This is a genomic window from Neorhizobium sp. JUb45 (assembly GCF_004343585.1).
In the GTDB taxonomy this organism is placed as follows: domain Bacteria; phylum Pseudomonadota; class Alphaproteobacteria; order Rhizobiales; family Rhizobiaceae; genus Neorhizobium.
The window spans coordinates 738979-853173 of sequence record NZ_SLYW01000001.1 but is presented as its reverse complement, the minus strand read 5'-3'; the positions used below and the strand labels follow the sequence as shown (position 1 = coordinate 853173).

General features: G+C 60.0%; 109 protein-coding genes (1 of these 109 only partly in view). 60 read left to right on the top strand and 49 right to left on the bottom strand.

Annotated elements, in window-relative coordinates; all coding sequences use genetic code 11:
• The 4 genes from pgeF to EDF70_RS04105 form a co-directional block, all read left to right on the top strand.
• Window positions 1–444, top strand: partial view of a peptidoglycan editing factor PgeF gene (gene pgeF / locus EDF70_RS04120; protein ID WP_132272042.1) — the 3' portion only. 354 nt of this gene lie to the left of the window's left edge; only the last 444 of its 798 coding nucleotides appear in the window; its start codon lies beyond the left edge, outside the window; the stop codon is at window positions 442–444.
• Window position 445: 1 nt separating this feature from the next.
• Window positions 446–1612 carry a Xaa-Pro peptidase family protein gene (locus EDF70_RS04115; protein ID WP_132272041.1) on the top strand — a complete coding sequence of 389 codons (1167 nt, stop codon included), beginning with the start codon at window positions 446–448 and terminating at the stop codon, window positions 1610–1612.
• A gap of 106 nt (window positions 1613–1718) precedes the next feature.
• The gene (locus tag EDF70_RS04110; protein WP_245519035.1) at window positions 1719–2567 is read left to right on the top strand and encodes a hypothetical protein; all 849 of its coding nucleotides are present in this window, start codon (window positions 1719–1721) and stop codon (window positions 2565–2567) included.
• A 149-nt stretch (window positions 2568–2716) separates the two neighbouring features.
• Entirely contained in the window at window positions 2717–3649 is a 933-nt protein-coding gene (locus tag EDF70_RS04105) for a ribose-phosphate pyrophosphokinase (RefSeq protein WP_132272040.1), read from the top strand.
• 125 nt (window positions 3650–3774) lie between these two features.
• Here EDF70_RS04105 and EDF70_RS04100 read toward each other — a convergent pair whose 3' ends face one another.
• Together EDF70_RS04100 and EDF70_RS04095 are read right to left on the bottom strand one after the other, a co-directional pair.
• Window positions 3775–5229: a hypothetical protein gene (locus EDF70_RS04100; protein WP_132272039.1), complete on the bottom strand. Its 1455-nt coding sequence runs from the start codon at window positions 5227–5229 to the stop codon at window positions 3775–3777.
• 110 nt (window positions 5230–5339) lie between these two features.
• On the bottom strand, window positions 5340–7415 hold the full coding sequence (locus EDF70_RS04095; protein ID WP_132272038.1) for a bifunctional diguanylate cyclase/phosphodiesterase: 2076 nt from the start codon (window positions 7413–7415) through the stop codon (window positions 5340–5342).
• Window positions 7416–7742: 327 nt separating this feature from the next.
• Here EDF70_RS04095 and EDF70_RS04090 point away from each other — a divergent pair, with 327 nt between their 5' ends.
• From EDF70_RS04090 to EDF70_RS04065, 6 genes are all read left to right on the top strand, one after another.
• On the top strand, window positions 7743–8354 hold the full coding sequence (locus EDF70_RS04090) for a 50S ribosomal protein L25/general stress protein Ctc (RefSeq protein WP_132272037.1): 612 nt from the start codon (window positions 7743–7745) through the stop codon (window positions 8352–8354).
• A 330-nt stretch (window positions 8355–8684) separates the two neighbouring features.
• Window positions 8685–11060: an EAL domain-containing protein gene (locus EDF70_RS04085; protein WP_132272560.1), complete on the top strand. Its 2376-nt coding sequence runs from the start codon at window positions 8685–8687 to the stop codon at window positions 11058–11060.
• 37 nt (window positions 11061–11097) lie between these two features.
• Window positions 11098–11826 (top strand): transporter substrate-binding domain-containing protein, encoded by a 729-nt coding sequence (locus EDF70_RS04080; protein ID WP_132272036.1) that lies wholly within the window; start codon window positions 11098–11100, stop codon window positions 11824–11826.
• A 94-nt stretch (window positions 11827–11920) separates the two neighbouring features.
• The gene (pth, locus tag EDF70_RS04075) at window positions 11921–12658 is read left to right on the top strand and encodes an aminoacyl-tRNA hydrolase (protein ID WP_132272035.1); all 738 of its coding nucleotides are present in this window, start codon (window positions 11921–11923) and stop codon (window positions 12656–12658) included.
• A gap of 5 nt (window positions 12659–12663) precedes the next feature.
• Window positions 12664–13113 (top strand): GNAT family N-acetyltransferase, encoded by a 450-nt coding sequence (locus EDF70_RS04070; protein WP_132272034.1) that lies wholly within the window; start codon window positions 12664–12666, stop codon window positions 13111–13113.
• A 75-nt stretch (window positions 13114–13188) separates the two neighbouring features.
• The gene (locus EDF70_RS04065) at window positions 13189–14118 is read left to right on the top strand and encodes an oxygenase MpaB family protein (protein ID WP_132272033.1); all 930 of its coding nucleotides are present in this window, start codon (window positions 13189–13191) and stop codon (window positions 14116–14118) included.
• A 9-nt stretch (window positions 14119–14127) separates the two neighbouring features.
• Here the strand turns inward: EDF70_RS04065 and clpS are convergent, their stop codons facing one another.
• The 3 genes from clpS to EDF70_RS04050 form a co-directional block, all read right to left on the bottom strand.
• A complete protein-coding gene (clpS, locus tag EDF70_RS04060; RefSeq protein WP_132272032.1) occupies window positions 14128–14436 on the bottom strand; it encodes an ATP-dependent Clp protease adapter ClpS in 309 nt (102 codons plus the stop codon).
• A gap of 84 nt (window positions 14437–14520) precedes the next feature.
• Entirely contained in the window at window positions 14521–14919 is a 399-nt protein-coding gene (locus EDF70_RS04055) for a PIN domain-containing protein (RefSeq protein WP_132272031.1), read from the bottom strand.
• Window positions 14909–15205: an AbrB/MazE/SpoVT family DNA-binding domain-containing protein gene (locus EDF70_RS04050; RefSeq protein ID WP_132272030.1), complete on the bottom strand. Its 297-nt coding sequence runs from the start codon at window positions 15203–15205 to the stop codon at window positions 14909–14911. The genes EDF70_RS04055 and EDF70_RS04050 overlap by 11 nt, the downstream gene beginning before the upstream one ends.
• A 139-nt stretch (window positions 15206–15344) precedes the next feature.
• Between EDF70_RS04050 and ychF the strand changes: the two genes are divergently transcribed.
• From ychF to EDF70_RS04035, 3 genes are read left to right on the top strand one after another with little or no spacing between them, the layout of a single operon-like run.
• On the top strand, window positions 15345–16448 hold the full coding sequence (gene ychF, locus EDF70_RS04045; protein WP_132272029.1) for a redox-regulated ATPase YchF: 1104 nt from the start codon (window positions 15345–15347) through the stop codon (window positions 16446–16448).
• A gap of 16 nt (window positions 16449–16464) precedes the next feature.
• Window positions 16465–16947: a MaoC family dehydratase gene (locus EDF70_RS04040; RefSeq protein ID WP_132272028.1), complete on the top strand. Its 483-nt coding sequence runs from the start codon at window positions 16465–16467 to the stop codon at window positions 16945–16947.
• Window positions 16944–17411 carry a MaoC family dehydratase gene (locus EDF70_RS04035; RefSeq protein ID WP_132272027.1) on the top strand — a complete coding sequence of 156 codons (468 nt, stop codon included), beginning with the start codon at window positions 16944–16946 and terminating at the stop codon, window positions 17409–17411. Before EDF70_RS04040 ends, EDF70_RS04035 begins: the two co-directional genes overlap by 4 nt.
• An 11-nt stretch (window positions 17412–17422) precedes the next feature.
• Here EDF70_RS04035 and EDF70_RS04030 read toward each other — a convergent pair whose 3' ends face one another.
• From EDF70_RS04030 to petA, 5 genes are all read right to left on the bottom strand, one after another.
• Window positions 17423–18037, bottom strand: coding sequence for a LysE family translocator (locus EDF70_RS04030; protein WP_132272026.1), 615 nt, complete (start codon window positions 18035–18037; stop codon window positions 17423–17425).
• 92 nt (window positions 18038–18129) lie between these two features.
• Window positions 18130–18675: an adenine phosphoribosyltransferase gene (locus tag EDF70_RS04025; protein ID WP_132272025.1), complete on the bottom strand. Its 546-nt coding sequence runs from the start codon at window positions 18673–18675 to the stop codon at window positions 18130–18132.
• Window positions 18676–18844: 169 nt separating this feature from the next.
• Complete coding sequence (locus tag EDF70_RS04020; protein WP_132272024.1) at window positions 18845–19735, bottom strand: cytochrome c1; 891 nt, start codon at window positions 19733–19735, stop codon at window positions 18845–18847.
• Between the two features lie 20 nt (window positions 19736–19755).
• Window positions 19756–21072 (bottom strand): cytochrome b N-terminal domain-containing protein, encoded by a 1317-nt coding sequence (locus tag EDF70_RS04015; RefSeq protein ID WP_132272023.1) that lies wholly within the window; start codon window positions 21070–21072, stop codon window positions 19756–19758.
• A 15-nt stretch (window positions 21073–21087) separates the two neighbouring features.
• Window positions 21088–21666 (bottom strand): ubiquinol-cytochrome c reductase iron-sulfur subunit, encoded by a 579-nt coding sequence (petA, locus tag EDF70_RS04010; RefSeq protein WP_132272022.1) that lies wholly within the window; start codon window positions 21664–21666, stop codon window positions 21088–21090.
• Between the two features lie 378 nt (window positions 21667–22044).
• Here petA and EDF70_RS04005 point away from each other — a divergent pair, with 378 nt between their 5' ends.
• A complete protein-coding gene (locus tag EDF70_RS04005; RefSeq protein WP_132272021.1) occupies window positions 22045–22974 on the top strand; it encodes an endonuclease/exonuclease/phosphatase family protein in 930 nt (309 codons plus the stop codon).
• A 4-nt stretch (window positions 22975–22978) separates the two neighbouring features.
• Here EDF70_RS04005 and EDF70_RS04000 read toward each other — a convergent pair whose 3' ends face one another.
• The 5 genes from EDF70_RS04000 to EDF70_RS03975 all read right to left on the bottom strand — a co-directional run bounded on the left by EDF70_RS04000 (window position 22979) and on the right by EDF70_RS03975 (window position 33697).
• The gene (locus tag EDF70_RS04000; protein ID WP_132272020.1) at window positions 22979–24865 is read right to left on the bottom strand and encodes an ABC transporter ATP-binding protein; all 1887 of its coding nucleotides are present in this window, start codon (window positions 24863–24865) and stop codon (window positions 22979–22981) included.
• A gap of 383 nt (window positions 24866–25248) precedes the next feature.
• Entirely contained in the window at window positions 25249–27159 is a 1911-nt protein-coding gene (locus tag EDF70_RS03990) for a methyl-accepting chemotaxis protein (RefSeq protein ID WP_132272019.1), read from the bottom strand.
• Window positions 27160–27472: 313 nt separating this feature from the next.
• Entirely contained in the window at window positions 27473–29410 is a 1938-nt protein-coding gene (locus tag EDF70_RS03985; protein ID WP_132272018.1) for a methyl-accepting chemotaxis protein, read from the bottom strand.
• Between the two features lie 298 nt (window positions 29411–29708).
• Window positions 29709–31622, bottom strand: a complete 1914-nt coding sequence (locus EDF70_RS03980) for a HAMP domain-containing methyl-accepting chemotaxis protein (RefSeq protein ID WP_132272017.1) — start codon at window positions 31620–31622, stop codon at window positions 29709–29711.
• A gap of 224 nt (window positions 31623–31846) precedes the next feature.
• Window positions 31847–33697: an ABC transporter ATP-binding protein gene (locus tag EDF70_RS03975; protein WP_132272016.1), complete on the bottom strand. Its 1851-nt coding sequence runs from the start codon at window positions 33695–33697 to the stop codon at window positions 31847–31849.
• Window positions 33698–34099: 402 nt separating this feature from the next.
• On the opposite strand from EDF70_RS03975, the gene EDF70_RS03970 reads away from it, so the two are divergent.
• Window positions 34100–34558 (top strand): tRNA (cytidine(34)-2'-O)-methyltransferase, encoded by a 459-nt coding sequence (locus EDF70_RS03970; RefSeq protein WP_132272015.1) that lies wholly within the window; start codon window positions 34100–34102, stop codon window positions 34556–34558.
• Window positions 34559–34561: 3 nt separating this feature from the next.
• Here EDF70_RS03970 and EDF70_RS03965 read toward each other — a convergent pair whose 3' ends face one another.
• Window positions 34562–34819, bottom strand: coding sequence for a hypothetical protein (locus tag EDF70_RS03965; protein ID WP_165931931.1), 258 nt, complete (start codon window positions 34817–34819; stop codon window positions 34562–34564).
• A 155-nt stretch (window positions 34820–34974) separates the two neighbouring features.
• Between EDF70_RS03965 and hemF the strand changes: the two genes are divergently transcribed.
• Together hemF and EDF70_RS03955 are read left to right on the top strand one after the other, a co-directional pair.
• Complete coding sequence (hemF, locus tag EDF70_RS03960) at window positions 34975–35889, top strand: oxygen-dependent coproporphyrinogen oxidase (RefSeq protein WP_132272014.1); 915 nt, start codon at window positions 34975–34977, stop codon at window positions 35887–35889.
• 103 nt (window positions 35890–35992) lie between these two features.
• On the top strand, window positions 35993–36256 hold the full coding sequence (locus tag EDF70_RS03955) for a hypothetical protein (protein WP_132272013.1): 264 nt from the start codon (window positions 35993–35995) through the stop codon (window positions 36254–36256).
• Window positions 36257–36269: 13 nt separating this feature from the next.
• Here the strand turns inward: EDF70_RS03955 and EDF70_RS03950 are convergent, their stop codons facing one another.
• Both EDF70_RS03950 and EDF70_RS03945 read right to left on the bottom strand, forming a co-directional pair.
• Window positions 36270–36542: a Txe/YoeB family addiction module toxin gene (locus EDF70_RS03950; RefSeq protein WP_132272012.1), complete on the bottom strand. Its 273-nt coding sequence runs from the start codon at window positions 36540–36542 to the stop codon at window positions 36270–36272.
• On the bottom strand, window positions 36539–36793 hold the full coding sequence (locus EDF70_RS03945) for a type II toxin-antitoxin system prevent-host-death family antitoxin (protein ID WP_132272011.1): 255 nt from the start codon (window positions 36791–36793) through the stop codon (window positions 36539–36541). The genes EDF70_RS03950 and EDF70_RS03945 overlap by 4 nt, the downstream gene beginning before the upstream one ends.
• Window positions 36794–36987: 194 nt before the next feature.
• Between EDF70_RS03945 and EDF70_RS03940 the strand changes: the two genes are divergently transcribed.
• Window positions 36988–37179: a DUF1059 domain-containing protein gene (locus EDF70_RS03940; protein WP_132272010.1), complete on the top strand. Its 192-nt coding sequence runs from the start codon at window positions 36988–36990 to the stop codon at window positions 37177–37179.
• Here the strand turns inward: EDF70_RS03940 and EDF70_RS03935 are convergent.
• The 3 genes from EDF70_RS03935 to EDF70_RS03925 are packed head-to-tail and all read right to left on the bottom strand — an operon-like array spanning window position 37176 to window position 39705.
• Window positions 37176–38453 (bottom strand): CCA tRNA nucleotidyltransferase, encoded by a 1278-nt coding sequence (locus tag EDF70_RS03935; RefSeq protein WP_132272009.1) that lies wholly within the window; start codon window positions 38451–38453, stop codon window positions 37176–37178. The genes EDF70_RS03940 and EDF70_RS03935 overlap by 4 nt on opposite strands.
• Window positions 38450–39085 (bottom strand): CoA pyrophosphatase, encoded by a 636-nt coding sequence (locus EDF70_RS03930; protein WP_132272008.1) that lies wholly within the window; start codon window positions 39083–39085, stop codon window positions 38450–38452. Before EDF70_RS03930 ends, EDF70_RS03935 begins: the two co-directional genes overlap by 4 nt.
• Window positions 39082–39705 carry a DUF1285 domain-containing protein gene (locus EDF70_RS03925; RefSeq protein ID WP_132272007.1) on the bottom strand — a complete coding sequence of 208 codons (624 nt, stop codon included), beginning with the start codon at window positions 39703–39705 and terminating at the stop codon, window positions 39082–39084. The genes EDF70_RS03930 and EDF70_RS03925 overlap by 4 nt, the downstream gene beginning before the upstream one ends.
• 183 nt (window positions 39706–39888) lie before the next feature.
• On the opposite strand from EDF70_RS03925, the gene EDF70_RS03920 reads away from it, so the two are divergent.
• The 5 genes from EDF70_RS03920 to EDF70_RS03900 all read left to right on the top strand — a co-directional run bounded on the left by EDF70_RS03920 (window position 39889) and on the right by EDF70_RS03900 (window position 47363).
• Window positions 39889–40902, top strand: a complete 1014-nt coding sequence (locus EDF70_RS03920) for a MoxR family ATPase (RefSeq protein ID WP_132272006.1) — start codon at window positions 39889–39891, stop codon at window positions 40900–40902.
• 25 nt (window positions 40903–40927) lie between these two features.
• Window positions 40928–41872, top strand: coding sequence for a DUF58 domain-containing protein (locus EDF70_RS03915; protein WP_132272005.1), 945 nt, complete (start codon window positions 40928–40930; stop codon window positions 41870–41872).
• A complete protein-coding gene (locus EDF70_RS03910) occupies window positions 41869–44742 on the top strand; it encodes a DUF4159 domain-containing protein (RefSeq protein ID WP_132272004.1) in 2874 nt (957 codons plus the stop codon). The genes EDF70_RS03915 and EDF70_RS03910 overlap by 4 nt, the downstream gene beginning before the upstream one ends.
• A gap of 12 nt (window positions 44743–44754) precedes the next feature.
• Entirely contained in the window at window positions 44755–46821 is a 2067-nt protein-coding gene (locus EDF70_RS03905; RefSeq protein ID WP_132272003.1) for a hypothetical protein, read from the top strand.
• 122 nt (window positions 46822–46943) lie between these two features.
• Window positions 46944–47363 carry a GNAT family N-acetyltransferase gene (locus tag EDF70_RS03900; protein ID WP_132272002.1) on the top strand — a complete coding sequence of 140 codons (420 nt, stop codon included), beginning with the start codon at window positions 46944–46946 and terminating at the stop codon, window positions 47361–47363.
• A gap of 12 nt (window positions 47364–47375) precedes the next feature.
• On the opposite strand, the gene EDF70_RS03895 is transcribed toward EDF70_RS03900, so the two are convergent.
• A complete protein-coding gene (locus EDF70_RS03895) occupies window positions 47376–48353 on the bottom strand; it encodes a LysR family transcriptional regulator (RefSeq protein ID WP_132272001.1) in 978 nt (325 codons plus the stop codon).
• A 90-nt stretch (window positions 48354–48443) separates the two neighbouring features.
• Between EDF70_RS03895 and EDF70_RS03890 the strand changes: the two genes are divergently transcribed.
• Window positions 48444–49418, top strand: coding sequence for an MBL fold metallo-hydrolase (locus tag EDF70_RS03890; RefSeq protein ID WP_132272000.1), 975 nt, complete (start codon window positions 48444–48446; stop codon window positions 49416–49418).
• Window positions 49419–49458: 40 nt separating this feature from the next.
• On the opposite strand, the gene EDF70_RS03885 is transcribed toward EDF70_RS03890, so the two are convergent.
• Together EDF70_RS03885 and EDF70_RS03880 are read right to left on the bottom strand one after the other, a co-directional pair.
• Window positions 49459–50772: an MFS transporter gene (locus tag EDF70_RS03885; protein ID WP_132271999.1), complete on the bottom strand. Its 1314-nt coding sequence runs from the start codon at window positions 50770–50772 to the stop codon at window positions 49459–49461.
• 80 nt (window positions 50773–50852) lie between these two features.
• Window positions 50853–51368, bottom strand: coding sequence for an N-acetyltransferase (locus tag EDF70_RS03880; protein WP_132271998.1), 516 nt, complete (start codon window positions 51366–51368; stop codon window positions 50853–50855).
• 260 nt (window positions 51369–51628) lie between these two features.
• Between EDF70_RS03880 and EDF70_RS03875 the strand changes: the two genes are divergently transcribed.
• The gene (locus tag EDF70_RS03875) at window positions 51629–52618 is read left to right on the top strand and encodes a glutathione S-transferase family protein (RefSeq protein WP_132271997.1); all 990 of its coding nucleotides are present in this window, start codon (window positions 51629–51631) and stop codon (window positions 52616–52618) included.
• 33 nt (window positions 52619–52651) lie between these two features.
• Here EDF70_RS03875 and EDF70_RS29890 read toward each other — a convergent pair whose 3' ends face one another.
• Both EDF70_RS29890 and EDF70_RS03870 read right to left on the bottom strand, forming a co-directional pair.
• Window positions 52652–52810 carry a hypothetical protein gene (locus EDF70_RS29890; protein ID WP_165931930.1) on the bottom strand — a complete coding sequence of 53 codons (159 nt, stop codon included), beginning with the start codon at window positions 52808–52810 and terminating at the stop codon, window positions 52652–52654.
• An 89-nt stretch (window positions 52811–52899) separates the two neighbouring features.
• The gene (locus tag EDF70_RS03870) at window positions 52900–53388 is read right to left on the bottom strand and encodes an NUDIX domain-containing protein (RefSeq protein WP_132271996.1); all 489 of its coding nucleotides are present in this window, start codon (window positions 53386–53388) and stop codon (window positions 52900–52902) included.
• A gap of 41 nt (window positions 53389–53429) precedes the next feature.
• Here EDF70_RS03870 and EDF70_RS03865 point away from each other — a divergent pair, with 41 nt between their 5' ends.
• The 3 genes from EDF70_RS03865 to EDF70_RS03855 all read left to right on the top strand — a co-directional run bounded on the left by EDF70_RS03865 (window position 53430) and on the right by EDF70_RS03855 (window position 55784).
• Window positions 53430–54398 carry a metallophosphoesterase gene (locus EDF70_RS03865; RefSeq protein ID WP_132271995.1) on the top strand — a complete coding sequence of 323 codons (969 nt, stop codon included), beginning with the start codon at window positions 53430–53432 and terminating at the stop codon, window positions 54396–54398.
• Between the two features lie 87 nt (window positions 54399–54485).
• Window positions 54486–54950: a sigma factor gene (locus EDF70_RS03860; protein ID WP_132271994.1), complete on the top strand. Its 465-nt coding sequence runs from the start codon at window positions 54486–54488 to the stop codon at window positions 54948–54950.
• Between the two features lie 3 nt (window positions 54951–54953).
• Window positions 54954–55784: an anti-sigma factor gene (locus tag EDF70_RS03855; protein ID WP_132271993.1), complete on the top strand. Its 831-nt coding sequence runs from the start codon at window positions 54954–54956 to the stop codon at window positions 55782–55784.
• 77 nt (window positions 55785–55861) lie between these two features.
• Here EDF70_RS03855 and leuA read toward each other — a convergent pair whose 3' ends face one another.
• A complete protein-coding gene (leuA, locus tag EDF70_RS03850; protein ID WP_132271992.1) occupies window positions 55862–57568 on the bottom strand; it encodes a 2-isopropylmalate synthase in 1707 nt (568 codons plus the stop codon).
• A 372-nt stretch (window positions 57569–57940) separates the two neighbouring features.
• Entirely contained in the window at window positions 57941–59128 is a 1188-nt protein-coding gene (locus EDF70_RS03845; RefSeq protein WP_132271991.1) for a benzoate/H(+) symporter BenE family transporter, read from the bottom strand.
• A gap of 222 nt (window positions 59129–59350) precedes the next feature.
• On the opposite strand from EDF70_RS03845, the gene EDF70_RS03840 reads away from it, so the two are divergent.
• On the top strand, window positions 59351–61645 hold the full coding sequence (locus EDF70_RS03840) for an EAL domain-containing protein (RefSeq protein ID WP_132271990.1): 2295 nt from the start codon (window positions 59351–59353) through the stop codon (window positions 61643–61645).
• A gap of 82 nt (window positions 61646–61727) precedes the next feature.
• Here the strand turns inward: EDF70_RS03840 and EDF70_RS03835 are convergent, their stop codons facing one another.
• On the bottom strand, window positions 61728–62312 hold the full coding sequence (locus tag EDF70_RS03835; protein WP_132271989.1) for an ATP-dependent Clp protease proteolytic subunit: 585 nt from the start codon (window positions 62310–62312) through the stop codon (window positions 61728–61730).
• A 229-nt stretch (window positions 62313–62541) separates the two neighbouring features.
• Between EDF70_RS03835 and EDF70_RS03830 the strand changes: the two genes are divergently transcribed.
• Both EDF70_RS03830 and EDF70_RS03825 read left to right on the top strand, forming a co-directional pair.
• Window positions 62542–63135 (top strand): HupE/UreJ family protein, encoded by a 594-nt coding sequence (locus tag EDF70_RS03830; RefSeq protein ID WP_132271988.1) that lies wholly within the window; start codon window positions 62542–62544, stop codon window positions 63133–63135.
• 110 nt (window positions 63136–63245) lie between these two features.
• Window positions 63246–64046, top strand: a complete 801-nt coding sequence (locus EDF70_RS03825; protein ID WP_132271987.1) for a DUF2076 domain-containing protein — start codon at window positions 63246–63248, stop codon at window positions 64044–64046.
• A 163-nt stretch (window positions 64047–64209) separates the two neighbouring features.
• Here EDF70_RS03825 and queF read toward each other — a convergent pair whose 3' ends face one another.
• From queF to EDF70_RS03790, 7 genes are all read right to left on the bottom strand, one after another.
• Window positions 64210–64674, bottom strand: coding sequence for a preQ(1) synthase (gene queF / locus EDF70_RS03820; protein ID WP_112734420.1), 465 nt, complete (start codon window positions 64672–64674; stop codon window positions 64210–64212).
• Window positions 64671–65549, bottom strand: coding sequence for a cation diffusion facilitator family transporter (locus tag EDF70_RS03815; protein ID WP_132272558.1), 879 nt, complete (start codon window positions 65547–65549; stop codon window positions 64671–64673). The genes queF and EDF70_RS03815 overlap by 4 nt, the downstream gene beginning before the upstream one ends.
• 179 nt (window positions 65550–65728) lie before the next feature.
• Entirely contained in the window at window positions 65729–66031 is a 303-nt protein-coding gene (locus EDF70_RS03810; RefSeq protein ID WP_132271986.1) for a HigA family addiction module antitoxin, read from the bottom strand.
• Window positions 66032–66053: 22 nt separating this feature from the next.
• Window positions 66054–66335, bottom strand: a complete 282-nt coding sequence (locus EDF70_RS03805; RefSeq protein ID WP_132271985.1) for a type II toxin-antitoxin system RelE/ParE family toxin — start codon at window positions 66333–66335, stop codon at window positions 66054–66056.
• A 76-nt stretch (window positions 66336–66411) separates the two neighbouring features.
• Entirely contained in the window at window positions 66412–66912 is a 501-nt protein-coding gene (locus EDF70_RS03800; RefSeq protein ID WP_132271984.1) for a GNAT family N-acetyltransferase, read from the bottom strand.
• A gap of 36 nt (window positions 66913–66948) precedes the next feature.
• Window positions 66949–67773, bottom strand: coding sequence for a signal peptidase I (lepB, locus tag EDF70_RS03795; protein WP_132271983.1), 825 nt, complete (start codon window positions 67771–67773; stop codon window positions 66949–66951).
• Between the two features lie 78 nt (window positions 67774–67851).
• Window positions 67852–70041, bottom strand: coding sequence for an anthranilate synthase (locus EDF70_RS03790; RefSeq protein ID WP_132271982.1), 2190 nt, complete (start codon window positions 70039–70041; stop codon window positions 67852–67854).
• 316 nt (window positions 70042–70357) lie between these two features.
• On the opposite strand from EDF70_RS03790, the gene EDF70_RS03785 reads away from it, so the two are divergent.
• The gene (locus EDF70_RS03785; protein WP_245519034.1) at window positions 70358–71545 is read left to right on the top strand and encodes an extensin family protein; all 1188 of its coding nucleotides are present in this window, start codon (window positions 70358–70360) and stop codon (window positions 71543–71545) included.
• Between the two features lie 146 nt (window positions 71546–71691).
• Here EDF70_RS03785 and EDF70_RS03780 read toward each other — a convergent pair whose 3' ends face one another.
• Window positions 71692–73371 (bottom strand): formate--tetrahydrofolate ligase, encoded by a 1680-nt coding sequence (locus EDF70_RS03780; RefSeq protein ID WP_132271981.1) that lies wholly within the window; start codon window positions 73369–73371, stop codon window positions 71692–71694.
• Between the two features lie 351 nt (window positions 73372–73722).
• On the opposite strand from EDF70_RS03780, the gene EDF70_RS03775 reads away from it, so the two are divergent.
• From EDF70_RS03775 to EDF70_RS03760, 4 genes are all read left to right on the top strand, one after another.
• Complete coding sequence (locus EDF70_RS03775) at window positions 73723–74445, top strand: LuxR family transcriptional regulator (protein ID WP_132271980.1); 723 nt, start codon at window positions 73723–73725, stop codon at window positions 74443–74445.
• A gap of 34 nt (window positions 74446–74479) precedes the next feature.
• Window positions 74480–74980, top strand: coding sequence for a diguanylate cyclase (locus EDF70_RS03770; protein ID WP_132271979.1), 501 nt, complete (start codon window positions 74480–74482; stop codon window positions 74978–74980).
• Window positions 74981–75206: 226 nt separating this feature from the next.
• The gene (locus EDF70_RS30595; RefSeq protein ID WP_132271978.1) at window positions 75207–75761 is read left to right on the top strand and encodes a TetR/AcrR family transcriptional regulator; all 555 of its coding nucleotides are present in this window, start codon (window positions 75207–75209) and stop codon (window positions 75759–75761) included.
• A 555-nt stretch (window positions 75762–76316) separates the two neighbouring features.
• Window positions 76317–77414 carry a porin gene (locus EDF70_RS03760; protein WP_132271977.1) on the top strand — a complete coding sequence of 366 codons (1098 nt, stop codon included), beginning with the start codon at window positions 76317–76319 and terminating at the stop codon, window positions 77412–77414.
• A gap of 86 nt (window positions 77415–77500) precedes the next feature.
• On the opposite strand, the gene EDF70_RS03755 is transcribed toward EDF70_RS03760, so the two are convergent.
• The 3 genes from EDF70_RS03755 to EDF70_RS03745 form a co-directional block, all read right to left on the bottom strand.
• On the bottom strand, window positions 77501–78652 hold the full coding sequence (locus EDF70_RS03755) for a DUF2333 family protein (protein WP_132271976.1): 1152 nt from the start codon (window positions 78650–78652) through the stop codon (window positions 77501–77503).
• Window positions 78653–78684: 32 nt separating this feature from the next.
• Window positions 78685–79593, bottom strand: coding sequence for a hypothetical protein (locus tag EDF70_RS03750; protein WP_132271975.1), 909 nt, complete (start codon window positions 79591–79593; stop codon window positions 78685–78687).
• Window positions 79594–79714: 121 nt separating this feature from the next.
• Window positions 79715–80167 carry a pseudoazurin gene (locus EDF70_RS03745; protein ID WP_132271974.1) on the bottom strand — a complete coding sequence of 151 codons (453 nt, stop codon included), beginning with the start codon at window positions 80165–80167 and terminating at the stop codon, window positions 79715–79717.
• A 202-nt stretch (window positions 80168–80369) separates the two neighbouring features.
• Here EDF70_RS03745 and choX point away from each other — a divergent pair, with 202 nt between their 5' ends.
• From choX to EDF70_RS03705, 8 genes are all read left to right on the top strand, one after another.
• Window positions 80370–81323 (top strand): choline ABC transporter substrate-binding protein, encoded by a 954-nt coding sequence (gene choX, locus EDF70_RS03740; RefSeq protein WP_132271973.1) that lies wholly within the window; start codon window positions 80370–80372, stop codon window positions 81321–81323.
• Window positions 81324–81400: 77 nt separating this feature from the next.
• Entirely contained in the window at window positions 81401–82243 is an 843-nt protein-coding gene (choW, locus tag EDF70_RS03735; RefSeq protein WP_132271972.1) for a choline ABC transporter permease subunit, read from the top strand.
• 11 nt (window positions 82244–82254) lie between these two features.
• Window positions 82255–83328, top strand: a complete 1074-nt coding sequence (choV, locus tag EDF70_RS03730) for a choline ABC transporter ATP-binding protein (RefSeq protein ID WP_132272556.1) — start codon at window positions 82255–82257, stop codon at window positions 83326–83328.
• Window positions 83329–83379: 51 nt separating this feature from the next.
• A complete protein-coding gene (locus EDF70_RS03725) occupies window positions 83380–84114 on the top strand; it encodes a pyridoxamine 5'-phosphate oxidase family protein (RefSeq protein WP_132271971.1) in 735 nt (244 codons plus the stop codon).
• A 138-nt stretch (window positions 84115–84252) separates the two neighbouring features.
• On the top strand, window positions 84253–84570 hold the full coding sequence (locus tag EDF70_RS03720; RefSeq protein ID WP_132271970.1) for a metalloregulator ArsR/SmtB family transcription factor: 318 nt from the start codon (window positions 84253–84255) through the stop codon (window positions 84568–84570).
• 258 nt (window positions 84571–84828) lie between these two features.
• Entirely contained in the window at window positions 84829–85176 is a 348-nt protein-coding gene (locus EDF70_RS03715) for a DUF2185 domain-containing protein (RefSeq protein WP_132271969.1), read from the top strand.
• Window positions 85177–85360: 184 nt separating this feature from the next.
• A complete protein-coding gene (locus tag EDF70_RS03710; RefSeq protein WP_132271968.1) occupies window positions 85361–87082 on the top strand; it encodes an ABC transporter ATP-binding protein in 1722 nt (573 codons plus the stop codon).
• A 283-nt stretch (window positions 87083–87365) separates the two neighbouring features.
• The gene (locus EDF70_RS03705; RefSeq protein ID WP_132271967.1) at window positions 87366–88481 is read left to right on the top strand and encodes a branched-chain amino acid ABC transporter substrate-binding protein; all 1116 of its coding nucleotides are present in this window, start codon (window positions 87366–87368) and stop codon (window positions 88479–88481) included.
• A gap of 48 nt (window positions 88482–88529) precedes the next feature.
• Here the strand turns inward: EDF70_RS03705 and EDF70_RS03700 are convergent, their stop codons facing one another.
• Window positions 88530–90152: an SDR family oxidoreductase gene (locus EDF70_RS03700; protein ID WP_245519033.1), complete on the bottom strand. Its 1623-nt coding sequence runs from the start codon at window positions 90150–90152 to the stop codon at window positions 88530–88532.
• Window positions 90149–90574, bottom strand: coding sequence for a thiol-disulfide oxidoreductase DCC family protein (locus EDF70_RS03695; protein WP_245519032.1), 426 nt, complete (start codon window positions 90572–90574; stop codon window positions 90149–90151). The genes EDF70_RS03700 and EDF70_RS03695 overlap by 4 nt, the downstream gene beginning before the upstream one ends.
• 142 nt (window positions 90575–90716) lie before the next feature.
• Here EDF70_RS03695 and ade point away from each other — a divergent pair, with 142 nt between their 5' ends.
• Window positions 90717–92411, top strand: a complete 1695-nt coding sequence (gene ade / locus EDF70_RS03690; protein ID WP_132271966.1) for an adenine deaminase — start codon at window positions 90717–90719, stop codon at window positions 92409–92411.
• A gap of 125 nt (window positions 92412–92536) precedes the next feature.
• On the opposite strand, the gene EDF70_RS03685 is transcribed toward ade, so the two are convergent.
• Window positions 92537–93379: an alpha/beta hydrolase gene (locus EDF70_RS03685; protein ID WP_132271965.1), complete on the bottom strand. Its 843-nt coding sequence runs from the start codon at window positions 93377–93379 to the stop codon at window positions 92537–92539.
• A 189-nt stretch (window positions 93380–93568) separates the two neighbouring features.
• On the opposite strand from EDF70_RS03685, the gene EDF70_RS03680 reads away from it, so the two are divergent.
• From EDF70_RS03680 to EDF70_RS03665, 4 genes are all read left to right on the top strand, one after another.
• Window positions 93569–93769, top strand: a complete 201-nt coding sequence (locus EDF70_RS03680; protein WP_132271964.1) for a hypothetical protein — start codon at window positions 93569–93571, stop codon at window positions 93767–93769.
• Window positions 93766–94020: a hypothetical protein gene (locus tag EDF70_RS03675; RefSeq protein WP_132271963.1), complete on the top strand. Its 255-nt coding sequence runs from the start codon at window positions 93766–93768 to the stop codon at window positions 94018–94020. Before EDF70_RS03680 ends, EDF70_RS03675 begins: the two co-directional genes overlap by 4 nt.
• A 108-nt stretch (window positions 94021–94128) precedes the next feature.
• The gene (locus EDF70_RS03670; RefSeq protein ID WP_132271962.1) at window positions 94129–95226 is read left to right on the top strand and encodes a carboxynorspermidine decarboxylase; all 1098 of its coding nucleotides are present in this window, start codon (window positions 94129–94131) and stop codon (window positions 95224–95226) included.
• Between the two features lie 67 nt (window positions 95227–95293).
• Window positions 95294–96535 (top strand): saccharopine dehydrogenase family protein, encoded by a 1242-nt coding sequence (locus EDF70_RS03665; RefSeq protein ID WP_132271961.1) that lies wholly within the window; start codon window positions 95294–95296, stop codon window positions 96533–96535.
• Between the two features lie 85 nt (window positions 96536–96620).
• Here EDF70_RS03665 and EDF70_RS30590 read toward each other — a convergent pair whose 3' ends face one another.
• On the bottom strand, window positions 96621–96743 hold the full coding sequence (locus EDF70_RS30590; RefSeq protein ID WP_281033525.1) for a hypothetical protein: 123 nt from the start codon (window positions 96741–96743) through the stop codon (window positions 96621–96623).
• Between the two features lie 232 nt (window positions 96744–96975).
• On the opposite strand from EDF70_RS30590, the gene EDF70_RS03660 reads away from it, so the two are divergent.
• Complete coding sequence (locus EDF70_RS03660) at window positions 96976–97884, top strand: AraC family transcriptional regulator (RefSeq protein WP_132271960.1); 909 nt, start codon at window positions 96976–96978, stop codon at window positions 97882–97884.
• 9 nt (window positions 97885–97893) lie between these two features.
• Here EDF70_RS03660 and EDF70_RS03655 read toward each other — a convergent pair whose 3' ends face one another.
• The gene (locus tag EDF70_RS03655; protein WP_132272553.1) at window positions 97894–99537 is read right to left on the bottom strand and encodes an alpha-glucosidase family protein; all 1644 of its coding nucleotides are present in this window, start codon (window positions 99535–99537) and stop codon (window positions 97894–97896) included.
• Window positions 99538–99822: 285 nt separating this feature from the next.
• Between EDF70_RS03655 and EDF70_RS03650 the strand changes: the two genes are divergently transcribed.
• The 7 genes from EDF70_RS03650 to EDF70_RS03615 all read left to right on the top strand — a co-directional run bounded on the left by EDF70_RS03650 (window position 99823) and on the right by EDF70_RS03615 (window position 107199).
• Window positions 99823–101403 (top strand): peptide ABC transporter substrate-binding protein, encoded by a 1581-nt coding sequence (locus tag EDF70_RS03650; RefSeq protein WP_132271959.1) that lies wholly within the window; start codon window positions 99823–99825, stop codon window positions 101401–101403.
• Window positions 101404–101517: 114 nt separating this feature from the next.
• Complete coding sequence (locus EDF70_RS03645; protein WP_132271958.1) at window positions 101518–102441, top strand: ABC transporter permease subunit; 924 nt, start codon at window positions 101518–101520, stop codon at window positions 102439–102441.
• Window positions 102438–103355 (top strand): ABC transporter permease subunit, encoded by a 918-nt coding sequence (locus tag EDF70_RS03640; RefSeq protein WP_132271957.1) that lies wholly within the window; start codon window positions 102438–102440, stop codon window positions 103353–103355. The genes EDF70_RS03645 and EDF70_RS03640 overlap by 4 nt, the downstream gene beginning before the upstream one ends.
• Before the next feature lies 1 nt (window position 103356).
• Window positions 103357–104364 carry an ABC transporter ATP-binding protein gene (locus EDF70_RS03635; RefSeq protein WP_132271956.1) on the top strand — a complete coding sequence of 336 codons (1008 nt, stop codon included), beginning with the start codon at window positions 103357–103359 and terminating at the stop codon, window positions 104362–104364.
• A 22-nt stretch (window positions 104365–104386) separates the two neighbouring features.
• The gene (locus tag EDF70_RS03630; RefSeq protein WP_132272552.1) at window positions 104387–105382 is read left to right on the top strand and encodes an oligopeptide/dipeptide ABC transporter ATP-binding protein; all 996 of its coding nucleotides are present in this window, start codon (window positions 104387–104389) and stop codon (window positions 105380–105382) included.
• A 239-nt stretch (window positions 105383–105621) separates the two neighbouring features.
• Complete coding sequence (locus EDF70_RS03620) at window positions 105622–106533, top strand: sugar kinase (RefSeq protein WP_132271954.1); 912 nt, start codon at window positions 105622–105624, stop codon at window positions 106531–106533.
• A gap of 132 nt (window positions 106534–106665) precedes the next feature.
• Window positions 106666–107199: a hypothetical protein gene (locus EDF70_RS03615; protein WP_132271953.1), complete on the top strand. Its 534-nt coding sequence runs from the start codon at window positions 106666–106668 to the stop codon at window positions 107197–107199.
• Between the two features lie 34 nt (window positions 107200–107233).
• On the opposite strand, the gene EDF70_RS03610 is transcribed toward EDF70_RS03615, so the two are convergent.
• Complete coding sequence (locus EDF70_RS03610; RefSeq protein WP_132271952.1) at window positions 107234–107794, bottom strand: tyrosine-protein phosphatase; 561 nt, start codon at window positions 107792–107794, stop codon at window positions 107234–107236.
• A gap of 187 nt (window positions 107795–107981) precedes the next feature.
• Here EDF70_RS03610 and EDF70_RS03605 point away from each other — a divergent pair, with 187 nt between their 5' ends.
• Window positions 107982–109022 carry a glycosyltransferase family 1 protein gene (locus EDF70_RS03605; RefSeq protein WP_132271951.1) on the top strand — a complete coding sequence of 347 codons (1041 nt, stop codon included), beginning with the start codon at window positions 107982–107984 and terminating at the stop codon, window positions 109020–109022.
• Between the two features lie 347 nt (window positions 109023–109369).
• Here the strand turns inward: EDF70_RS03605 and EDF70_RS03600 are convergent, their stop codons facing one another.
• The 3 genes from EDF70_RS03600 to EDF70_RS03590 all read right to left on the bottom strand — a co-directional run bounded on the left by EDF70_RS03600 (window position 109370) and on the right by EDF70_RS03590 (window position 112197).
• Window positions 109370–109723, bottom strand: coding sequence for a hypothetical protein (locus tag EDF70_RS03600; RefSeq protein ID WP_132271950.1), 354 nt, complete (start codon window positions 109721–109723; stop codon window positions 109370–109372).
• Between the two features lie 331 nt (window positions 109724–110054).
• A complete protein-coding gene (der, locus tag EDF70_RS03595) occupies window positions 110055–111479 on the bottom strand; it encodes a ribosome biogenesis GTPase Der (RefSeq protein ID WP_132271949.1) in 1425 nt (474 codons plus the stop codon).
• Between the two features lie 46 nt (window positions 111480–111525).
• Window positions 111526–112197 (bottom strand): tetratricopeptide repeat protein, encoded by a 672-nt coding sequence (locus EDF70_RS03590; RefSeq protein ID WP_132271948.1) that lies wholly within the window; start codon window positions 112195–112197, stop codon window positions 111526–111528.
• 230 nt (window positions 112198–112427) lie between these two features.
• Between EDF70_RS03590 and EDF70_RS03585 the strand changes: the two genes are divergently transcribed.
• Together EDF70_RS03585 and EDF70_RS03580 are read left to right on the top strand one after the other, a co-directional pair.
• Window positions 112428–113468 carry a polysaccharide deacetylase family protein gene (locus tag EDF70_RS03585; RefSeq protein ID WP_132271947.1) on the top strand — a complete coding sequence of 347 codons (1041 nt, stop codon included), beginning with the start codon at window positions 112428–112430 and terminating at the stop codon, window positions 113466–113468.
• Window positions 113469–113522: 54 nt separating this feature from the next.
• On the top strand, window positions 113523–113876 hold the full coding sequence (locus EDF70_RS03580; protein ID WP_132271946.1) for a VanZ family protein: 354 nt from the start codon (window positions 113523–113525) through the stop codon (window positions 113874–113876).
• Window positions 113877–114195 lie beyond the last annotated feature (319 nt).

Sequence of the window (114195 nt, the reverse complement as noted above, 5' to 3'; positions counted from 1 at the left end):
ATCCTGTTTGCCGATGCGCAAGCGGGCGTCATCGGCGCGGCCCATGCCGGCTGGAAAGGCGCGCTCGGCGGCGTCGCAGAAAACACCATCACCGCCATGATCGCGCTCGGAGCAACACGCGAAAACATCACCGCCTGCCTCGGTCCATCGATTACTGGCGCCAGCTACGAGGTCGGTCCGGAATTCGTCGAACGGTTTTTGGGTTTCGATCCGGCTTACGACGAATTCTTCGCGCCGTCAGGCAAGCCCAGCCACGCCCTGTTCGATCTGCCCTCGCTCACCCTCAAGCGCTTGAAGGCGGCCGGCGTGCGGGCGGAAAAACTCGATATCGACACCTATCCCGACCCCGACCGTTTCTACTCCTATCGTCGCACCACACATGCCGGTGAACCCGATTATGGCCGGCAGATTTCGGCGATCAGCATCATGAAGAAGGAAGGCTGACATGGCCCTGCATTTCGAGAGACCGGAATATGACGCCCGCCTTGCCCGCCTGACAGAGCGGATGCGGACGGAAAAGCTCGATGCCATGCTGCTGTTTGCTCAGGAAAGCATGTACTGGCTGACCGGCTACGACACGTTCGGCTACTGTTTCTTCCAGTGCCTCGTGGTCAAGGCCGATGGCACGATGTCGCTGATCACCCGCTCTGCCGATCTGCGGCAGGCACGCCATACCTCGACCATCGAAAACATTGTCGTCTGGGTCGATCGCGCCAATGCCGATCCGACCGTCGACCTGAAAAACCTGCTGAGCGAATTCGATCTGCTCGGCACCCGCATCGGCGTCGAATACGACACCCATGGCATGACCGGCCGCGTTGCGAAACTGCTCGACAATCAGTTGAACTCTTTCGCCCAACTTGTTGATAGCTCCTATCTCGTCGGCGAACTGCGGTTGATCAAGAGCCCTGCTGAAATTGCCTATGTGGAAAAGGCAGCCGCCCTTGCAGACGACGCACTCGATGCCGCCCTGCCGCTGATCAAGGCAAGCGGCAATGAGGCCGATATTCTGGCGGCGATGCAGGGCGCCATCTTTGCCGGCGGCGGCGATTACCCCGCCAACGAGTTCATCATCGGTTCCGGCGACGACGCGCTGCTGTGCCGCTACAAGGCCGGCCGCCGCACGCTGTCCGCCTCGGACCAGCTGACACTGGAATGGGCCGGCGTCAGCGCCCATTACCATGCGGCGATGATGCGCACGGTGCTGATAGGCGAGCCGAGCGCCCGCCACCGCGAACTTTACACGGCCTGTCACGAAACCATCCTTGCGATCGAAGAGGTGCTTCGCCCCGGCCACACCTTTGGCGACGTTTTCGACACCCATGCCCGCATCATGGATGAGCGTGGCCTGACACGTCACCGCCTCAACGCCTGCGGTTATTCGCTCGGCGCGCGTTTCTCGCCGTCCTGGATGGAGCAGCAGATGTTCTATCAGGGCAATCCCCAGGAAATCCTGCCCGGCATGTCGCTGTTCGTCCACATGATCATCATGGATTCGGAAAGCGGCGCGGCAATGTCGCTGGGCCATACCTACCTGACGACAGAGGAGGCGCCACGCGCCCTCTCCCGCCACCCGCTCGACCTTATTGCCCTGCCCGCTTTCCCGGCCTGATGGAGAAAGTGCAGACGGCGCCACCGACGGTGGCGCCAGCGGCATTGACAGGCCCGGAAAGGCGCACGTAAATTTACCGCCGGGACTGGTGGTAAAGGAGACGGACATGCGGCACGGCAAAACAATGCCCGCAATTGCCGGCGGCACTCCGTTTCGCGCGATCACCCTTGCTCTCTCCCTAAGCCTCACATTGGCGCTCTGTGCCTGCAACACCACCGATGCCCTGACGCCGCAGGTCGATGTCGGCGGCGGCATGCAGCCGTCGAACCCTGTCACGCAAGCGGATACGGAGCGCATGGCCTCGAGCCAGCAGCCGGCCTATCGCTCGAACGCCTATGCCGGCAGTAGCAACTATGGAAACGATCAGTTTCCGGAGCCTCCATCCAGAAACCGCCGCGGCCCGCAGAATTCGCTGGAAGCGCAGGCACGCGCCATCGAGGCCGGCAACGAATCTCAGGTCGCCTCCGCACCGCTCGATCCGCTTCCGGGCACCGCCCCGGCCTCCACGGAGACCCCTGCGAACAATCCGCCGCAGACCCAAAGCGCGCCGATGCAGGCAAACCTGCCGCCGACGCGCGCGAACACGACCGCGGAAACGATCCGCTTCCTGCCGATCATCGGTGCGCCCGTACAGGCCGTGACGCCGCTGTCGCGCCAGCTCGGCATGCGTGCCCGCGCCGCCGGCCTCACCATCAAGTCCTCCGGTGACAATTCTTCCGAACATATCCTCAAGGGCTATCTTTCCGCCTTTCCTGATGGCGGTGGCATCACCGTGGTTTATGTCTGGGATATTCTCGACAGCGGCGGCAACCGCCTCAACCGCATCCAGGGCCAACAGAAGGTTCCCGGCGGCGGAACAGACCCATGGGCGTCGGTGCCCGCCGCAACGATGGAAACGATCGCCGGCGAGACGATAGATGCGTATATGGAATGGCGGCATGCACAACCGGGCTGAAACGCGTCGCAACACCGCATTGACTGATGCAAAAACAGCGCCTGCGTCATGGAGTCTTCATAAAAAAGTAGGGGCATCGGCCAATCGGACTTGCATTCACAAACTGCGGCGGTAAAAGGCCCCATCCAGCACACAATAGGCGGACCGAAATGAAGGTTTTCGCAGGAAATTCGAACCGGCACCTAGCCGATGCGATCTGCAAGTATCTCAATGTTCCTGTTGGAAAAGCCAGCGTCAGACGGTTTGCGGACCAGGAGATCTTCGTAGAGATCCAGGAAAACGTTCGCGGCGAAGACGTGTTCGTCATTCAATCGACGTCCTTTCCCACCAACGATCATCTCATGGAACTGCTGATCATGATCGATGCGTTCAAGCGGTCTTCCGCCAAGCGCATCACAGCAGTCATTCCCTACTTCGGCTATGCTCGTCAGGACCGCAAGGCCGGGCCGCGCACACCGATTTCGGCAAAGCTCGTCGCCAACCTCATCACCGAGGCCGGCGCCGACCGCGTTCTGACACTCGACCTGCATGCAGGCCAGATTCAGGGCTTCTTCGACATCCCGACCGACAACCTCTACGCCGTGCCGATCCTCGGACGTGACGTCAAGGAACACTATGACCTGAAAAACGTCATGGTCGTTTCCCCTGACGTCGGCGGCGTGGTGCGTGCCCGTTCGCTTGCCAAGCGCCTCGATTGCCAGTTGGCGATCGTCGACAAGCGCCGCGAACGCGCCGGTGAATCGGAAGTCATGAACGTCATCGGTGACGTGACCGGCAAGGACTGTCTGCTTATCGACGACATCGTCGACTCCGGCGGCACGCTTTGCAACGCGGCCGAAGCGCTCCTGAAGAACGGCGCCACCAGCGTGACGGCCTATATCACCCACGGCGTTCTGTCCGGCGGTGCCGTCACCCGTATCGCCTCGTCGATGCTGAAGGAGCTTGTCATCACCGACTCGATCCAGCCGACGACGGCCGTACAGTCCGCACCGAACATCCGCGTGGTCTCGACCGCCAACCTTCTCGGCGAGGCCATCAACCGCACGGCACTGGAAGAATCCGTATCCAGCCTGTTTGACTGATCCAGCGATCATCAAGTATCAAAAAAAGCCGCCCTGCTTCAGCAAGGGCGGCTTTTTTGTTGGCGTTTCTTACCACCTCTTCGGTGGTGAAGGCGGACACGGGAACCGCATCCGCCAATCAATGTTTAGAACGGCAGCAGATTGCCGTTGATCGTCACCTTGCGGTTCTCATCGACACTGACTTCCCAGCGCGCACGACCGTCGGCATCCGTCTTGGCAAGGCCCTTGACCATGGTCATGCCGAGAAACACCTGCATGACCTGCGGATCGGCCTGGCCGAGCTGCTGAACGGCAGCCATGGTCTTGTCGAAGTCACGCGCCAGAATGACCGTATCGACCTTGACGCGATCCGGCGCCATCAGCGAACCGGTCACCTTGCCGCTGATTTCCAGATCATAGGACGGTGCCGTCACGATGGACTTGCCGATATTGACCGTGTAGGCGCCGCCCGGAAACACCGAGAGCCCCATGGCGGCCGATTCCGCATCGCTGAGCGGCTGCTCCTTCGAGTAGTCTGCATTCAGCATGACATCGATGGGTGCCTGCAGGTTCAGGTTCGGCACCGAGAACTGCAGATCGGTCACGGTCGGCACGAACGGCGTGTAGATCGGCGGCACCATGCCGTCAGCCAGCGTCAATTCCTTGGCGCCGAAACCGAAGCCGACTTCGGTCGCGGCAAGCGGGCCGGAAGCCTTCATCATATAGCTGACGGTCTCGGCAGAGACGTCGCCCTGCTCGGTGGAAACCGTGGTATTCTGAAGGTCGATCTTCTCGTCAAAACTGGTGAAGAACGGCAGCGCAGCGCGCACATGACCCTTCAATTCCTCGATTTCCGGCGCATCGAGCTTCTGCTTGTTGGCCTTGTCGGTGATGAATACGAGGAGGTCACGCAGCTTCTGTGCATTGACGCCGGCGGCACCGGCATCGATGTCGACGCTTTCGGCGGTGAACTCGAACGGCGCCTGCGGTGTCATGATCGTCTGCTTGAAATCGGCAATCGAGCCGCTGCCCCGGAAATCCATCGTCGATGCGGCAGCACCGGCTACAGACGACAGGGTGTATTCCATGCCGGAGAAGCTGGCATCGACCTTCTCAGCGCCGGCCGTGGTCGTAATGGTGCCAGCGCCGGAGCTGAAATCGCCCGAGCGGAAATAGCTGATCGCCGGATCGAACAGGCCGTCATAAGCAACCTTGGCGATCGTATAGCTGAAATCCGACTGCTTGCCTTCCGGATCCTTGCCAACGCTGGACATGGCAAAATCGTTCTCACCTTCGACCTGCCACAGGCCACCATCCGCCGGCGTGGCGAACAATGTCATCGGCGTGATCTGCTTGAGCGAGAACAGCGGGTTGTCGTAAACGCCGATCAGTTTCGGCAGATCGAAGAGGATCTGGTACTTGTCGCTCTGCGGAGTAACGGCAACGACACCCTTCTCAACCAGTTTTTCGGGCATCATTTTCGTCAGGCTGCCCTGAAGCTCCTTGGCTCCCTGCTCACTGACGTCGGCGGCCTGTACCGGCTGATGGAACATCGCGGCCGCGATTGCCACGGCGCTGGCCGTGGCGAGGTTGAGACGCATGGATCGACTCCTGTCGTTTTGAATTAATCGTGGGCAAATCTGCAAGCCGAAAGGCGAAAGTCAATGAGAGGGCTTCAAGATAACGTCGCGGCCGCTAAAACAACCACAGCTCATGCAGCGGCAGCACTCTCCGCAACCGTAGAAATACCCTCAGGCGCGACTGCCGGACCGTTGACGATGTCCTCTATGCCGGATCTCGGACCCGGCTTGCCGAAGAGATAACCCTGAACCTGCCCGCATCCTTCTTCCCGCAGGAAAGCGATATGGGCATCGGTTTCGACGCCCTCCGCCAAAACCGGGATATTGAGGCTGGAGGCAAGGATCAGCGTCGAGCGGACAATGGCAGCCGACTGCGCGCTGGTGGGCACGCCATCAACGAAAGCACGGTCGATCTTGATCTTGTCGAACGGAAAGGTCAGCAGCGTCGACAGCGAAGAATAACCGGTGCCGTAATCGTCCATGGCGATCTTCACGCCGATGTCCTTCAGCTGCCGGATGATCACCAGCGCACGCTGCTGGTCGGCAACGATACCTGTTTCGGTGATCTCCAGTTCCAGCCGTTCGGCGGGCAAGCCGCTCGACGCCAGAATGTCGCGAACCTTCATCGGGAACAACATGTCGGCCAGTTGCGGCGCGGCCACGTTGACGGCGATCCGCAAAGGATTTTTCCAGCTTGCCGCTTCCGTGCAGGCCTGCCGCAGCACCCATTCGCCAAGCTCGTTGATAAAGCCGTTGCGTTCGGCGATGGGGATGAACTCGACCGGAGAAATCATGCCTCTGGTATGATGGCGCCAGCGCAAAAGCACTTCGAAAGCGATCACATTGCCGCTGAGCGTATCGTTCTGCTTCTGATAATAAAGTTCGAACTCGCCGCGGCGCAGGCCGGAGCGCATATCCATGGCCAGAATGTTGCGCTCGCGCGCCGCCTGATCCATCGACGGATCGTAGAAGCAGACGGCGTTTTCGCCGGACTGCTTCGCCCGGTACATGGCGACATCCGCCTGCGCAAGAAGATCGTCGATATCGGCCGCATCATCCGGATGGATAGCAATGCCGACGCTCGAACCGACGATGAACGTGTTGCCGTTCCACTCCACCGGTTTGCCGATTTCGCCCATCAGCCGATTGGCCATCGCACTGGCATCGGTGCGCACATAATAATTGCGGGTGAGAGCGATGAACTCGTCACCACCGACGCGCGCCAGAAACTCGCCATCCCGCAATGATGCGGCCAGCCGCGCAGCAATCTCGCGCAGAACGGCGTCACCGGCCGCATGGCCATGCACATCGTTGACTTCCTTGAACCGGTTGAGGTCGAAGGAAAGAACGGCAATGCGCGCCGAGCTGTCATGGTTGCGACGCGGCAGGCTCTCGATTTCCTCGTTGAAGGCGGAGCGGTTCGGCAAACCTGTCAGCGCGTCATGACGCGAGAGATGACGATAACGCTCGACAGCGGCCTCGGTGGTGCGCGCATCGAGCAGGTAGGCGCAAGCGGCAAGAACCAGCAGCACCATCATCACGGAAAGAATGGTGAAACCGAGCAGAACCGGGGAAATGGCTTCTGCCGCGGAGCCGATGGCCGGGTCGAGCGTCACCGCCATTGCTGCCATGCCGGTGAAATGCGTGCTGGCAATCCCGAGAACCATGGCAAGCGGCCCGCCATACCGGCAGAACCGGCTGACAGGACGAACCACGCGGTTCATTGCCAATCCACCGAAAAACGCGGCAAGTACCAGTGAGGCGACGACGTAGGCCTGATCCCAGGCGATCACGCCACGGATCTCATAGGCAGCCATGCCGGTATAATGCATGGCAGCGATACCGAGCCCCATGACAGCGCCGCCAGCCTCAGCCAGCGCGGAGCGACCGGCATATGTGGCGATGGCAATGCCGCAAACTGTCGTCGCCACGGCAATGAACAGCGACAGCAGCGTCAGCTCACCGCCGTAACCAGCAGCCCCGCCGGCGTGATAACCGAGCATCGCCAGGAAATGCGTCGTCCAGATGGACGTGCCGCCGATAAAGCCGGACAGGAAAATCCAGATTGCCCGCTCGAGGCCCGCCGCACGACGGGCGCGCGAAAACAGCCGGATGGTCAGGAATGAACCGACCACGCAGATCATCACGGCGGCGCCCACGTAACGCCAGTCGTGTTCGACGGCGATACAATTCAATATATGCAGCATTTCATATTCCGGCTTGGAGTGTCTCTGCCGTTTTAGAAACAAATGATAATCGAAGCGTTGGCGAGCAAGGTTAAGGATTCGGCAATATCAACAGGGCAAGGTTGCAGCCTGTCTCGAAACGCCGCCGGAGCGCAAACTGCAGGCTGCAAACGCTTTCCTGACACCTTCCCTTGCCATTGCTGAGCCTTTGTATTATGGACCCCTCGTCCGCGTAGACACCCTTGGAGGCAATGCGGATGGGAGAGTATCGCGAGATATCCTCCGGTTTGCCCATCATAGCGTTTTTCGCTGCGGCAGACACTCCAAACAACCTCGAAAGGAAATGCCATGAGCCAGGACAATTACGAGCTCAAGGCCGAGGCGCGCGAACGGGTCGGTAAGGGGTCCTCCCGTGAACTTCGCCGCAATGGTCTCATTCCCGCTGTCATCTATGGTGACAAGCAGGCCCCCATCTCCATCACGTTGTCGACCAACGAAGTCACCAAGCGTATCCACGCCGGCGGTTTCATGACGACGATCGCTACCATCGTTCTCGATGGCAAGAAGATCAACGTGCTGCCGAAGGACTACCAGCTGGACCCGGTCCGCGACTTCACCATGCATGTCGACTTCCTGCGCGTGTCTGCAAAGACCGAAGTCAACGTTGAAGTACCGGTTCACTTCGAAAACGAAGACAAGTCGGCTATCAAGCAGGGCGGCGTACTTAACATCGTTCGCCACACCGTCGAGCTGCATTGCCCGGCCAACCAGATCCCGGAATTCATCACGGTTGATCTGACCGGCGCAAAGATCGGCGACAGCCTGCACATCTCGGCCGTCAAGCTGCCGAAGGGCGTTGTTCCGGTCATCACCGATCGCGACTTCACCATCGCAACGCTCGTCGCTCCGGCTGCCGGCGTTGAAGAAGAAACTGCTGAAGAAACACCTGCTTCGGAATAATACGTTTTCCGACAGTGCTTTGATCGAGGCCCGCCGTTTCCAACGGCGGGCCTCTTTCGTTTTAAGGCTTGTTTAAGCACGTGCGGGCGGCGTCATCTGCCGAGGCTTGAAAAATCAGGCTTATTCAGAAAGTGATAACGGATCGCATTATAATGGAGATCATGTGATCGAACTCTACTCTTCCTAACAACGGCAAAAAAACGATCAAAGGGAAAGAAGAGGCCAAAAATAACTTCAGCAAAGCTTAATCTGTCCGTGACAAAAATTCGGATTAACAAGGCGTCCAAAACGCCACCATAAGAGAACGCTGCGACCCTGAAAGTACGAATGATGACTCATTCTGTAGAAAGCCGTTTTGTCGCCATCATATCAGGCGCGCTGCTTGCTGTCGTCGCACCGTTGTTCACGCTCTTTCTCGCCCTGTCTTCGCAGCAGGCCGCCAAAAGCCTCAACGAACAGATTGAAATCCTTGTTGCCGCCAATGCTCAGGCGCTCAGCAAGCCGCTGTGGGAACTGGACATCGAAAGCGTCCGCCGTATCTCGGGCATGCTCGTGGCCGAACGCGGCGTACGTGTCGTGCGCATCACCGATACGCTCGGCAAGCTCGACGTCACCGATAGCAACCCGCAAAGCGATGGCGATGATGTGGAGCAGCTTTCCAGGCAGATCTTCTTCCAGTCGGCGGACGGGCCGCGCAACGTCGGCAGGCTGACGCTTCAATATGTCAGGATCGGCTGGTTCGCGGCGCTGAACCAGATGGAAATGGCGTTCATCTCGATTTTCGTCATCGCCATCCTCACCGTGTTCGGCGCCGCCATCATCGGCAATCGCATCATGATCATCAAGCCGCTGATGCGGCTGACCGCTGCGATCGAAGCCACGCGTCGGCTAGGCTCCCGCCACCATGTCGACTGGCGCTCCGGCGACGAGATGGGCCGGCTTGCCAAAAGCTTCAACGAAATGCAGATCCAGCTGGACAGGGAGGAGCGCGAACTGAAGCGCGCCCACCAGTTGATGAAGGAGACCTACAACCTCACGCCCGCCATGCTGTTTTCTCTCAATGCCGACGACATGATCTCGGCGGTGAGCGATTACTGGCTGCTGGCAACGGGCTACCGGCGCGAAGACATCCTGGGCCATCCGTTCAGGGACCTCGTCGCCCCCGCAGACCGTGACCGTTATGCTCGGCGCAAAGGCGGCGGCGTCGCCGCCGGCTCGGCGAGCGATGTGACGATCGGATTTGTCTGTGCCGACGGACGCATCATGGACGCCCTGATCGCCGAAACACAGCTGGTATCCTCGGCTGCCGACCTGCCGGCCTCGCTGAGCGTCATGACCGACGTCACAGAACTGAAGCAGTCCGAGTTGCGCAATCACCACCAGGCGATTTCCGACTACCTGACGGGCCTCCTCAACAGGCAGGGTTTCGAGGCCGCTCTCGATGGCCGGATTGCCGAGGCGGACGCGACCGGCAGTGAGGTGGCGTGCCTGTTCATCGACCTCGACCGCTTCAAGGCGATCAACGACAATCTTGGCCATGCCGCAGGCGATTCTGTACTGCGGCAGTTCACCCAGCGTCTGCAGCCGCTGATCGGCAAGGGCGATTCCGTCTCCCGTCTCGGCGGCGATGAATTTGCTATTCTGGTTACGGGTGGTGCAGTACAGGAACGCGCCGCAGCGCTGTGTGACAAGGTTGTCGACATATTCGACCTGCCCTTTCAGGCAGAAGGCCAGCATGTGCGCCTCAGCGCCAGCATGGGCCTCGCCTTCTACCCCCTGCATGCCAACAGCGCCGCCGAGCTTTTGCAAAAATCCGACATAGCGATGTACGAGCGCAAGCGCGAGGGCAAGAACGGCGCCCAGGTCTTCGATCCAAGCATTCTCGACCGCACCCGAGAACGCGCCGAGATCGAAAGCGACATCGAGGCAGCATTGGCGGCCCACTGGTTCGAGGCGCATTTCCAGCAGATCGTCGAGATCGAGAGCGGAAAGATCATCGGCTTCGAAGCGCTTATGCGCATGCGCCATCCGCGCAAGGGACTTCTGCCACCTGCAGCCGTCATCGGCGTTGCCGAAGAAACCGGCTCGATCGGCCGCATCGGCGAGCAGATTTTCGAGGACGCGATCGCCAACCTCGCGCGCGTCTCGCGTCTGCCGGGTCTGGCGGACACCTATGTTGCCGTCAATTTTTCGCCGCTGCAGTTCGACCGGCACCTCGCCCCATATCTTGCCGGCACATTGAACCGCTACGACATCCGCCCATCCCGTCTTGTCGTCGAGATTACCGAAGCTGTGCTGATGCACGACAACCCGGAAATCCGCCAGATCCTTGACGGTATTCACCAATTGGGCTGCCGCATCGCCATCGACGATTTCGGAACCGGTTATTCGTCGCTCAGCTACATGAGCCGTTTCCCGGTAGATATCGTCAAGATCGACCAGTCCTTCATCCGTTCGCTTGGCGGCAATCGCAAGGAAGTCGCCGAAAAGAGCCGGATGCTGGTGGAAGGCATCAGCGCGATCTCGCACAAGATGAAATGCACCGTGATCGCCGAAGGCGTCGAGACGGAGGAACAGCGTACCTTCCTCAGGGAAATTGGTGTAGACTGCGCCCAAGGCTATCTCTACGCCAAGCCGCTTGGCATTGCCGACCTGATGACGGCGCTTTCGCAAAGCGACGACGAACTTGAAACGATGGCGGGTTGATGAAGACACTCCACAGTCGCACCGACAGGGAGAATAAATGAAGGCTCCGGCGCTGACACTCAGCCTGATCTTCGCTGCCGGACACGCTGCGGCAGACGAAACTCTGCTTTTCACCACGGAATCCTATCCGCCTTTCGTCATTGAGGACGCAGCAAGCCCTCCCAGAGGTATCTCGGTCGATCAGATCAGAGGCATCATGGCGGGCAGTGACCTCGATTACCGGATAGAGGTCATGCCGTGGGCGCGCGCCATAGCGCTGGCAGAAACCCAGCCCGCGACCTGCGTTTTTTCAGCGGCACAGACCCCCGAAAGAAAACCGCGCTTCAAATGGGTGATGCCGCTTGCCAAAAGCCGGAGCATTCTCGTCAAGCATCGCAACGCCGGCGTTGCTGCCCAGACGATCGATGAAGCCAAGGCCTTTACCGTGGGCACACACAGGTCCGATTACACGGAAACGGTGCTGCAAAAACTGAAATTTCCGAAAATCGACATCAGTTCGACATTCGACGTGACGCTTGCCAAGCTGCTGCGTGACCGCATCGATCTCATGCCGATGTCGCAGGACGTCTATGAACAACTGCACAAGCGCGGCGTCGAAATCGAAAAGGTCGCGCAACTGACCGAACAGAGCCTGGGCATCGCCTGCAATCGCAACGTCCCGTGGCAGACCATAAAGACATTGCAGACCAAACTCGACCGCATGATTGCCGACGGCACACAAGCCAGAATATATCGCGCCCACGGTCTTGAACCACCGCTACCCTGAAGTGATGAAAACACTCCAGCGAACGCAAGGCGGTTGACATCCGTGCCGTTTCGCGGTGGTGAAGGCCGGACAGATCACCACGAACGGTGCAGACATGCAGATCATCGCAGGGCTGGGCAATCCCGGCACGCAATATGCGGGTAACCGCCACAATATCGGTTTCATGGCGCTGGACGCCATTCAGCGACTGCCCGGCTTTGCGCCGTGGTCGAAAAAGTTCAAGGCGCTGATTTCCGAAGGCGAACTTGGCGGCGAAAAGGTGCTGCTGATGAAACCGCAGACCTTCATGAACCTGTCGGGTGAAGCCGTCGGCGAGGCCATGCGGTTCTACAAGCTCGGCCCCGGTGACATCGTCGCCATCTACGATGAACTCGACCTCGCGCCCGGCCGCGCCCGCATCAAGACCGGCGGCGGCCATGGTGGTCATAACGGGGTCAAGTCACTCGACGCCCATTGCGGCAACGAATATCGCCGCCTGCGGCTCGGCATCGGCCATCCCGGCAACAAGGAACAGGTGCACAACCACGTGCTCGGCGATTTCGCCAAGTCCGACAAGGTCTGGCTGGAACCGCTGCTCGACACACTGGCCGACGATGCCGGCATGCTGGTGAAGCGCGAGGATTCGCAACTGATGAACAAGCTGGCGCTGGCCGTCGGCGCCAAGCCCGAGGCGGAAAAGGCCGAAAAGCCCAAGTCGGAAAAGCTGGCCTCCCCAAAACCGGCCGGCAAATCCCACATTCATCAGGCACGCGGCGGCGGAAAACCCAACCTGCCGACATCAGGACCGATGGCAGAGATGTTGAAAAAGATGTTCGGCAGCAAGGGCGAGTGACATCGATGGCGGAGGAGCTGGTAATCCGCGCTGCTGGCAGCGATGATTTGACCGCCTTGCTCGCTCTCTATCGGCATCTTGGTCACGATGATCCGGTCGTCAGTTCTAAAATTGCTGAGGAGCGATTTTCAACGATCCTTGCTCAACCGGGCATGACTGTGCTTATCGGATTTCAAGGCGACAAGGCCGTGGCAACCATCACGCTTGTCGTTGTGCCAAACCTGACCCGCAACGCCTGCCCATATGCCCTTATCGAAAACGTTGTCACCCATGCCGCGCACCGTCAGCAAGGGCATGGATCGCAGCTGATCCGACACGCGATCGAGATGGCATGGCAGGCCGATTGCTACAAGGTCATGTTATTAACGGGTTCAACAAATCCATCGACGCTGCGCTTCTATGAGGATTGCGGTTTTGAACGTAGCAAGACGGGCTTTCAGATCCGCCGCAGCTGAACAAAAACAGATGATCAATCACAATTCTGGAACAAACGCCCTCTTGAGTGACTTCTGGTCACGAAGGAGTTTGCGATGTTTCATCATTCCACAGCCCTGCCACTGCCCGGTATGCTGCATGACAGGCTGGATCGCGCCGCCACCGACCTGATCGGCAATAGCGGCCTGAAAATCGATTTTTCCGCACCCAGGGGCGAGCCGGCACTGGTACCGGCCGATTCCGTTTCGTGGATCGTCTTCAAGAACCAGATCTCGATGTTCATCGGTGGCATCGCCGCCGTTCTTCTGGAATTCGCCGAACCGAAAGTGCGGGACGGCGTCTGGCAACATAGCAGCTTTCGCGACGACGCATTGACGCGCCTGCAACGCACCGGCCTTGCCGCCATGGTGACGGTCTATGGCGCCCGCAGCCAGGCCGAGGCCATGATCTCCGGTGTCGTGCGCCGCCACGGTCGGGTCGAGGGCCATACAAGCAGTGGTGAATCTTACAACGCCAATGATCAGGACCTGCTCGACTGGGTGCAGGCCACGGCCGGTTTCGGCTTCATGGAAGCCTATCATCACTTCGTGCGGCCGTTGTCCGACGAGGAACGCGACGCCCTTTTTCGCGAAGCAGGGCTTGCCGCCCGGCTTTATGGCGCCTTGGGCGCGCCCAAATCACAGACCGAACTGAACGCTCTTTTCGCCGCCAAACGCGACCGGTTGGAGCCGTCACCGATCGTTGGAGAATTTCTCGCGATCATGCGTGATGTTCCGGCACTCCCGGCCCCGACGCGGCCACTGCAGGGCATGCTGCTCAAGGCTGCGGTCGAAACCCTGCCCCACTGGATAAGACACCGGCTGGAGCTTGGTCCGGAATGGTCGCTCAACCGACTGGAACGCGCGACCGTGCGACTGGCGGCCCGCAGCGCAGACCGCTTGCTGCTGCGCTCCTCGCCACCCGTCCAGGCCTGCCGCCGCCTCGACCTGCCGGACGATTATCTCTACCGGCCGATGAAACGCTGAGGCTGCGTATCATTCCTCGGGTTCGGTGGTGAACATCAACGGAAAACCCGCTTCCTTGGCGAGATCGACGGCTTCGGTCGCCTTCGTCTCGGCAATATCCTTCGCCGCCACCATGACGACGCAACTGCCCATCTTGTGCGCAGTCATCATCACCCGATATCCCGCCTCCTCGCTCATCCGGAAAACCGCCTTGAGCACGAGGGTGACGAAATCGCGTGGCGTATAATCGTCGTTTAGCAACAGCACCTTGTGGAGCTTCGGGCGCTCCGTCTTGGGTTTGGTTTTCGATGTCGGCTTGAGCGTGGTGTCGTCGGCCATCGGCATCTCCTGATGATGACGTTGCCTGATAGGCATGAATTCCAGCGCATAAGCGCGGTTCAATATTTCAGCAATATGACGTTGTTATTTGCTACCCAGCAGCAGGCATTCCCGCCCCTGCCCGCGAATGATCATTGCGGCCCGGCGATCGAAAGTCGCGAAAACCCTGCCACCAAGCCGTCGTCCTTCAAATTCGACAATGCCATCGGCAAAATCGCCGCCCGCATCGAGAAATGACAAACCTGCCGTCACGGCATCCAGCTGCACAATAACACGATCATTGGAAATCAGCGTCCTTATTGCACCGGCAATCTCAACACCTGAAAGGCGATAGATCTGCCGGAGTACCCAGACAAACTCGCAGAAAGCTGGGACGGGCACGTAAATGTGCTGCGCTTTCGCCATGGCATCCTGTGCTTGCGCGGCCTGGATCGCGTCGTCTCCGGCCCAAACACGGACCAGCACATTGGTATCAGCGATCATCGTCGAACCGTACTTTACCGGCCCAACCGCTCTCAATTGCTTCATTGATTTCATCAAGCGAAGGAGCCGGCTGCCGTCTGTTTTTCAGGCCTCCGAAAAACGCCTCCAGTCCACCTTCGGCCTTTTCTCCGGTCGGCGCGGCCTTATCTCGCATGCGTGAAAGAGACAGTCCGCCATCGGCCTGCGGAAGAGCAACCAGCCGGTCGCCCGGCGCAATGTCCAGCGTCTCCAGAAGCTTTCTGTCGAGGATCACTTCGCCCTCGCTGGTGACAGTCAATATGGTCATGACCAACACTCCGTGAGCATTAAAAGTAAGTGATATCGGGCCGGCCCGCAAGGGACGAGGTCCGCCCGCCCCCTTGACCCTCACGGCGCTTTCCCCCATAGCCTGCCCCACGTTTGTTCAAAGATACGGGTTCCCGACCATGGGCTTTAAATGCGGTATCGTGGGCCTGCCGAATGTCGGCAAGTCCACCCTCTTCAACGCACTCACCAAGACGGCTGCCGCGCAGGCCGCCAACTATCCCTTCTGCACGATCGAGCCTAACACCGGCGAAGTCGCCGTGCCCGATGCACGCATGCAGCAGTTGGCAGCGATTGCCGGCTCCAAGGAAATCATCCCGACGCGCATCTCCTTCGTCGATATCGCCGGCCTCGTGCGCGGCGCATCCAAGGGTGAAGGCCTCGGCAACAAGTTTCTGGCCAACATCCGCGAAGTCGATGCTGTCGTGCATGTTCTGCGCTGTTTCGAAGACGACGACATCACCCATGTCGAAGGCAAGATCAATCCGGTCGGCGATGCCGACACGATCGAGACCGAGCTGATGCTCGCCGACCTCGAAAGCCTGGAGCGCCGCGTCGAACAGACCCGCAAGCGCGCCAAGACCAATGACAAGGAATCGGTCGCCCAGCTGCCGGTTATGGAAGCGGTCATCAAGCTTCTCAACGAAGGCAAACCGGCCCGCATCCTCCTGAAGACGCTGGCGGCTGATGATATCGAGATCCTCAAGGGCCTCAACCTCTTGACCTCGCATCCGGTTCTCTACGTCTGCAACGTCGCCGAAGGCGATGCGGTCGACGGCAACGAGCACACCAAGGCCGTGGCCGAAATGGCCAAGGCACAGGGTGCGGAATGCGTCATCATCTCGGCGGCGATCGAATCCGAAGTGGCGCAGCTGCCGGAAGAAGAAGCCAAGGAATTCCTCTCGGCGCTTGGCCTTGAAGAAGCTGGCCTCGACCGCCTGATCCGCGCTGGTTACAACCTGCTCCACCTGATCACCTATTTCACGGTCGGCCCCAAGGAAACCCGCGCCTGGACGATCGTCCGTGGCACCAAGGCACCGGCTGCCGCCGGCGTCATCCACACCGATTTCGAACGCGGCTTCATCCGCGCCTTCACCATCGGTTTTGACGATTACATCGCCTACAAGGGCGAAGTTGGCGCCAAGGAAGCCGGCAAGGGCCGCGACGAAGGCAAGGAATATGTCGTCAACGACGGCGACGTGATCCACTTCCGCTTCAACACGTAAGATAGAAGCACCGGCCATGGGCGTGATCGAGTTCCATTTCGAGGATTTTGAACCGGGACGCATTTTTGCCCTGGCCCATGCCGAAATCACCGCGGAGGCGATCATCGCCTTCGCGTCCGAATTTGATCCGCAGCCCATGCACCTCAGCGAAGAGGCCGGCCGTGCCAGCATTCTGGGCGGCCTTTCGGCCTCAGGCTGGCACACGGCAAGCCTGTTCATGCGCATGATGTATGACGGCTGGTTGTCGCGCTCTTCCTCGCAAGGCTCTCCCGGCATAGATTTCATGGAATGGCGCAAACCGGTCTTGGCCGGTGATACCCTGTCCGGCCGCTCCACCGTCATCGAAGCACGCCCGCTGCGCTCCAAGCCCGGCATCGGCCTTGTCAAATTCCTGCACGAGGTGGAAAACCAGCGCGGCGAAACCGTCATGCGTGGCGAAAACCCGATCATGATGCGCCTGCGCGCCCATACCGAAATCTCGCCCGAGGTTTCCGAATGAGGCTGATAGAGCTTTCTCCACCGGGCGAAAAGGTCGTGACCGGCACGATGCTGTTCACGACGGACGACATCATCCGCTTCGCAAAACAGTTCGATCCGCAGCCCTTCCATGTCGATGTGGAAGTTGCCAGGCACTACGTCTTCGGCGCGCTTTGCGCCTCCGGCTGGCACACCTGCGCCGGCTGGATGAAGACATTTCTGGCCTATTGGGCGCAGGAAAGCGGGCGCCTGATCGCCGAGGGCCAGCAGCCGCCAAAACTCGGACCCTCACCCGGTTTCCAGAAGCTGCAATGGCTGCGCCCGGTCTATGCCGGCGACAGCATCACCTATTCGGTGACGATGGTGGACAGCCGCCCGCTCGCCACCCGTCCGGGCACCTTCATCAACCGCACGCTCAATGAGGGCGTCAATCAGGACGGTCAGCTGGTGATGCGTTACGAAGGCAGCGTGCTGGAATTCGAATAGGCAAAAGCGTTTCAGCGCGACGCTGCCACGGCAACACCCGCCCCGATCATCATTGTGCCCGACGCCCGGTTGACCCGTCGCATCACCACCGGACTGCGCAGCATTTTTCGCGCGCGGCTGGCAGCCAGCACATGGGCACCGATGACGACCACTTCCACAAGCAGGATGGTCAACGCCAGCATGCCGCCCTGCTCAAACGTCAATTGCGGCCCGACCACATGCGGCAGCAGCGCCACGTAGAACAGTGGCATCTTGGGATTTCCGAAATTGAGCGCGATGCCGGTGACGAAGGTTTTCATCAGGTCGCGCCGGTCGGCAGCCGGCAACACGTCCGGCAGAACCGGATCGGCGCTCCACATGCGAAACCCCATCCAGATCAGGTACACCGCGCCGGCATAACGCAGCACCGTCATCACGCCACCCATTTCGGCAGCAAGCACGGAGAGGCCGAGAACGGCCAGAGAAAGACAGACAAGAATGCCCGCCACCATGCCGCTCGCATAAGCGATGCCGAATGCTGCGCCATGCGACAGCGTCCGCGCGATGATGGTCATGTTATCCGGGCCGGGACTTGCGGCGAATACGAAAAAAGCAACGGCAAAAGCCAGAAGCGTCGCCACGTCCATGCAAAATCCCCCATGATGGTGTCCCGGCCCCGTCGGCTCAGGCATGGAGGATAACGCGGGCAAAAACCCGCGCAATCATGGAAAACGAGGGGTCAATGCCCGGAAAATTCCGCCAGTACTCGCACTTCGACGCCCAGCGCCTCGAGCTTCTTGCGGCCTCCGAGCTCCGGCAGATCGATGACGAAACAGGCGGAGACGACTTCCGCGCCGATCTGGCGCAGCAACTGCACTGCACCCACGGCCGTACCGCCTGTCGCAATGAGGTCGTCACAGAGGATCACCTTTTCGCCGGGCTTCACCGCATCGACGTGGATTTCCATTTCGTCGGTGCCGTATTCCAGCGCATAGGCCATGCTCACCGTTCGGTAAGGCAGCTTGCCCTTCTTGCGGATCGGCACGAAGCCGGCGGACAGTTGGTGGGCCATGGCGCCGCCCAGAATGAAACCACGCGCTTCCATGCCGGCGATCTTGTCGACGCCAAGCCCTTCATAGGGTTTCACCAGTTCATCGACCGCCAACCGGAAAGCTGTCGCATCACCGAGCAGCGTGGTGATATCGCGAAAGATGATGCCCGGCTTCGGATAATCCGGGATCGAGCGGATGGCGGCGGAAAGGATGTCTTTGGTGGAGGCAGTCATGGGACCCTAGTCTCTTGTTCTTGAGGCGGCACCTTGGCCCGCAATGACCGCCCTGTAAAGTTCCGCGTTGCCGCGCATACCGCGTTCAAACCACCGTCCCCAGAACAACAGGACGGCGCACATGAAAAAGGCGGCCGCAGCCGCCTTTCACAAACACTCGGAGCTCGTGTCAGTGCTCCTTGCTGGCATAGACCGACTTTTTGGTCAGGTAGATCAGGATCGTGAAGATCGCCAGGAACACCATGACCATGAAGCCGGTGCGCTTGCGTTCTTCCAGATGCGGTTCTGCTGCCCACATCAGGAATGCGGAGACGTCCTGCGAATACTGATCGAGCGTCTGCGGCGTACCGTCCTCATAGGTGACCTGATCGGCCGAGAGCGGCGGCGCCATGGCAAGGGCTGCGGCATTGGCGAAATACGGGTTGTAATGCGTGCCCTCGGCGATCTCGGTGCCTTCCGGCGGCTCCTGATATCCGGTCAGCAGCGCATGGATATAATCCGGGCCACCCTCCTGATACTGGGTGAACATGTCGATGATGAACTGCGGGAAACCGCGGGTGATGCCGCGGGCCTTGGCGATCAGCGAAAAGTCCGGCGGTGCCGCGCCATTGTTGGCGGCAGCGGCCGCCTGTTCGTTCGGGAACGGCGACGGAAAGTAGTCCGAAGGCACGGCCTTGCGGGTAAACATCTCGCCATCTTCGTTCGGGCCGTCCTGCACTTCGTGCGTGGCCGCAAAAGCCTTCACCTGGGCTTCCGAATAACCGAGTTCTTCCAGCGTGCGGAAGGACACGAGCTTCATTGAATGGCAGGCGGAACAGACTTCGTTGTAGATCTTAAGGCCGCGCTGCAACTGCCCCTTGTCGTAATGACCGAACGGGCCGGCAAAACTCCAGTCGACCGCATGTGGATGTTTGATCGGATAATGCGGCGTGGCGCCGGCATGCTCCTCGGCGGCAGCGCCGCCAGCAGCTTTCTCGTGGTTTTCCTGTGCCGAGGCCGGGAGGATGGAGATCCCCACCAGAAGACCGAGCGACAGGAAGCTTATACCAAGCTTTTTCATGATGTTTTCCTCTCGCTGGCTCAGGCGACCGTTCCGGTCTTGGACGCACCGTTCTTCTTTTCCAGAACGGCTTCGGTGATCGAGTTCGGAATGCGCCGCGGCGTCTCGACCAGACCGAGAACCGGCATGATGACGAGGAAGAAGCCGAAGTAATAAAGCGTTCCGAATTGCGAATAACCGACATAGTTTCCGGACAGGTCACCCCTGAACAGCAGGCCCCAGAGGCCGCTGCCTTCCGCCGGCATGGCGCCGAGCCAGCCGAGAATGATGGCGTTGACGACGAACAGCCAGAAGAACAGTTTGTACCAGGGGCGGTAGACCGCCGAGCGAACTTTCGACGTATCGAGCCAGGGCAGGAAAAACAGGATGATTATCGAACCGAACATCACCAGAACGCCGCCGAGCTTGGAATCGATCGGGCCGACATTGAAGGTGATGGCACGCAGCATCGCGTAGAACGGCAGGTAATACCATTCGGGCACGATATGGGCCGGTGTCTTCAGCGCGTTGGCCGGAATGTAGTTGTCCGGGTGGCCGAGATAGTTCGGCATGTAGAACACGAACCAGGCATACACGATCAGGAATACTGACACGCCGAACGCATCCTTGAGCGTCGCGTAAGGCGTGAACGGCACCGTATCGGTCTTGGTTTTCACCTCGACACCGGTCGGGTTGGTCTGGCCGGTCACATGCAGCGCCCAGACGTGCAGCACGACGACGCCGGCAATCATGAACGGTAAGAGGTAATGCAGCGAGAAGAAGCGGTTCAGCGTCGGCTGGTCGACGGCAAAGCCACCGAGCAGAAACTGCTGGATCCACTCACCCACCAGAGGGAAGGCGGTGAAGAAGCCGGTGATGACGGTCGCGCCCCAGAAGGACATCTGGCCCCAGGGCAGAACATAGCCCATGAAACCGGTCGCCATCATCAGCAGGTAGATGACCACACCGAGGATCCAGAGGATTTCGCGCGGCGCCTTGTAGGAACCGTAATAGAGACCGCGGGCGATGTGCAGATAAACGGCGATGAAGAAGAAGGATGCGCCGTTGGCATGCATGTAGCGCAAGAGCCAGCCGTGGTTGACGTCGCGCATGATCTTTTCGACGCTATCGAAGGCGCCGATCGTCGAGGCCGTGTAATGCATGGCCAGCACGACGCCGGTCAGGATCTGCACGATCAGCATGACCGAAAGCATGGCCCCGAACGTGTAGGCATAGTTGAGGTTGCGCGGAACCGGATAGGCAACAAAACTATCATAGACCAGACGCGGCAAGGGAAGCCGCGAGTCGATCCATTTTTCGATGCCGGTGGATGGCTGGTATGACGAATGACCGCTCATTTTGAAAATCCCCCCTTATCCGATCGTGATGACGGTATCGCTGGTGAAAGCGAAGGTCGGAATCGCGAGGTTTTGCGGTGCCGGGCCTTTTCGGATACGGCCCGCCGTATCGTAGTGCGAGCCATGGCAGGGACAGAACCATCCGCCGAATTCGCCGGCCTGGCCGAGCGGAACACAACCAAGGTGGGTGCAGGAGCCGATCATGACGATCCAGTTCTCCTTGCCAGCACCTGCAGAGCGATCGATGCTGCTGGCTGCAGCATCCGCGCCCAGATTGGCGTTGCGGGCAATCGGGTCCTTCAGGTCGGACAGTGCGACGGCATTGGCTTCTTCCACTTCCTTGGGCGTACGGTTGCGAATGAACACGGGCTTGCCGCGCCATTTCACCGTCAGCGACATGCCCGGCTGCAAGGCCGCGACATTGACCTCGATCGAGGCCAGTGCCAGCGTCGATGCATCCGGCCGCATCTGGTCGATGAATGGCCACGCGACAGCAACGGCGCCGACAGCGCCCGCCATGCCGGTGGTCAGATATAAAAAGTCACGGCGAGTCGGCTCGCCGGACGCCTGTCCGTTCGATGTGTTTTCACTCACGGTTTTACCATCCTCTCACGCATCCCGATCAACCGCATAAGCCTCCTCCAGGCTGGGCCGAAACCGCGTCCACCATAGTGCGAACAACGAGTCCCCAGCAAGTCGGCGCAATACTACCTTTGATCGCAGATAAACTCCTGTTTTGGCAAGGGCTGCGACCAGTCAACCGCATGAATTCCGGCTGCTTCGCCCCGCTACACTTCGTGCACGCCATGACAAACCGGTCATGGCGCCGCTCAAGGCGATTTACGCAAAGGAATCAGCTGTTAAATTGATTTGAATCAAGCCCCTGCCCATGCGGGCGGTTGCGCGTGTTGCAACGCACACATGCTTTGTGCTACCCCGTCCGCAGACGTGGCGACTTCCGGGCGGTAGGACATGAAATACACGATCTCCGTCGCCCTCTGCGTCATTGTGTCGCTTGTACTGGGCGCGATTGCCACACGGTATGTGCATCCGCACTGGATGCTGGCCACCCTTCACAGCCTGCAACTTCATGCGGCGATCGCCTGCGCGCTGGTAATGATTGTCGCGTTGCTGCTCAGCCGAAATGCATTTCCGGTCATCTTGCTGCTCGCGTCCATCGGCATTGCCGCGCATGCCGGGTTGATGCCTTACGAATTCGACGCCGATCGGGCGCCGCAATCGGGCAAGACCATCAGGTTGATGCATTTCAATATTCTCGGTGGCAATTACCGCAACGGTGAACGCATCTACCAGACGATCGTCAATTCCGGCGCCGACATCGTCAACATCATGGAAATGCCGCCGCTTGCGCCATATCTGGCGGAACTGGACAAGGTCTATCCCTACCGCATCGGCTGCGGCAAGGAGACGGATATCTGCGACATGATGATGCTGTCGAAACTGCCGCTCACGAACCTCAGCGTCGGGGGCCTCAGCGAACTGCGCAAGGATCGTTTCATGCTGGCGGATGTCGATGTCGGCGGCACCACGGTCCACGTCGTCGCCATGCACCTCAGCAAGCCCTATTTCGACGATTACCACGAGATGGAACTGGCGAACGCCGCCCGCATCATCAACAATCGCAAGGGACCGCTGCTTCTGTCCGGCGATTTCAACTCATCCAGCACGGCACCGGATGTGCAGGATTTCATGCGCTGGACGGGCCTGCGGACGATTGCCCCGGAAATCCCCACCTGGCCGGTGCGCCTCGGCCGCTTCGGCATCGCCATCGATCATGTGATGGTGCGCGCGCCGCTCGGCATGAAATCGGTGGCCCGCATACCCGACGCGATGGGCTCCAACCATTTTGGCCTGACCGCGGAATTCGTGCTGCCCGAATAGAGGCTCAGTCCTCGGCGCCGAGAAAACCGCCGGACTGCCGTTCCCAGAAGGACGCATAAAGCCCGCCGCGGGCGATCAGCTCCGCATGCGTGCCCTGTTCGACGATCCGCCCGCCATCCATGACGATCAATCTGTCGAGTGCCGCAATGGTCGAAAGCCGGTGGGCGATGGCCAGCACCGTCTTGCCCTCCATCAACCGGTCGAGATTGGCCTGGATCGCCGCCTCCACTTCAGAATCGAGCGCCGACGTCGCTTCATCCAGCACGAGGATCGGCGCGTTCTTCAGCATGACGCGGGCAATGGCGATCCGCTGGCGCTGGCCGCCCGACAGCTTGACGCCGCGTTCGCCGACATGGGCATCGAACCCCGTGCGGCCGCGCTGGTCCTCCAGGCGCTCGATAAATCCATCCGCCTCGGCCCGCTCGGTGGCTGCGCGCAAATCCGCGTCACTTGCGGTCTGCCGGCCGAACAGGATGTTGTCGCGGATCGAGCGATGCAAAAGCGCCGTATCCTGCGTCACCATGCCGATCTGTCGGCGCAAGCTGTCCTGCGTCACCTTTGAGATATCTTGCCCGTCGATCAGGATACGGCCGCTCTCGACATCGTAGAAACGCAGCAGCAGATTGACCAGCGTCGACTTGCCGGCGCCGGAGCGTCCGACGACGCCCACCTTCTCGCCCGGCCGGATTTCCAGCGACAGGTTGTCGATGACACCCTTGCTGCGCCCGTAATGAAAACTGACATTGTCGAACACGATGCCCGGCTGCTTCACCGACAGCGTGCCGGCGTTCGGCGCATCGACAAGGCCGATCGGCTGCGAAATCAGCTCGGCGGCATTCTGCACGACACCAAAATTGCGCATGATGCCGTTGAACTGCGTCATCAGCCGTCCGAGCAGAAAATTCAGCCGCAGTACCAGCGCCAGCGTGAAGGCGACGGCACCCGAGGTGATCTTGCCCGACAGCCACAGATCGATGCAGAGCGCCGCCATGCTGGTGATCATGATGCCGGACAGAAGCGCCATCGATGCCCGCACCCCGGTGATGAAACGGGTGAACAGGATGGTGGTTTTCTGGAAGGTCTCGAAACCCTGCAGCATGTAGCGGTCGTTGGCATCGTCATGGCCGAACAGGCGCAGCGTCTGGATATTGCTATAGGCATCGACCATACGGCCGTTCAGCATTGACGAGGCTTCCGCCGTCTCGCGCGAATGGTAGCGGATGCGCGGCACGAAATAACGCGCCAGCAGCCCGAAAATGAACACCCAGACGCAGACGACCACCGCCAGCCGCCAATCGAGGCTACCGACGAGAAACAGCATCGAGACAGAATAGATGCCGACGAACCACACGCTTTCCATCAGCGAGGTGACAAGGTCGCCCGCCGACTGTCCACCCGACCAAACCTTGTTGACGATGCGGCCGGAAAAATCGTTCTGGAAGAAGGACAGCGATTGCCGCGCCACATGCATGTAGGACTGCCAGCGCACCATGTTGTAGAAACCGGGCGTGATGATCTGCTGGTCGGTGAGCGCGGTCAGCAAAGTCACCACGAAGCGCACGACGCCGATCAGCACCAACATGCCGGCAAGCTCCCAGCCATGCGTGGCCAGAAGCCCCGCCCAGCCATCCTCAGGCTTGATGGTGGCAAGAAGGTCGATCAGTCGCCCCACGAACCAGAACAGCGCCGCCTCGATTGCCGCCGTCAGTCCGCCCAGCACCAGCATGGCGATGAACGGCGCCTTGGCCTGATTGAGATAAAACCAGATGAAACCGAGCGTCGTTGCCGGCGGACGAAGATCGTCTTTCCGGGCAAAAGGTGAAATCCAGTTTTCGAAGAAACGGAAGAGACGGGTAATAATGGCCATGAAGCCGATATAGCGGCTGCGCATGAACTGGCAAAGGCCAGTGCGGCTTACATTTCGGTAAGGTGCGAAGATAGAGTCTGTCTGGGCTAGATTGCAGCATTCTGCCGGAGCAGGTTTTCGTCGGGGCAGTGGCGATTGGCGAAGTGCATACCACCGGGTACGTGCGAGCCGATCGCCGCTGATCCCGGCGGAAAGATGCCCGGCCCTTCGGGTTGGCTGAAACGGGCCGGCTGATCGCATGGCCGGCTTGGCCGTATGCTTTGGCTACGACACGCGCCAGCCATGCGACCATCCAGCTCCGTTTGAGCCAACAGAATGCTGCAATCTAGCCCGGACAGACTCTAGCACGGGCCAGACACGAAAACGCCGGCGCGAGGCCGGCGTTTTCTCATTCTCGTGGGACGTTCTCAGAAGTCCGACCATTCCTGCTTGACGGCGGCATTGCCGTTGAAAGCCGAGGCGATGCGGGCGCCGATGGCGCGGGCCGGCGATGCCACCGGGCGTGATGCCGGGTTGGCACTGCGGACATCTGCGCGTCCATCTTCCAGCTTGAACTGCGAGAGCAGCTGCGTCAGTTCGGCGGCCTGCTTGGCGAGGCCGTGGCTGGCGGCCGTGGTCTGCTCCACCATGGCCGCGTTCTTCTGCGTGCCCTGATCCATCTGGTTGACGGCCGTGTTGATCTCGGTGAGGCCAGTCGACTGCTCGCGGGCCGACATGACGATCGTGCCGACATTCTGGTTGATCTTCTGCACGTCGGAAACGATGGCTTCCAGCGCGCTGCCGGTCTGGCCGACCAGATCCACACCGTCTCGCACCTTGTCACCGGATGCACCGATCAACGTCTTGATTTCGCGGGCAGCCGTGGCCGAACGCTGGGCCAGCTCACGCACTTCCTGTGCAACCACGGCAAACCCCTTGCCGGCTTCACCGGCACGCGCCGCTTCGACGCCTGCATTGAGCGCCAGAAGGTTGGTCTGGAAGGCGATGTCGTCGATCACACCGATAATGTTGCCGATCTCGCTGGACGACTGTTCGATCGCCTCCATCGCGGCAACCGCCTGACGGACAACCTCGCCCGAACGCTCGGCACCGACGCGGGTATGTTCGACCAGCTTGCCGGCCTCACCAGCGCGGACAGCGGAATCCTTTACGGCGGTGGTCACCTGTTCCAGCGCTGCGGCGGTTTCCTCGACGGACGACGCCTGCTGTTCGGTGCGCTTCGACAGATCGTCGGCAGCGGCGCGGATTTCGTTGGCGCCGGCATCGATCATACGGGCATTTTCACCGACAGCGCGCAGCGCACCCTGAAGCTTGGAGACGGATTCGTTGAAGTTGACACGCAGCTGATCGAGCTGACCGGTAAACGGCTGCGCCAGACGGAACGTCATGTCGCCATCGGAAAGGCTCTTCAGACCCGACGCCAGACCATCGACCGCGAAGGCGACATCGGCAGCTTCACGCGCCTTCTGCTCTTCACGGGCAATACGCTCGCTTTCGCTCATCGAACGGTTGGCTTCGGTTTCGCGCTCAAGACGCTCGCGCTCCAGTGCATTGTCACGGAACACGGCCACGGCAGCAGCCATTTCGCCGATTTCATCGCTGTTGCCTGCATAGGGAATCTCGGCCTTGTTATTGCCCGAAGCCAAGGTTTTCATCGACGCGGTAATCGCCGAAATCGGGCGGGTGACACGCATCACGCTGAGGATGGCCGCACCGGCCGCAACCAGCACCGACAGAACGATACCGAAGATGGTGGACTTCAACGCGAACTGGCCAGCATCCGCCGCCGCCTGGCGGTCTAAGACGCCGCGCGCCTTGTTGTCATCGATCAATTGCTGAAGCGCCGTACCGGCGATCGTGCCCTTCTGCGCCATTTCCAGAATGAGTGCGCGCGCTTCCGCGGTCCTGCCGGCATCGAGCTGATCGACGAGATTGCCGCCCAGCCGATCGAATTCGGCAACGACACTCATAAGCTCGGCGAACTTTGCCTTGGCGGCAGGGATCGTCATCGACTGGCTGTAGGAATTGAATTCGGTGGTCCGCTGCTGAACCTTTTTCTGAATCTGCGCCAGCATCTCCTGCCTAGAGGCAGCAGAGTCGGTCGTCAACATCGTCAGGTAGAGACGACGGATATCCGACATCAGGCCGTCCATGCCGGCCACCATCAGCGAACGCTCCATGCGCCGGCTGATATTGTCGGCCTGCGTTTCCAGTTCGGAGACGGAACGCGCGCCGAGCACACCTTGCAGCACGATGAGCAGGACGGTCAGGGCAAAAAGAGACGGAAGAAGAATTTTGATTTTGATGGAATTGAACATTTGAGAACCCGCGAGAAAAACCGTCCGACACCTGGACGTCGCATCTGTCTCAACAGGCTCTAAACAAAAAATTACCACAAAAACCAACGAACTAGCTGGTTAACGCGTTATTTCTTTTGTTTTCTTGTTGAAATTCATCAAGTTGAACAAACAAAACCAAGAAATTCATCATCCGAAAAACAATATTAAATAAATATTTAATGCGACAAAGCGCCGCCATTTGAGAATGACGGCGCTCTACTATCGATTAGATATTCATCAAGACGACTTCGAGCAAGTAAAGCGAATCTGTACTTGCATCAAATTTTCCGGATCAAAACTCTGACCAGTCCTCACCACGAGGCGCCGCCCCACCAAAGCTGGCGGCAACCTTCTGGCCAAGTGCACGCGCCGGTGAATGTGTCGGACGCGACGCTGGTGAGGCAGGAACCGGCGCGCGCACCGGCGCATGGTGTGCCGCATCACCCAGACGGAATTGGCCCAGAAGCTCGATCAGGCCGGACGCTTCCCGCGCAAGGCTGTGCGTGGCCGCCGTCGTTTCCTCAACCATGGCCGCATTCTTCTGCGTGCCCTGGTCCATCTGGTTGACGGCGGTGTTGATCTCCTTGAGGCCCGTTGCCTGCTCCTGCGCCGTGGTGACGATCTCCGCCACCAACCGGTTGATGTGCTGGACCTCGGTAACGATTTCCTTCAACGCCGTACCGGTCTCTCCAACCAGCGCGACACCATTGCGTACCTGTTCGCCGGAACGGTTGATCAGCGACTTGATCTCCTTGGCGGCATTGGCGGAGCGCTGTGCCAGTTCGCGGACTTCCTGGGCAACGACGGCAAAACCCTTGCCGGCTTCCCCTGCCCGCGCCGCTTCGACACCGGCATTGAGCGCGAGAAGATTGGTCTGGAAGGCGATATCGTCGATGACGCCGATAATGTTGCCGATTTCGGTCGAGGACTGCTCGATCTGCTCCATTGCGGCGACGGCATCGCGAACGATGGCGCCGGAATGTTCGGCTCCCGTCTTGGTCTTTTCGACCAACTGGCCGGCCTCACGGGCACGTCGGCTGCTGTCGCTGACCGCGGTCGTGACTTCTTCAAGCGCCGCTGCCGTCTGCTCAACCGAGGCAGCCTGCTGTTCGGTGCGGCGCGACAGATCATCGGCGGCACTGCGGATCTCGTTGGTGCCGGCACTGATGGCATGGGCGTTTTCACCCACCGAAACCATTGTCGTCTGTAGTTTGCCCATGGAAGCGTTGAAGTTGGTGCGCAACGTTTCGAGGTCGCCATGGAACGGTGTGGCAATGCGGAAGCCGAGATTGCCGTCGGCAAGGTTCGAAAGCCCGGCAGCCAGACCATCGACGGCGACCTTCACATGGCCGGCCTCGATCATCTTCTGCTGTTCGCGCACGCCGCGTTCATGTTCCATCAGTTCGCGGTTGTCATCGGCCTCATGTTCCAGACGAATACGCTCGAGCGCATTGGCGCGGAAGATTTCGACAGCCGCCGCCATCGAACCGATTTCGTCACGGCGCTCGATAAACGGGATCGGACGTTCATTGTCGCCACTGGCCAAAAGACCCATGGCGCGGGTGATCGCATCGATCGGCCGGGCCACGCGGAAGAAGGAAATGCAGGCGGCACCGATTGCGATGAAGGCTGCGAATGCGAGTGCCGCATACGTGCTGGTCAGCGCCTGGTCGTAAGCTGTATCGGCTGCGACAAGTGCTGCCTCGCTGATCGCCTGGTTGTTGGCGGCGGTCGTGTCGAGCGCTTCGGTCATCGATTTTGCGGCATCGCGCATTGCGCCGCGATAAACGGACTGCGCCTCCTCGTGGCGACCGGCTTCGACCAGTCCGACAAGCGTCTTTGCCGCAGCGTCATAAGCGATCACACCGTTCTGCAACGTCGAAAACAGTTCGCGCGTTTTCGGCAGCGTGATCATGTCTGAATATTGCTTGATGAGCGCATCACGCTCGTTCATGCGCGTCGCGATCGTCTGCTCGTTGGTTCTGATCTCTTCGGCATCATTGGCCAGAAGAAGATCAGCATAGGAGCGACGGATGACGTTGATGGAGTGATCCATCTTGGCGATCAGCGTGTTGCGCGGCAAGCGCTCGCGGCCGATCTCGTGCACCTGCTGCTTCAGCGTCGCAAGTGAAAAAAGCGCCATGCCGCCCTGGGCAAAAGCGATAACGATAACCAGCCCGAACAGAGCCGGAAGAAGAACCCGAATGCGCATCTGAGACAGGTATCGCATGATCATCCCCTGGAAACGCCAAGGGCGCCGATACGTTGGGGGGAAACGTCTCGACGCCCTCTGGCATGCGATTGCAAAAATCAACGAAACAGAACCATGCGTTGATATGAGGATGTTCGAATATAAGGCTTAATGAATGGATAATACTGCACACGAGAAATTGCAGGCAATTTCAATAAAATCCAAGGTAGTAAAATATTGACAATCGATCACATGTATAAAACCAGCGATTTTCCAGGTCCGACAACGAAAAACGGCGACCGAAGCCGCCGTTCCATTCTCACATTTGAGCAGGTGTTCAGAATTCCGACCATTCCTGTTTGACGGCCGCCGATCCTCCACCAAAAGCAGCCGCGATGCGGTTACCGATTGCGCGCGCCGGAGAATTGACCGGACGTGCATCCGCGGGCGCCATGCGCACATCCGCCCTGCCCTCATCCAGCCTGAACTGCGCCAACAACGCGTTGAGTGCCGCAGCCTGCGAAGCGAGACGATGACTTGCCGCTGTCGTCTGCTCCACCATGGCAGCATTCTGCTGCGTGCCCTGATCCATGTGGTTCACCGAGCTATTGATCTCCGTGAGGCCGGTCGACTGTTCTCGGGTCGACACCACGATCGAGGCGACATTGCCGTTGATCCGCTGAACATTGGCAACAATCGTTTCCAGCGCCTCACCGGTCTGATCGACCAGCTTCACACCGTCACGAACCTTCGCGCTGGAAGCGGAGATCAGCGCCTTGATTTCGCGCGCCGCCGTGGCGGAACGCTGTGCCAGTTCACGGACTTCCTGTGCCACGACAGCAAAACCCTTGCCGGCATCACCGGCGCGCGCGGCTTCAACGCCGGCATTGAGGGCCAGAAGATTGGTCTGGAACGCGATCTCGTCGATCACGCCGATGATATTGCCGATCTCGTTGGACGACTTTTCGATCGCCTCCATGGCCGTGACCGCCTGCTTGACGATCTCACCGGAACGTTCCGCATCGGTGCGGGTATGATCGACAAGGCTTCCCGCCTCACCGGCACGCACAGCCGAATCCTTGACAGCGGTCGTCACCTGTTCCAGCGCGGCGGCCGTTTCCTCGACGGAAGAAGCCTGCTGTTCGGTGCGCTTGGAAAGATTGTCGGCCGCAGCACGGATCTCGTTGGCGCCGGCATCGATCATGCGGGCATTTTCGCCGACCGCCTGCAGGGCATCCTGCAGCCTTGAAACGGACTCGTTGAAGTTGAGGCGCAACTGATCGAGCTGACCGGCAAACGGCTGGGCCAAGCGATAGGTCATGTCGCCATCGGAAAGGCTCTTCAAACCATGCGCCAGACCATCGACGGCGAAAGCGACATCGGCCGCTTCGCGTGCCTTCTGTTCCTCGCGCGCAATCCGCTCATTCTCGCTCATCGAGCGATTGGCTTCCGCCTGTCGCTCAAGCTGCTCGCGTTCGAGGGCGTTGTCACGGAACACGGCAACGGCCGCCGCCATTTCGCCGACCTCGTCATGACGGCCTGCATGCGGGATCTGTGCTTCGGTATTGCCGGCGGCCAGCACCTTCATCGCCCTGGTAATGTTGTCGATCGGACGGGCAATCCGGAAAACGCTCAGCGCGGCAGCCACGACGGCCACCACGACCGCGAACACGATACCGATCATGGTCGACATCGAGGCGAATTGCGCGGCAGCATTTGCCGCCTGCCGATCGGTAAGACCGAGAGCATTGTTCTCATCGATCATCTGCGACAGGATCGCGCCCGCCTCGCCACCCTTGGGCACCATCTGCGCGATCAGGGTCTTGGCCTCATAGACGCGGGAGGTGCTGATCAGCTCGATGAACTTCGCGCTCATCACATCGTATTCGCCGACCACCTTCTGCAGGTCGTCAAATTTCGTCTTGGCCGCCGGGTCGGTGATCTTCTCGCCGAATGCGGCAAAGGCTGCGCCCCGCTCCTTGGTCTTTTCCTGAAGCTGGCCCAGCCACTTTTTCTGCTCGCCGGCATTGCTGCCCGAAAGCGCCATCAGCACGAGGCGGCGAACCTCGCCCAGTAACCGGTCCATGTTGGCCATGGCCACGGATTGCTCCATGCGGTGGCCGAGATTGTCCGCCTGCGTGTCCATCTGATTGACCGAACGCATGGCAAGACCGCCCTGAAGAATGGCGACAAGGACGACCGTGCCGAAGAGGATAGGCAAGAGAAGTTTGATCTTTATGGATCTGAACATGTGAAAACCGCAGCGTGAGACACAAATGGAATACACGCTCGTTTTTTCACCATTCCATAAAGAAAGACTTACTTTTTCACATAGCTTTTTGCCGGCAAAACACATTTCGCAAATGCGCCGTAACCATCCTCGGCAGAAGCCCGTCATCCCGACTGAGACCAGCAAAAAGCCCGCGACACCAAGGCGTCACGGGCTATTTTTCAAGTAGAGAGACAGGCAGAAACCTACTCCGCAGCCGCATCCTCTGTGTGATCACCCAGGAAACCGCCGGACTGACGATGCCACAGATCGGCATAGATACCACCGCTGGCGGACAGTTCCTGATGCGTGCCGGTCTCGATGATCTTGCCCTTGTCGAGCACGACCAGTCGGTCCATCTCGGTCAGCGTCGACAGGCGGTGAGCGATGGCGATAACCGTCTTGCCTTCCATCAGCGAGAACAGGTTCTCCTGAATGGCCGCCTCGACTTCGGAATCGAGCGCCGACGTCGCCTCGTCCAGCACAAGGATTGGTGCATCCTTGAGGAACACGCGGGCGATCGCGATACGCTGGCGCTGACCGCCGGACAATTTGACGCCACGCTCGCCGACATGGGCATCGAGACCGGTCCGGCCCTGCATGTCGGCCAGCGTCTCGACAAAATCCCAAGCCGATGCGCGCCTTGCCGCCTCGATGATCTGCTCGTCCGTCGCACCGGGATGACCGTAAGCGATGTTGTCGCGGATCGACCGATGCAGGAGCGAGGTATCCTGCGTCACCACGCCGATCTTGGCGCGCAGGCTCTCCTGCGAGATCGCCGAAATATCCTGACCGTCGATGGTGATGCGCCCGCCTTCCAGATCGTAGAACCGCAGCAGCAGGTTCATCAGCGTCGTCTTGCCGGCACCGGAACGCCCGACCAGACCGACCTTCTCGCCGGCAGCGACATTGAGTGTCAGGTTTTCCACCACACCCTTGTTCTTGCCGTAGTGGAAGCGGATGTTGTCGTAGGCGATAGCACCTTCCGGCACTTTCAGTTTTGGCGCCGCCGGCTTGTCGGTCACGTCATGCGGCTTGGTCATCATTTCCATGCCGTCATAAACCGTGCCGATATTCTCGAACAAGGCCGAGACCTCCCACATGATCCATTGCGACATGCCGTTGATACGCATGGCGAGACCGATGGCGATGGCAATCGCACCGATCGAAATGGCGCTGTCCAGCCAGAACCAGATAGACAGAGCTGCGACCGCAAACAGCGCCGCGCAGTTGTAGAAATAGACCAGCACCTGGAACATCGTCACCTTGCGCATCTGGTCGTGCACGGTGCCCAGGAACATCTGCATGGCATCGCGGGCATAACTCTCTTCGCGACCGGTATGCGAGAAGAGTTTTACGGTGGCGATATTGGTGTAGCTGTCCACCACGCGGCCGGTCATCATCGAACGCGCATCCGCCTGCGCCGCCGAAATCTTGCGCAGACGCGGCACGTAATAAGACACCGTCAGGCCATAGACGATGATCCACACGACCAGCGGAACGGCCAATCGCAGATCCGCCGCCGCAACGACAACGATCATCGAGATGAAATAGACGGCGACATAGACGAAGACGTCGAGAATCTTCATCACCACTTCGCGGATGGCGAGCGATGTCTGCATCAGCTTGGTCGAGACACGGCCGGCAAACTCGTTGGCGAAAAAGGTCATCGAGTGCCGAAGCAGATACCGGTGCATCTGCCAGCGCGCCACCATCGGAAAATTGCCCATCATGATCTGGTGCATGATCAGCGAGTTGAGCGTCGCCACCAGAGGCAACGCGACCAGCACGACCAGCGCCATCATCACCAGCTTCATGCCTTCGCGGGCAAGAAAGGTCTCGCGATCGGCCGTAGACAGCCAGTCGACGATATCGCCGAGAAATCGATAAAGCGCCACTTCGCCGAGCGCGATCAGCGTCGTCAGGATCGACATCAGCACAAGCCAGGGCCAGACCGGCTTGGTATAATGCCAGCAGAAGGCAAACAGCCCCTTCGGCGGCAGGGTCGGGGCGGCATCCGGATACGGATTGATGCGCCGTTCGAACCAGGAAAACATAAAAAGCTCCGTCAGTCGGCGACTGCTCACTCACAGACATCATCGACGCATGCGAAAGCCGGGCAGCCGGAAAACGAGATATCGCGACCTTGTGACGGTCACGCAACGATCAGAATGGGAAAAAGTTCAGTGGAACCGCGAAACGCTCAAGCAGAAAGAACTCGGGCCGGAAGGCGTGTGCGCACGGTCATATCCATGTAGGCCTCCTTGGCTGGCGTTTCGGTTGGAGCGTTTTGTAACGTCAACCAGAAAAATTGGAAAGAGCAAACGCACAGGAGTTGGTCAAAAAACTCCCATCTGCCTGCATTTGAACCGAAAAACCTGCATGGCGAGAATGGTACAGGTCACCCGCCGAAGACAGGACTTGAGCCAAAACACCGTTTTCGCTTAAGGACATCATCCATGACAGACCTGCGCATCGCCCTTTACCAGCCAGACATCCCCGGCAATACCGGCACGATCCTGCGGCTTGCCGCCTGCCTGGGCTTCGGCGTCGACATCATCGAGCCGGCCGGTTTCGACATTTCCGACCGCAACCTGAAACGCGCCGGCATGGATTATCTCGGTTCGGTATCGCTGGTGCGCCACGTCAACTGGCAGGCTTTTGACGCGTGGCGGCAGAGTGAAAACCGCCGTCTCGTGCTCGGCTCCACCAAAGCCGCCCTGCCCTATGTCGATTTCACCTACCAGCCGGGTGACATTCTTCTGTTCGGCCGTGAAAGCGCCGGTGTGCCGGACACTGTCCATGAAGCGGCGGATGCCCGCGTGCTGATCCCCATGCGCGAAGGTCAGCGTTCGATCAATGTCGCCATGTCGGCGGCGATGATCGTCGGCGAGGCCTTGCGGCAGACGGGTTTCTGAAGGTCAGTCGGCGGTCGGCAGACGCCGCATGGTGAACTCGATCTGGTCACCTTCAAGCTGGCGCCAGCTTTCGACTTCGGTCCAGTAAGCGGCCTTGGGAAAGGCATCGAACCATTCCTTGGCCTTTTCGCGCGCTTCCGGCCTCGAGAGGCAAAAAGTCTCGCGCACGAAATGGCCATTTGTCGCGGTCGCCTTTCCAAGGCGATGGCGATCCATCCTGCGCTTCAGGCCGTCGAGCGGCGGGACTTTCGTTATCGTCATGCGCGCTACCTTTCACAAAGCAAGATAATGCGCGGTTGCAGGCTTTGCGAGTCGATTCTGAAAGCGTTATAGGCTGCGCAACGACATTCCCGGACCGCGCCTCACGTGGCAGCATAAAACGGGAAGCCAAACAGGACGACACCGGAAGGAACGACATGGAACGGCCGCAGCTCGCAAAGGGCCTGCCCGAGGGCATCGAGGAAAAGAAGGCAACCGCCAAAGCCTGGTTCGAGAGCCTGCGCGACACGATCTGTTCCACCTTCGAGGCGCTGGAAGACGAAGTCTCCGGTCCTCTGTCCGATCGCACGCCCGGCCGTTTCGTCGGAAAAGACTGGCAGCGCGACGGCGGCGCCGGTGGCGGCGGCCGCATGTCGATGATGGAAGGCCGCGTGTTCGAAAAGGTCGGCGTCCACACCTCCACCGTCCATGGCGAGTTTTCCGAAGACTTTCGCAAGCAGATGCCGGGTGCTGATGAAGACCCGCGTTTCTGGGCGTCGGGCATTTCGCTGATTGCCCACCCGGTCAATCCCAATGTGCCGGCCGTGCACATGAACACCCGCATGGTGGTGACGTCCAGCCAGTGGTTCGGCGGCGGTGCCGACCTGACACCGGTGCTCGACCGTCGCCGCACGCAGGACGACGCCGACAGCCAGTCCTTTCACAAGGTGTTCGAAAACACCTGCAATGCCCATGCTGGCGTCGCCGATTACGATCGCTACAAGAAATGGTGCGACGAATACTTTTTCCTGCCCCACCGCAACGAGGCGCGCGGCATCGGCGGCATCTTCTTCGACTGGCTGACGCCGCAGGCGGACAAGGGGGGCTGGGACGCCAACTTTGCCTTCGTGCAGGATGTCGGTCGTTGCTTCGAAAAGGTCTACCCGCAGATCGTGCGCGGCAATTTCAACTCGGAATTCACGCAGGCCGATCGTGACGAACAGCTGGTTCGCCGTGGCCGTTACGTCGAATTCAACCTGCTTTACGACCGCGGCACGCTGTTTGGCCTGAAGACCGGCGGCAATGTCGAGGCGATCCTGTCGTCACTGCCGCCAATGGTGCGCTGGCCCTGATCATAATTTAGCGATCAGTTAACAAAAGCGATATCCAAATCACATCTCTTGGTGCTAGCTTTCTGACGGCTGTCAAGGCCGGTAGCACAGGGAGGATGTCGCAATGGTCGCATCGCAGAGCATACCGCAGCAGCATAAAAAGCCGGAACGCAACATCGCCACCGAGGAACTGATCGACCGTATGGCGCGCGATCTCAGGGCCAAGGGCGATCCGGATTTTCCGCATTCCTATTACGTCGCGCAGGTGCGCCGCCAATTGGCCGGAAAACCGTCACACCTTCCGGCGGCCAATGACCAGACGGTGGCTCAGCCACCCGGCGCCAAGGAACACAGTTCCGTTTTTCATGCCTGGGCGCTGGCCGAGTAGAGGCGAAACGATATTATTTCCGGTAGTGGAAACTGCATTGCAGGATTTCCAGACGCTGGTCATCACCGCTACCGGCCATGCGATAAACGAACCGGTGCTCGCCTGAGATGCGGCGGGACCAAAAACCGGTGAGATCGCCTTTCAACGGCTCGGGTTTTCCCGGGCCAGCGAACGGCGTGCGTTTGGCGCTCCTGATCAGTTCGTTGATCTTTTCAACGATCTTTGGATCGTTCTTCTGCCAGAACTCGTAATCATCCCAGGCATTGAGCGTCCAGACCAGCTTCATTCTGCGGTCGGGTCTCTTTCGACGACCCGTCCGCCTTGGAGCTGCTCGAGACCGTCGCGCAGGCGATCGGCATTGGCGGGCGTGGAAAGCAGATGCAGCGTTTCCTGCAGGCTCTCATATTCACCTTCGGCAAGAACGACGACGGATTCCTTGCCCTGACGCGTCACCAGAAGCGGTGCGCGCGATTCCAGAACCGTGTCGAAATGCGTGGCGAAATTCTGCCGGAAGTCCGTGAAGCGCACACTTGCCATGCTCAAACCCGCTGTAAAATCTGTACAGATTTATGTACGTAAATCACGATAAAGCGTCAAGATGTCCTCAGCGACCAACATCAGCCCTGAATTGAATTTGCTTTTGCATGGAAACCTCCAGCCACGACGCTAGTTTTCCTCATGGACAGGCTCGCGCGAGACCGCTCGCCTGCCCCATCCAAGGAGGAAACATCATGAGACTGTTCGAATGCGGAACGCTGGTTCCCGGTTGCGAGTGGCATACGCGGGCTGATGAGGATGCCGAGGTGGTGCGGCGTGCCGTCGAGCACATGCGCTCCGCCCATGGCGAAACATTCATCCGCGAAAACATGGTCGACAATATCAAGGCCCGTGTTCGTGATGAGGCGGGCAGCAAGGCGGCCTAATCCGCCTTGCCCACTAGATCGGCCAGCCGGGCAGTCAGCGCTGCCCGGTCGAGGGAAAAATTGCGCTCCACCCAGAGCGTTTCCAGTTCCGCCAGCAGCGCCCCGACCTTTGGTCCCGGCTCCATGCCCGCCGCGATGACATCGCCACCGCTCAATGGGAAGATGGGCTTCTCGAAATTTTCCGCTCGCTTCAACAGCACGGAAAGACGCGCCGCCTTACGCATTGCGATCGGGTAGCCTTCGGCATTGGCGCGTGCCGAAGCCAGCGCCAGCTTCAGTTGCATGATCAGACCATCACGCCCCGAGCGATAAAGAATGCGGTCAAAGCCGACATCCGTCACCTCGTCGGGCAGAGCCGGCGCCGTTGCCCAGCTTTCCAGGCGAGCCGCTTCCGCATTGGCCATGCGCAACCGCTTGGCCATTTCGGCAAGGCGTGGCGCATCGACCGGTACGATGGCCGCAAGCCGCAACAGCGGATCCGGTTTCCAATTGAGCGCAGCTTCGGTGGCGACAACGCCATGAATGGAATCGATGCCCCATTTTTCCGTTTCGGGCAAAATTTCGGTAAGCACGCCGGTCTGGCGCATCCACAAAAGCGCACGCGACGGATCGGTGGCGGTCAGCAGCTTTTTTGTTTCGGCCCAGATGCGCTCGGCCGAAAGCGTCGAGAGCTTGTCCTTGGCGCGGGCAACGGCACGCAAACCGTCGGCATCCGGCCGGCCTGAACCGTAATAGGCAAAAAACCGGAAGAACCGCAGGCTGCGCAGATGATCCTCGGCAATGCGGGTCGCGGCATCGCCGATAAAACGGATCGTCCGCGTCTCGATATCGGCCAAACCTTTGACCAGATCGACGACATTGCCCTCGCGATCGGCATACAGCGCATTGATGGTGAAATCGCGCCGCTCGGCATCGGCCTGCCAGTCGGTCCCGAAGGCGACTTCGGCATGGCGGCCATCGGTCGAAACGTCGCGTCGCAGCGTCGTCACCTCGAATGGCTGGCCATCGACCACCAGCGTCACCGTGCCATGGGCAATGCCGGTCGGCACCGACTTGATGCCGGCAGCTTTCGCCCGCGCCTGCGTATCAGTCGGCAGCAGCGTCGTCGCCAGATCCACATCCTGAATGGCTAAGCCCATCAGCGCGTTGCGCACCGCGCCACCGACGATGCGCGTTTCGCCGCCATCACCGTTCAAAAGATCGAGCACACGTTTCAGCGCCGGATTGTTGAACCAGTCCTCGTCGGCAATGTTCTTGTTGGTGGGACCGGTCATGCATAAAGCCTTTCGTAGAGCGTGCGCAGTATCCCGGCCGTAATGCCCCAGATATTGCGTTCGCCATAGGGCATCAGGAAAAAATGTCGCTCGACGCCGTCAAGAACACGGCTGCCGCGCTGGTGATTGGCCTCGTCCATCAGGAATGGCAAAGGCACTTCAAACACGTCAGCCACCTCGGCCGGATTGAGTTCAAGCTCGAAACCGCGCTTGACGACGGACAGCACCGGCGTAATGCGAAAACCTGTCGGCGTGAAATAGGTCGGCAAACGCCCGACCGGTTCCACGAACAGGCGCGAAAGACCGATCTCCTCCTCCGCCTCGCGCAAGGCCGCCTCTTCCGGTGACCTGTCCTCGGGGTCAATCGAACCGCCCGGAAAGGCGATCTGGCCGGAATGTTTTCGCAGCGTCGTGGTGCGCTGGGTGAGGATCACGCTCGCCTTTTCCCCATCGTCAACGACCGGGACCAGCACGGCGGCATCCCGCAGTTTCAGTTCCTGCGCCCGCGCCACGAACAGCGGATTGAGCGCATGGTCGCCGTGTGCATTCCACGCTTCCTCGAGCGGCAGCCCCATCTGGTCCTGCGCGCGCGCACGAAAATCTCCTGCTGAAAAAAGCGGGTATTGCGTCATGTGACAAGCGCATCCAGTTCGGCCTGCGGCATCACCGGAAACACCGCGCCGCCCGAGCGGATCACGAACATCGACACACCATCAATCTCTTCCGTCTCGCCGAGTTCGGCCAGATCATACATCACGGCGCGCGAAACCAGCGCCTCCAGCCGGCCACGAACGAGCAGATAAGGCTTCAGCTCGCGATTTTCGCCAGCGATCTCGAATCGCAGCGGATTGTCAGGACCCGCCTCGACCACATCACCGACATTTGTCCTGAACGTCAGAACCGTCACGCCATCCCGCTGCGTCACCGTCATCTCAACCGCCACGAAAGGTGCGTCGATAACCCGAATGCCGACCTTTTCCACAGGCGTGACGAGATAGGTTTTGCCGTCGTCTTCCTTGCGCAGAACCGTGGAAAACAGCCGCATTAGCGGCGCCCGGCCGATCGGCGTGCCCATGTAGAACCATGTGCCGTCAGCGCGGATTTCCATGTCGAGATCGCCGCAAAACGGCGGATTCCAGCGCTCTACCGGCGGCAGGCCACGCTTGCCGTCGCCGGTCTGCTCGGAGGCGCGCGAAATCATCGCTGCAAGACCTGCGGCGTCTGCCGCCTGATTTATCCGTTCCGTCGCCATGATTGTGTCCCGGTTCGACCTTTAAGGACAATTGAGTCACGAGATAGTCATTCAGCGTCGGCTTGTCAGCCGTCAAACTGGGAATAAGTTCATTGCGATAGTGCGCATGTGCAGCATTCCCGATATGAATATCGAACCGCCATTGCGCAGAAGCCGCGAAAAAACCGACAGATGGAGAACCCAATGGGTGTGATGACGTCCACAGAAACTCCACTCGATGAGAAAGCCATCATCGCCGCCGCCGAAAAGGCGCTCGCCGATATCGCCGCCATCCGCGAAGAAGTCGGCAAGGTGATCTTTGGTCAGGAGCAGGTGGTCGAAAACACGCTTCTCGCCGTCCTCTCCGGTGGCCATGCGCTGCTGGTTGGCGTACCGGGCCTCGCCAAGACCAAGCTGGTCACCACACTCGGCACCGTCTTGGGCCTCGATGGCAACCGCATCCAGTTCACGCCTGACCTGATGCCATCCGACATTCTCGGCACCGAGGTGATGGATCAGGACGAAACCGGCCGCCGCTCCTTCCGCTTCGTCAAGGGACCGGTTTTCGCCCAGCTGCTGATGGCCGACGAAATCAACCGCGCCTCGCCGCGCACCCAGTCGGCGCTTTTGCAGTCGATGCAGGAATATCACGTCACCGTCGCCGGGCAGCGGTATGATCTGCCCGCCCCCTTCCACGTTCTCGCCACCCAGAACCCGCTGGAACAGGAAGGCACCTATCCGCTGCCGGAAGCCCAGCTCGACCGCTTCCTTCTTCAGGTGGATGTGCTTTACCCGGAACTCGACGCCGAACGGCAGATCCTGCTCGGCACGACTGGCATTTCCGAAGCCAAGGCCCGCGGCGTCATCGATGCCACCCGCCTTCTCGAAATCCAGTCGCTCATCCGCCAGATGCCGGTCAGCGACAAGGTCGTCGATGCTATCCTCTCGCTTGTCCGCTCCGCCCGCCCCGGCCATGGCAACACCATGACCGATCGCCACGTCGCCTGGGGTCCCGGCCCGCGCGCCGGTCAGGCGCTGATGCTGTGCGCCCGCGCCCGCGCCCTTTATGAAGGCCGCCTCGCCCCATCGCTGGACGATGTCGCCGCTCTCGCCGAACCGGTTCTACAGCACCGCATGGCATTGACCTTCTCGGCCCGCGCCGAAGGCATGACCGTGCGTGACGTGGTTTCCGGTCTGGCAAAACAGGTCCGCGGCTAAAACCGTTCGACCGAAAGGAGTACGCGTGGCATCCATCGGTGAGATCGTCGACCAGACGCCGAGCGCAGAAGTTCTCAGCCGTGCCCGGCAGCGGGCCATCCTCGTGCCCGATTGCATGGTCGAGGCCCGCCGCATCGCCAATACGGTGATCGCCGGCTGGCATGGCCGCCGCAAGCGCGGCATCGGCGAAAATTTTTGGCAGTTCCGGCCCTATGCGGATGGCGAAAGCCTCGCCCGCATCGACTGGCGCCGCTCCGCCCGCGATGACCATACCTATATCCGCGACAAGGAATGGGAAGCCGCCCACACCGTCTGGCTGTGGGCCGACATGTCGCCGTCGATGATGTACAAATCCACCTATGCGGCCGTTTCCAAGGAAAGCCGGGCGCTGGTGCTGATGCTGGCGCTCGCCGAAGTGCTGGCTCGTTCGGGCGAACGCATCGGGTGTCCGGGCATCATGGAACCGGTCTCGGCCCGCAACGCCGCCGAACGGCTGGCGACCGCGCTCGTCCACGCTCCGCCATCCACCGGCCTGCCGCAAACGGAGATGATCCGTGGCGCCAGCGATATCGTGCTGATCGGCGATTTTCTCGATGATGCCGACCGCATCATGCAGCGCGTCGCGCCGCTTGCCCGCCGTGGCCTGCGCGGCCATGTCATCGAAGTGGCGGATCCGGCCGAAGAGATTTTCCCCTATAGCGGCCGCACCGAATTCACCGATCCCGAAACCGGCGAAAAGCTGGTCTCTGGCCGAGCCGAATCCGTCCGCGAGATCTATCGCAATGCCTATCTGGCGCGCCGCGAAAATCTCGGCCAGTCGCTGCGCCGCATGGGCTGGAGCTTTATCGTACACCGCACCGATCATCTGGCATCCGAGGCTCTCGGCGCCGTGCACGGTTACCTCTCAGGCAATCCGCCGCGTATCGTGCCGAATGCATCGTCTGGCGTTGGCGCAGGAGCGAATGTATGAGTGGTTTCGCCTTCGCCAGCCCCACCATCCTCTTCGCACTGATCGCCCTGCCCGCCATCTGGTGGCTGTTGCGGCTCACACCACCGCGTCCGCGTTCGGAAGTTTTTCCGCCGCTGCGCATTCTTGCCACCGTCCTGAAACGCGAGGAAACGCCGGCGCAAAGCCCGTGGTGGCTGACGCTGCTGCGCATCCTGCTGGCCGCCGCCGTCATTCTGGCAATTGCCGATCCGGTCATCAACCCGCGCAGCAATCCGCTGGCCTCCGGCGGCCCGCTGGTGCTGATCGTCGACAACAGCTGGGCAAGTGCAGAAGACTGGGAACGCCGCGTGCAGACCGCCGACCTGATGATCAGTGACGCCGCCGAAGCCGAAATACCGGTCTCGCTGGTCTTCACCGCCGAAGCCACCCACGACGCCGTGCCCGCCAGTGCCACCGTTGCCCGCGAACATCTTGCCGCCGCCCGCCCGAAACCGCTGGTGCCGGATCGCCTGCGCGCCGCCCGCGCCGTCACCGAAGCATTGAACGGCACGCAGCCCGGCACGCTCGCCTACCTCTCGGATGGCATAGCCACACCTGCCGATGGCGACATGCTGACGGCGCTGGCAAGCCTGTCACCACGCGACATGCAGCTGATCGAAGGCGACGGCCAGAAATCCCTCGCCGTCACCGGCGCCACCAACAATGCCGCCGCCATGTCGGTCAACGCCACACGCCTGAAGACCGAAGGCGCCCAGAACTTTTCCGTCAATGCGCTCGACCAGCAGGGCCGCTCACTGGCAACGGGAACACTCGATTTCGCAGCCGGCGCCAATACCGCGACGGCCACTATCAACGCCCCGTTCGAACTGCGCAACGATTTCGCCCGCCTGTCGGTCGAGGGCATTGCCACGGCTGGTGCCACGCATCTGCTCGACGACGGTTTCAAGCGCCGCCGCATCGCCCTTCTCTCCGGCGACAGCGGCAATGACTTTCAGCCGCTGCTTTTGCCACTCTATTATATCAGCCGAGCGCTCGAACCCTATGCGGACCTGATACAGCCGCGCGGTGGCGATCTTGCCGCATCGCTGCGCGAAATCTTGACCAGCAATCCGTCGGCCATCGTCATGGCCGATGTCGGTCGCCTGCCCGAGGAAAGTTATGCGCCGCTGCAGCAATGGCTGAACCGTGGCGGCACGCTGATCCGTTTTGCCGGCCCGCGCCTTGCCGCGGCCCCGGCTGACGATCCGCTTGTGCCGGTGCGCCTGCGTCAGGGCGAACGCGCGCTGGGTGGCGCCATGTCCTGGGCCGATCCGCAGCCTCTCGCCGCCTTCCCCAATTTCGGCCCCTTCGCCGGCATGGCCCCGCCAGCCGACATCACCGTGCGCCGTCAGGTTCTGGCGGAACCGACGCCCGATCTCAACGAGCGCACCTGGGCAAGCCTTGCCGATGGCACGCCTCTGGTGACGACGCGTGAGGTCGAGGCCGGCCGCATCATTCTTTTCCATGTCAGCGCCGATGCGACATGGTCGAACCTGCCGATCTCCGGCAATTTCGTCGAAATGCTGCGCCGTCTCGTGCAACTGTCGCGCGCCGGTGGCGCCGCCCCGCCGGAAGCGGGTGCGACGGCCGCAGCCCTGCCGCCTTACCGCCTGCTCACGGCTGACGGCATTCTGTCGACCGAAGTCGGCAGCGCCCGTCCGCTGGCCATCAAGGTCGGCGCCACGCCGATTGCCAGCCTCGACAATCCGCCCGGCCTTTATGGTTCGGAGGAAGGTTTTACCGCCGTGAACCTTTTGGCACCCAACGCAACGCTCTCGCCCTTCGACCCCTCGTCCGCCGTTTTCCCGATCGTCCGGCAGGGGCTTGCCGGTGGTGAAGCGTGGTCGCTGCGCCCTCTCCTGTTTGCCGCTGCCTTCTTCATGCTGCTTGTCGATACGCTGATCGTGCTGTTCATGAATGGCGGTTTCGCCCGCCTGCCGCGCGCCGGTCGTGCCGCTGCCATGCTCGCAGTCTTCGCCGGCGCGATTGCCTTCGCTCAGCCGGGTGATGCCCATGCCCAGACGCCGCCCGCGCCACCGGCACAATCCGCACCCGCCCAGTCCGCGCCCGATCCGAACGCCCCGATCGAACACGCAAAACCCGGCGACGACACCATCCTCGAGCGCCTCGACACCACCCATCTCGCCTATGTCATCACCGGCGAAGGCGATGTCGACCGTATTTCCGAACAGGGCCTGGATGGCCTCAGCCAGTTCATGACCTATCGCACCACGCTGGAGCCCGGAGCGCCGGTGGGCGTCGACATCACCAAGGACGAATTGTCCTTCTACCCGATCATCTACTGGCCGGTCTCCGCCACCGCGCCCATGCCGTCGGCGGCCGCCATTTCCCGCATCGATGCCTATATGCGCAGCGGCGGCACGGTTCTGTTCGACACGCGCGACCAGTTCAGCTCGCTCGATAGCGGCGGCACCAGCCCCAACGGCGAACGCCTGCAGGCGATCCTCGCCAATATCGACATCCCGCCGCTGGAGCCGACCCCGAGCGACCACGTTCTCGCCCGTTCCTTCTATCTGCTCAACAATTTCCCCGGCCGTTACAATGGCAGCCCGCTCTGGGTGGAGGCGCGTCAGGATGCCCGCAATCAGGGCACCGGCCTCTCGTCTTCCGGCGACGGCGTGACGCCGATCCTCATCACCGGCAACGACTTTGCCGGGGCATGGGCGGTGGATGCGCAGGGCAATTCCGTGCTTCCGACGGTGCCGCCGGACGATATGCAGCGCGAGCACGCTTTCAGAAGCGGTGTGAACATCATGATGTACATGCTCACCGGCAATTACAAAGCCGACCAGGTGCATGTCCCCGCCCTGCTCGAACGTCTTGGACAATAAAGGGAGCTGCCGATGACCATCGAATTCTCCCCCTTCTTCGCATGGCCGATCCTTGCCGGCCTCGGCGTGTTTGCCGCCATCCTTGTGGTCTTGAGCCTATTGCGCGGCCTGCGCGGTTCTCTTTTACGCGCTCTTGCGCTCGTCGCACTGCTGCTCGCCATCGCCAATCCGCTTCTGACACAGGAAGACCGCGAACAGCTTTCGACCATCGTCCCGGTCATCGTCGACCGCTCGCAGAGCCAGGAAACAGCCAACCGCACTGAGCAGACAAATCGGGCGCTGGAAGGCCTGAAGGAACGCCTGTCGCGTTTCCCGCGCATCGAACCGCGCATCGTCGAGGTCAACGACAACCCGGATTCAGACTCCCCCTCGACACAACTGTTCGGCGCCCTTTCCGCAGCATTGTCGGATGTCCCCCCTGCCCGCGTCGGCGGCGCCATCTTCCTGTCCGATGGCCAGATCCACGATATGCCCGGCATCAATCAGGATCTCGGTTTCGACGCGCCGATCCACGGCCTGATCACCGGCCAGCCGGACGAATACGATCGTCGCATCGAAGTGGTGAAAGCCCCGCGTTTCGGCATTGTCGGCGAACGTCAGGACATGACGCTGCGCGTCTTCGACGACGGCCGTCAACAGGGTGGCTCGGCCGAGGTGACGGTGCGCATCAACGGCGAACAGGTCGCCATCATTCAAGCGGCTCCCGGTGCGGAAACGCCGTTCAGCTTCACCGTGCCGCGCGGCGGCAACAACGTGATGGAATTTTCCGTCGCCGGCATTCCCGGCGAAGTCACCACCGCCAACAACCGCGCCGTCCACGTCATCGACGGCATCCGCCAGAACCTGCGCGTGCTGCTGGTCTCCGGTGAGCCGCATGCGGGCGAACGCGCTTGGCGCAACCTGTTGAAATCCGACGCCTCTGTCGATCTCGTCCACTTCACCATTCTGCGCCCGCCGGAAAAGCAGGATGGCACGCCGATCAACGAACTGTCGCTGATCGCCTTCCCCACCCGCGAACTGTTCGTCGAAAAGATCAACGATTTCGACCTGATCATCTTTGACCGCTACAAACACCGCGGCGTGCTGCCGATCCTCTATTACGATTACATTTCGCAATATGTCGAAAAGGGCGGCGCCCTGCTGATTGCCGCCGGTCCCGAACATGCCGGCGAGGATTCGATCGCCTCGACGCCGCTGGAACAGGTCCTGCCCGCCTCGCCGACCGGCGAGATGCACAATGCAGGTTTCTACCCGCACCTGTCGGCTGCTGGCCAGAAACACCCGGTCACCCGTGGCCTCGAAGGCTCAACGCAGAACCCGCCGGCCTGGGGCCGCTGGTTTCGCACCGTCGATGTCGCGCCGCCGCGTGGCCAGACGGTGATGGAAGGCGATGGCGACCGCCCCCTCCTCGTCCTCAACCGACAGGGTGAAGGCCGCGTCGCCATGCTGCTCTCCGATCAGGGCTGGCTGTGGGCGCGTGGTTTCGAAGGCGGTGGCCCGCATGTGGATCTCTATCGCCGCATCGCCCACTGGCTGATGAAGGAACCGGAACTGGAAGAAGAGGCACTCACCGCCCGCGCCTCCGGTCGCACGCTGGAAGCCACCCGCCAGACGATCGGTGACGATCCGGGCCCGGCAACAGTCAAATATCCGTCCGGCAAGACCGAAAGCCTGCCCTTCACCCAATCCGGCCCCGGCCTCTACAAGCTCGAAAAACGGATGGATGAAACCGGCCTGTTCGAAGTGTCCAACGGCGAGTTTTCGACGCTGGTACATGTCGGTGCGGTCGATGCGCCGGAGTTCAAGGCGATGGTCTCGACCGAACAGACGCTCGCCCCATACGCGGAAAAAACCCGCGGCCTCGTCACCCGCGTCGCCAGCGAGGACGGCATCCGCCTACCCGACATTCTGCCCGTTCGCGGTGCTGTGCGGGTGGCCGATGCCAATCGCATGACCATCCGCATGACGGACGAAACCGTGCTGCGCGGCATCAACACGCTGCCGCTGTTTGCCGGTTTTGCTGGTCTCGCCGCGCTGTTGATGGCCGTCTCGGCCATGTGGTGGCGTGAAGGCCGCTAACGTTTTACCGGCCTGCCGTCGCGGCGGGCCGGCTTCTCTCTTTTGTCCGTTGAAAGCCACAGCCTTTACGGCCGCCTCACCTCTCTGCTATCGCCCTTCGGCAATCGATGAGGGGAGAGAGCATGACCATCGAACTGACCATCACCGAAGACTGGTTGCCGGAAGAGGAAAAGGCGGTCGAAGCCCCTCTCGTCGCTTATAATCTCGAGCGGTTCGGCCCGTCGGATCTGCAAAAGCTCGGCATCTTCCTGCGCGATGCCGATGGCAATGTAGAAGGTGGCCTCGTTGGCCGCACAGCACGCGGCTGGCTCTATACGCAGCTGATCTTCATCCCCGAAAACCTGCGCGGTCAGGGCCTTGCCGGGCAATTGCTGGCCAAGGCGGAAGAAGAGGCAAAAGCCCGCGGCTGCATCGGCGCCTATATCGACAGCATGAACCCGGATGCCGTCGCCGCCTACCGGAAATACGGTTACGAGATCGCCGGCGAAGTCGGGCCTTTCACCGCCGGCAATGGCGTCACGTGGTTGTCCAAACGCTTCTGACGCGACCGGGTTTCAGGCCGTTTTCAACGCGCGCGTCACAACGGTCGGCACCACGCCGGTCTGCTCATCCTCGCCGCCGATAACCTCGCGGATCTGCTGACGCAGCCAGGCATTGGCAAGGTCGCCATCGGCATGGTTGGCCCAAACCATGCTGACTGCCGGAAAGGTCAGCGGTACCGGCAGCGGGCTGACCTCCAGCCCGAGCAGCGGCGCATAACGCTCGGCAATCCGGCTCGGCACTGTTGCGATCACCGGGCTGACCTGCGCCGCCGACAGAACCGACATGTAACCGGGCGCCGCCGCAACCACGTTCAGCTCGACGCCGGCCAGATCCAGCGCATCCTTGATGCAGCCCTGCAATGTCTCGTTCTGGGTGATGGTGGCATGCTCGGCGGCCAGATAGTCGTCGAGCGCGATCGGGTTCGACAGCGACAGCAAGGCAGGATTGTAGCAGGAGGCGAATTTGACATCGTAAAGCGCCTCGAACGAGCGACGGCTGGTTTTCGTATAGGTGCAGCCGACCGCCAGATCGATGCTGCCATCCTCCAGCGATGGCTCCATCGCCTCATAGGGAAAAACCCGCGCCAAAACCTTGATGCCCGGCGCAAGCCGTCTCAACCGTGCCGTAAGATCGGGGATCAGCAGCAGCTCGATTTCCGGCGACATGGCAATCCGAAACGTCCGCTCCTCGGTCGCCGGATCGAAGGCAAGTCCACCGGTCAGCGCCAGCTGTGCTTGCCGCAGAGCGTGGCGCACCGGCACGGCAAGGCTGCGTGCCCGCGCCGTCGGCTGCATCACCTGACCGACACGAATGAAAAGCTCGTCCTGCAACAGCACTCGCAAGGTCGACAGCGAATGGCTCATCGCCGGCTGCTGGATTTTCAGCCGTTTCGCCGCCTTGGTGACGCTGCCCTCCGCCATCAGTGCATCGAAGGCCACGAGCAGGTTGAGGTCGAAGCAGCGCAGATTGAAATGATCGATAGTTGTCATGAGCCGGATCGATTTGTTTGCTGATGCACCGATACATACGTGCTCTCCAGGTCAGTTCAAGACCGCCTATCAATCGATCTGGAGTTTTCCATGCAGACCCGTCGCTCGCTTCTCACCAACACCGCCGGCCTGGCATTGGCCGCCGGTGCAATCTCCGCCCTGCCCGTCAGCGCCTTCGCCAAGGCTGCCATCATCGGCACACAAGTGCCCAGCTTCTACCGCCTGAAACTCGGCGATTACGAAGTCACAGCACTGTCCGATGGCACCATCAAACTGCCGATGGCGAAGATCTACAAGAACATCAAGGAGGCTGACGCCGAGACCTATCTGGAAGGTCATTTTCAGGCCGGCGACAGCGAGACCTCGGTCAACGCCTTCCTCGTCAATACCAGTGAACGGCTGGTTCTCATCGATGCCGGCACCGGCGACCTGATGGGGCCATCGCTCGGCAAACTCGTCGCCAATATCGAAGCGTCGGGCTACAAGACATCGGAGATCGACGACGTCATCCTCACCCATATCCATGCCGATCATTCCGGCGGTCTCGTCATCAACGGCAAGCGCGTTTTCGAAAACGCCATCCTGCATGTGAACCAGCGCGAAGCCGATTTCTGGCTGAAGGCGGATGCCAAAGCCAAGGCCGACAAGACACTCGGCCCGCAGATCACCCAGGCCGAAAAATCCGTCGGCCCTTATGTCGAAGCCGGAAAGTTCCAGACCTTTGCCGACAATGCCGCACCGATCCCCGGCTTCGGTTCCGTCCTGCATGCCGGTCACACAGCGGGTCACAGCGGCATCATCGTCGAGAGCAAGGGCGAGAATATCATCTTCTGGGGCGACATCGCCCATGGCGACGTGCTGCAATATGATCACCCGGAAATCACCGTGTCCTTCGACGTCGATCAGAAGGCGGCGGCAGCAAGCCGCGCTCTCGCTTTTGCGGATGCGGCAGACAAAAAGTATCTGGTGGCCGGCGCGCACCACGCCTTCCCCGGCATCGGCCATGTCCGCCGCGACGAAACGAATTACGAATGGGTACCGCTGGTCTATAAAGCCAGCTACTGAACGGAAACGGGCACCGTCAGCAGACGGTGCCCGGATCAGATCACGACAGCGAAACATCCTTGGTTTCGGCGTCGATCATCAGCGCCGCTGCAGCGGCCAGTACCAGCAGGCCGGCAAACACGCCGATCGCAAGGCCAAGCCCGTCGGACACGACAAAGGCCATCACCGACGGCGCCAGAAGACCGCCAAGCCGCGCCATAGCCCCCGCCGCCCCCATGCCGGTGGCACGCGAGGCCGTCGGATAGAGTTCCGGCGTGTAGGCGTAAAGCGCACCCCAGGTGCCGAGCAGCGCAAAGCTCATCAGCAGCAGCGCCGCGGCGACCAGAAAACCGCCATCGGCGATCACGAACAGCAGGCAACCGAAAGCCGACAGCAGGCAGAAGGCCACCAAAGTCGGCCGCCGCCCCCAGGCCTCGACGCCATAGGCGGCGAGCGCATAACCCGGCAATTGCGCCAGTGCGACCAGCACGAGAAAACCGTAACCACGCACGAAACCAAAACCATCGGCCGCAAGTTTCGGCGGCATCCATGTGAAGACGCCGTAATAGGAGATCGACACCAGAAACCAGATCGCCAGCATCATGACACTGCGCTGGCGCAGTTTTGGCGAAAATAGGCCGACACTCTTCACCACCGGCGGCTTGACGAGACTGATATCGGCACCGAGTTCAGGCTTGCCGTTGCCGGCGAGGATGCGGTTGATAACCACTTTGGCCTCATCACCGCGTCCATTGCGCAACAGATAGAGCGGCGATTCCGGCACCAGAAAACGCAGGCCGATACCGATGATGGCCGGCACCGCATTGACGGCGAGGATGTAACGCCAGCCATCCTCCAACCCGGCAAGGCTGGTGGCCCAGGCCGTCAGCGCCACGATCAGCGTGCCGACCGCCCAGAAACCTTCGAGCATGACCAGCCAGCGGCCACGGTTTTTCGCCGGCAGGAATTCCGCCATCATCGCATAATCGACCGGCAGCGTGCCGCCGACCGCAAAGCCGGTGAGAAAACGCAGAACGATCAGGCTGGTGAAATCAGGAGAGAAAATCGCCAGCGTACCGAACAGCGCATCGCAGGCGACGGTGAAGATCAGAACCCGGCGGCGGCCATAACGATCGGCCAGCTTGCCGCAGACGGCAGCACCGATCAGCATGCCCAGAAAGAACAATGTGCCCGCCTGCAGTGCCTGCGGTATGGTCAGGCCAAAGCTTGTGGCGATCGAGGCGGCGGTAAAACCGACCGCCAGAACCTGCATTGCATCCGCTGTCCAGACAAGGCCGAATATGCCGAGCAGGCGGCGCTGATAGGCGCCCGTGCCTGCCCGATCCAAAGCCGCATCGATGGAAATTCCCGTCATTCCAAAGCCCCCTCGGCACGCATTCACCGTCGGCGACATTTCGCCCGACCTGATGCCCGGCAAGATTTAGAGGGTTTGATTTACGGGCGCCAGCCGATTTTGCCCTTCAGGCGTTCGGCAATGTCGTCGGCCATCGGCACGATCAGCACGCGGCCGGGATCGACAGGGCCGGGAAATTCGAGCGCGCCATAGGCGACCTTCACGAAACCGAGCGGCATGTAATAAGGCGGGTCGCCAACGAGGATGACACCTTCCGACCCCTTGCGCCGTGCCGCCTCGATGGCGATGCGCACCAGTTCGCGGCCAATCCCGCGGTTCTTGTGCGACGGCCGCACGGCCAGCGGCCCGAGCATATGCGCCTTGACGCCGCCGGCCAGAACCGGCGTCATCCGCACCGAACCGATGGTTTCGCCGTAATCGGTGCAGACGAAAGACAGCGAACGGTCATGCGGCCCCTGCTCACGGATACGCGCTGCCGCCTTGACGAACCGGCCGGGGCCAAAAGCCTCGGCATTGATCAGTTCGATGACGTCGTCGTGAGACGCGTCTTCCGTGAGATAAACGAGGTCGTGCTTTTCGAGAAGTTGCGGAGCCATGGTGAACCGAAGCCGTAGAAATAAGAGCGGACAGGACAAGTGATCTCGTTGACGCCTGTTGAAGCGTCTTGTCGAAGGATCAGCGTCGTCGCAGTGCTCTTGGCTCGGTCATGAATGGATGGTTCCCAGAAATTTGTGAAAACGCGGTTAGCAGGATTTTTTTCGTCCGTCCAACACAAAACTCACTGTTCGCAATTTCGCGCCTCGATATCTGCCTGCGTTGTCGTATCTATGCAGCAGAACACGGAAGGAATTTCATCATGGGTATGCTCGTCGACGGCAAGTGGCAGGACGTCTGGTATGATACGAAAGCCACCAAGGGCCGTTTCGAGCGGTCGCAATCGCAGTTCCGCAACTGGCTGACCGCGGATGGCTCGGCTGGTCCGACCGGCCGCGAAGGTTTCAAGGCCGAAGCCGGGCGTTACCACCTCTATGTCTCGCTCGCCTGTCCCTGGGCTCACCGCACGCTGATTTTTCGCAAGCTGAAGAAGCTGGAAGACCTGATCTCGGTGTCAGTCGTCGATTACCTGATGCTGGAAAACGGCTGGGAGTTCAAAAAGCCCGCAGGCGCCACCGGCGATACCCTTTATGGTCTCGACTATCTTTACCAGATCTATTTGAAAGCCGATCCGCACTATTCCGGCCGGGTCACCGTGCCGGTGCTGTGGGACAAGCGAGAGCAGACCATCGTGTCGAATGAAAGCGCGGAAATCATCCGCATGTTCAACACCGCCTTCGACGGCCTGACCGGCTCGACCGACGATTTTTATCCATCCGAGCTGCGCGATGAGATCGATGCGCTCAATGCGGTGATCTATGCAACGGTCAATAACGGCGTCTACCGCGCCGGTTTCGCCACCACGCAGGAGGCCTATGAAGAGGCCGTCGTCAAACTCTTCGAAACTCTGGATATGCTGGAGACCCGGCTTTCCTCAAGCCGCTACCTGTTCGGAGAAAAAACCACGGAAGCAGACTGGCGGCTGTTCACCACTCTTGTCCGTTTCGATCCGGTCTATGTCGGCCACTTCAAGTGCAATATCCGCCGTATCGCCGATTACCCCAATCTCTCAGGTTATCTGCGCGATCTCTACCAGCAGCCGGGCATCGCCGACACGGTGAACATGGAGCATATCAAGGGCCATTATTACCGCAGCCACAAAACCATCAATCCCACCGGCATCGTGCCGGTCGGTCCCCAAATCGACCTCACCCTGCCGCACACACGCGAAAGTGTCGGCAAGGTGAAGTAGCGGATTGCGAGGTGGTGAATCCTGTCTTTCTGATCAGTTGAGTGCGACGCGCGTCCGGCGACGGCGCACCAACTCCTCCCTTGCTTCTTCCAGTGCAAGCCCGATGAAATAGGCCAGCATCACCTCGTGTTCCTGCACTGCCAACTTGTGCGTCGCCATCAGGTGGTCGATTGCCATCTCGATCTTCGTCATACCCATCTCCCCATTTATTAGGACATGATGATCAACGATACATGCAGTTGCAAGCAACCAGCAGGTGAATGTGTTCTGGCTTAAGTATCCTACCAGTAGTCTTGCAATTTTGATTCGCCGGACAATTCTTTCAGCCGGCTTAAAGTCGACTTTGTCACGCCTTCTGGCAAAGCGTCGAGAGAGTAAAAACCGCTTTCGGCAATCTCCCTGTCAGGTAAACGTACAGACGTTTGCTTGACGTCCACGCGGTAAAAAAGGACATGATCGCGCTTGCTGGCGCCGCGATTGAAATAGCTGGCGAAAAGCTGTGGATAGCCCTGAATTTCCAGATTTCCTTCCTCGCGCAGTTCTTTCGAAAGCGCCGCATTCGCTGTTTCCCCCCGCTCAACCCCACCGCCGGGAAAATACCATCCCGGCACGTAGGTATGGCGCACCAGAAACACCCGGCCCTCCTCGTCGAAGCAGGCAGCGCGCACACCGAGTGTCATGCTGCGCGTCAGCAGAAAATAACGGTGCAGCAACCACACCATCATCCTGGTGCTTTTACGGGAAATTTCCGGGATGCCTTCGTCACTCATAAGCTTGCTCCTTGGACCTCACAGCCCTATGTCATGACCCCATGTACAGGTTCGCGCATATTTCCGATATCCATCTCGGCCCGCTTCCGCAGTTGACGTTGCGCGAGCTATTTTCCAAGCGGATTACCGGCTTCATCAACTGGCACCGCAACCGGCGCAAGCATCTGCTTGTCAATACGCTGGATCTGCTCCTGAGCGATATCCGCGACCATGATCCCGACCATCTGATGATCACCGGCGATCTCGTCAATCTTGCCACCGAGATTGAAATCCGGCTGGCTGGTGAATGGCTGGAAAGCGTTGGTGAACCGCTGGACACGACGGTCGTGCCCGGCAATCACGATGCCTATGTGCCCGGCGCGCACGACAAGTCGGTGAAGCGCTGGTACCCGTTCATCGCCGGTGACGACAGTCCTCAGCAATGGCCGGACGACGACCACGTTTTCCCGACCTATCGCCGCCGCGGGCCGATCGCCATCATCGGCTGTTCCACCTCACTGGCCACACCGCCTTTTTCCGCCACCGGCTTTTTCAGCTCCCGGCAGGCGCGCGAAACAGTGGAACTGTTGAAAAAGGCCGGTGAAGAAGGCCTGTTCCGGGTCGTTCTCATTCACCACCCGCCGATTCGGGGTGCTGCCGCCCGCCACAAACGCATGATCGGCATCCGCCGTTTCAACGCAGCCATGTCCATGGGCGGCGCGGAACTGATTCTGCATGGCCATACCCATCTCGACACGGTCCACTTCCTGAGAACCCATAGCGGTGGCCAGATCCCGGTCGTCGGCATCGCCTCCGCCTCCCAGGGGCCGGGCGGCCACAAGCCGCGCGCCGCCTACAACCTCTTCACGCTGACGGGCGAACCCGGCGCATGGAACCTGATCTGCGAACGCCACGGACTGACCGAGGCGGCTGATGCTATCTCGCTCGACAACACCCGGCTGTTTTACGGTCACGATCCGCGTGAGACGCTGGCAATCAAGCCGCAGGTGGTGCCTGTGCAATCGCCATGACAGCCTGGCGAAAGCCAGAGATGTTTCAATATCGCAAATTCTCCGCATTCGCATGCCAGTACCATCACTCCAACGCATCGGACGGACATGACACTGCAGCCGGATCTGACAGATATCAGACGCGACCTCGTGACCCTTTTACCGAGGCTGCGGCGCTTTGCGCTCGCGTATTGCGGTCAGCCGGATGTGGTCGATGAACTGGTGCGCGAAGCCTGTGCCAGGGCCGTCATGCAGGCACCGCATTTCGATGGCGCCACACGGCTTGAAAGCTGGGTCTTTTCGCTGATTCGCACCGTGTGGATGGAAGACGCCAAAAAGCGTGCGTTGGGCGCAGCGGAGAGCCACGCCAATGGCTTTGCCCAGCATCAGGCCATACTCGGCATGCCCGCAGGCGCCGCGGCAAGTTTCCTGCTCGTTGCCGTCGAAGAACACCGTTATGCCGAAGCCGCCGATATTCTCGCCATTGATGTGGAGGCGGTCACCGCCCAGCTTGCTCTTGCGCGTCAGCATTTTGCCGGCCTGACAATCGACAGCGCAGAGCGGAGAGCCTGACCCATGCCGCATTCGCAGGACGCGACGCTCGATAACCGCCTGTCTTCGGCAATGGACGGCGAACTGAACGAGCTTGAACAGGCCGAGGTCGACGCGCTGCTTGCCGACGACCCACAGGCATGCGCCGCGCAGGACGAATTGCGCCGCGGTTCGGATTTCGGCAGCCAGGCTTTTGCTGAAGTGCTGCGCGAACCGGTTCCGTTGACGCTGGTGCGCAACATCAAGACGGCCACACCGCCGCGCAAGGCCGTGCGCCTGCCGCAGGCACAAAGCCCCACCCTGCCCTTCAAACCAACGCGCCGACAGGCTATTGCCGCCTGTGCTCTGCTTGTACTGGCTGCCGGCGGCATCGGTTACATGATCGGCAGCCGCCCGCAGATGCAGACCTTTGCCGATCTAGCCATGCCCGTCACCAGCGGCTGGCTGGAAGACATCGCCACCCACCACCGCGTCTTTTCGCGTCAGACCGAACATCTCGTCGAAGTACCGGCATCCGATTCGCCGCATCTGGTCGACTGGCTGATGGCAACAACGGGCGTCTCGTTTCGCGTTCCCGACCTGAGTGCCGAAAAGCTGGAATTTCTCGGCGGGCGCCTGTTTTCAGCAGCCGGCAAGCCGGTCGGCCAACTGGTCTATCGTGACGAGGACGGCAGCATCATTTCGATCTGCTTTGCCCGCAACCTGATCGGCAACGACCAGAACCTGGCCGAACAGATCCGTGACGATATCGGCCTGATCGGCTGGCATCGCGACCAGACGGATTATGTGCTCACCGGCCCTTCCGCCGACGCGACGCTTGATTCCATCGCTGCAAAGATCGCCGGACAGATCTGAAACCCGGCAGTTCCTCAAAAAACAAACGGCCCGGAATCGCTTCCGGGCCGTTTCGTTTTCAGACAGGACAGAGACGATCAGCGACCGGCCAGCACACGGTTCGCGGCCGAAACGATGGCTTCCAGCGATGCCGCCACGATGTTCGTGTTGATGCCTGCGCCAAAAAGTTTGCCGCCGGGATGCTGCATCTCGACATAGGCGATAGCCGAAGCATTGGAGCCGTGCTGCAGCGAGTGTTCGGAATAGTCGTTCACCGACAGTTCCATGCCGAGATAGATCGACAAAGCGTTGATGAAGCCATCGATCGGACCGGTGCCCCGGCCCTCGATACGCTTGACCTCGCCACCATCGGTGATCTCGGCTGCCACCACACGAATGCCCTTGTGCTCGACACCGGCCGGATAGGTATTCTGGTCGACGAATTTCAGGCGGCCTTCCGGCTGATCGACATAACGCTCGATGAAACGATCATAGATGCGCTTCGAGGAAAGCTCCTTGCCCTCTTCGTCGGTGATACGCTGGATCTCCTCGCGGAACTCCACCTGCAGGTTGCGTGGCAGGTTGATGCCGTAATCCTGTTGCAGGATATAGGCGATGCCACCCTTGCCCGACTGCGAGTTGATGCGGATGATCGCCTCGTAGGAGCGGCCGACATCCTGCGGGTCGATCGGCAGATACGGCACTTCCCAGACCGGATGGTTGGCGACCTTGATCGCCTTCATGCCCTTGTTGATGGCATCCTGGTGCGAGCCGGAAAACGCCGTATAGACCAGTTCCCCGACGTAAGGATGACGTTCTGGAATGACCATCTCGTTGGAATATTCATAGACGTCCTTGATGCGCTCGATGTCGGAGCAATCCAGTTCCGGATCAACACCTTGCGTAAACATGTTCAAGGCCAATGTCACCACGTCGACATTACCGGTGCGCTCACCATTGCCGAACAGCGTGCCTTCGACGCGGTCGGCGCCAGCCATCAGCCCCAGTTCGGTAGCGGCAATGCCGGTGCCGCGGTCATTGTGCGGATGCAACGAGATGATGACGTTTTCGCGGTTGTCGATATTGCGGCACATCCATTCTATCTGGTCGGCATAGATGTTCGGCGTCGCCATTTCGACGGTGGACGGCAGGTTGAGGATCAGCTTGTTGTCCGGCGTCGGCTTCACGACCTCGATCACCGCGTTGCAGATCTCCAGCGCCACGTCCAGCTCGGTGCCGGTAAAGCTCTCCGGCGAATATTCGAAACGGTAACCGCCGCCGGCCTTTGCCGCCATGTCGGTGATCATCTTGGCCGCATCGACGGCAATCTGCTTGATGCCGCCGACATCCTTGGCAAACACAACGCGGCGCTGCAGTTCGGATGTCGAATTGTAGAAGTGGATGATCGGCTTGTGCGCGCCTTCCAGCGATTCGAACGTGCGGGTGATCAGTTCCGGGCGGCACTGCACCAGCACCTGCAGGGACACATCTTCCGGCACGCCGCCCTCTTCCACGCACCAGCGGGCAAAATCGAAGTCGGTCTGCGAGGCCGACGGGAAACCGATCTCGATTTCCTTGAAGCCCATGTCGAGCAACAGCTTGAACATGCGCGCCTTGCGGTCATGCCCCATCGGGTTGACCAGCGACTGGTTGCCATCACGCAAATCGACGGAACACCAGATCGGCGCCTTGTCTATCACCTTCGAAGGCCATGTGCGGTCGGGAATATTGATCTGCGGATAGGCGCGATATTTTACGCCTGCGGCCTGCATGCCCTTGGCCGATGCGGAAATCTTGCTGTCCATGTCTTCGTCCTTCGCTTGCCCTCCGCAGGAGCCGTTTGGCTCGATGCCGTTCATCGACGGTCATCCGACTGCGGATGCTGGACCTTATGGTCCGTGTTTATTTCAGGGATTTGATGCGAGGAGCTCTTACGCCGGCGGGCTTTGTCGGCCGCCGGGCGCTCCTCAACGGACCCGGCAACCGAGTGTAAGGTCGAGGCTAAGAAGCGAGAGAGGCGCGAAAACCGTCGCCCCGGCTGCGATGCAGCGGGTTGCAAAACGGTCAAACATGATCGCGCCTGTCATGGTCATGTGCGAATCTATAGCTGTCGGGACAAGATGTGGCAAGAACGGCTTTTTGACTTTTGGTACGCCTTCACGAAACCGATCAAGACATCAACGCTTTCCCCAGCCCTTGGTGAAACGTGCAAGCCACAGCACGAAGCCGCCTGCGACAAGCCCCCAGAAAGCCCCGGAGATACCGGCAAACGTCGTGCCCGAAGCCGTCACCAGAAAGGTGATGGCGGCGGCTTCCCGCGCCGACGGATCATGAAACGCGGCATGCGCGGCATTGGACAACGCACCGATCAGCGCCAGCCCCGCCACCGCCTGCAACAGGATCGGCGGCGCCAGCGATACGAAAGCGATAATGCCACCAGCGATCAGCCCGAGCACGATATAGGCGCTGCCGCCCACGACCGCCGCCCAGTATCGCCGTTTCGAATCGGGATGCGCATCCTCGCTGGCGCACATGGCCGCAGTGATGGCGGCAAGATTGACGGGCACGCTGCCGAAGAAGGCAATGATGGTGGAAAACACGCCGGTCGAGGCAAACAGCGGCCCCGGCGGCGGCTCATAACCATGCGCCTTGAGAATGGCGATGCCCGGAATGTTCTGCGACGCCATGGTGACGATGAACAGCGGCAGCGCCACAGAAACGAACCCGTGCCAGGTGAACAGCGGAGTGACGAATTCCAGTTGCGGATGGATCGCGCCACCAACCCGCGCCATCGCATCCGGCGGCAGGTCGACACCAAAGATCAGCACCAGAATGAAAGCCGCCAGCGCCGAAGGCACGGCCCAAAGCCGCCAGCGGGTCACCACCAGCATCCATGCCAACACGATCGGCAGGCCAAACCACGGATTGAACGCCACCGCCTTGACAGGCGCGAGGCACAGGCCCAGCAGAATGCCGGCAAGCATGGCATTGGCAAGCGGCGTCGGGATCAGCCGCACGGCCCGGCCGAACGGCGGAAACAGGCCCGTCAGCGTGATCAGCAGGCCGCAGAGCACGAATGCACCGATAGCGGCCGGAAATCCGCCCTCGATCATGCCGGTCGTGGCCAGCAGCGCGCCGCCCGGTGTCGTCCATGCCATCATGATCGGCATGCGATGACGCAGCGAGAAAAACACGGCGAGCACGGCTTGGGCGACGCAAACCGCCAACAGCGCCGACGCCACCTGATCGGACGTGGCACCCATCGCCGTCAGTCCCTGCACGATGACGGCAAACGAACTGACGAAACCGACAAACGCGGTCAGCAGCCCCATCAACAGGGCGGGAACGGAGAAATCTTTCAGCATCGGGAGGATCCGTCTCTAGATGGAGACAGCAAGGAACACAGGAATTTGCGGCAGGCAAGTCCGTGTCGCCCGTGCCGAGTACGGCAGGTCAGCTTTTCGGCAAAAACACATATCCACAGCCAGTTCTGCACAGAACTGCGGCACAACGATTCCTACAAATAAACATCAGACTAAATTAAAGTCTTTTTCTCATACTGACGGCATATTCCATGGGACATTTGGATGAGTATTTTGCCGTCACCACTTACGTTCAGAGATTTCTTCTCTGGTCGGTTTCATCAGCTTGGCTACATTCTGCCTGCCATCCTGGTGATGACAGTGGTGGCCGTCGGCATTGTCCGTGCCGTTCAGGATGAACATGAGCGCCACATGTGGGCGCAGCGGCTTTCCGCATCGGAACAGCTTGCCCAGGTGTCCTCCATGCTCGAAACCAACATCCACGGCAACGTCAACCTAATTCACGGTCTCGTCGCCGCCATCGCCGCCGATCCGTCGATCAATCAGGCGCAGTTCGCCCAACTGGCCGAACACATCTTCGCTCATCCGTCGCAACTGAAAAATGTCGCTGCGGCACCGGACCTCGTGGTGCGAATGATCTATCCGCTGGCGGAAAATCGCGAAATCCTCGGCCAGGACTATACGGCAAATCCCAAGCAATCGGCCTCCGTGATGGAAGCGATCAAGCGGCGCACCACCACGATCGCAGGTCCCGCCAAGCTCGTTCAGGGCGGCAAGGGTCTGTTTGCCCGTTATCCGGTCTTCCTCTCCTCCAACGGCCATTTCTGGGGTGTCGTGTCGACCGTAATCGATATCGACCGCCTGCTGCGCGACAGCAATGTCGATACGGAGCGGCAGCAACTGGAGATCTCGATCGCGCGGCGCCCGGTTCCGAAGGAAAAGGATGTGTTCTTCGGAGATGCCGGCCTTTTCTCGCAGGACGTCGTTCGTACCCGCATCGAACTCGGCTACGACACCTGGTATCTGGCGGCCCGGCCGAAGCTCGGATGGCAGACCACGCCACCGGATATCGCCCGCCTCTATATTTACGCCACGCTGGTGGCTCTTACCGTGTTTCTGCCAACCATCTGGGTCGGCTTCCTGATCCGCCAGCGTCAAGGTCATATCCAGACGCTGCAACAGCGCGAAGAACAGCTTCAGTCGCAGAATGACGAGCTGCGATCGGCGCGCAGGACGCTGGAACACCAGTCCCTGCATGACGCCCTCACCGGCCTTCCCAACCGGCGTTTCCTCGACCAGTTCATGGACGCATCCGCCGCGACTTCCGAAAGCGACCGGCTGGCCTTTGTCCATATCGATCTTGACCGATTCAAGGAGGTCAACGACACGTTCGGGCATGCTGCAGGCGATCAGGTCCTGCGCCAGACGACAACGCGCCTGCAGGCTCTGCTGCACGGTGACGAATTTGCATCCCGTATCGGCGGCGACGAATTCGTTCTCGTCACCAGCGGCACCAAGGCGGCAGACCGCGCCCTTCAATTGGCACGCGCCGTCGTCAAGGCGCTGGCCCGGCCGATCATCGTTGATGGCCATGAATGCCATGTGGGCTGCAGCGCCGGCGTGGCGGCGCAATCCGTTGCCGGCGAAGACCTCAGGCAGTTGCTGATCAATGCCGATATAGCGCTCTACGAGGCAAAAAAACGCGGCCGCAACCGCGCCGAAATCTTCTCTGAAAACCTCCTGCTTGCGGCGATCCACACCAAGCGCAGTTCCGACGAATTGCTGGTGGCGATCGAAAACGATCAGATCGTGCCGTTTTTCCAGCCGCAATTCGATGCACGCACGCTCGGCATCGTCGGCGTCGAAGCACTGGCACGCTGGCAACATCCGACCCGCGGCATCCTGACGCCCGACAAATTTCTCGACATCGCCGAGGGCCTGCACCGCTCCGGCGACATCGACGCCATCATCCTGCAAAAGGCCCTGTTCCAGGCCACCCGCTGGCGCGCCCGCGATCTGAACATACCGCATCTGTCGGTCAACATTTCCGCACAGCGCCTGAAGGACGAAAATCTGCTCGCACAGATTTCCAGCCTCAACATCCCCAAGGGCAGCCTGTCATTCGAACTGCTGGAGTCGATTTCCTTCGATGGTCAGGACAAGGCATTGCGCTCCGTCATCGGCCACCTCAAGGATCTCGGCATCGATATCGAAATCGACGATTTTGGCTCGGGCCACGCCTCGATCGTCAGCCTGCTGGATCTCGATCCAAAACGCCTGAAGATCGACCGCCGCCTGATCATGCCGCTTGAAGCCTCCGGCTCGCAGCACCGGCTGGTCGCCTCGATCATCGAGATCGGCCGCAGCCAAGGCATCGAGATCGTCGCCGAAGGCGTCGAGACGACGGCGCATGTCGAAATCCTGCGCAATCTCGGCTGCCATGTGCTGCAGGGTTATGCCTTCGCAAAACCGATGTCTGCGGAAGCCTTTGTCGAGTTTGCGGAAAACTGGCAGGCAGAGCGTGGCGATCTGTTCTCCCACGCCCGCCAGTCGGCCTGACATCCGCACTCATCAAGACATAAAAAATCCCCCGACAGCAGGCTGCGGGGGATTTTGATGTCTTCGCTCAATAAGCGACGGATCAGATTTCCGACTGGCTCGTAACGATCTTCGAAGCGAGACCATAGGCAACGGCTTCTTCAGCACCGAGCCAGTAGTCGCGATCGATGTCCTTGGCGATCTTTTCTTCCGTCTGGCCGGTGGCCTTCGCGAAGATCGTGATCAGGCGCTTGTTCATCTTGATGATTTCGCGTGCCTGGATCTCGATATCGGATGCCATGCCGCGCGTGCCGCCAGAGGGTTGGTGCAGCAGGAAGCGGGTGTTCGGCAGAGCGATACGGCGTTCCTTCGGAACCGAAACGTAAATCAGCGCGCCGGCGGAAGCGACCCAGCCGGTACCGATGATCCAGACCTTCGGCTTGATGAACTTGATCATGTCATGAATGGAATCGCCCGATTCCACGTGACCGCCGGGCGAGTTCACATAGATGCGGATGTCTTCGTCACTGGCGGCAGCGAGAGCAACCAGCTGGGTGCAGACCTTCTGCGCCAGTTCCTGGGTGATGCCGCCATAGATGAAGATCGAGCGGGACTTGAAGAGATTGGCTTCAGTCTCCTTGCCGAGCGGCAATTCCTTCGTCTTGTCGTCGTCGTTTTCGTCGTTCATCATTGTCTCCAGCATGGACGTGTCGATACCGGACATAATGCGTTCGCGTCGTTAAAACAATGTGCGAATAGGCTTAGAGCCTTTCATTGTTAACCGGAAACGGATCTGTGACGAATTCCGCGTCCCCGGCATTTTGCCCATGGACTGCAAAAAGCACTCTGCCTAATCTTGACCCCATACCGGCGGATCGGTGCACCATCACCACCGTCAGGCATCAAGGGGAACAACCATGTCGATATTCAAACGCCTTTCCATCACCGCCGCCATATTTGCAGCCGCGGCAGCACCCGCCTTTGCGCATCTCGATCCGCAGGAACACGGCTCCTTCATGGCTGGCTTTTCGCATCCGCTGTTCGGCATGGACCATATTCTGGTCATGCTCGCCGTCGGCCTCTGGGCCGCGCAGATAGCGCAGGGCAATAATAACCGTCGCGCATTGTGGCTGGTTCCGGCAGCCTTTGTCGGCACGATGGCGGCAGGCTTCGGCATCGCCGTCTCGGGCATCGATCTTCCCTTCGTCGAACCCGCCATTCTGGCATCCGTGATCGCACTCGGCCTGCTCGTCGCCATGGCTGTCAGGCTGCCGGTTGCTGCATCGGCTGCGATCGTCGGCGTCTTCGCACTCTTCCACGGTCATGCCCATGGCGGTGAACTCGGCGCGGCCGGCGCGTTGCAGTTCGGCGCAGGCTTCGTGATCGCCACCGCCTTCCTGCATGTCGCGGGCATTGCGCTTGGCCTCGGCATCGCGCGTTTCAGCCCTTATATCGCCCGCGTGCTCGGTGTCGTCACAGCCCTTCTCGGCCTGTCTCTCGTCTTCGGCTGAGCAGCCTTCCAGAGCAATTCGAAGGTTACCAAAATGTAAGGGATCGTCGCTTTGAAAAGCCACGATCCCTTCCTAATTCGAGAGTGGATATCACCGCCAAGGAGGCAGATATGTCACCCGAAGAACGCCAGCTTCTCACCGCATTGTTCGACCGCATTCAGACCGCATCCTCCACCCCGCGCGACCGCGACGCGGAAACGCTGATTGATGAACAGACGCGCCGTCAGCCCTACGCCACCTATTACCTCGCACAGGCCGTCATCGTTCAGGAAAAGGGACTGGAAGCGGCATCCCACCGCATTCAGGAACTCGAAGCGCGCGTGGCAGAACTGGAAAATGCCGCCAGCAGCCCGCGGCAGGGCAGCAGCGGCGGTTTTCTCGGATCGATTTTCGGCAGCAGCGAGCAGCCGACACAGAGCGCCACCAGACCGGATCGAATTCCGGCTCCAAGTTCCGCCTATGCCGGCAATCCCGGCTACGACAACAATGATTATCGCCCTCCGCAGCCGACCGGTGGGCCATGGGGCGGTGGTCAGTCCTTTGGCGCCCAAACTTCCGCACCATCGGCAGGCGGCAGTTTTCTGCGTGGTGCGCTCGGGACCGCGGCCGGCGTCGCCGGCGGCATGCTGCTTGCCAATTCACTTTCCAGCGTTTTCAGCAATCACGTGTCCGGTCTGGGCTGGGGCTCGCCGGCCGAAAGCGCAACGGCTGCCAGTAGCGGCCCGGTCGAGGAGACCGTGATCAACAACTATTATGGTGACAGCGCGTCCAAGGATGACAACCAGCAGACATCCGGCAACGATCAAGACGATGGCAATGCCCAGCAGGCTGATTACAACGACGACGACAATGGCGCGTCGGATTACGGCGATGACGATTTCGGCGGCAGCGACGACAGTCTCGACGTTTGATCGTCATCATGCCACGAACGAAAAAAGCGCCGGAGCGATGCGTTCCGGCGCTTTTAGTTTCCGAGAGTGGAGCGACCTATCCCGGCCCCTCTCCAAGGCTCGGTGCGTTCGTCACTGCAATCGATTCACTGGATCGATTGCTCCGGCTTTGCCGGATCGTTCCTCACCCACGTCCGCGATAGGTCGGCACACCCTGATCGGGCAGCCAGACGCCGGCCGGAACGTCGCCGGTCTGCCAGAAGACGTCGATCGGAATGCCGCCGCGCGGGTACCAGTAGGCGCCGATCCGCAGCCATTTCGGCTGCAGCAGATCGACCAGCCGCTTGGCGATATAGACCGAGCAATCCTCGTGAAAAGCGCCGTGATTTCTGAACGATGTCAGGAAAAGCTTCAGCGACTTCGATTCCACCAGATAGGCGTCCGGAATGTAATCGATGACGATATGGGCAAAGTCCGGCTGGCCGGTCATCGGGCAGAGTGAGGTGAATTCCGGCGCGGTGAAACGCGTCACGTAATCCATGCCCTGATTGCTGTTGGGCACACGTTCCAGCACGGCTTCTTCCGGGCTTTTGGGTGCATCCACCTGTTTTCCGAGCTGCGACAGCCCGCTGACATCCGTCATCGTCATTTGCCTGTTCCTTCTATTTCGACGCGCAATCCATGGGCATGCTCGCTTTCGGGCTCCACATGGATCGCCAATGTGGCGCCGGGAATAACCGCTTTGATCGCATCTTCCAAGCGGTCGCAGATCTCATGCGCCTCAACGACCGACATCGAGGCCGGCACGACGAGGTGGAAATCGATGAACGCAGCCGAACCGGCCTGACGCGTTTTCAGATCATGGACATCGAGCGCCCCACCGCAATGGGCAGCAATCGCCTCGCGCACCGCTGCTTCTTCCTCCGGCTCTAGCGCCTTGTCCATCAGCCCGCCCAGCGAATGGGTGATGACCTTGTAACCCTGCCAGAGAATGTTGATGGCGACGAATATCGCCAGCAGCGGATCGAGAATGGCGTAACCGGTCAGAACCGCCAGAACCAGACCGACGAACACGCCGGCAGACGTCACCACGTCCGACATGATGTGCTGACCATCCGCGGTCAGTGCCACAGAGCGATGCGCCCTTCCCGCGCGGATCAGCGTGGTCGCCCAGATGGCGTTGATCACACCGGCAACCGCATTGATGCCGAGACCGAGCCACGGCGCTTCCGGCATGACCGGCGCCATCACCGCAGCCCATGCCTCCTGAATGATCAGCAGCGCCGCAACGACGATCAGCACGCCTTCGAGGACGGCGGAAATATACTCCGCCTTGTGATGACCGAACTGATGGTCATGATCGGCGGGGCGCTGCGCATAACGAATGACGAAATAGGCGATGAAGGCGGCAGCCACATTGACCAGCGATTCAAGACCGTCCGACAAAAGCGCCACCGAACCGGTCACCCACCAGGCACCAAGCTTGAGGCCCAGCACGCCGATCGAGATCGGAATCCCCCACATCGCCAGCCGCTCGACGGTCTTGTCGTCCTTCACCACGTCCAAATTCCCTTTCCTGCGTCTGCGAATGATTTGCAGAACGCCATGCCCAAAACGACGAAACCGCCGCAGCGAGAATGTCTCGCTGCGGCGGTTTCGAATTGACTGGTGATATGGCTCAGGTGACGGATTTTGTCAAAGGGTCAGGCGGCGGCTTCGTAGGCCTCGATATTTTCCAGTTCCCCCTTCAGCTTCTGCATCTCGACCTTCAGATCAAAACTGTTCTGCAGGTTCATCCAGAATTCCGGCGAGGTCTTGAAGAACTTGGCGAGGCGAAGTGCCGTATCCGACGTCACGCCTGTTTTACCAGCCACGATGCGTTCGATTCGCGTGCGCGGAACATGAAGCTTTTTGGCAAGCGCATAGGGCGTCATGTCGAGAGGATCGAGATAAAGCTCTCGCAGGATCTCGCCGGGATGGATCACCGGAAGCTTGCTGACGGTCATGTCTATCTCCTGTGAATGCGACCTAGTGATAATCGGTTATCTCGACATCCTCTGGACCAGCGTCGGTCCAGCGAAAGCAGATGCGCCATTGCTTGTTGATACGGATCGAATGCTGCCCAGCCCGATCACCCGACAATTTTTCAAGTCGGTTCCCCGGCGGAGATCGCAAATCCTCAAGCGAGGTTGCCGCGTCCAGAACAGCAAGGAGCAACTGCGCCCGACGCAAAAGATCGGCGGGAAACCCTTTACGGACGGACCCGTCGTCGATCGCCTGCGTCAACTTATCCTTGAACGACCTGATCATCAGCAAGCCTCCAACAAACGTATCATACAAAGATACCAACCAGAGAGCAAGCAAACGTATCAGATCGCGATACCGATTATTCGAAAATCATCGCCATCAGCACGCTGTCCATATAGCGACCATCGATACGAATGGCATCGCGTGCCAAGCCTTCGTGCCGGAACCCGACCTTCTCGTAGAGAGCGATGGCGCGCAGGTTATCCGCATGGGCGTGCAGCTCCACTCGATGCATGCCGGCAACTCTTGCTGCCTCGATGGTCGCAAGGATCAGCTTGCGACCCAATCCCCTGTCGCGATAATCGGGAATGATACCCATGCCAAGCACGCCGCAATGGGCCTGCGCATCCCGCGCGCCGCGGCGGATATCGCACCAGCCGACAACCTTGCCGTCATCGACAGCCACCATATGCGGATGGCCGGAAGCGATATTGTCTCGAACGAAGGACAACATAACCTCGACCGGCGGCGCTTCCAGAAACACCAGATATTTTCGCTCGCGCGCGACAATATCGAGAGCCTTGCGAAAACCCTCGACATGTTTTTCTTCGATCGGTTCGATGATGATATCGCTCGTCACGTCTGCATTTCTTTCAAGCGAGGAAAAATTCAGCGGTTACTCGACAACAAGTCCAATCCGGGCATCGTCTTTTGATGCGACGACGGCAACGAGACGACCCGTGACGCTATCGGCCGGTACAAAACCATTTTCACCGAGCTGATCGGGATATCGGCTGTCGGCCGAGTTGTGCCTGTTGTCGCCCAGCACGAAATAATGGCCCTCCGGGACATGAAACGGCCCGGCATCGTCCGTTTTGGCTGAAGGTGGTTTCGCCGTCATGCCGATATTGTACCGACGCCCTTCAGGCGTCGTTTCCGTCAGAACACGAACAGCACCGCCGCCCAGCGCCTCGAAGGATTGCTCCGTTGCAGACTGCGACAATGCGCGTCCATCAATGAACACGACGCCACCTTTCAACTCGACCGTCTCTCCCGGCAGGCCGATCAGGCGCTTAACATAGGTGACGGGCTTGTCGGAATAGGCCGTCTTGGTGTCGAACAGAATGATATCGCCGCGTTGCGGTATCTCGTCTGCACGATAGGATTGGCGAGCAATCAGCTCACGCTCACGCACGGTCGGCGCCATCGACGATGATGGCTGCACCAGCATTTTGAGGCCGCAATTGTCCTGCCAGAACCTTGCAGCATCGCAATCCTCCGGCACGACAGCAGCAATGCCGGTTGCCGTTTTCCTGACGAAGATTTCCACCCGTTGAGGATCGGCTTCCCATATCCCGACACTGCCCAGCAAGACCGGGTATAGGGGCCGGAGAACATCGACGAATGCATCGACCCGTTCGGCCATCGGCTCGGCAGCCGCCGGCAGCGGCACAAATGCCAGAGCTGCCAGCAGAATTTTGCGATAAACTCCTGAGCGCATTACAAATCCCCCGTCAAATCTACGAGGGATCTAGGTCAGCGAAAGCGGTTTCCATCCCCGTGAAGGAACAGAAATCGGTCAAGCCGCCTTCGTCTCACGCTTCCTTGCCAGATGCGCCACGACGTTCTCGATCATCCGCATGCCGGCATCGCCGCCGAGCGACATGATCGATTCCGGGTGGAACTGTACCGCCGCGATCGGCTCCTTGGCGTGTTCGATACCCATGATCGTGCCATCCTCGCTTTCGGCGGTGATGATGAAATCACGGTCGAGCGTTGCCGGATCGGCGAAGATCGAGTGGTAACGGCCAACCGTCACCTCCTTGGACAGACCCGAGAACACGATACCCGGCTCCAGCACGCGGATACGCGACGGTTTGCCGTGCATCGGCACGGCCAGATGCCGCAACTCGCCGCCATAGGCTTCGGCGAGTGCCTGCAGGCCGAGGCAGACGCCGAAGATCGGCAGGTTTCTCGCACGTGCCGCCTTGATGGTGGCCTTGCAGTCAAAATCCTTCGGATTGCCCGGACCGGGCGACAGGACAACGAGATCGGGATCGAGACGGTCAAAAATTTCCTGCGGCACCGGCGTGCGCACGGTCGAAACCTCGGCACCAGTCTGGCGGAAATAGTTGGCGAGCGTGTGAACAAAGCTGTCCTCATGATCGACCAGCAGAATCTTTACGCCTTGGCCGACCTTGGCCACATCACGGGAAACCTTGCCGGAATTGCCGGCGCGTGCGTCACGGATGGCGGAAATCATGGCGGATGCCTTCAGTTCGGTTTCGGCCTCTTCCTCTTCCGGGTTTGAATCGTTCAGAAGCGTCGCCCCTGCCCGCACCTCGGCAATGCCGTCCTTGATGCGGATGGTGCGCAGGGTAAGCCCGGTATTCATGTCGCCGTTGAAACCGACCATGCCGATCGCGCCGCCATACCATGCGCGCGGACTGCGTTCGTTCTGCTCGACAAACCGCATCGCCCACAGTTTTGGCGCACCGGTCACGGTTACGGCCCAAGCGTGGGAGAGAAAACCGTCGAAGGCATCCATGTCGGGGCGCAAACGGCCTTCGATATGATCAACCGTGTGGATCAGACGCGAATACATCTCGATCTGGCGGCGGCCGATCACCTTGACCGAGCCCGGCTCGCAGACGCGGCTCTTGTCGTTGCGATCGACATCCGAGCACATGGTCAGCTCGGACTCGTCCTTCTTGGAATTCAGCAGCTTGAGGATCTGTTCCGAGTCGGCAATGGCATCTTCACCACGCTTGATCGTGCCGGAAATCGGGCAGGTCTCGATACGACGGCCCGACACGCGTACGAACATTTCCGGCGAGGCGCCGACCAGATATTCCTGATGGCCGAGATTGATGAAGAAGGAATAGGGCGACGGGTTGATCGCCTTGAGGCGGTTGGAGATCTGCGACGGATTGCTGTCGCAACGCTCCATGAATTTCTGGCCCGGCACGACCTCAAAAAGGTCACCGCGACGAAAACTTTCCTTGGCGCGGGTCACAAGCGCCGCGTATTCGCCCGGCTTGTGATCGCCCTTCGGCGGAATGACATCGGTGCGCACGAACGGATCGGGCGCGATATCCGATGCCTTGCCCTCGGTCGTCACGCCGTCCTTGGAAAAATCATAACGATCAACCCAGGCCTTGGCGGCATGATGGTCGACGACGAGAATTTCGTCGGGCAGGAACAGAACCATGTCGCGCTGGTCTTCCGGGCGCGCCAGCGAGAGCTTGATCGCATCGAACTGGAACGCCAGATCGTAACCGAAGGCGCCAAACAGGCCGATGGCGCTGTCGGCATCCGAATAGAACAGGTCGACGACGGCACGCAGGACCGTAAACACGGTCGGCATTTTCGAGCGCTCTTCCTCGGTGAAGGCGCGGGTCGGCTCGTTGACGGTGAGGTCGAGACGGCGGCTTGAGCGCTCGCCGAGCGTCAGTTCCGGTTCCTTGGCGAGACGCTCGGCAACGAAATCGAGCAGCACTTCGCCACGACCGTTAAAGGCTTCGATCCAGACTTTTCGGCCATTCGAGGAAAAGCCCAGCGGCGGATCGGCGATCGCGGTGTCCCAGCGGGTGTAACGGCCCGGATATTCGTAATTGGAGGAAAACACCGCGCCGCGACGCTCGTCCAGCCTGTCGACATAACTGCTGATCGCCGTCGCATATTCCGCCGGCCGGCGCTGGCGGCGCACACTGATGCCGCCCCGCGTGGAATAACTTTCTGAACCGTCGTCTTCGATAACCGTAACCATATTCCGCCTCTGAATTGGGTTGCCCGATCCGGTCAGCGGCTCAACAAAAAAGCCGCCTCGTGGTTCGGGCGGCTTGTCGTCGTCTTGTCGATGGACATGACTGGTCAAGGCCGCGTTAGCGTGCCCACCACCAGTTAGCAATGTTCATCGAGTTCATCATGGGGCGAATTGTTAGCGTGGCTTTGAAATGCATGCAAGCGGATTCCTGCCGCAATTTTATTGCCGTTTCGATGCGACCAAATCATCGCCGTCTGCGTTCCCTTCCTCGCCGGCCATCCGAAAATGGTTTGCCGCCCAATGAAAGGACCGATGAAGGATGAAGCCTATCCTTTGTGTTTTTGCCTGCCTGCCGCTTGTTCTGGGGGCCGCCATGCCGCCTCACCCGCCGGTTCCGGCCATGGAGCGCACCGACGTCATGCCCGTCAACGCCTTCGACCGTTTCATGAAGGATATCGGTGCGCGAAAACAATCGTCCCGCCCAAAATCCTCCGAACGCCGCCGCGCACGTCCCAACCGCACGAACAGTGCCATACCGGCAGCGCCAGCCCTGGCGATCGTTCCGGTGCCGACCCCGAAGCCGGGCGAAAACGCGGCACCCGCGGTGAAGACCGAGGAAACCAAACCGGCTGAAACACCAGCGGCGCAAACACCGGTAACCACTCCGCCCGCGCCCAACAATGCGGACAAACCCTCCGTCACCACTACCGAGCCACCCGCTTCGGCCCCCGAACAGCCACAGGCGGCAGAGGTTCCCACGCCGCTGCCAAAACCGGAGCCGCCGCCGACAGAAAAGCCCGAGGCCACGGACAAGGCCGAACAGAAACCGGAGAATGCCGAGCCCGCTCCAAAATCGGAGGAGCAGAAGGCAGACCAGCAAAAACCGGGCGATGAGAAGAAGGACGAGGAAAAAGCCGACACCCCGCCGCCTCCGCCGCTCGAAAAGGAAGATCCGGAAGAGCTGAAAGCCTGCCTTGCCGATCTCACCGCGCTTGGCACCAAGTTTGAAACCATTCCGGCCATCACCGGCGAGGAACCCGGCTGCGGCATCGAGCAGCCCATTGCCGTGAAGGAGATCCTGCCGGGCGTAGAGACCGGTGGCGCGCAGATGCGCTGTGAAACGGCCAAGGCGCTCGCCACCTGGATGAAGGACAATGTCCAGCCGGCAATGAATGTCGCCATGCCGGGCCGCAAGGTCACCGGTATCGTGCCCGGCTCCACCTATGCCTGCCGCCTGCGCAACAGTGCCTCGACCGGCAAGGTATCCGAACACGCCCGCGGCAACGCCATCGACGTTGCAGCGTTCAAGCTCGACAATGGTGAAAAATTCGAGATGAAACCGCGCGAGGAAGATTCGACGCTGGAAGGCGCATTCCAGCGCACCGCAACGGCCAGCGCCTGCCTGTATTTTTCCACCGTTCTGTCACCCGGCAGCGATGCGACGCATCAGGATCACCTGCATCTCGATGTGCTGGATCGCAAGAGCGGGTACAGATATTGCCGGTGACGGACAAAGGTCCGGGCGTATGACAAACCGTCCAATGTAATGCTCGTCATCCTCGGGCCTGTCCCGAGGATCTGAGCACACCAGTAATTACAGGCAGTTACAGATCCTCGGCACAAGGCCGAGGATGACGGCGGAGATGTAGAACCTCAGAACAGGCCTTCGATATACCCCTGATCATTCAGCACAATGCGCTCGGCGGCCGGTGAACGCGGCAGGCCGGGCATGGTCATGATATCGCCGGTGATGGCGACGACAAAACCGGCGCCGGCAGACAGGCGCACTTCGCGCACAGTGACCACATGGCCTTCCGGCGCACCGCGCAGGGTCGGATCGGTCGAGAAGGAATATTGCGTCTTCGCCATGCAGACCGGCAGCTTGCCGTAGCCCTGCTCTTCCCAGATTTTCAGCTGGTCGCGCACCGCCTTGGTCGCCGTCACTTCACCGGCATGATAGATCTTTGCGGCAACCGCCTCGATCTTTTCCATCAGCGGGATGTCATCGGGATAGATCGGCTCGAACTTTGCCGTGCCCGACTGCGCCATCTCCACGACCTTCCAGGCCAGTTCCTCGATGCCGGCAGAACCCTCAGCCCAGTGACGGCACAGGATCGCCTCGGCACCAAGATGCGCCACATAATCCTTCACGGCCTGAACTTCCGCATCGGTATCGGAGATGAAGTGGTTTATGGCGACCACGACCGGCACGCCGAATTTGCGGACATTGGCAACATGACGGCCAAGGTTGGAGCAACCACGCGTCAGCGCCTCGACATTTTCTCGGCCCAGATCTTCCTTGGCAATACCGCCATTCATCTTCAGCGCCCGCACCGTGGCAACGATGACGGCGGCGTCAGGCTTCAGCCCCGCCTTGCGGCACTTGATGTCGAAGAATTTTTCAGCGCCGAGATCGGCACCGAAACCGGCTTCCGTCACCACGTAATCGGCGAGTTTCAGCGCCGTCTTGGTGGCGATCACCGAGTTGCAGCCGTGCGCGATATTGGCAAACGGGCCGCCATGCACGAAAGCCGGATTGTTTTCGAGCGTCTGCACCAGGTTCGGCTGCATCGCATCCTTGAGCAGCACGGCCATCGCGCCATCGGCCTTGAGGTCGCGGGCAAAAACCGGCGTCTTATCGGTGCGATAGGCAACGATGATATTGCCAAGACGGCGCTCGAGGTCTTCGAGGTCGGAAGCAAGGCAGAGGATCGCCATCACTTCCGAGGCAACGGTGATGTCAAAACCACCCTCGCGCGGGAAACCGTTGGAGACGCCACCGAGCGAGCCGACGATTTCGCGCAGCGCACGGTCGTTCATGTCCATCACGCGGCGCCAGGTCACCCGGCGCACATCGATATTAAGTGCATTGCCCCAATAGATGTGGTTGTCGATCATCGCGGCAAGCAGATTGTGCGCCGAGGTGATGGCGTGGAAATCGCCGGTGAAGTGGAGGTTGATATCCTCCATCGGCACGACCTGCGCATGGCCACCGCCGGCGGCCCCGCCCTTGACGCCGAAACAGGGGCCGAGCGAAGGCTCGCGCACACAGATCATCGCATTTTTGCCGATGCGGTTGAGACCGTCACCAAGGCCCACGGTTGTCGTGGTCTTGCCCTCGCCGGCGGGTGTCGGGTTGATCGCCGTTACCAGGATGAGCTTGCCGTCGGTTTTTTTTGATTGTGCGTTAATGAATTCCGCACTGACTTTCGCCTTGTCGTGACCATAGGGAACGAGATCCTCGGGTGCGATGCCGAGCCGGGCGCCTATCTCGAAAATCGGTTTCTTGGTCGCGGCGCGCGCGATTTCGATGTCGGAAGCTACGGTCGGCAAATGTCATCTCCTTGGAATGGCGAGCCCGGAAAATCGCTGAAACGGGCTGATACGGCAAGGCTTGTTGCAAGGCCATCCCCATCAATCACAAACAACTATTAATCGATCGAAAAACGCGATCGAAAGAATCGGGGCGCGTTATATTTTCCCGGATATAGAAAAGGCCAAAAAAAACGACGATACGCGTCGATGAAATTGAACATAAAGCGCTGAAATAACGGGAAATTTTGAGCAAAAGCCCAACAAGCTTCTTTTCGGTTCGTTAAATCCGAAAAAATATGCTGGCAACACAGCTTTTTTGGTATAATCGTTGCGTCCCAACATAATTGGGTGTCATGTTTCGGGATCACCATGATCACACTCGAACGGCAAGCGGCTCTGAACAAGGAGATATCCTCGTCAGAATCGCATCCGGACGTCATCTCTGCTCTGAAGAAGGTTGCCGTGGAATTCGGCTTCCGGCATGTCACGTTGCTCGCCTCGCCGGACCCTGATGATATTCTTCTGGCACCGCTTATCGTTGAGACCACTTGGCCGCGCGATTACATCCGTGAATTCGACCGCCGCAGATTGATGCGCCGTTGCCCGCTTGCATCGGTGTTGATCGGCTCTGCGCTTCCGGTCAGTTGGTCGGCCGATCATGACCACAATCACAATCTTGAATTCGATGCCCAGACGATGGAGTTGCTGCGGCGTTATGAAATCATGTCCAGTGCCGCCATGCCGCTGCATTCGGTTGATGGCAACCGCTTCATCATGCGTTTCGACGGCACGCGCGCACCGCTCAACCAGCCGGAACTCAACGAACTGGGGATGATTGCCCTGCATGCTTTCGATGTTTTCGATCGCCTGCGCCGGCATGAGCCTCGCCCCACGGCACCCGCTCTCACAGCCCGCGAGCTTGAAGTGGTCCGCTGGACATCACAGGGCAAGACATCCAACGAGATCGGCAACATTCTCTCGCTGTCTGATCACACCATCAATGCCTATCTCACGAATGCCATCCGCAAACTCGATTGCGTCAACCGCACGCAATTGGTAGCTAAAGCCATCCGGCTAAAGCTAATCGCCTGAGATTTGGCCTCGGAATGCATCAAGGAGTGCTGTCTTGCCGTTTTGGGTCGAGCAGGAACATCGAGACAACGAACAGCACCAGGGCATCGGCATCAAGGATGCGGAAGTCTTGCAACTGGTTACGGCATTCCAGCTGTTCGGCTCCTGGCGGCTGGATCTCGATAGCGGCCATTTGTTCGCCAGTTCCGATTTCAGCGACCTGTTCAGCCTCGAACATACTGACGGCCCGATGAACCTCGCTGCGGTTTCCGCCCAGATCCACCCGGACGACCTCGGCTTCATCATGTCGACCTTCGAACGCGCAAGTGTCGACAAGCGCACCTATCACAGCATCTTTCGTGTCGGTGCCGAGGGTGAAACATATCGTTTCCTGCGCTCGGTCGGCATGTTCCGCAACAAGCCTGGAACCTCTGGCGAAGTTGTCGGCATTACCTATGAATTTTTCCCGCGCCGCAGCGGCACCGCGTTCATGTCTGCCGACGAGCGCTGGCCGCTTGGCAGCCCCGGCCCGCATCAGACCGACAGCGAAGATTGATCGCCTTGGGCCCTGATTCGCGCATGCAATCATGACGGCAGCGCAGCTCTTCTCCCTACCTTTCAGCCGTCAATGACGGTTTTCCACGCTCGCCTTGCAACAGCCGCTGGCTGTATTTTTTGGGTGAAAGCATCGGCAAAGCGTCAAATCACTTGCGCAATCGTATTCAACTCGGCGTGATAACTGCTATAGGTGGTTGAAAAGAAATAAGGGGCTAGACGCATAAGTGGGACCTAGGAAAATCGACCCGGAGCATATTCTCGACGCAGCCGAGCGCGTTATTTCGCGTACAGGTGCCGCAAGTCTGTCAATCGACTCCGTTGCCAGGGAAGCTGGCGTCAGCAAGTCGCAGGTTGTTTACGACCACAAGACGAAATGTGCGCTTCTCGAAGCACTGGTTGAACGCCAGATACTAAGAGACCAGCAAACCACAGATTCTTGCGTAAAAGATTGCTATGATGCCGGGTCGTCTCACGCCGAGCTGTTTGGCCGGTTGATCGCTGCACGCAAACGGCCAAATGAAAGAGACCGCGCGGTGGCGATGGCCGTCAGCGTGTCTTTGGGCCGAGACGAACTTTTGCAGAAGATCATGCGAGACTGGATGAACAAAGAGCTTGCCGCCGTTTCGCATGGCCCCAAGCCAAAGGCGGCGCGTATGGCATATTTCGCACTGACCGGCTTCAGCTGCATCGAGCGCTTCAATTTCCACACATGGACCGATACCGAGCGCACCGAGATCCTCGAAGAGATTGCGGAAGTCTACGCCACCTATACGGCCTGAACGGGACAGCGGCGGACAGCCGCCACGAAGGCGCAGGCGTCATCGTTTTCAAGGCACTCACCACAACGACAAAGCCGCCCTTCCAGGGAAGAAGGACGGCAAAGATCGACGTGGAGGTATTGTGCCGACACTTTCCTTGACCATCACGACAAAGCCCAATCCCTTCGTCGGTCGCAACGACACCGAAGATCAAGGGCCCTGCCCTACGCTGTAAAGCGCAACACACAGACACAATACGAACGATCGTTCAAAACAGCAAGCGCTCTTTGTAGGATCGCGAACGAGCACCGCATATCGGATCCCGGCCTCGAAAACGGGACACCAGATCACATTTAAGCCACGAAATAGCCATTATTGCCGCTTGATCGGCAAATCGTGATTGTGTTTTTTTTATCACGGACGCTGACGGAAACACGCCAGCGACACCCGGATCCGCATTCACCAATTGCGAAAAGAACGATCGTTCGTACATTGGTCAACGTGTGTCGAATACATTTCGACTCGGATCAGATCGGGCGCACCCTGTGCCCAACCCACCATACTGGAGTTCAACTGATGAACATCAAGAGCCTTCTTCTCGGCTCCGCTGCTGCCCTCGCAGCAGTATCTGGCGCCCAGGCTGCCGACGCTATCGTTGCTGCTGAACCTGAGCCCATGGAATACGTTCGCGTTTGCGACGCTTTCGGCACCGGCTACTTCTACATCCCGGGCACCGAAACCTGCCTCAAGATCGGTGGTTACGTCCGCACCCAGGTTGACGGCCGCAGCGACTTCAACATCGACGGCGTTGCCACGACTGCTGGCCGCTCTGCCGGTTACCGCACCAACACCCGCGCCCAGCTGCGCCTCGAAGCCAAGTCCGACACCGATCTCGGCACGCTGGCTTCGCGCGTCACGCTTCGCGCCAACACCAACGACCCCAGCCGCGGTAGCGACTTCTACCTCGAAGAAACCTACATTGAACTTGGCGGCCTCCGCGTCGGTCAGTTCTACAACTACTTCGACACGGGTCTTCCGGGCGAAACCGTTCTTCACGATGCCGGTCCGGCAGCTGGTTATGTAGGCTACCAGGCCACCGACACCCTGAACAACGGCATCCGCTACACCTTCGACGGCGGCGCGTTCAAGGGCTACGTTGGCGTTGACGCATTCAACTCGGAAGCCGGTTGGAAGACCGATTTCGCTGGCAATGACGACGAAATCGGCGTCAACGGTCTTCTCGCAGCCAAGTTCGGCGGCGTTTCGATCGACGTCTTCGGTGGTTATGAATTCGACAACGAAGATGGCGTCATCGCATCCACGCTGACCGCCGAAATCGGCCCCGGCTCGCTCGGCGTCTTCGGCGTCTACTCCACCGGCCCGAACCGCTACTGGGATTACTCCGAGTGGACCATCGGCGCTGAATACGCCATCAAGGTCACCGACAAGCTGACGATTGCTCCCGGCGCACAGTACTGGGACAAGATCGTACCGGTTTCGGGCGATTACGTTGGCGGCAGCGCATGGCGCGTTGGCCTGACGGCTGACTACGCCATCACCGAAAACCTGGCGTTCAAGACCACCGTCAACTACACCGACGTCGACATCGACAACGGCGTTGCCGGCGACGGCGACCGTTGGGACGGCTTCGTTCGTCTGCAGCGTAACTTCTAATCTGATCTTTCAGGTCTGATCGGAAAAGCCCGGCAAGTTTCTTGCCGGGCTTTTCTGTAATTGCAGCACTGCGTATCCGAAGAAGATCAGCGATCCAGAACCGAACGGACTTCCACGAGGTTCGAGCGGACGCGCAGCATGTAAAAGCCCATGGTCGACAGATGCGTCGGCATGATCAATCCATCTTCGCGACCATTGGAAATGATCGAAGGCTGAATTTTCAGCGCCGCCTTGAACTGGCCGAGCGTATCAGTCCAGAGCGGTCCCAGATTACGCTCGCGAATGACCTGACTGAAATCGGCGCCAGCAGCCGAAAGCACGGCATAGTAACCGTAAAGCTGGCCATAGGCGAACCAGAACCGGTCATCGGCACGCGTGTCGAACCAGCCGCCATTATGGTTTTCCGAACGCTCTCGCAGGATCGCCGTCGTGCTACCGAGATCGTTGGCGATGCGATCGACGAATTGCACGAGATTGTCGGCGCGGCTGTCGAAGGTGGTCACGCAGGCGGCCAGATCGACATTGAACTTTTTCAGGCTGGTAATCGCAGCGCGATAATAGCTCGGCGTCGGCGTCTTGGGGCCGAACGGCGTCAGGCCAAAATACCAAGAATATTCATCGAACTGCAGATTGTTGCGGGCATCCTGCAGGTTGTTGTCGATGCCGGATGTGCCGCGCACGCGGGCAAGACTGTCGACAAGCTCGACCGTCGTGCGGCGCAGGGCCTGGTTCACGCCGCGCTGGAACGAAGCCTTGTTGTCGAAGAACGGCGTATGATCCCAGTCGACGCCGAAAAAGCCCAGTCGATAAAGCAGCATGGAGGATATCCATGCATTACTGTTGACGTTGCGGTTGGTCAGATCGGCTGCGACATCGACGATGGCCGATGACTGGCATTGGCGTGGCGGCGTCACCGCACCAGCCGGCGCATCGACGCTGGCGGGCGCCGGTGTCGTCAGCGTCTGGCCGGCCGGCACCGTCCGTTCCGAGAAACGGTAGCTATCCACGAAATCCGGATCGAAATCGGTCCAAAGCTGAGTTTGGTAGAAGAAGTAGCCATAAAAGCCGAACACGATCGCCAGCACCGCGATAATCGTTCCGCGGATCGTCCAGTTGCGCTGACCATACCAGCCTCGCGCCGCCATGAACGGCCAGGCGAGACGCGCAAAAACCAGCCCCAGAACACGGGACAGGCCGGCAAGCAAACGCCGGAAAAAGGCGAGGATCGGTTCAAACATAAGGGGTTATTGCTCCTGTGTCGGCCGGAATATCAGGCTGTCGACTGTTCTGTTTGCGGAATATGCTGTGTCGCTGCGCCACTTTCCCCTTGCCGCACCGGCGCCGGGTTGAAGCGATGCAGAAAACCGGCGTCGACGGCATGCTTGCGCCGCTCGACTTCGCGCATCGACAACATGTTTTTCTCGCAGAGCGTCAACAGCGGCAAAAATGCGCCACGCGCCTCAGCTGAAAACAGGTCCGCAAGCGGCAATGACTGCCCAGCTGTGAGAGCATGCAGGACGACGATACCGCGCTCGGCCTCGATGCTGAGCTTGTGGTACAGGCTGTTGCAGGCCGCTTCATGACGGATGATTGCCTCAGCAAGGTCCTGCCGGCTGGCCAGTCGCTCCGTCGCATCGGAAATGGCCTCGTCGTCGATGGACTTCGTCTGCTCGATCCGTTTGATAAGATCGCCTTCTATCGACACGAGGTGTGATTTCATCACCTGACGGTGCATTTCAAGCGCTGCAATCAGACGTGCCGCACGCTCAAGCGACGTCACAAGACGAGCAGCCAAAACACCATCACGGCGGCGCATGTCGTTCGATGCCGGCCTCAAGCGCAATCGGCGCAGAAGTTTTTCGTGAAGGGAAAGAGCCTCCGTATCGCTCGCCTGCATGATGATCGTGTGGATATCGTGATCCAGGCGGCGTGCGAAATGTACAAGCGGCGATTTTGCTCCAGCGGCAGCATCAATACCAGACACAACGACAGCGACATTGCGTTCGCCCGCTTGCACGGTTTCGGAGATCACGGACAACTCTGCGGCATCGTCGGCAACATCAGACTCAGCCAGCGTCTGCGGCGCTTCGGGCACCCATCCCGCAACAGTTGCTTCGATCTCGGCGAGGATCTTCAGTGCACCGGAAAGTTCGTTGTCAGCAGGATGTCGTTTCGCCATGCGGCAGCCCCTTTATTTGCCCGCTAGACATAAGCACGGACAGGTAAAATACCAGAGGCATTTGGTCGGATGCGGCGGTACATCCCTGCCCCGCCGCATCGATTATGATGTATTACGTCGATCAGAGGCCGAGATTGGCGATTTCCGCATCGAGGCGATCACGGGTCTTTTTCGGCATCTTGGCAGCCTTTATGGCATCGAGATTGGCAGGCGCACCTTCACCGACGACGACCAGCGCCACCATGCCCATGCCGAAATGCGGCGTGCATTTCACGACATAAGCGCCTTCCTTGTCGACGGTGACCACCAGATCGGTGCTGATCTTGCCCTTGAACGGTTCGACACCTTCCGGGATCAGTTCCTTCACCGCCTGCGCATCATGGCCCTTATCGACGGAAACGAAGCGAATCGTGTCCCCCACGGCGGCGCGCACGGAAGCCGGCTCGAACACCATGGCCTGACCGTCGCTGCCCTTGTTCAGCATCTTGATTTCGATGTCCGCCGCCAGCGCCGGAACGGCGAAAAGGCCGATAGCGGCTGCAAAAAGGGCTGGGCGGATGAGTGCGAGACGCATGGGAAACTCCTGTGGCGTTCATGGCTTTTGTCACGCGACACCTACACCCCATGCTCGCCCAGCCACATTGACGGAGATCAATCTTGCTGCAGCGCGCCATTATGTCGCAAATACCCCTGTTAACCTGCCGTTTTTGCGCGCGCTTGCCTGTTGGCGGGATGTATTCATAATAACCGGGAACAAAAAAGAACGGGAGCCCAACATGCGCATTATCAAATCCATGACCGTACTGGCCACCACTGTCTCGGCCCTCCTCCTCGCGCAGACGGCTCAGGCCGCCGATGCCAAGAGCTGTGCCACCGTCCGCATCTCGGATGTCGGCTGGACAGACCTTGCCGCGACCAATGCATCCTTCATCACCGTGCTGGAAGCGCTCGGCTACAAGGCCGACGTCAAGACGCTCGGTGTGCCGGTCACCTACTCCTCGATGAAGAACAAGGATATCGACGTCTTCATCGGCAACTGGATGCCCGCCCAGAACGGCGCCATCAAGGATTACATCGCCGACAAGTCGATCGAGAGCATCACCGTCAACCTCGAAGGCGCGAAATACACGCTCGGCACCAATGCCGCCGGCGCCAAGCTCGGCATCAAGGACTTCAAGGATATTGCCAAGCACAAGGCTGAACTTGGCGGCAAGATCTACGGCATCGAGCCGGGCAATGAAGGCAACGGCATGATCGTGTCGCTGATCGACAAGAACACCTTTGAGCTCAAGGGCTTTCAGGTGGTCGAGTCTTCCGAGCAGGGCATGCTCACCGAGGTCACCCGCGCCGACAAGGAAGACAAGCCGATCGTCTTCCTCGCATGGGCTCCGCATCCGATGAACGTCGCCCACGAGATCACCTATCTCGCCGGCGGTGACGAGACGGTCTTTGGCCCGAACTACGGCGGCGCCACGGTTTATACCGTCGCACGCGGCGGTTATGTCGCTGAATGCCCGAACCTCGGCAAGCTGCTCAAGAACGTAAAGTTCTCGCTCGACATGGAAAACACCATCATGGGCAAGATCCTCGACGACGGCGAAGATGCCGACAAGGCCGCCAAGGCCTGGATCAAGAAAAACCCGACGGTGATCGAGCCGTGGCTGGCCGGTGTTACCACGCTCGACGGCAAGGATGGCCTTGCAGCCGTCAAGAAAGAACTCGGCCTCTGATTTGACATCCATGACCCGTGGCGGCTAGGCCGCCGCGGGCACCCGCCCTTTCTTTTCCTCCGGATGGCAGGTTTCTCGTGGATTGGCTTGAAGAGCATCGTTTTCCCATCGGCGCATGGGCTAAGGCGGTCGTCGACTGGTTGACGACCAATGGTTACTGGTTTTTCAGATGGCTGTCGGCCGTCTTGTCCTCCGTCATCGACGGATTGTTATGGGTGCTGGAAACGCCGCACCCGCTCGTTGTCATGGCGGCCTTCGCCATTCTCTCATACTGTCTCAGGCGCTCGATAGCGCTTGCCCTTTTCACCTTCGGCGGCTTCCTGTTCATCTTCAACCAGGGTTACTGGGAAGAGACGACACAGACGCTGGCACTGGTCAGTGCGGCAACCTTCGTCAGCATGCTGATCGGCATCCCGCTCGGCATCGCCGCTGCGCGCCGCGAATGGCTCTACAACGCTATGCGGCCGATCCTCGACCTGATGCAGACGCTGCCGAGCTTCGTCTACCTCATCCCGGCGCTGATCCTATTCGGCCTCGGCATGGTGCCCGGCCTCATCGCCACCGTGATCTTCGCCATCCCCGCGCCGATCCGCCTCACCCGGCTTGGCATCATCTCGACGCCCGGCGCCCTCACGGAAGCAGCCGTTGCCTTCGGCGCCACACCGTCGCAGGTGCTGCGCAAGGTCGAACTGCCGTTCGCCGCACCGCAGATCATGGCCGGCATGACCCAGACGATCATGCTGTCCCTTTCGATGGTGGTGATCGCCGCCCTCGTCGGCGCCAACGGTCTTGGTGTTCCGGTGCTGCGCGCACTCAACACCGTCAACGTCGCCCGCGGCTTTGATTCCGGCCTCTGCATCGTCATTCTGGCGATCATTCTCGACCGCATGTTCCGTACATCGCAGGGAGGCGCATCATGACCGCCAACACCATGGCCGCCGTCCAGACACCGGTCGAAACAAAGCCAAACGACTGCGTCAGGTTCGACAACGTCGATATAATTTTTGGCGATCGCCCCGAGCGTGCCCTGCCGCTGGTCGATCAGGGCAGGACACGCGACGAAATCGCCGCCGAGACGGGTATCGTGCTCGGTGTCGCCAACGCGTCGCTGTCTATCCACGAAGGCGAGATCCTTGTGCTGATGGGGCTCTCCGGCTCCGGCAAATCGACACTCCTGCGTGCCGTCAACGGGCTTGCCCCGGTGGTGCGCGGCAGCGTCAGCGTCGCCACGCCGAACGGCCCTGTCGATCCTTACAAGGCCGATGCAAAAACGCTGCGCGATCTGCGTATGCATTCGGTTTCGATGGTTTTCCAGCAATTCGGCCTGCTGCCCTGGCGCACGGTCGCGGAAAATGTCGGCTTCGGCCTCGAACTTGCCGACGTGCCGGAAGCCGAGCGCAAGAAACGGGTCGCCGAGCAGCTGGAACTGGTCAGCTTGTCGAAATGGGCCGACCGCAAGGTGGGGGAACTCTCGGGCGGCATGCAGCAGCGTGTCGGCCTTGCCCGCGCCTTTGCCACCGGCGCGCCCATCCTGCTGATGGACGAACCGTTTTCGGCCCTCGACCCGCTGATCCGGACGAAACTGCAGGATGAGTTGCTGGAATTCCAGCGGCGACTGAAAAAGACCATCCTGTTCGTCAGCCACGATCTCGACGAAGCGTTCCGTATCGGCAACCGCATCGCCATCATGGAAGGTGGCCGCATCATCCAGTGCGGCACGCCGCAGCAGATCGTTCAGGCACCGGCTGACCAGTATGTCGCGGATTTCGTGCAGAACATGAACCCGATCTCGATGCTGACGGCAGCCGATGTCATGCGCCCGGGCGTTGCCGACGCTTCCGTGCCCGTCACCGCCACTGCACCGGCAACGACCCCCCTGGTGGACATCCTTGACGCCATGTCCCGCCAGCCGGGTTTGATAGGCATCATTGACAATGGCGCGGTGGTCGGCACGATCACCGCCGATGATGTGATCGCCGGCCTCACCCGGCACCGCCGCCGCTGAGACCAGCATGCTTCGTTGCCGGATGACAGTTCGGCACGACGAGGAAATATTATGAAAGACAAGCCCTCCCCCATTCGCGAAACCGACGAGGAAGCCCGCCGCCTCGGCCGCAGGCTGCTGCGTGGCGCGCGTTATGCGTCGCTCGCCGTCATCGATGCACAGACCGGCTTTCCAGCCGTCAGCCGGGCGCTTTTGGGGATGGATCTCGATGGCGTGCCGGTCATTCTCGTCTCGGATCTCGCCAGCCACACCGTCAGCCTCAAAAAGGATCCACGCTGCTCGATCATGACCGGGGAGCCCGGCAAGGGCGATCCACTCGCACACGCCCGCATCACCGCCTTCTGCACGGCCGAACCGGTCGATCGCGATAGCGATGATTACAGCAGAATTCGCGCCCGTTTCGTCGCAAGACACCGCAAGGCGGAGCTGTACGTCGATTTTGCCGATTTCCGTTTCTTCAGACTGGTGCCTTCGTCCGCCGCTTTGAACGGCGGCTTTGGCAAGGCCTATATACTGGCAGGCGAAGAATTGACGATTCGCAATTTCTCGTTTGAGGCAGAATGGTTACACCTCCAAAAATTAGTGGGGGCAATGACCACCGAAGCAGACGCTGCGGCACGTTTCCTGAAAACGCGAGAAACCGGCGATTGGACCATTTCCGGCATAGATATGGCGGGTTTTGATCTGATCAGGGGCGATATCTTGCTCAGATATGAGTTTAATGAACCGATTTCAGGCCCAAATGAGATTTTGGATCGTATTTCAAATTTTTCTAAAACATCATAGACGCTACGCTAAATTTAGGGATATACAATCCATCACAGAGCTTGCTAAATTTTCGGTCTCGAACCGATCAGACTTACTGATACCTGCATCAACTCAGCTGATACCTGCTTTCCTATTTTGAGGGGACGTTTGAACGACATGGACACGATGTCACTTTCCGATCACTCGACGACGGCCGCTGGCCTTCTGTCGGCAATGGCCAACCCGAAACGCCTGATGATTCTCTGCTGCCTGGTAAAGGGCGAAGTGGCCGTCGGCGCGCTCGCGAACCAGGTTGGCCTGAGCCAGTCTGCTCTTTCCCAGCACCTTTCCAAGCTGCGCGCACAGAAGCTGGTCAATACCCGCCGCGACGCACAGACGATCTACTATTCCAGCTCGTCGGAATCGGTCCTCAAGGTTCTCGAAACACTTGAGACAATCTACTGTGCACCTGAGCGGAAAAAGACTGCCGCCTAATGGTAGCGCTGTCAAAAGGTAAAACTACCTTGACGCGCATTTGCTAATATAGGCGACCTTGCCTACGAAATCGAATTCGGCACTAGCGGCACTCCCAACCCGCCATGCCGGGTTTCTGCATTTTACATATGCCTTTACTTCAGATGACGTTGCATGCCACGGCGAAAGCTAGGGCGCCTGCAACGTCATCGTTGCTCTTTGCAAGCTTGCTTCCTCAATCCTGTGCGCCATCTATCCGCGCGAAATCAGGAGTACAGGATGACAAAACAATTCAAGCTGTCGGCAGATGCCATCAAGCCACTCGCCACCGGTCACGGCGGCTGCATCGCCAGCGACATGATCACCGTCGACGGCCATCCGGTCGGATTTTTCTACCGCCAGAAACCCGATAACGACATGGACAGCGGCTGGCGCTTTCTCACCGGTTTTGAAGACGACGCTTATATGGATGACGCGGACAATCACGCCATCTACGACGTCAACACCATCGCCAATTACGACCCGTCCATCATTGCGCTCCTCGATGCTCCGATCGGCAGCGTTTTCGAACGCGACGAGGATACGTCTCGCTTCGTGAGCGTGGATGACTGGGCGACACCGGCCTGACTTAAGCAAATCCGGATATTCCGCACAACGGACTGATGACAGGCCATGTAAGCGCCCCTATAAGGCGACACGTACGATCAGGTTATCGGACGGAGAAGGCATGATGCATGCCGACGGCGCGCGAAGTAAACGCACGCACCATCCTCTATCTCGTCGCACCGTCAGTCCTGCCGCCGGAGTTCCCATGTTACGCCGCTTCTTTTCCTATTACGCACCCTACAAGGGCCTTTTCGCCCTCGATTTCGGATGTGCTGTCCTTGCCGGCCTGCTCGAACTCGGTTTTCCGATTGCGGTGAAATTTTTTGTCGATGACCTTCTGCCCGGCCAGCACTGGGGCTGGATTGCCGCCACCGCCGCCGCCCTCCTCGTCATTTACGTCTTCAACACCGGCCTGATGGCGGTGGTGAACTACTGGGGCCACGCGCTTGGCATCTCGATCGAGACTGACATGCGCCGGCAGGCCTTTGACCATATCCAGAAACTGTCCTTCCGCTATTTCGACAACAACCGCACCGGCCAGTTGATCACCCACGTGACCAAGGATCTGGAAGAGGTCGGCGAAATCGCCCATCACGGCCCGGAAGACCTGTTCATCGCCATCATGACCTTCATCGGCGCCTTCCTGCTGATGTTCACGGTCAACTGGAAGCTGGCGATGATGACCACCGTCATCGTGCCCTTCATGACCTGGCTGGTCAGCCGCTACGGTGCGCGCATGACCACCAACTGGCGCAAGCTTTTCCGTCAGGTCGGCGATTTCAACACCCGCGTTCAGGAAAGCGTCGGCGGCATCCGCGTCGTCAAAGCCTTCGCCAACGAGGATTACGAGCGCCAGCTGTTTGCCGCCAATAACGAAGGCTACAAGACCACCAAGCTGAACGCCTATGCCTATATGACCGCCAGCATCACCATGAGTTATCTCAGCACCCGTCTGGTGCAGCTGATGGTGATGATATTCGGCACCTATCTGGTCATCCAGGGCGAGCTCACCTATGGCGGTTTCGTCGGCTTCCTGCTGCTGGTCAACGTGTTCTTCCGGCCGATCGACAAGATCACCTCGGTGATCGAATCCTATCCGAAGGGCATTGCCGGCTTCTCGCGCTTCACGGCGCTGATCGATACCGCCCCCGATATTGCCGACAAGCCGGATGCCCGCGCGGTGACACACCTGGCCGGCGCCATCGAATACCGCGACGTCGCCTTCAGCTACGACGGCAAGTCAAAGGTGTTCGAACACCTGAACCTGAAAATCGCACCGGGCGAAACCATCGCCTTTGTCGGCGCTTCCGGTGCGGGCAAAACGACGCTCTGCTCGCTGCTGCCGCGCTTTTATGAAGTCGATGCAGGCGCGATCATGATCGACGGCATCGACATCCGCGACATGACGCAAGGCTCGTTGCGCAACCAGATCGGCCTCGTACAGCAGGACGTCTTCCTGTTCGGCTCGACCATCCGCGAAAACATCGCCTATGGCCGCCTCGGCGCGACTGACGAGGAAATCATCGATGCGCTGCGCCGTGCAGCACTCGACGAATTCATCCTGTCCCTGCCGGAAGGTCTCGACACGCCGGTGGGCGAGCGCGGCGTCAAACTGTCGGGCGGCCAGAAGCAGCGTCTGGCGATTGCCCGCATTTTCCTGAAGGACCCGCCGATCCTGATCCTAGATGAAGCCACATCGGCGCTCGACTCGGCCACCGAATACGCCATCCAGCAGGCGCTCGGCGAATTGTCGCGCGGCCGCACCACGCTGGTCGTCGCCCATCGCCTCGCCACCATCCGCAATGCTGATCGTATCGTCGTCATGGGTCCGCAAGGCATTCTGGAGGAAGGCTCGCATGCCGGCCTGATCGCCAAACGTGGCGCCTATGCCCGCCTGCACGAGGCCCAGTTCGGCGCGGTTGCCTGAATTTGATGTTTGCGAGGGTCGGCATATGCCGGCCCTTCACTCCCGCGCGATAAGCTTTGAATTAATACGCCGAAACGTCGCAGCTTTCGGTTATCTTCTTGCGTGAATCTACGAATATTCTTAGAAAAATTGCCGACTGCGCCGCGAGCCAAACATGGTCGCGCGCGGAACGGACGCAGCGTCCCCTTTCCCGATGAGATACGGCAAGGCCGAGGGTCGGGTTGGCAGGGCCGCTGCATGATCAAGAAACGGGTTGGGAGGCCCGTGCCCCAAGGAGACGGACATGACATTGAAGACAATCACTGCGGCGCTCGCCGCCACGCTGGCCTTTGCCCCACTCGCGGCAACTGACGCACATGCTGACATCACCATCGGCCTCATGGCGCCGCTCACCGGCCCGGTCGCCGCCATTGGAGCGCAGATCAAAAACGGTGCGGAAACCGCTGTCGAGGAAATCAACAAGAAGGGCGGCATCAACGGCGAAAAGCTCGTCCTGAAGATCGCTGACGATGCCGGCGACCCGAAGCAGGGCGTCTCGGCTGCCAACCAGCTGATCGCCGATGACATCCGCTTCGTCGTCGGTCCCGTCACGTCTGGCGTATCGGTTCCCGCCTCACTCGTCTTCGCCGAAAACGGCGCGCTGATGGTCACCCCGACGGCCACCGCTCCGGAACTGACGGCACAGGGCCTCTCCACCGTTTTCCGCACCTGCGGTCGTGACGATCAGCAGGCGGAAGTTGCCGCAAAATATGTCGTTGAGAAGTTCAAGGACAAGAAGATCGCCATCCTCAACGACAAGGCCCAGTACGGCAAGGGTCTGGCCGACGCCTTCAAGGCATCGCTCAATGCTGCCGGCGTCACCGAAGTCTTCAACGATGCGCTCAATCCGGGCGACAAGGATTTCACCGCGCTCGTCACCCGCATGAAGTCCGAGGGCGTCGAAGTTCTTTATTTCGGCGGCTACCACCCGGAAGCAGGCCTGCTGGTTCGCCAGATGAAGGATGCCGGCATGGCCGTGCAGCTGGTCGCCGGTGACGGCCTGTCGAACAGCGAGTATGTCGCAACCGGCGGCGACGCCGCCAATGGCACGATCTACACCAACGCCGCCGACGCGCTGAAGAACGAAGACAGCAAGGCAGCAGCAGCAGCGCTGATCGCCAAGAACATCCCGGCCGAAGCGTTCACGCTGAACACCTATGCCGCCGTCGAAGTCATCGCCGCCGGCATCGCCAAGGCCGGCAGCACCGACGACGCGGAAGCCGTCGCCGCAGCGCTCAGGGATGGCACCGGCATCAAGACCGCCATCGGCGAACTCACCTATGGCGAAACCGGCGACCTCACCTCGCAGACCTTCTCGGTCTACAAGTGGGAAGGCGGCAAGACCGTCGCTGCCGAGTAATCGGACCTTTTTGGAAATGCAGCGGGCGCCTTTTGGCGCCCGTTCGTTTTAGAGGCGCCGCAACCGGCCGCGATAGTGAACCAGATCACCGATCAGCGGCAGAGCAACCGGCACGTCGAACCAGAAATCCTCGCCCTCGCCCCATTCCCGCGCCACGCTTTTCGGCGCCAGGGATAGCGGCATAGGCACGCGGAATATCGTCCATTTTTTCATGATCATGGTCAGGCCAGACGCATCGGACGGCAGGTCGAAATAGAACCGCATCGGTCCAAAACGCTCGACAAGATGGCGACCGGACTGGCTGAGTTCGCTGACAAACACATGGCCGCCGAAATCGCGCGTCCAGCGTTCCACCCCGCCCTCTTCCTCGAAGGACACGTGCAGGTCGTATTCTCCCGGCGGTGGGAACCGGACAAGATCGGCAATCAGCCCTGCCAGACGTGAGCGCCCGCGCGTCACCGTCGCCTTGCCGGCCGCACCGGCATCGCCGAACACATCATGTATGTCGCGCATCGGCAGCGGCAGCGCGTCATAAGCCTGCCCCATCACACGCCGGTAGAGTGGCAGATAGTCTTGCACCTCCACCTGCCGATGGATCGACATGGCATCCAGCAATGGCGCGAAATCGTCCAACGACAATTCGCCGGCGGCAGACCTTGCACCGGCGGCAAGCCGGCCCTCCGCCAGCCTGCTGGCCAGCCGCTGCGCCGCCATGGTCGGCACCTCCGGCCCATGGCCATCTTCCGCAATCAGCGTCCAGCGCCGGCCGACGAATGCGCCGCTGCATCGCCCCTTCACCTCGACCATCATCGCCGAGCGGTCGCTGCCGAGATTGGCACTCAGGCGCTGCAGCGGTCTCAGCCACCGCGCCAGTGGCGACAGGGAGTTGATCCAGCCCCATTTCACCGGCCAGCTCAACAGCCACAGCATCAGCAGCTGAAACGAAAATTCCGGCCCGGCGCGAAAGACGGTAGCCGGCCGCCCTTTCACTCTCGCGGGTACGATATCGAGGTCAGGCACGTCCGAGAACGCCACCAGCCGGGAAATGGCCGGGCGGCCCGCCAGTTGATAACGAACCCGCTTGAGACCATGCCAGCCGGTCTGATGCCGCCAGCGTTTTCCGCGCCACAGGCGTATCGGCTTGCCGACAAAACTGAGGATCGCCGCCGCCACCGAAGCGCCGGCAGCCGCGCGGCTGGAGGCGCTGATCGCCATCGAAACGGAGCACACCTGGTCCATATCCCGCGCCAGCTCCGCGATGATGGCACCCGACATGGCCGGAACGCTGGAAGCGCCGGAAATCACGACGATACCGGCGGCCCTCGCCCTTTCGTCCAGCGCAGCAATGCCGGACACGAAGGCGCGCGCATCGGCCAGATCGATGTAATGGACGCCGTTTTCGATACAGGCTTCGGCCACCCGGTAATCGCTGCCCTGAAACGGCCCGGCCGCATCGATCAGCAGCAGCGGCATATGCGCCTTCAGGATCGACGTCAGGTCGCCCCCGCGGTCGGCCCGCACGGCCTGCGCATTGGCCATGCCGGCGGCGAACGCACGTGCGGCCTCCAGATTGCGGCCAGCGACCAGAACCCGCCAGCCGTCGCCAGCCAGCCTGCGAGAAAGCCGCGCGCCAAAACCGCCATATCCACCGATCACAAGAACCGTCTTCACAGAAAACGATCCGCATGCTCGGGCGACGGCAGCCAGCAGACCTCGTGCTTTCCGAAAATCCGGTAGCGATTGCGGGCAATCAGTCGATAGAGCGGATCGCGCAGGAAACGCGGCACGAGCCGCGCTACACCGGCAGCTTTCCACGGCCAGCCCAGTTCGCGATAGATCGCCAGAACCGCATCGCTGTCGCGCAAGGCCTTGTCGCCTTCCACCACGATCATCGTCTCGGGATCGGCTGGATCGATACCAAAGCGCCGATAGAGCGCGGCACCGACCTCTCCCTGCATAGAGGCCAGCCGAAACCGGTGGGCATGATCATGACGCAGCACGAACTGCGCATTGGCCGAGCAGAGAATGCATTCGGCATCGAAGACGATGATCGGGCCATCGGGTGTCACTGTAGAAGGCATCTGAGTGGTCATGCCCACACCATATGCCGCCGTCGATCATCCCGACAATGACAATTCCGCGCAGCACCTGACGAACGCTATATTCTTCATCCCCCTCCCCGTTTTGCCGGCAAGCGGCTAAAGAGAGGAATCAATTCAGTATCAGGAGCCCTCCATGAGCCATCGCCTCGAAACCCTCATAGACCAGGGCACCGGCCGCGAGCCTGCGGATATCGTGCTGAAGGGCGGACAATTCTTCGATCTCGTCACCGGCGAACTCGTGGCCTCCGACATCGCCATCTGTAGTGATCGCATCGTCGGCACCTGCGGCGATTACGTCGGCAAGACGGAGATCGACATTTCCGGAAAGATCGTCGTCCCCGGCTTCATCGACACGCATCTGCATATCGAGAGCTCGCTCGTCACCCCGCATGAATTCGACCGCTGCGTTCTGCCCTATGGCGTCACCACGGCCATCTGCGATCCGCACGAGATCGCCAATGTCATCGGCGCGGATGGCATCCGGTTTTTCCTCGACAGCGCCGAACAGACGATCATGGACATCCGCGTCCAGCTGTCGTCCTGCGTGCCCGCCACGCATCTGGAAACCGCCGGTGCCGATCTGCCCATCGAAAAGCTCCTGCCCTTCCGCGATCACCCAAAAGTCATCGGCCTTGCCGAGTTCATGAATTTTCCGGGCGTCATCCACAAGGACCCGACCTGCCTCGCCAAGCTCGACGCCTTCTATGGTGACCACATCGACGGCCACGCGCCGCTGCTGCGCGGGCTCGATCTCAACGGTTACCTGTCGGCCGGCATCCGTACCGAACACGAATGCACGACGGCGGAAGAAGCGCTCGAAAAGATCCGCAAGGGCATGCACATCCTCGTGCGCGAAGGCTCGGTCTCAAAGGATCTACACGCGCTTATGCCGATCCTCACCGAACGCCTGTCGCCCTATCTGGCGCTCTGCACCGACGATCGCAATCCGCTCGACATCGCCGAACAGGGTCATCTCGACTACATGATCCGCACGGCAATCGCCAACGGTGTCGAGCCGCTTGCCGTCTATCGCGCCGCCTCCATCTCCGCCGCCAAGGCATTTGGCCTGCGTGATCGCGGCCTCGTCGCCCCCGGCTGGCGTGCCGATCTCGTCATCATCGACAGTCTCGAAAACTGCAAGGCGGACATCGTTTTTGCAGCCGGTCGCAAGGTCACCGATGAACTGTTTTCCACCCGCAAGCCCGTCGCCCCGGTCGGCCTGGACAGTGTCAAAGCCCGCCCCGTTCAGGCCATGCATTTCGGCGTTCCGGTCGCGGAAGGCGAAACACCGGTCATCGGCGTCATGCCCGGAAAAATCATCACCGAACACCGCCGTTACCGCCTACCGGTCTCCGGCAACCAGACCACCGTCGATCTGGAGCGCGATATCATCAAGGTCGCGGTCATCGAGCGCCACGGCAAAAACGGCAACCATGCCAATGGTTTCGTGCAGGGTTTTGGCCTGAAGAAGGGCGCGATCGCCTCCACCGTCGGCCATGACAGCCACAATATCTGCGTTGTCGGCGTTTCCGAGGACGACATGGCGCTGGCCGCCAACCGGCTCGGCGAAATCCACGGCGGTTTCGTCGTGGTGGAAGACGGCAAGGTCACCGGCGAGATCGCGCTTCCCGTCGCCGGCCTGATGAGCCTTGAGCCATACGAGTGGGTGCGCGACACGCTGCATGACTTGAGAAAGTCCGCCTATGCCCTTGGAACGACTCTTGAAGAGCCGTTCCTGCAGGTGGCTTTTCTGCCGCTGCCGGTCATCCCGCATCTGAAAATATCGGACATGGGCATGGTGGATGTGGACAAGTTCCAGCTGATTTGAACAGGGGCGACAAAGCCTCTCTCGACGTCATCCTCGGGCCTGTCCCGAGGATCCAACCGCGCATGCCAAAACGCCAACGCAGCAGATGCTCGGGACAAGGCCCGAGCATGACGACCACTAAGCAACTACGCCCGGAAAAACGCCAACAAATCTGCATTGACGAGATCGGGATCGGTCGTCGCCACGCCATGCGGCTTGCCGTCATAAACCTTGAGCGTGCCGTTCTTCAGAAGCTTGACGGACAACGGCGCTGAATCCTCGAAGGGCACGATCTGGTCGTCCGTGCCATGCATCACCAGCACCGGCACATCGATCACCTTCAGATCCTCGGTGAAATCCGTTTCGGAAAACGCCTTGATGCAATCGTAATGGGCCTTGGTGCCGCCCATCATGCCCTGTCGCCACCAGTTGCGGATAACGCCCTCGGAGACCTCTGCCCCTGGCCGATTATAGCCGTAGAACGGCCCGGTCGGTATATCGAGAAAGAACTGCGCCCGGTTGGCGGCCTGCGCCTTGCGAAACCCGTCGAACACTTCCAGCGGCAGCCCGCCGGGGTTCTTGTCGCTTTTCACCATCACCGGCGGCACGGCACCAATCAGCACCGCCTTGGCAACCCGTCCCTGCGGTTGGCCGAATTTGGCGACATAACGCGTCACCTCGCCGCCACCGGTGGAGTGGCCGACATGGATGGCGTTTTTCAAGTTCAGATGCGCGGCAAGCTCGGCGACATCGGCGGCATAGGTATCCATCTCATTGCCGGTATCGGTCTGGCTGGAACGGCCATGGCCACGCCGGTCATGCGCGATGACACGAAATCCTTCGTGGAGAAAGAACAGCATCTGCGCATCCCAGTCATCGGCCGAAAGCGGCCAGCCATGATGGAAAACGACCGGCTGCGCATCCTTGGCGCCCCAGTCCTTGTAAAAAATCTGCGTGCCGTCCTTGGTCGTAATGAAATTGCTGCTCATGATTTTCCCTCGGTTGATCTGGCAAAATGCATGCGACGTTTTCGAATGCGCCTGAGGAAGTTCCGGTGGGCGGCGCGGCGCCACGATATGATGAACTGTCAATTTTGCAAATCGCAATAAAAAGCTGAACTTCAACAGAACTGGGTATTCTGCTATATCGCCCACAGCCGCCTGATTTAGAGTTCCGACATGACCAAGCTCGAACAGATCGAAAAATCCGTATCCGAACTGAACAGCGAGGAGCTGGAAGCCTTTTCCGCCTGGTTTGAGGCCTTTCAGGCCGCTCAATGGGATAGACGGATCGAAAACGACAGCGCGGGCGGAAAGCTCGATAGGCTCGCCGAGGGCGCCCTTGCCGAATTTCGGGCCGGAAGGACACGGCCTCTGTGAACCATCACGCGACGGCCGGATTTTGGGACACCTACCACCGGCTGCCGCGACAGGTGCAAAACCTCGCCGACGCGAATTTCGAACTGCTGAAAACTGACCCGAAGCACCCGTCGCTGCATTTCAAATCGCTGGGCAAATTCTGGTCCGCCCGCGTGGGGAAATCCTGGCGCGCACTCGCCATCAAGGAGGGTGACAACGTCATCTGGTTCTGGATCGGATCCCACGCCGATTACGACAAGCTCGTGAACTAGTACCTTTTCGGGCAAACAATCGCGTGTTGGGTCTTGAAGATGTCATCTGCGTCAGGCAATAGGCCCCCTTACGTTTTAGAATAACCGTAAGAAGGCCACCCGACAAAAATGCTGCAGACACCTTACTACCTCATCGACAAGTCCAAACTGCTCCAGAACATGGAACGGATTGCCGCTGTGCGTGAGAAGTCGGGCGCCAAGGCATTGCTGGCACTGAAATGTTTCGCCACATGGTCCGTCTTCGATTTCATGCGCGATTACATGGACGGCACCACCTCGTCCTCGCTGAATGAAGTCCGTCTCGGCCACGAACGTTTCGGCAAGGAAACCCACGCCTATTCCGTGGCTTATGCCGATTACGAGATCGACGAGGTCGTGTCGCACGCCGACAAGATCATCTTCAACTCGATCGGCCAGCTGCAGCGTTTCGAAGGCCAGTCTTCCGGTATCACCCGCGGCCTGCGCCTCAACCCCGGCGTCTCGTCGTCGAGCTTCGATCTGGCAGACCCAGCCCGCCCCTTCTCGCGGCTGGGCGAATGGGATCTGAAACAGGTCGAGCCGGTCATGGACATGATCACCGGCTTCATGATCCACAACAACTGCGAGAACAAGGATTTTGCCCTGTTCGACCGCATGCTGGGCGACATCGAAGAAAAATTCGCGCCGCTGCTGAAGAAGGCCGAATGGGTTTCGCTTGGCGGCGGCATCCATTTCACCGGCGATGATTACCCGGTCGACCAGTTTGCCGAGCGCTTGAAGCGCTTCTCCGGCGAATATGGCGTGCAGGTCTATCTCGAGCCGGGCGAAGCCTCGATCACCAGATCGACGACGCTGGAAACCACCGTCCTCGACACCCTTTACAACGGCAAGAACCTTGTCGTGGTGGATAGTTCCATCGAAGCACACATGCTGGATCTCCTGATCTATCGTGAGAATGCCAAGGTTCACCCGAACCAGGGACCCCATCGTGCGATGGTCTGCGGCAAGTCATGCCTTGCCGGAGACATTTTTGGGGAATTCGACTTCCCCGAAGAGGTAAAGGTCGGCGACCGCATCTCGTTCCAGGATGCTGCCGGCTACACGATGGTCAAGAAAAACTGGTTTAACGGCGTGAAAATGCCGGCAATCGCCATTCGGGAACTGGATGGCAGCCTCAGGACGGTCCGTGAGTTTGACTACACGGACTACGAACAGAGCCTTTCCTGATCAGAAAGGGCCAAAGGCCCACAGGACAAGACTTTCTGACGATTGGACGCAAGGAGTGGTCCCCAGAATGAAAAAGAACGTGCTCATCATCGGCGCCGGCGGCGTCGCACAGGTCGTTGCCCACAAGTGTGCGCAGAACAACGATGTCCTCGGTGATATAAATATCGCATCGCGCACCAAGTCGAAATGCGACGCCATCATCGCCTCGGTCCACGAGAAGAAGGCGATGAAGCAGGAAGGCGTGCTCGAAGGTCACGCGCTCGACGCGCTGGACATCGAAGCCACCAAGGCCCTGATCGTAAAGACCGGCAGCCAGATCGTTATCAATGTCGGCACCGCTTTCTTGAACATGTCGGTGCTGCGCGCCTGCATGGATACCGGCGTCGCCTATATCGACACCGCCATCCACGAAGAGCCGAACAAGATCTGCGAAACGCCGCCGTGGTACGGTAACTACGAGTGGAAGCGCGCTGCAGAATGCGAGGAAAAGGGCATCACCGCCATCCTCGGCGCCGGTTTTGATCCGGGCGTCGTCAACGCCTATGCGCGTCTGGCCAAGGACGAATATCTCGATACCGTCACGGACGTCGATATCGTCGACATCAATGCCGGCAGCCATGGCAAATATTTCGCCACCAATTTTGACCCGGAAATCAACTTCCGCGAGTTCACCGGTGTTGTCTATTCGTGGCAGGGCGGCGAATGGAACGTCAACAAGATGTTCGAAATCGGCAAGGACTACGACCTGCCGGTCGTCGGCACCCGCCGCGCCTATCTCTGCGGCCATGACGAAGTGCATTCGCTGGCCAAGAACATGGACGGCGCCGACGTGCGCTTCTGGATGGGCTTTGGTGATCACTACATCAACGTCTTCACCGTCCTCAAAAACATCGGCCTTCTGTCCGAACAGCCCGTAAAACTCGCTGACGGCTCGGAAGTCGTGCCGCTCAAGGTCGTAAAGGCCTGCCTGCCCGACCCTTCGTCGCTGGCGCCGGAATATGAAGGCAAGACCTGCATCGGTGACTTCGTCAAGGGCACGAAGGACGGCAAGGAACGCACGGTGTTCATCTACAACGTCGCCGACCACAAGGAAGCCTTCAACGAAGTCGGCAGCCAGGGCATCTCCTACACGGCAGGCGTTCCGCCTGTCGCGGCAGCGATGCTGGTCGCCACCGGCGAATGGGACGTCAAGAAGATGGCCAACGTCGAAGAGCTGGCACCCCGCCCGTTCCTCAACATTCTGAACAAGATCGGCCTGCAGACCTGCATCCGCGACGAACAGGGCGAGCGCGAGCTGCATTTCGATTGAGATGCGGGCACTGCCTGAATGCTGAAATGACGAAAGGCCCGCGAGCGATCGCGGGCCTTTTCCGTTGGGTGCACCGATATACAGATCAGCCGTTCAAGTAACGGCGCGGCTTGGCGGCACGCCGTTCGGCGATCTGCCGCTCGACGAAGCGGACAAGATTGCCCACCATCAGGCGAGCGGTGTGCAATAGCTGTGTCAATCCGGTCATGACCGTCTCCTCTGTTGGTTTGTGGTGATGGGTGGCACCGGCTTGCGCCATCCGATGGCCACCATATGCGCCCTTCGCCGCCGAACACGGTAGACCAGACCTCCGCGATGATTGCACAATTCTACGAAAGCCTGTTTTGGCCTCTGGCAAAAAACCATTTCCAATTGTAGAAGGGATCATCGAATACGGCTGTAAAATGGCCGTTTTCAACATACGGCCTGGAGAAGACGTGATGGATCACCTCGCAACACTTGTCACAAAAATTGCACAACACACCGATTGCGACGGCGTTCATCCGACAAAAATTCCCAATCTGTCGCTGATCCGCATGTCCAACCCCACCGAACCGGTGCGCGGCGTCACCCAGCCGTCGCTCTGCATCGTCGTGCAGGGCACCAAACATGTGACGCTTGCCGACCACACCTATGAATACGGCGCCGGCCGCCATCTCGTGGTCTCGGTCGAACTGCCGGTCATCAACCGCATCGTCGAGGCCAGCCCGGAAAAGCCCTATATGTCGCTGCTTCTGGCGCTCGACATGGCGGCGCTTGGCTCGATGCTGATGGAAATGCCGCGCCCGGCCACCGAACTGCCCTCGGCCCGCTGCGGCAAGGGCCTGTGCGTCAGCGAAGCCTCGCCGAGTTTTCTCGATGCCGCTCTGCGCCTGACCCACCTGCTCGACACGCCGGAGGATATCGATTTCCTCGCACCGCTGGCCGAACGCGAATTGCTCTACCGGCTGATGCGCGGCGAACAGGCCCACAAGGTGCGCCACATGCTGATGCCGGAAAGCCGCCTGCAGCAGGTCAACCGCGCGATTTCCTGGATCCGCGACAATTACGCAAAACCGTTTTCCATCGATCGCGTCGCCAGCGAAGCCAACATGAGTTCATCTTCGCTGCACGAACATTTTCGCGAAGTGACGGCCATGAGCCCGCTGCAATACCAGAAACAGCTGCGCCTGCAGGAAGCCCGCCGGATGATATTGGCCGAAGCACTGGACGCCGCCACCGCAGCGCACCGGGTCGGCTACGACAGCCCCTCGCAGTTCAGCCGCGAATATCGCCGCCTGTTCGGCGCCCCGCCAATCCGCGATATTTCGCGGGTACGGGGTGAGCCGAACAGTTACGCCGAAGCATGAGCCAAAAGCTCACACCCGCGCGCAAAACACATCGATGGCATCGAGCTTGACGACACCGCCCTCAAGCGTCGACACGAAGCCCGGCAGGTTGACCGGCATTACACCCGCCAACCGCTTCGGCAGCGTAAAATTCTGCGGCTCGCGGGTGAGATTGTAGACGAACAGCAGCTTTTCGCCGCCCTTCTCACGCTCGAAGGCCAGCAGATCCTGATTGGTCTCGATAAACGTCATGTCGCCGTCGATCAGCGCCGCATGCGATTTGCGGAAAGCGATCGTCGCGCGGTAATGCGCCAGCACCGAAACCGCCAGTTTTTCCTGCGCATCGACGGCGCGCACGGCATGTTCGGCTGGCACCGGCAGCCATGTCTTGCTGCCATCGGTGAAGCCCGCATGCGGCTTGGCGCTGTCCCACACCATCGGCGTGCGGCATCCGTCGCGGCCCTTGAAGGCCGGCCAGAAGCGGATGCCATAGGGGTCGCGCAGATCCTCGAAGGAAAGTTCGGCTTCCGTCAGGCCCAGTTCCTCGCCCTGATAAAGGCAGATCGAACCGCGCAGCGTGGCAATCAGCGTCGCGGAAATCTTTGCAACGCGGTCCTGCTCCTCCGGTGTCTCGATAAAACGGGTGACGTGACGGATAACATCGTGGTTGGAAAACGCCCAGCAGACCCAGCCGTTGACCACCGTGTCGAGCACCGTCTGCATAACCTTGCGGATATAACTTGCCGAAAACGCCGGTCCCAGCAGGTCGAACGTGTAGCACATGTGCAGCTTGTCATTGCCGGTCGTGTAGAGCGCCAGCGTGTTCAGCGAACGCGGCCCGTCGCCCACCTCACCGACACTCGCCCTGCCCTCGTAACTGTCCAGCAGCGCGCGAAAACGCTTTAGGAAATCAATGTTTTCCGGCTGCGTCTTGTCATAGAGGTGGTTCTGCATCGAATAGGGATTGGTGTCGGTCTCCATCCCGGCGCCGTCTGTGTCATAGACCATCGGCGGATTGTTGCGCAGCTGTTTGTCGTGGAAATAATAGTTCACGGTGTCGAGGCGAAAGCCGTCGACGCCGCGGTCGAGCCAGAATTTGACCGTGTCCAGCATGGCATCCTGCACATCCGGATTGTGAAAATTGAGATCCGGCTGCGAGATGAGAAAGTTGTGCATGTAATATTGCTTGCGCACGCCATCCCATTCCCAGCCCGGCCCGCCGAAGATGGAGAGCCAGTTGGTCGGCGCCGTGCCGTCCGGCTTGGGATCGGCCCAGACGAACCAGTCGGCCTTCGCATTGGTGCGGCTCGACCGGCTTTCGATGAACCACGGGTGCTGGTCGGATGTGTGGGAAATCACCTGATCGATAATGACCTTCAGGCCGAGCCGATGCGCCTCCGTCATCATCTCGTCGAAATCGGCAAGCGTGCCGAACATCGGATCGACATTGCAATAGTCCGAAACGTCATAGCCCATGTCGGCCATCGGCGAAGTGAAAAACGGGGACAGCCAGATGGCGTCGACGCCGAGCGAGGCAATATGCCCCAGCCTTCCGGTAATGCCCTTGATGTCGCCCAGCCCGTCACCCGTGGTGTCCTGGAAGGAGCGCGGATAGACCTGATAGATCACGGCCCCGCGCCACCAATCGGATCGGATTCCTGCCTGCGAAATCATAAGCATATACCTCTCGTAGAGTTCGGTTCCTGCCAAACTAAGCCCCGTGAGACAAAAGGCAACCGAGAGCAGCCAGACCGTTCGTAACAGAGTTTTGAACGGTATTTTGATCGCGATAGGTGCAATCTCGATGACATGCTCATAGTTGGTGACGCACAACCCCCAAAAATTCGGGGGGTTACAATGTCCCAATTGCGGCACTAGTCTGCCGCCTTTCCGCATGTCGGAAAACGGGAACATGAATGAAAAAGAGGCTTAGAAGCCTTAGAAAGGTGGGGGTTTCCCATGTATCACTTCAGCAAGAAGTTTTTGGCGACGGCAATGTTTGGCGCATTGCTGGCCTGTTCCGCCCAGGCAGCGACGATCAATATCCACAATGGCGGCGATCCGCAGTCGCTCGATCCACAGAAATTGTCCGGTGACTGGGAAAACCGCATCGCCGGCGACATCTTTGAAGGCCTCGTGACCGAAGATGCCAAGGTCAACCCGATCCCGGGTCAGGCCGAAAGCTGGACCATCTCCGACGACGGCCTCGTCTACACTTTCAAGCTGCGCGACGGCATCAAGTGGTCCGACGGCAAGCCGGTCACCGCCGGCGACTTCGTTTTCGCCTTCCAGCGCCTGATGGACCCGAAGGCCGCTGCCGACTACGCCTACCTGCAATACACGATCAAGAACGCTGAAAAGATCAACAAGGGCGAAATCGCCGATGCCAGCCAACTCGGCGTGAAGGCGATCGACGACAAGACGCTCGAAATCACCCTTGAAAACCCCACTCCCTATTTCATCAACGCCCTGATGCATTACACGGCCTATCCGCTGCCCAAGCACGTCGTGGAAGCCAAGGGCGCAGACTGGGTGAAGATCGGCACGATCGTCACCAACGGCCCATACAAGCCGGTCGAATGGGTTCCGGGTTCCCACGTCACCACCACCAAGAACGACCAGTATTACGGCGCAGCCGACATCAAGATCGACGGCGCAAAGTTCTTCGTTCTGGAAGATCAGGAAGCCGCACTGAAGCGTTACCGCGCCGGTGAATTCGACATCCTCACCGACTTCCCGACCGACCAGTACGAGTGGATGAAGAAGAACCTGCCGGGCCAGGCGCATGTCGCCCCGTTCTCCGGTCTCTATTATTACGTCATCAACTCGCAGAAAGGCCCGACCGCCGACAAGCGCGTCCGTCAGGCGCTCTCCATGGCGATCAACCGCGAAGTGATCGGCCCGCAGATTCTGGGCACCGGCGAACTGCCGGCCTATTCCTGGGTTCCGCCGGGCACTGCCAACTATGGCGAGCCGGCTTACGTTTCGTGGAAGGACGAGCCCTACAAGCAGAAGGTCGAGGAAGCCAAGAAGCTTTTGACCGAAGCAGGTTTCGGCCCGGACAAGCCGCTGTCGCTGGAACTGAAGTACAACACCAACGACAACCACAAGCGCATCGCTGTTGCGATCGCCGCCATGTGGAAGCCGCTCGGCGTCAACGTTCAGCTCGTCAATGCCGAAACCAAGGTGCATTACGACCAGCTGCAGCGTGGTGACGTGCAGGTCGGTCGCGCAGGCTGGCTCGCCGACTACAACGACCCGGACAATTTTCTCAACCTGCTGATGACCGGCGTTCCGAACAACTATGGTCGCTGGACAAACGCCGAATACGACAAGCTGATCCGCGATGGCAATGCCAACAAGGATCTGAAGAAGCGCGCAGAGCTCTTCAAGCAGGCCGAACAGATCGCACTCGACGATTCAGCCGCGCTGCCGATCTACTACTACGTTTCCAAAAACGTGGTTTCTCCGAAAATCTCGGGTTTCGAAGACAACGTGCAGGATACACACCGCACGCGCTGGCTCTCGATCAAAGAATAACAGGGAGTCTAGGCTCTTTTGTCTGGCAGCGTCGTGCGCGTTCATCGTGCACGACGCTGTAGCGCTTTAGGGCGCTTCATCACGCCGAGGTAAAAAGACCCGATCCGAACCAATATGCTCAGTTATGCCTTCCGTCGATTGCTGTCGACGATCCCGGTCTTGTGGATCGCCGTGACAGCCTGCTTTTTCGTCCTTCGCCTCGCACCCGGCGGCCCGTTCGATGGCGAACGCTCGCTGCCCCCGGCGATCCTCCAGAACCTCGCGGCCCACTACAATCTGGATAAGCCGCTGATCCAGCAATATTTCTATTACGTCGGCGATCTGCTGCGCGGCGACCTTGGTCCTTCCTTCTCCAGCGAGGACTTCAACGTCGCCCAGCAGATCATGATCGGCCTGCCCTACACGTTCACGCTCGGCATGACGGCCTTCGCACTTGCCATCATCATCGGCGTCGCCGTCGGCTGTCTTGGGGCGCTCTATCAGAACAAGATGCCGGACTACGTCCTCGGCGCGATGATTCTGGTGGGCGTCGTGTTCCCGAACTTTCTCATCGCCCCCATCCTCCAACTTGTGTTCGGCATCCAGCTTGCGTGGCTGCCCGTCGGCGGCTGGGGGGATGGCTCGCTGAAATTCCTTGTTCTGCCGGTCGTCGTCATGGCGCTGCCGCATGCGGGGCGCATCTCGCGTATCACCCGCGGTTCGATGATCGAGGTGATGAACCAGAACTTTATCCGCACCGCCAAGGCCAAGGGCATCGGCCCGCGCCTAACGGTCATGCGCCATGCGCTCAAACCCGCCATGATGCCGGTGGTTTCCTATCTCGGCCCCGCGGCAAGTTACCTTCTCACCGGCTCGCTGGTCGTCGAAAGCATTTTTGGGCTTCCCGGCATCGGCCGCTACTTCATCAACGCCGCACTCAACCGCGATTACGGCATGGTTCTCGGCACGGTCATTTTCTACATGGTGCTGATCGTCTTCCTGAACCTCATCGTCGACATCGCCTATGCCTGGCTTGACCCGAAAGTGAGAAACAGATGATCCTCAATCCCGCAAAAAGAGAGCTGCTCGCAGCCGAACTGCTGGAAGCGGAAGGTCTTTCCCCGGAAGGTCGTTCGCTGACAAAAGACGCCATGCGCAGGCTCTGTCGCAACAAGGCGGCGGTCGTATCGATCGTTGTCCTGGCGCTGCTCATCCTCGCCGCCTTCCTCGGCCCCTACTTTATCCCGCACGGTTACGAAGACCCGGACTGGGCCGCCTTCCGCGCCCCGCCCTCCTGGGAAGACGGCCACTATTTTGGCACCGACCCAAACGGCCGCGACCTCTTGGCCCGCGTGCTCTACGGCACCCGCGTCTCGCTCGCCGTCGCCTTCGTCGCCACGCTGGTCTCGGTGGTGATCGGCGTGCTTTACGGCGCGATTTCCGGTTATTTCGGCGGACGTCTGGATTCGATCATGATGCGCTTCGTCGACATCATGTACGCGCTTCCCTACATCCTGTTCGTCATCCTGCTGATGGTCATCTTTGGCCGCAACGTCTACCTGCTCTTCGCAGCGATCGGCGCACTGGAATGGCTGACCATGGCCCGCATCGTGCGCGGCCAGACACTGTCGCTGAAACACCGCGAATTCGTCGAGGCCGCCCGCGCTTCCGGCCAGAAGCCGCTGAAGATCATCACAAAACACATCATCCCGAACCTCGTCGGGCCGGTGGTCATTTTTGCGGCCCTCACCGTGCCGGAAATCATCGCGACCGAGAGCTTTCTTTCCTATCTCGGTTTCGGCGTTCAGGAACCGCTGACCTCGCTCGGCACGCTGATTGCCGAAGGCACCGATGCCATGGAAAGCATGCCGTGGCTTCTGGCCTTCCCGGCCGTCTTCCTCGTCTCGCTTCTGCTTAGCCTGCTGTTCATCGGCGACGGCCTGCGCGATGCGTTCGACCCGAAGGATCGCTGACATGACAGACACAATTAAAAACGACGTCCTTCTCGAGTTGAAGGACTATTCGATCACCTTCAAGACGCCGGATGGCGACGTGAAGGCCGTGTCGGGCATGAACCTCACCGTCAAGCGCGGCGAGCGCATCGCCATCGTCGGCGAGAGCGGATCGGGAAAGAGCCAGACATTCCTCGGCCTGATGGGCCTGCTCGCCAAGAACGGCCAGACCTCCGGTCAGGCGCTTCTGGAAGGCCGCGATGTGCTGGCGCTGAAACCGCGCGAACTCGACAAGGTGCGCGGCAAGGACATGGCCATGGTCTTTCAGGACCCGATGACCGCCTTGAATCCATCTCTCAAGATCTCCCGGCAACTGACGGAACAGCTTGAGATTCATCGCGGCTTCACCGCCCGTGCGGCCTCCGTCGAGGCGCTGGATATGTTGAAACGTGTCGGCATCCCTGACCCGACCCGCCGCTTCAATCTCTACCCGCACGAACTGTCGGGCGGCATGCGCCAGCGCATCGTCATCGCCATGGCGCTGCTCACCAAACCGAAACTGCTGATTGCCGACGAACCGACCACAGCACTCGACGTCACCATACAGGCGCAGATCCTCGACCTCTTCAACGATCTGACCGCCGAGATGAACACGGCGCTGTTGATGATCACCCACGATCTCGGCGTCGTTGCCGGCCTCGCCGACCGTGTTGCCGTCATGTATGCCGGACGCATCGTCGAGGAAGCGCCGGTGGACGAGCTGTACGAAAACCCGGCCCATCCCTACACTGCAGCCCTGCATGCGGCGATCCCTCGGCCCGATCAGGATGTCGATGAACTCGTCGTCATTCCCGGCCGCCCGCCCAACCTGCAGCATCTGCCAAAAGGCTGCAATTTCTCGCCGCGCTGTCCCAAGGCGGAAGACGACTGTATCGATGGTCCACCACAGCTCGAAACCGTGGCGCCGCAGCATTGCGCCGCCTGTTTCCACCCCTTCCCGCGTCTCGAGGAGCTGTTGACCCATGCCTAATCAGCAAACATTGGATCAGACATTGTCAGCCCCGACCCTGCTCAAGGTCGAAAACCTCACCACCCAGTTCGAGATCCAGGCAAAGTCCTTCTTCAAGAAGCCGACCATGCTGACGGCCGTCAACGACGTGTCGTTCGAACTGAAGGAAGGCCGCACGCTCGGCATCGTCGGCGAAAGCGGCTGCGGCAAATCCACGCTCGGCCGGTCCATCCTGCAATTGATCCGTGCCCAGAAAGGCCGGGTTGTCTGGCAGGGCAAGAACCTGCTGGACCTTTCGCCGGAACAGATCCGCATGGCGCGCCGCGACATGCAGATCATCTTTCAGGATCCGATCGCCTCGCTCGATCCGCGCATGACGGTGGGCGATATCATCGCCGAACCGCTGACCGTGTTCGAACCAAAGCTCAACCGCGCCCAGCGCACCGAGCGGGTGCGCGAGATCATGAACGCCGTCGGCCTCGTGCCGGAAATGATCAACCGTTATCCGCACGAGTTTTCCGGCGGTCAGGCCCAGCGTATCGGCATCGCCCGCGCCGTCATCACGCGGCCAAAACTGATCGTCTGCGACGAGCCGGTCTCGGCGCTCGACGTGTCGATCCAAGGACAGGTGATCACGCTGTTGCGCAAGCTGCGCAAGGAGTTCGGCCTCATCCTGATCTTCATCAGCCACGACTTGTCCGTCGTGCGGCTGATTTCGGATGATGTTCTGGTGCTGTATCTCGGCCGCATCGTTGAAGCCGGCGACTGCGCCACCGTGTTCAACCACCCGGCGCATCCCTATACGCAGGCCCTCTTTTCGGCGGCCCCGATCCCCGACCCGAAACTTGCCCGCCAACGTAGCCGCATCCGCCTGCAGGGCGATCCGCCCTCGCCGATGAACCCGCCGCCGGGCTGCCCTTTCCAGCCACGCTGCTGGAAGGCGACGGATATCTGTCGCACCAAGATGCCGGTGACCGAACTGGTGCGTCCGGGCCAGTCGGCGGCGTGTTATCATATGGATCGGCCGCCGGAGGCGTAAGGCTTCTGCTCTCGGCCTGTAAACAAAGGTGGCAAACCTCTCCATCGTCATCCTCGGGCTTGTCCCGAGGATCTGCAACGGCCTCATATCATCTGCGTGGTTAGATCCTAGGGACAAGCCCTGGGATGACGAAATCGGAGATTGGAAGGTTTGCCATCAAGCCGAGCCGCCACTCCACCCTTGCCTCCCAAACCATCATCGCGTATCGCCAAATGACGAAAATTGTTGGGAGAACGGTTTTGGGCGGAAAGTTTTTGTCGATCGGCGAATGCATGGTGGAACTGTCGCAGGCGGGTGATGGCCTGTTGCGACGCGGCTTTGCCGGCGACACATTCAACACCGCCTGGTATTCCCGCGCCTGTCTGCCCGCCGATTGGTCCGTCGATTATTTCACCGCCCTCGGTGACGATCCGCTCTCCGGCGAAATGCTGGCGATGATGCAGGGTGCCGGGATCGGCACCAGTCATATCCGCCAGATCGCGGCCAAGACACCCGGCCTCTACCTCATCACCCTGAAGGACGGCGAGCGCACCTTCAGCTACTGGCGCGACACCGCCGCCGCCAAAAAGCTGGCCGACGATGCAGACCACCTGCGCCGCGCCATCGAAGCCTCCGACATCATCTATTTCTCCGGCATCACGCTGGGCATTCTCGCCCCCGACGCCATCGACACGCTGTTTTCCGAACTGCGTCGCGCAAAAGCAGCCGGCAAGACGGTCGCCTTCGACCCCAACATCCGCCCGCGCCTCTGGGCCGGTAAAGACGTCATGCTGAAGACGATCGAGGATGGCGCCCGCGCCTCGACCCTCGTGCTGCCGAGCTTCGACGACGAAAAGGCCCATTTCGGCGACGCGGACGTCGCCGCAACCATTGCCCGTTACCACGCCCTCGGCGTCGCCAATGTCGTGGTCAAGGACGGCCCCAACGGCGTGACGCTGAGTTTTGGCGGTGACGTACAGCATGTGCCGGCCGTGGAGGCAAAGGCCGTGGTCGACACGACCAGCGCCGGCGACAGTTTTAACGGCGGCTTCCTGTCACGCCTGTTGACCGGCGCAACGCCGGCCGAGGCCGCCGCCCATGGCGCCGCCGTCGCAACCACGGTCATCGGCCATCACGGCGCGCTGATCGATCCGTCTCTTCTACCGCGCTGAAAGAAAAAACCAGAAACCGCGCCGTGTTTTTCTCTCGGCCGGCGCCGTTTTCTTACGGATATAAATCACACAATCTCAATGGATTTACGTGATACTTCGCGAACATGGTATTGGCCATCTCCGGAGGAAAACATGCGCGCCGTTTTTGCTACCCTGACCGTTCTGTCCCTGTCGTTTTTACCTTTGGCGACGGCTGCCCACGCCGATGCACTGGAAAACCTCACCAAGGCCGAAACAAAGATGTACGAGGCCTGGGCAAAGGTGCCGTTCAGCGAACGCATCGTCACCTTCGTTGCCCAGAAATCAGGCGGTTATGGCATCTATCAGGAAAAGCAGGGCACCGTCTTCAAGCAGGGTGAACCGGTCATCACCTATGTCGAACCGATCGGTTTCGGCTGGAAGGAACTGCCGGGCGAGATGTACGAGACGAATTTTGTCGCCGACCTGGTGCTGAAGGACGACAAGGGCGCCGTCGTCACCGACCAGAAGGGTTTTGTGAAGAACGTGCTGCAGAGCCACAACGCCATCACAGAATTCTCGATGGACTTCACCCTGACACTCGATGGCGCACCCGCCGGCAATTACGTGGTCACCTATACGATCAACGACATCAGCAGCGGCGAAAAATTCAGCTTCGATCAGGATTTCAGCATCGCAGCCCAGTAAAATACAAAACGGCGGGTCATGCCCGCCGTCTCCCTCAGAAACCGATGGTTTCCTCGAATTTGTCCCAGGACTGCCACATCGCATAGCGGCCGATGCCGGGGATCGGCACATGGCCGTAATAGGGTGACAGCTGCAGCTCGGAAAACAGTTCGCTGCGCTGCGCGACCGCTCCGACATAGATCGCCGAGGCAAGCCCGGTCCGGTTGGCGCCATGTTCACAATGGATCAGGATCGGCTTTTCCGCATCGCGCATGATCTGCGCCAGTTCCTCGCTGCCTTCCACCGGCAGAATTGCTCCCGAGCTGATCGGATAGTCGATCAACCTCACGCCATTGCGCTCGGCTGCAGACTTTTCCTCCGCATACCACTGACCGCGTGTCTCGTTGCGCAGATTGATGATGGTCTTGATGCCATGGCGGCGCACGAGGCTGTCGATCTCCTCACCTCCCGGCTGGGCGGAGCGATAGAGCTCGCCCGCAATCACTTCATGCTCGTTGCCGGTCAGCTGATTGACACCCATGAAAATGCCTATTGCCGCAACACCCGACAGCAGACCAAGGGACAGCGACCGGAAAATACGCATGAACAAATCCATCAACAAACAATCGATCAATACATAAGCGGTGGTTGCGGCGCTCGCAAATCAAACTGTCGGCAGCCTTGCCCACGGCCCGACATTCGCCTGTCACACAGCTCGGCGATAGAACAGCAAGGCTGCAACAACCGCCATGAGTCGGCGAAATTGCGGCAGAGCGACGGGCAAAAGGGGTTTCAAGCCGGTCATGACCAGAATTACCATCGTTTCCGATGCCTGGTATCCGCAGATCAACGGCGTCGTTCGCTCGATCGAAAACACCAATCGCGAACTCACCCGCATGGGCGTGGATGTCGCCATGGTGACGCCGCAGGACTTTTCCAGCGTGCCCTGCCCCACCTATCCGGAAATCCGCCTGTCGGTCGCCACCTACTGGCAGGTCGCCGCCGCCATCAAGGCATCCGGCCCGACGGCGGTGCATATCGCCACCGAAGGACCGCTCGGGCTGATGGCACGCCGCTGGTGCCTGAAGAACCACATGCCCTTCTCCACCAGCTATCACACCCGCTTTCCCGAATATGTGGCCGCCCGCTTCCCCATTCCGCTGCGCTGGCTGAACGCCTTCGTGCGCTGGTTTCACAATGCCGGCAATGGCTGCATGGTGGCGACGGGCAGCCTTGAGCGCGAACTGTCGAAACTTGGCATCAAGAACCTTCTGCGCTGGAGCCGCGGCATCGACCAGACGGTGTTTCACCCGATGGATCAGGACGACCGCCCTTTTGACCTGCCCCGGCCGATCTTCATGACGGTTGGCCGCGTCGCGGTGGAAAAGAACCTGCCGGCCTTTCTTGATCTCGATCTGCCGGGTTCGAAAGTGGTTGTCGGTGATGGCCCGGATCGCGCCGAGCTGCAGCGCAGATACCCGGACGTGCTGTTCACCGGCATCAAGACCGGCGAAGAACTTGCCCGCGCCTATGCCCAGGCCGACGTCTTCGTTTTTCCTTCCAGGACCGACACGTTCGGCAACACGATCCTCGAAGCGCTGGCAAGCGGCGTGCCCGTCGCAGCCTATCCGGTGATGGGACCGGTCGATATCCTTGAGGAAGGCTGCGGCGCCGGTGCGCTGAACGAAGACCTGCGCGAAGCCTGCCTTGCAGCGCTGTCGTGCTCACGCGCAGACGCCCGCGCCCATGCTCGAAAGTTCACGTGGGAAGCGGCCTCGCGGCAGTTCCTGTCCAACGTGCTCAAGGCACAAACACTGAAAGCCCTGCCGGCACCGGCAGAGTGACGCCGGTACAGGCAGGACTGAACAGGATGCAAAGCGCCAAAGGCGGCGGATGAGAGATTCATCCGCACCACAGGCACGTCATCAAACGAAGGAAGCTTCAATCAGCCGGATCAGCCGATGTTTTCATCCCGCCAGTGGAAAAACAACACGCTTCCGATACCCAGACAGATGGCGGCGACGAGACCTGCAATGATCATGGATTCCTCCTCCCATTGATCGAAACGGCTTGCTGTCCCCTCCCAGAGTCACAAGCCATGGTCGCAGTCGAACACAAGCGCAACGAAATAGCAAGCAGAGGCCCGCGCCCTCTGCCACTTCCGTCGCCGGCAGGTGCCTAAACCTGCATGTCAGAAGACGGTGACGGCAACCCGGTCGCGAAACACGGTGAGTTTTTCGCGACCCTTCGTTGTTGCGGTGAACTTGATCCCGCGTGCCGGCACCGCCTTGCCGCACTTGCGGCTCCGCACGATACCAAGCCCACCATCCGAAAACGTGCCGGTGGCAGAGACCGGCAGTTTTGCAACGACCTCGTCCCATTCCGGCGCCGGGTCGTTGCAGTTCTTGCCGCGCACGCCCTTCAGCAGCAATGCCTTGCCGGGCTTGATGGCGACGCTCGGCCGATAATTGAAGGCGATTTCCTCGGCCAGCGCGGCCGGACCGGAAGACACGCCGAGAACGATCGCAAGTGTCATGCGAACCATTTCATTCCCCTCTCTGCTGGCGTAATGCCAGCAGTGGCACACAGCCCTTAACCCTGTGAACCAATTGAACATATCCGTGCCCCGGCGCGTGACTGCACACAGACCAAAGCAAAATTATGAATGTGGAAAAAAAGGCGAATGCCGCCGAACATGGCAGCGGCCGGATCATCGGGATGGATCGCACATGTCGGGCTAGCGTCCTGGAAAACGCCACCCGATATCATAAAGCGACAATCGCAAAGCCACGGCCATGTCGGCTCGGGCATATCAGACGATCAAAAGATATCCGTCACCACCCATACGGGTGACGGATATCATTTTTTACACGCGATCAGCGCTTTCTGCGGCGACCTTCGAACGGGTTTTCACCCGCCTTGAAGTGAATGCGGATCGGCACGCCGGGCATCTGGAAGTCGGTGCGCAACGTGTTGGTCATGTAACGCACATAACTTTCCGGCAGCGCGTCGGGACGTGTGCAGGACACCATGAAAGCCGGCGGACGGGCCTTGACCTGCGTCATGTATTTCAGCTTCAGGCGGCGGCCGGAAACGGCCGGTGGCGGATGCTGAGTCGTGGTCTGGTCGAGCCAGCGGTTCAGCTTGGCGGTCGAGATGCGCTTGTTCCAGACCTTGTCGGTGTCGACGATGCTCTGCATCAGCTTGTCGAGGCCGTAACCGGTCTGGCCGGAAATCGGCACAGCGCGGATGCCGCGGGCCTGCGGCAGCAGCCGTGCGGTCTTTTCATGCAGATCGGTCAGAAACGCCTGCGGATCCTCGATCATGTCCCACTTGTTGAAGGCGAGAACCGCGGCACGGCCTTCGCGCAGTACCAGATCGGCGATCTGCAGGTCCTGCTTTTCGAACGGGATGGTGGCATCGAACACGATGACGACCGTTTCGGCAAAGCGGATGGAGCGCAGCGCATCGGCAACTGACAGCTTTTCCAGCTTTTCCTGCACGCGCGCCTTGCGGCGCATGCCGGCGGTGTCGAACATCTTGATGGTGCGGCCGCGCCAGTCCCATTCGACGGAAATGCTGTCGCGGGTAATGCCGGCTTCCGGGCCGGTCAAAAGCCGGTCTTCACCGAGAAAACGGTTGATCAACGTCGACTTGCCGGCATTCGGACGGCCGACGATTGCTACGCGAAGCGGCAGGGTCTCGTCGTAAAGGCCGTCTGCATCTTCATCCTCGTCGTCGAAATCGCTGTCGCGCACGTCGACATTGGTCTCGGCCTCATCGACCTCTTCCGGGAAAGCAACCTCTTCGCCGATGGCCTCGACGATGGCGTCGCGCAGATCGATCATGCCCTGGCCATGTTCGGCCGAGATCGGCACCGGCTCGCCGAGGCCGAGCGTATAGGCGTCGTAGAAACCGCCATCCGAGCCCTTGGCTTCGGACTTGTTGGCAACCAGCACGACCGGCTTGCCACTGCGGCGCAGCAGTTCGCCAAACGTCTTGTCGAGCGGCGTCAGCCCCGCCTTGGCATCGACGACGAACAGCGTCAGGTCGGCTTCCTCGATCGCCATCTCCGTCTGGGCGCGCATGCGGCCTTCAAGCGTATCGGCACCGGCTTCTTCGAGACCGGCGGTATCGATGATGGTGAAGCGCAGATCGACGAGCTTGGCATCGCCGGGACGACGGTCGCGGGTAACGCCCGGCGTATCATCGACCAGCGCAAGCTTCTTGCCGACCAGCCGGTTGAACAGCGTCGACTTGCCGACATTCGGGCGTCCGACGATGGCGACGGTGAAGCTCATGTGGTTTCTTTCTCTTCTTGGGCACCTTCAGCCGTCTGGCCGAAAATCAGGGCGCCTTGCCGGATGCGGCGATGTTGTCGAGCATGATCTGCGCGCGGCTGGCGACATTGCGCGGCGCGTCGGCAGCATTGGTGATCTGCGTGAACCAGTCCTTGGCCTGCTTCATGTTGTCTGCCTTGTAGGCGGCCAGACCCAACACTTCGCGCGCCGAAAAACGCAGCGCATGGCCGTCGCTGCTCAGCACCTCGGCTTCGGCGGCAACCTGTTCATAGCCGGCCGTATCGACCAGCAGGAAGGCGGCGCGCAGCTTGGCGGTGTCGCGCACCAGCGCCGGCACGGCATTGTCCTTGGAAATGGCCTGGAAGGTGGCAATTGCCGCAGCCTTGTCGCCCTTCTCTGCCTGAAGTGCGGCGGTGCGCAGCTTGGCCAGAACCGGATAGGAACCGGTGCCATCCTTCTCGAGTTCGGAGAAGGCTGCGAGCGCCTCGTCATTCTTCTTGTCGCCGGCAAGGTCGAGTGCCGTCACGAAACGGTCGCCGGAAGCGGACGCGTTGTTGGAATGCCAGTATTCGTAACCGCGATGACCGGCAACACCGACGACGAGAAGCACTGCCGCACCGATGAGGATGCGGCCAAAACGCTTCCACGCCTTGCTCATCTGCTCCGAGCGCAGTTCGTCGTTCACTTCGCGAATGAAGCTGTCGTCGTTATTTGCCATGCCAGTCTCCGGCCGCCGGGCCTCTGAATGCGGAAAGACCGCCTTCTAGCGCATTTTGCCGCGCATGTAAGGCCCTTCGTGCATTTCACGAAAGCTTGTTAACGCCGAACGTGCAGGATGACCACGAGACGCAGCCTAAATTTTGTCATCACGCACAAAGCTTCGCCGCAATCTCGACGCAGAAGCCATTGCCAGGAATTCTATCCGAAAATGATTTTCGACAGGTTTTTATGTCCCGCGTATCGTCTTTGCTCGCCCTCACCCTGTTTGCCGCCATCCCGGCGACGCTCGCTGCACCTGCAGCCATGGCCGCGGAAAAGCCGAAACAGCTGGTGCTGATTTCCTTCGATGGCGCCGGCAGCAACGATCTGTGGCAGCGCAGCCGCGATATCGCCAAACGCACAAACGCCCGCTTCACCTATTTTCTCTCCTGCACCCTCGTCATCGACCGCGCATCGGCGAAAACCTATCAGGGACCGGGCCAGAAGCCGGGCCGCTCCAATATCGGTTTTGCCCAGACGAAAGAGGAAGCCCGCATCCGTTTGGGCCATGTCTGGCAGGCGAAGGAAGAGGGTAACGAGATTGCCAGCCATACATGCGGCCATTTCGATGGTGGCGAATGGACCTCGCAGGAGTGGACGCAGGAACTGAAAACGTTCCGAAACGTGCTCTCCAATGCATGGGTGGCCAATGATGCTGCTGAACAGGAGCCGGCCGGCTGGCAGGATTTCGTCAAAACCGGCATTCGCGGTTTTCGCGCGCCCTATCTCAGCCAGGGTCCGGCGCTGATGCAGGCGGAACGTCAGGCCGGTTTCGTGTATGACGCAAGCCCGGTCACGCGCGGGCCGGAAGTGCCGGAGGAAAAGGACGGCGTTTTCCGTTTCGGCCTGCCGACCATTCCCGAAGGCCCGCAGCAGCGACCGATCATCGCCATGGACTACAATCTGTTCATCCGCCATTCGGCCGGCATCGAAAACCCCAGCCGCTCGGCGGAGTTCGAGGAACGCGCCTATTCCGCCTTCAAGGCCGCCTTCGACAAGCAATATGACGGCAAGCGCATTCCGCTGCAGATCGGCTTTCACTTCGTCGAGATGAATGCCGGCGCCTATTGGCGGGCGATGGAACGGCTGGTGACCGACGTCTGCGGCATGCAGGATGTCGCATGCGTTACCCATTCGCAAGCGATGGCGATGCTGTCCGGCAACGAGACGACGGCGTCGGCAGGCCTGAGGCAGGCCCTTCCCGTTTCAGCGCCCTCATCAGGTCTTTAACGACGCCCGGCGATATGATTTCCCAACGCGCTCCAGCCGGATTATGACAGCTGAATGACAAGAACACTCCTGAAAACCCTGCCCTGGCTGGTGCTCGCCTTTGTGATCTTCGCCACCGTCTCGCCGATCGAGATGCGCCCGCACGACTTTCTGCCGGTCAATGTCGACCGCGCCGGTGCTTTTGCCGTCATGGCCTTCCTGTTCGTGATCACCTATCCACGCCACTGGAAGCTTTGCGCCGTCCTGCTGCTGCTCGGAGCCGGCGGCATCGAACTGCTGCAGTTCATATCCCCCAGCCGCCATGCCAATCCCGACGACGCGCTGATCAAGGCGGCCGGTGCGGCGATCGGCTGTGTGGCCGGATGGGGCGTCAATCTTTTGCGCACCCGCACTGCGGCGCTGTCGTAAGACACCAGTCTAACGCCGCTTTCCGCAGACGTGGACGTTCAGCACCCCGATTATTTTTTTAATCGTTCGAAAACAGCCACTTCGCATTTTTCCTGCGTCCATTTCATCCACGCTCCGGCAGGTGAGCGGATAATCGCGAGGTCATCGGATGGGCACCGGGATCGCGAACCGGCCTCCTCCTCCGGCTTTGTGTCCGGTTCTGGTGATGGTCGTTGCCAAGGCGAAATGCCGAAAGCGCGGTCGGGGCAGGCGGAAGCCTGAAATGCCAAACTTGATACCGATACCGCCTGCCCCAAGCCCAAAACAAAACCGCGCCGGA

Bases quoted from the DNA above. Each gene is read 5' to 3' on its own strand.
- EDF70_RS04115 (WP_132272041.1), top strand. From the start codon at position 446: ATGGCCCTGCATTTCGAGAGACCGGAATATGACGCCCGCCTTGCCCGC.
- EDF70_RS04110 (WP_245519035.1), top strand. From the start codon at position 1,719: ATGCGGCACGGCAAAACAATGCCCGCAATTGCCGGCGGCACTCCGTTT.
- EDF70_RS04105 (WP_132272040.1), top strand. From the start codon at position 2,717: ATGAAGGTTTTCGCAGGAAATTCGAACCGGCACCTAGCCGATGCGATC.
- EDF70_RS04100 (WP_132272039.1), bottom strand. From the start codon at position 5,229: ATGCGTCTCAACCTCGCCACGGCCAGCGCCGTGGCAATCGCGGCCGCG.
- EDF70_RS04095 (WP_132272038.1), bottom strand. From the start codon at position 7,415: ATGCTGCATATATTGAATTGTATCGCCGTCGAACACGACTGGCGTTAC.
- EDF70_RS04090 (WP_132272037.1), top strand. From the start codon at position 7,743: ATGAGCCAGGACAATTACGAGCTCAAGGCCGAGGCGCGCGAACGGGTC.
- EDF70_RS04085 (WP_132272560.1), top strand. From the start codon at position 8,685: ATGACTCATTCTGTAGAAAGCCGTTTTGTCGCCATCATATCAGGCGCG.
- EDF70_RS04080 (WP_132272036.1), top strand. From the start codon at position 11,098: ATGAAGGCTCCGGCGCTGACACTCAGCCTGATCTTCGCTGCCGGACAC.
- pth (WP_132272035.1), top strand. From the start codon at position 11,921: ATGCAGATCATCGCAGGGCTGGGCAATCCCGGCACGCAATATGCGGGT.
- EDF70_RS04070 (WP_132272034.1), top strand. From the start codon at position 12,664: ATGGCGGAGGAGCTGGTAATCCGCGCTGCTGGCAGCGATGATTTGACC.
- EDF70_RS04065 (WP_132272033.1), top strand. From the start codon at position 13,189: ATGTTTCATCATTCCACAGCCCTGCCACTGCCCGGTATGCTGCATGAC.
- clpS (WP_132272032.1), bottom strand. From the start codon at position 14,436: ATGGCCGACGACACCACGCTCAAGCCGACATCGAAAACCAAACCCAAG.
- EDF70_RS04055 (WP_132272031.1), bottom strand. From the start codon at position 14,919: ATGATCGCTGATACCAATGTGCTGGTCCGTGTTTGGGCCGGAGACGAC.
- EDF70_RS04050 (WP_132272030.1), bottom strand. From the start codon at position 15,205: ATGACCATATTGACTGTCACCAGCGAGGGCGAAGTGATCCTCGACAGA.
- ychF (WP_132272029.1), top strand. From the start codon at position 15,345: ATGGGCTTTAAATGCGGTATCGTGGGCCTGCCGAATGTCGGCAAGTCC.
- EDF70_RS04040 (WP_132272028.1), top strand. From the start codon at position 16,465: ATGGGCGTGATCGAGTTCCATTTCGAGGATTTTGAACCGGGACGCATT.
- EDF70_RS04035 (WP_132272027.1), top strand. From the start codon at position 16,944: ATGAGGCTGATAGAGCTTTCTCCACCGGGCGAAAAGGTCGTGACCGGC.
- EDF70_RS04030 (WP_132272026.1), bottom strand. From the start codon at position 18,037: ATGGACGTGGCGACGCTTCTGGCTTTTGCCGTTGCTTTTTTCGTATTC.
- EDF70_RS04025 (WP_132272025.1), bottom strand. From the start codon at position 18,675: ATGACTGCCTCCACCAAAGACATCCTTTCCGCCGCCATCCGCTCGATC.
- EDF70_RS04020 (WP_132272024.1), bottom strand. From the start codon at position 19,735: ATGAAAAAGCTTGGTATAAGCTTCCTGTCGCTCGGTCTTCTGGTGGGG.
- EDF70_RS04015 (WP_132272023.1), bottom strand. From the start codon at position 21,072: ATGAGCGGTCATTCGTCATACCAGCCATCCACCGGCATCGAAAAATGG.
- EDF70_RS04005 (WP_132272021.1), top strand. From the start codon at position 22,045: ATGAAATACACGATCTCCGTCGCCCTCTGCGTCATTGTGTCGCTTGTA.
- EDF70_RS04000 (WP_132272020.1), bottom strand. From the start codon at position 24,865: ATGCGCAGCCGCTATATCGGCTTCATGGCCATTATTACCCGTCTCTTC.
- EDF70_RS03990 (WP_132272019.1), bottom strand. From the start codon at position 27,159: ATGTTCAATTCCATCAAAATCAAAATTCTTCTTCCGTCTCTTTTTGCC.
- EDF70_RS03985 (WP_132272018.1), bottom strand. From the start codon at position 29,410: ATGCGATACCTGTCTCAGATGCGCATTCGGGTTCTTCTTCCGGCTCTG.
- EDF70_RS03980 (WP_132272017.1), bottom strand. From the start codon at position 31,622: ATGTTCAGATCCATAAAGATCAAACTTCTCTTGCCTATCCTCTTCGGC.
- EDF70_RS03975 (WP_132272016.1), bottom strand. From the start codon at position 33,697: ATGTTTTCCTGGTTCGAACGGCGCATCAATCCGTATCCGGATGCCGCC.
- EDF70_RS03970 (WP_132272015.1), top strand. From the start codon at position 34,100: ATGACAGACCTGCGCATCGCCCTTTACCAGCCAGACATCCCCGGCAAT.
- EDF70_RS03965 (WP_165931931.1), bottom strand. From the start codon at position 34,819: ATGACGATAACGAAAGTCCCGCCGCTCGACGGCCTGAAGCGCAGGATG.
- hemF (WP_132272014.1), top strand. From the start codon at position 34,975: ATGGAACGGCCGCAGCTCGCAAAGGGCCTGCCCGAGGGCATCGAGGAA.
- EDF70_RS03955 (WP_132272013.1), top strand. From the start codon at position 35,993: ATGGTCGCATCGCAGAGCATACCGCAGCAGCATAAAAAGCCGGAACGC.
- EDF70_RS03950 (WP_132272012.1), bottom strand. From the start codon at position 36,542: ATGAAGCTGGTCTGGACGCTCAATGCCTGGGATGATTACGAGTTCTGG.
- EDF70_RS03945 (WP_132272011.1), bottom strand. From the start codon at position 36,793: ATGGCAAGTGTGCGCTTCACGGACTTCCGGCAGAATTTCGCCACGCAT.
- EDF70_RS03940 (WP_132272010.1), top strand. From the start codon at position 36,988: ATGAGACTGTTCGAATGCGGAACGCTGGTTCCCGGTTGCGAGTGGCAT.
- EDF70_RS03935 (WP_132272009.1), bottom strand. From the start codon at position 38,453: ATGACCGGTCCCACCAACAAGAACATTGCCGACGAGGACTGGTTCAAC.
- EDF70_RS03930 (WP_132272008.1), bottom strand. From the start codon at position 39,085: ATGACGCAATACCCGCTTTTTTCAGCAGGAGATTTTCGTGCGCGCGCG.
- EDF70_RS03925 (WP_132272007.1), bottom strand. From the start codon at position 39,705: ATGGCGACGGAACGGATAAATCAGGCGGCAGACGCCGCAGGTCTTGCA.
- EDF70_RS03920 (WP_132272006.1), top strand. From the start codon at position 39,889: ATGGGTGTGATGACGTCCACAGAAACTCCACTCGATGAGAAAGCCATC.
- EDF70_RS03910 (WP_132272004.1), top strand. From the start codon at position 41,869: ATGAGTGGTTTCGCCTTCGCCAGCCCCACCATCCTCTTCGCACTGATC.
- EDF70_RS03905 (WP_132272003.1), top strand. From the start codon at position 44,755: ATGACCATCGAATTCTCCCCCTTCTTCGCATGGCCGATCCTTGCCGGC.
- EDF70_RS03900 (WP_132272002.1), top strand. From the start codon at position 46,944: ATGACCATCGAACTGACCATCACCGAAGACTGGTTGCCGGAAGAGGAA.
- EDF70_RS03895 (WP_132272001.1), bottom strand. From the start codon at position 48,353: ATGACAACTATCGATCATTTCAATCTGCGCTGCTTCGACCTCAACCTG.
- EDF70_RS03890 (WP_132272000.1), top strand. From the start codon at position 48,444: ATGCAGACCCGTCGCTCGCTTCTCACCAACACCGCCGGCCTGGCATTG.
- EDF70_RS03885 (WP_132271999.1), bottom strand. From the start codon at position 50,772: ATGACGGGAATTTCCATCGATGCGGCTTTGGATCGGGCAGGCACGGGC.
- EDF70_RS03880 (WP_132271998.1), bottom strand. From the start codon at position 51,368: ATGGCTCCGCAACTTCTCGAAAAGCACGACCTCGTTTATCTCACGGAA.
- EDF70_RS03875 (WP_132271997.1), top strand. From the start codon at position 51,629: ATGGGTATGCTCGTCGACGGCAAGTGGCAGGACGTCTGGTATGATACG.
- EDF70_RS29890 (WP_165931930.1), bottom strand. From the start codon at position 52,810: ATGACGAAGATCGAGATGGCAATCGACCACCTGATGGCGACGCACAAG.
- EDF70_RS03870 (WP_132271996.1), bottom strand. From the start codon at position 53,388: ATGAGTGACGAAGGCATCCCGGAAATTTCCCGTAAAAGCACCAGGATG.
- EDF70_RS03865 (WP_132271995.1), top strand. From the start codon at position 53,430: ATGTACAGGTTCGCGCATATTTCCGATATCCATCTCGGCCCGCTTCCG.
- EDF70_RS03860 (WP_132271994.1), top strand. From the start codon at position 54,486: ATGACACTGCAGCCGGATCTGACAGATATCAGACGCGACCTCGTGACC.
- EDF70_RS03855 (WP_132271993.1), top strand. From the start codon at position 54,954: ATGCCGCATTCGCAGGACGCGACGCTCGATAACCGCCTGTCTTCGGCA.
- leuA (WP_132271992.1), bottom strand. From the start codon at position 57,568: ATGGACAGCAAGATTTCCGCATCGGCCAAGGGCATGCAGGCCGCAGGC.
- EDF70_RS03845 (WP_132271991.1), bottom strand. From the start codon at position 59,128: ATGCTGAAAGATTTCTCCGTTCCCGCCCTGTTGATGGGGCTGCTGACC.
- EDF70_RS03840 (WP_132271990.1), top strand. From the start codon at position 59,351: ATGAGTATTTTGCCGTCACCACTTACGTTCAGAGATTTCTTCTCTGGT.
- EDF70_RS03835 (WP_132271989.1), bottom strand. From the start codon at position 62,312: ATGAACGACGAAAACGACGACGACAAGACGAAGGAATTGCCGCTCGGC.
- EDF70_RS03830 (WP_132271988.1), top strand. From the start codon at position 62,542: ATGTCGATATTCAAACGCCTTTCCATCACCGCCGCCATATTTGCAGCC.
- EDF70_RS03825 (WP_132271987.1), top strand. From the start codon at position 63,246: ATGTCACCCGAAGAACGCCAGCTTCTCACCGCATTGTTCGACCGCATT.
- queF (WP_112734420.1), bottom strand. From the start codon at position 64,674: ATGACGATGACGGATGTCAGCGGGCTGTCGCAGCTCGGAAAACAGGTG.
- EDF70_RS03815 (WP_132272558.1), bottom strand. From the start codon at position 65,549: ATGTGGGGGATTCCGATCTCGATCGGCGTGCTGGGCCTCAAGCTTGGT.
- EDF70_RS03810 (WP_132271986.1), bottom strand. From the start codon at position 66,031: ATGACCGTCAGCAAGCTTCCGGTGATCCATCCCGGCGAGATCCTGCGA.
- EDF70_RS03805 (WP_132271985.1), bottom strand. From the start codon at position 66,335: ATGATCAGGTCGTTCAAGGATAAGTTGACGCAGGCGATCGACGACGGG.
- lepB (WP_132271983.1), bottom strand. From the start codon at position 67,773: ATGCGCTCAGGAGTTTATCGCAAAATTCTGCTGGCAGCTCTGGCATTT.
- EDF70_RS03790 (WP_132271982.1), bottom strand. From the start codon at position 70,041: ATGGTTACGGTTATCGAAGACGACGGTTCAGAAAGTTATTCCACGCGG.
- EDF70_RS03785 (WP_245519034.1), top strand. From the start codon at position 70,358: ATGAAGCCTATCCTTTGTGTTTTTGCCTGCCTGCCGCTTGTTCTGGGG.
- EDF70_RS03775 (WP_132271980.1), top strand. From the start codon at position 73,723: ATGATCACACTCGAACGGCAAGCGGCTCTGAACAAGGAGATATCCTCG.
- EDF70_RS03760 (WP_132271977.1), top strand. From the start codon at position 76,317: ATGAACATCAAGAGCCTTCTTCTCGGCTCCGCTGCTGCCCTCGCAGCA.
- EDF70_RS03755 (WP_132271976.1), bottom strand. From the start codon at position 78,652: ATGTTTGAACCGATCCTCGCCTTTTTCCGGCGTTTGCTTGCCGGCCTG.
- EDF70_RS03750 (WP_132271975.1), bottom strand. From the start codon at position 79,593: ATGGCGAAACGACATCCTGCTGACAACGAACTTTCCGGTGCACTGAAG.
- EDF70_RS03745 (WP_132271974.1), bottom strand. From the start codon at position 80,167: ATGCGTCTCGCACTCATCCGCCCAGCCCTTTTTGCAGCCGCTATCGGC.
- choX (WP_132271973.1), top strand. From the start codon at position 80,370: ATGCGCATTATCAAATCCATGACCGTACTGGCCACCACTGTCTCGGCC.
- choV (WP_132272556.1), top strand. From the start codon at position 82,255: ATGGCCGCCGTCCAGACACCGGTCGAAACAAAGCCAAACGACTGCGTC.
- EDF70_RS03725 (WP_132271971.1), top strand. From the start codon at position 83,380: ATGAAAGACAAGCCCTCCCCCATTCGCGAAACCGACGAGGAAGCCCGC.
- EDF70_RS03720 (WP_132271970.1), top strand. From the start codon at position 84,253: ATGGACACGATGTCACTTTCCGATCACTCGACGACGGCCGCTGGCCTT.
- EDF70_RS03715 (WP_132271969.1), top strand. From the start codon at position 84,829: ATGACAAAACAATTCAAGCTGTCGGCAGATGCCATCAAGCCACTCGCC.
- EDF70_RS03710 (WP_132271968.1), top strand. From the start codon at position 85,361: ATGTTACGCCGCTTCTTTTCCTATTACGCACCCTACAAGGGCCTTTTC.
- EDF70_RS03705 (WP_132271967.1), top strand. From the start codon at position 87,366: ATGACATTGAAGACAATCACTGCGGCGCTCGCCGCCACGCTGGCCTTT.
- EDF70_RS03695 (WP_245519032.1), bottom strand. From the start codon at position 90,574: ATGACCACTCAGATGCCTTCTACAGTGACACCCGATGGCCCGATCATC.
- ade (WP_132271966.1), top strand. From the start codon at position 90,717: ATGAGCCATCGCCTCGAAACCCTCATAGACCAGGGCACCGGCCGCGAG.
- EDF70_RS03685 (WP_132271965.1), bottom strand. From the start codon at position 93,379: ATGAGCAGCAATTTCATTACGACCAAGGACGGCACGCAGATTTTTTAC.
- EDF70_RS03680 (WP_132271964.1), top strand. From the start codon at position 93,569: ATGACCAAGCTCGAACAGATCGAAAAATCCGTATCCGAACTGAACAGC.
- EDF70_RS03670 (WP_132271962.1), top strand. From the start codon at position 94,129: ATGCTGCAGACACCTTACTACCTCATCGACAAGTCCAAACTGCTCCAG.
- EDF70_RS03665 (WP_132271961.1), top strand. From the start codon at position 95,294: ATGAAAAAGAACGTGCTCATCATCGGCGCCGGCGGCGTCGCACAGGTC.
- EDF70_RS30590 (WP_281033525.1), bottom strand. From the start codon at position 96,743: ATGACCGGATTGACACAGCTATTGCACACCGCTCGCCTGATGGTGGGC.
- EDF70_RS03660 (WP_132271960.1), top strand. From the start codon at position 96,976: ATGGATCACCTCGCAACACTTGTCACAAAAATTGCACAACACACCGAT.
- EDF70_RS03655 (WP_132272553.1), bottom strand. From the start codon at position 99,537: ATGATTTCGCAGGCAGGAATCCGATCCGATTGGTGGCGCGGGGCCGTG.
- EDF70_RS03650 (WP_132271959.1), top strand. From the start codon at position 99,823: ATGTATCACTTCAGCAAGAAGTTTTTGGCGACGGCAATGTTTGGCGCA.
- EDF70_RS03645 (WP_132271958.1), top strand. From the start codon at position 101,518: ATGCTCAGTTATGCCTTCCGTCGATTGCTGTCGACGATCCCGGTCTTG.
- EDF70_RS03640 (WP_132271957.1), top strand. From the start codon at position 102,438: ATGATCCTCAATCCCGCAAAAAGAGAGCTGCTCGCAGCCGAACTGCTG.
- EDF70_RS03635 (WP_132271956.1), top strand. From the start codon at position 103,357: ATGACAGACACAATTAAAAACGACGTCCTTCTCGAGTTGAAGGACTAT.
- EDF70_RS03615 (WP_132271953.1), top strand. From the start codon at position 106,666: ATGCGCGCCGTTTTTGCTACCCTGACCGTTCTGTCCCTGTCGTTTTTA.
- EDF70_RS03610 (WP_132271952.1), bottom strand. From the start codon at position 107,794: ATGGATTTGTTCATGCGTATTTTCCGGTCGCTGTCCCTTGGTCTGCTG.
- EDF70_RS03605 (WP_132271951.1), top strand. From the start codon at position 107,982: ATGACCAGAATTACCATCGTTTCCGATGCCTGGTATCCGCAGATCAAC.
- EDF70_RS03600 (WP_132271950.1), bottom strand. From the start codon at position 109,723: ATGGTTCGCATGACACTTGCGATCGTTCTCGGCGTGTCTTCCGGTCCG.
- der (WP_132271949.1), bottom strand. From the start codon at position 111,479: ATGAGCTTCACCGTCGCCATCGTCGGACGCCCGAATGTCGGCAAGTCG.
- EDF70_RS03590 (WP_132271948.1), bottom strand. From the start codon at position 112,197: ATGGCAAATAACGACGACAGCTTCATTCGCGAAGTGAACGACGAACTG.
- EDF70_RS03585 (WP_132271947.1), top strand. From the start codon at position 112,428: ATGTCCCGCGTATCGTCTTTGCTCGCCCTCACCCTGTTTGCCGCCATC.
- EDF70_RS03580 (WP_132271946.1), top strand. From the start codon at position 113,523: ATGACAAGAACACTCCTGAAAACCCTGCCCTGGCTGGTGCTCGCCTTT.